Below are 103,602 nucleotides of genomic sequence, written 5' to 3' on the forward strand. Positions count from 1 at the left end.
CCGTGCGTTTGTCCCGAAAGTGATTGTCTTGTTGGCCGCAAGCGCGGCGATCCGCGCGACCAGCGCGTTTCTATCGACATGCTCGATCCGATGCGGCTGGCTCGCGATGGAGCTTAGCCTAATAGGCTGGCGTCTGCGGTCAACAGTCTGTCAGGTTGGTCTTCTAGCCCGGATGGAGCGAAGCGTAATCCGGGGCATTTCGGTCGGCGGACAACGTGCCCCGGATTACGCTTCGCTTCATCCGGGCTACAAGGTATCTACGCTTACCGCTTCCGATCCAAAAATCCCTGCAGCAGGCGCTGCGGCTCGCCGGTCTGGAAGGATTTGCCGAACACGCCGACGCTGAGGTTCACCGACTCGGTCAGCGGCAGCTCTTCCCACTGACGCAGCAAATCCTTCTGGATGCGCAGGGCTTCGGGACCGCATTCCAGCAGCGCCTTGACGGTGTGCTCGACGGCGTCGTCGAGGCCGCCGGGTTTTGCCACGGTGTCGACCAGGCCCCAGGCCAGTGCGGTTTGGGCATCGATGTTCTCCGCGGTCATCATCAGCCAGCGGGCGCGGCCCCAGCCGATCAGGCGCGGCAATAGCGCGGCGTGGATCACCGAGGGGATGCCGACGCGCACCTCGGGCATGCCGAACATCGCGTCATGCGCCGCAATGCGGACGTCGCAGGCGGCCGCGACCTCGAGCCCGCCGCCGAGGCACCAGCCGGGCAGGCGGGCGATGACAGGCGCCGGGAATTTGCGCACGGCCTCGCAGAGGTCACGCAGGCGGCTGATGAACGCCTCCGCAGACGTCTGGTCGAGCGTCGCCATCTCCTTGATGTCGGCGCCGCCGATCATGCTCCGCTCGCTTTCGCCCGTCAGGATCACCGCGCGGATATCGCGGTCGGCGGCGAGGTGCTCAAAACCTTCGCGCACGCCGTTGGTCACGGCCGAGCTGACGATGTTCAGCTTGCCGGCGTTGCAGATCGTGAGGCGGACGACGCCTCTGGAGTCGCGGTCGATGCCGCAGTGGGGATTGAGCATGTCCATGGAAAAAGTCCCGGCGCAGGAATTGATCGCGCCATGTCCCGGACAAAGCGCGTCCCTGTCAAGGGACCGGACTGGCGGTTGCGCCGCAGGGCGCGCGTCTATAGAATTATATTCATCATACAAGTGGAGCCGTCATGACCGCCGCCGAGACCACCGACCTTCATTCGTCCGATCTGCTGCGCAACCGCGTGGTGGAGTGGCAGGCGCCCGGGCCGGTCGCAAAGGCGGCAATGCCGATGTCCGGCATCGAGGCGATGCGCGCGATCCGTGACGGCCGGTTGCCGCCGCCGCCGATGGCGAAACTGATCGGCTTCCGCATGGCCGTGGTCGAGCCCGAGCGGATCGTGATGGAACTCGAGCCGCATGAGAGCCTGGAGAACACCATCGGCCTGCTGCACGGCGCGACCGCCGCGGCGCTGCTCGACACCGCGATGGGCTGTGCGATCTCGACGGTGCTGCCGGCCGGGCAGACCTCGGTGACATTAGACCTCAAGCTGACTTATCTGCGCCCGCTCTCGGTGCGTTCCGGGACCATCTCGGCCGAGGGCAGGGTGATCAAGCTCGGCCGCCAGACCAGCTACACCGAAGGTTTCGTCCGCGACGGCAAGGGTAGTCTAGCGGTGCACGCGACCGCGACATTCTCCATGCTCGGCGGGGAACCCAAGACTCTGGGCAACAGTCGGGACCAGACACCGAATGAGACGAAATAAATGCAGCAACGCGGGCGCAAATCTGCTATTATATGATTAGAAACATTCCATGAGAGCGGCATGCGCTATTCGAAAGAGCACAAGCAGGAGACCCACGCGCGGATCGTGAAGAAGGCCGCAACGCGGCTGCGCGAGCGGGGCGCCCACGGCATCGGCGTCGCCGACCTGATGAAGGACGCCGGGCTGACCCATGGCGGCTTCTATGCGCATTTCGATTCGCGCGAGGCGCTGGTGATCGAGGCCTTCAGCTATGCGATGGACCGGGCCATCGAGCGCTGGCGCAAGGTCGCGGCGGATATACCGCCGGAGAAGCGGCTGTCGACCATCATCGACGGCTATCTGTCGGCGGCGCACCGCGACGATCCCGGCCAGGGCTGCGCGATCCCGGCGCTCGGCGCCGAGATCGCCCGCGAGAGCCCGAAGACCCGCAAGGCCTTTGCCCTCAAGCTCGACCAGATGATCGACATGATCGCCGACCAGATCCCCGACATACCGCGCAAGGCCGCGCGCAAGCAGGCCATGGCCGTTCTCGCGACCATGATGGGCACCATCGTCATGTCGCGGATCTCGGGCAGCGGCGAAATGTCCGACGAGATATTGGCCGCCGGCCGCGAGGCGGTGATGGGACGGGCGGCCGCGGTTAAGGCGCCGGCGAAGAAGAGGGTGAATTAGGCGGGGTCTCTCCCCGCCGTCGTCCCGGGCTTGACCCGGGACCCATAACCACTGATGTCAGCTGTAGAGTTCCGCTGGGGCCACGCTCCCGTCAACAACACGATCCGGTGGTTATGGGTCCCGGCGTTCGCCGGGACGACGGAGAGATACATTCCGCCAAACAGTGCGCGCTCAGCTTCTAGTGTCTCGTAGATGCAGTCGGCCACAGCGTGGATGCGGGCGAGGCCGCGGACTCACGATCAGTCCGGAAGCCCTGCTTCGCGAAGACCCTTGGCAAAAAGGGCCGCATCCTCCGCCCGGCGAAATGGTGCCAGATCTTCCAGATTGGAGATGCGCAGATCGGGATTGCGCTCGCGTGCACGCGCGATGCCCTTCTGTGCCGACTCAAGGCGTCCGGTGAGCGCATTGCAGGCCGCGCTCATGCAGATTGTCAGCAGGAAATCCGGATTGTCGCGCAATGCTTTCTCGGCCCATGACAACGCCATTTCATGACGGCCGGAGAGAAAATGAGCATACGCCACGGCTGCGTTGATGCTGTACATCGACGGATCGAGCGGGCTCAGGCGCATGGCGCGCGCGGTGTAGTCAAGTACGAGGTCGGGCTCACCTCGAAAAATCCTCACCCACGCACCAAGATTCCAGGCTTGCGCCAGGTTCGGATTGATCGCCAGTCCGCGATCCACGAAAGCAATCGCATCATCGAACTCATGGGCGATGAAGGCGAGGACATATGCACCCATGCACATCGCTGCCGGGTCATCTACTCCCAGATGCACTGCTTTCCAGCCTAGCCGCGTCGCTTCGGCACTTTCCTGCTCACGATCGATCATCCAGCGACGCGCTTTGCGCTGGATGTAGCACCACCCGGCCATGCCATAGGCGCACGCCAGACCGGGGTCGAGCTCGATCGCCTTGCAAAAGAGCTGGAGTGCTTCGCTGTTCGCTTCCCTGGTCCAGCGACGAACGCTCGCCAACCCACGCAGGTAGTAGTCGTATGCATCCAGGTTCTCGGTCGGCTTGCGCCTGGCTCGCCTGATTTCCTCGCGCTGCAGCATGGGCGCGATGGCACCCACGACGGTAGAGGTCACCTGGTCCTGCAAATCGAAGAAATCTTCGAGCGCACCATCAAAACGGTCAGCCCAGAGATGCGCGCCGGTTTCAGCATCGATCAGCTGACCGGCGATACGAATGCGATTTCCGGCCTTGCGCACGCTACCTTCGAGGACATAGCGCACCGCGAGTTCGCGGCCGACCTGCTTGATGTCCACGGGCCGGCCCTTGTAGGTGAAGCTGGAATTGCGCGCGATCACGAGCAGCCAACGAAACCGCGACAGTGCCATCGTGATATCTTCCACGACGCCATCGGCGAAAATACTCCTGCTCCGGGTCGGCGCTCAGGTTCTGGAAGGGCAGCACGGCAATCGAAGGTTTGTCGGGGAGCGCGACGGTTGGCTTCGCCAGTTCCAGCTCAGCGCCGGCTGTTTCCGCGCTTGCAGGCCCCCGATCTTCCCGGACCGCACCGACGAACCGAAAACCTTTGCGTGGCAGTGTCTTGATCAGGCGCTGCTGTTCGCCGGAATCACCGATGGCGCTGCGCGCGACGTTGAGGCGGGTGGTCAGCGCCGCATCGGACACGCTGCGCCCGTTCCAGATGGCGTCGATGACGTCGTCCTTGCTGACGACGCGCTCCCTGTTGCGGATCAGAAAGTCGAGCAGGTCGAATACCTGTGGCGTGACGGAGACCATGTCCGCCCCGCGATGCAGCTCGCGCCGGTCAGTGTCGAGTGCGTACTCCTCGAAGAGATAGCGCAAGCCGCGAATCCCTTGGGTGTGCCTCCGATGATCGTCATGAGGCGCCTTGGCACCGCCTGGAGCGCCAAGAATAAGCCGCCGGTGAGGAAAATGTAAGCCGCCTGTGAAGCGCGCGCGTTCATGCCGCGGCACCTTGTGCGGGTGGAGAGAACGTATCCCGGAGGTGCTGCAATGAGCACGACCTACAGTCCAACGCGTTCAGCCCGGACGCCCGCGTCGACGCCGCGCGGCCCCGGCGCCTTCAGGAATTTTTGGGATGCAGTTCAGGAATGGCGCAAATGGGAGCGGCTGCGCGCCGATCTCGGCAGTTTGAGCGATCGGGAGCTCATCGATATCGGGATTTCCCGTGGCGAGATCGACCACGTCGCCGCGAACCGGGACACCGACCCGCGAGGCATCCGATCCGCCTGACGACGTCGATATCCGGCAGCGGTCGGAATTGGACACGACCATGCGTCTCCTGGCGCAGATGCCCGCCCTGAACGGTCGGTTACGCTTCCCGCCTATGCTCTGCCGCTGGCGGGCTTTCCGGCGGCCCGTGCCCAGTTGATGAACGCCGTGATCAAGTCCGTCTTCGGGTGTCCTGCGCGGTGCACGATGTAGAATCCGTAACCCGGCAGCTTGATCCGGGAGACCGGCACCAGTGTGCCGTTTGCCAGCTCGGGACCGATCAGGACGGTGCTGCAGATAGCCACGCCCTGGCCGGCGATCGTGGCCTCGATCGCATGCAGCTCCTCGCGAAAGCTCAGGCTTGGCAGCGCCGCGAAATCGGGCGTGGAGCGATGGCGCCGACTGGCGATGCGTTGCCAGTGCTGCCAGCGCGGCGCGTCAAGGTCGGCCGGTGGCCATTCGGCTTCGATCAGGGGGAAGCGCGCCAGCTCCGCTGGGCTCAACGGTCGCTTGAGGTCGCCGACCAGCCGGGGACTGGCGACGACATAGAATTCGTCGCGAAGCAGCTCGACGGAGGGGCCGCCCGGCGGCGCCTTGCGTGCGTAGCGAACGGCAATGTCGGCCTCTCCGCTATCGAGATCGAGCACCGTGTCAGTGCCGATGATGTCGAGCTTCAGGCGTGGATAGGCGTCCCGCCAGTCGGGCAATCGCGGCACTAGCCACCGTGCGGTGAATGCGTTGGTCGCGGTCAGGCGGAGCCGTCCGCTTGTGCCGCCGCTTCGTATCGCGCTCAGCGCCTCAGCGAAGGTTTCGAAGCCGTCGCGAACTACGGGGAACAGCTGTTGTCCGGCGCGCGTGAGCGCCAGCGGCCGCGGCCGGCGGCGGAACAGCGACTGGCCGCAGTGACGCTCCAGCAATTTCAGCTGGTGGCTGATTGCGGTTGGCGTGACGCCCAACTCGGCCGCAGCCAGCTTGAAACTGAGGTGGCGGGCGGCGGCCTCGAACGCGCGCAGTTCGGTCAGCGGCGGCAATTTGCGCATGCGGCATTGTAGATGAATTCAGTTCACCTGCACCTGAATTCTTCGGTTGCCGTGGCAGTTCCTGCTTTCTAGACTGCCTGTCGCGCGTGATGGAGGTGTCCATGCTGATGACGGCTCACACCGGTGTGTCGGATTATCTGGCGGCCGTGCAACGGCTCGTGCCTCTCATCGACGAGCATCGAGGAAGCTTCGATACGGAGCGCAGGATCCCCGATGCAGTGTTCATCGCGCTCGCCGAGGCCGGGCTATTCCGCCTCTATCTGCCGAAGGTACTGGGCGGTCCCGAATTGTCGCCGTTCGATTTCATGAACGTCGTCGAAGCCGCTTGCGCGCTTGACGGTTCGGTCGGCTGGCTAGTTGGCAACGGCGCTGGAATGAGCCGGACCGGTGGCTATCTGCCGGAAGCGGTGGTTCGCGACTGGTTCGCCGACCCTCACACGTTCATTGCCAGCGCGACCGGAGCCGTCGGCGTGGCGGAACGCGTGGCTGGAGGCTATCGCGTCAGCGGGCGGTGGCCGTTCGGCAGCGGCGCCCATCACGCCACCAGGTTCATGGGGCTGGCCAGCGTCAAGTCCGCCGACGGTGAGAGCGAGCCGCCGTTGTGCTGCTATTTCGCGAAGCGCGATGTCACCGTTCACGACAACTGGTTCGTTTCTGGTCTGCGCGCCACCGGCAGCTGCGATTTTGAAGTCCGCGACGTCTTTGTCTCCGCCGACCACTCGCATCCGTTGGTCGACTTCAAGCCGACGCAACCGGGATTGATCTACCGCTTGCCCGGCCTGTCGGCGTTTGCATCGACCATCTCGGCCGTTCCACTCGGGATCGCGCGGGGGGCGATCGTCGCATTTATTGCGCTTGCCGGCCGCAAGACGCGCTTGGGCAGCACCATGCTGCTGCGCGAGAGCGAGCTCGTTCAGGCGATGGTGGGGCGCGCGGAAACGGCGCTGCACGCCGCGCGTGCCTTGCTGGTCGATGCCATGGCGGAGCTCATGACGGCGACCGATATCGGCGGGGATCGTCTCTTGCAGGCGCGCGCCGCGTTTCGAGCGGCCTGCAGCAATGCAACCGAATGCGCGCTGCAGATTGTCGATAGCATCGCGGCCAACGCCGGCACCGCGGCCATCTTCGAGTCCGGAAAGCTGGAGCGTGCGGTTCGCGACGCCCAGGCGGCGGCCAAGCATGTGGCGGTAAGTCCGAACAACTACACCATCGTCGGGCGGCTTGCGCTGGGGCTCGAACCCGGCACCACGCGCGTCTGACCATCAGGCGTCGGCGCGTCGGGAAGGCCCGCTGAACAGCATGCGCTCGGTTTCCACCGTCTCGTAGATGTAATCCGCCACCGCGCGGATGCGGGCGAGGTCCTTGCTGTCGGCGTGCATCAGGAGCCAGAAGGTGCGGGAGATCCGCACTTCGTCCGGCAGCACCGGCACCAACTCGGGGTGTGCGGTCGCCATGAAATGCGGCAGCACGGCGATGCCGAAGCCGGCGATGGTGGCATTGAGCTGTGCGATCAAATTGGCGCTGCGGAATTTTGCCGAGATTTTTGGCGAGACCTGCGGCAGATAGTCCAGCTCCGGCGTGAACAAGAGCTCCTCGATGTAGCCGACGAAGCGATGCTGCGGCAGGTCGGCGCGCGCGGCGATCCTTGGCGCCTGCGCGAGATAGCCGGGTGCGGCATAAAGCCCGAGCGTGTAGTCTAGGAGTTTGCGGCCGACGATGCGGCCTTCCTTCGGCATGGTCAGGCTGATCGCGATGTCGGCCTCGCGCTTGGAGAGCGAGAACAGCCGCGCGGTGGCGACGAGCTGCAGATCGAGATCGGGATACCGCTCGGTGAACTTGACCAGCCGCGAGGCCAGGAAGTGGCTGCCGAAACCGTCGGGCGCGCCGATCCGCACCGTGCCGGTGAGGTGCGCGCGCGAGCCGCCGACCGCCTCCTGGTTGGCGACGATGGTCGATTCCATCGCCTCGGCGCTGTCGGCGACCCGCTGGCCGGCCTCGGTCAGCAGGTAGCCGGTCTTGCGGCGATCAAACAGTTTTGCGGAGAGGTGGCGCTCCAGCCGGTCGACACGGCGGATCACTGTGGCATGATCGACACCGAGCTGCTTAGCGGCAGCCGAAACCGACCCGCCGCGCACGATGGCCAGCACGAAACGGAAGTCGTCCCAGTCGATCGCGTCGCCGCCTTGATCCTGCATTTCCGCACATCTATGGTGCAATTTATCGGACTTGAATCCTATAAAATGCAGGGTCATTAGGGTTTGTAAAGCGATCTCGCCGCCGGCAGCGGCGATTCAGGTCTCCAAGGGAGGATATTCATGCGCGCGATCGGACATTTCATCGGTGGCAAGGAGGTCAAGGGCACATCGGGCCGCACGGCCGACGTCTTCGAGCCGATGACCGGCGAAGTCCAGGCCAAGGTGGCGCTGGCCTCCAAGGCCGAAGTTCGTGCCGCGGTCGAGAACGCCCGCGCCGCCCAGCCGGAATGGGCCGCGACCAATCCGCAGCGCCGCGCCCGCGTGATGATGAAGTTCGTCGAGCTGGTGCAGCGCGACTACGACAAGCTCGCCGAACTGCTGGCGCGCGAGCATGGCAAGACCGTTCCCGATGCCAAGGGTGACATCCAGCGCGGTCTCGAAGTGGCCGAGTTCGCCTGCGGCATCCCGCATCTGATGAAGGGCGAGTACACCGAAGGCGCCGGCCCCGGCATCGACATCTACTCGATGCGGCAGCCGCTCGGCGTCGTCGCCGGCATCACGCCGTTCAACTTCCCGGCGATGATCCCGATGTGGAAGTTTGCGCCGGCGATCGCCTGCGGCAATGCCTTCATCCTGAAGCCGTCGGAGCGCGATCCCGGCGTGCCGATGAAACTGGCTGAACTGATGATGGAGGCGGGCCTGCCGGCCGGCATCCTCAACGTCGTCAACGGCGACAAGGAAGCGGTCGACGGCATCCTCGACGATCCCGACATCAAGGCGGTTGGCTTCGTCGGCTCGACCCCGATCGCGCAGTACATCTACGAGCGCGCCGCGCAGACCGGCAAGCGCTGCCAGTGCTTCGGTGGTGCCAAGAACCACGCCATCATCATGCCTGACGCCGACATGGACCAGACCGTCGATGCGCTGATCGGCGCCGGCTACGGCTCGGCCGGCGAGCGCTGCATGGCGGTGTCGGTTGCCGTCCCGGTCGGCAAGACCACCGCCGACCGTCTGATGGAAAAGCTGATCCCGCGCGTCGAGTCGCTCAAGATCGGCACCTCGGTCGACCCGTCGGCCGATTACGGTCCGCTGGTGACCCGCGAGGCGGTCGAGAAGGTCAAGAACTACATCGACATCGGCATCAAGGAAGGCGCCACGCTTGCGGTCGACGGCCGCGGCTTCAAGATGCAGGGCTACGAGAAGGGCTTCTATCTCGGCGGTTCGCTGTTCGACAACGTCACCAAGGACATGCGGATCTACAAGGAAGAGATCTTTGGCCCTGTGCTCTCGGTGGTGCGCGCGCACGACTACCAGGAGGCGCTGGCGCTGCCGTCGGAGCACGACTACGGCAACGGCGTTGCGATCTTCACCCGCGACGGCGACACCGCGCGCGACTTCGCGGCCAAGGTCAATGTCGGCATGGTCGGCGTCAACGTGCCGATCCCCGTGCCGATCGCCTATTACACCTTCGGCGGCTGGAAGAAGTCCGGCTTCGGCGATCTCAACCAGCACGGTCCGGATTCGGTGCGCTTCTACACCAAGACCAAGACCGTGACCTCGCGTTGGCCGTCCGGCGTCAAGGACGGTGCGGAGTTCTCGATCCCGACGATGAAGTGATTTCCTCAAGCGTCATTGCGAGGAGCGCAGCGACGAAGCAATCCATTCTTTCCCGGTGCGGAGACGTGGATTGCTTCGCTTCGCTCGCAATGACGATGGGGTAACAAGGGTAGGCGGCGAGATGCAGTTCGCTCTCAACGAGGACCAGATCGCGGTTCGCGACATGGCGCGGGCGTTTGCGGCGGAGAAGATCGCGCCGCACGCGCTCGAATGGGACGAGAAGAAGCATTTTCCTGTCGACGTGATGCGCGAGGCCGCAGGCCTCGGCATCGGCGGCATCTATATCAAGGACGATGTCGGCGGCTCGGCGATGACGCGCTTCGACGCGGCGCTGATCTTCGAAGCGCTGGCGACGGGATGTCCGACCACGTCGGCCTTCATCTCGATCCACAACATGGTCTCCTGGATGATCGATGCCTATGGCAACGACACCCAGCGTCACACATGGCTGCCAAAACTCTGCACCATGGAGCTGATCGCGAGCTACTGCCTGACCGAGCCGGGCGCCGGCTCCGACGCCGCCGCCTTGCGCACCCGCGCGGTGCGCGACGGCGATCATTACGTGCTCAACGGCCAGAAGCAGTTCATCTCCGGCGCCGGCAGCACCGACCTGCTGGTGGCGATGGTACGGACCGGCGGCGATGGTCCCGGCGGCGTCTCGACTGTTGTCGTCGACGGCAAGACGCCGGGCGTGTCGTTCGGCGCCAACGAGCGCAAGATGGGCTGGAACGCGCAGCCGACCCGCGCCGTGATCTTCGAGAACGCGCGCGTGCCGGTCGCAAACCGGCTCGGCGAGGAGGGCATCGGCTTCAAGATCGCGATGGCCGGCCTCGATGGCGGCCGTCTCAACATCGCGGCGTGCTCGCTCGGCGGCGCGCAGTCAGCACTCGACAAGGCGCTGGCCTACATGAGGGACCGCAAGGCGTTCGGCAAACGCCTCGACGAATTCCAGGCGCTGCAATTCAAGATCGCCGACATGGCGACTGAGCTCGAGGCCGCACGCACCTTCCTGTGGCGCGCCGCGGCCGCGCTCGACCGCAAGGACCCGGATGCCTCGATGCTCTGTGCAATGGCAAAACGGTTCGGCACCGATGTCGGCTTCGAGGTCGCCAACCAGGCACTGCAGCTGCATGGCGGCTACGGCTATCTCAGCGAATACGGCGTCGAGAAGATCGTGCGCGATCTGCGCGTGCACCAGATCCTCGAAGGCACCAATGAAATTATGCGGCTGATCGTGTCGCGCAAACTGATCGAGGGCGCGCGATGAATGATGCGGCAGCTGCCGAGGGCGATCTGATCGCGCGCAAGGAGGGATCGGCCGGCATCATCCGCCTCAACCGGCCGAAGGCAATCAATGCCGTGACGCTTGAGATGTTCCACGACATCGACAAGGCGCTCGACCTGTTCGAAGCCGATCCTGATGTCGCGGTCATCGTGCTGGAAGGCGCCGGCGAGCGCGGCCTGTGCGCCGGCGGCGACATCCGCGCGCTCTGGGAAAGCTCCAAGGTCAAGGGTGACCTCGGCAAGATCCTGTGGCGCGACGAGTACATCCTCAACGCGCGGATCAAGAAATTCCCGAAGCCATACATCGCCTTCATGGACGGCATCGTGATGGGCGGCGGCGTCGGGCTGTCGGCGCACAGCCGCCACCGCGTGGTGACGGAGCGAACCAAGCTCGCGATGCCTGAGGTCGGGCTCGGCTTCTTCCCCGATGTCGGCGGCACCTATCTGCTGTCGCGCTCGCCGGGCGAGGTCGGCACCTATTTTGGTCTCACCGGCACCACCATGAATGGTCCGGACGCGATCTACGCGAAGTTCGCCGACGCGGTGGTGTCGAGCGCCAAGCTGCCGGCGCTGCGCGAGGCGCTGACCAAAATTGCGCCAGGCACCAGCTCGGTCGAGATCGATCGCCTGATCGCAGGCTTCGCCACCGGCGAGACATCCGGCCCTGTTGCCGCGATGCAGGCCACGATCGACAGCTGGTTCGCGCGCGGACGGATGGAAGACATCATTGTCGCGCTGAAAGCCGATGGCTCCGATCTGGCGCAGGCAACCTTGAAGACGCTGGCTGAGAAGTCGCCGCGCGGCATGGTGGTGACGCTGAAGCTGCTGCGGCTGGCGCGCGCGACCGCGACGCTGGAGGAGTGCCTGGTGCGCGAATATCGCGCGGCGCTGGAAGTGTTCGCCAGCGACGATTTCCGCGAGGGCGTGCGCGCCGCCGTGATCGACAAGGACCGCAATCCGAAATGGTCGCCGGCGAATATCGAGGACGTGACGCCGGAGATGGTGGCACCGTATTTCACCGAGATCGGTGCCGACGAACTGAAATTCCCTGACAGCAAATAGAAACGCCGCAAGCGGAGGACTTCCCATGGCAAACGTCGCATTCATCGGGCTCGGCAATATGGGCGGGCCGATGGCGGCCAATCTGGTCAAGGCCGGCCACAAGGTGACCGCGTTCGATCTGATCGCGGCGTCCCGCGATCAGGCCAAGAGCGATGGCGCTGCGATCGCCGACAGCGGCGCCGGCGCGGTGAAGGGCGCCGATGTCGTGATCACAATGCTGCCGGCCGGCAAGCACGTGCTCGGCGTCTGGAACGAGGTGCTGCCGGCGATGGGCAAGGGCGCGCTGATCATCGACTGCTCGACCATCGATGTCGAGAGCGCCAAGCAGGCGCATGCGCTGGCCGCCAAGCATGGCATGGCCTCGGTCGATGCGCCGGTCTCCGGCGGCACCGGCGGCGCCAAGGGGGGGACGCTGACCTTCATGTGCGGCGGCGAGGCGAAGGCGTTCGCGGCGGCCCAGCCGATGCTGGCCAACATGGGCAAGAAGATCGTGCATTGCGGCGCCGGCGGCGCGGGGCAGGCGGCCAAGATCTGCAACAACATGATCCTGGGCATTTCCATGATCGCGGTCGGCGAGGCCTTCGTGCTGGCCGAAAAGCTCGGCCTGTCGCACCAGGCGCTGTTCGACGTCGCCTCGACCTCGTCGGGGCAGTGCTGGTCGCTGACGACCTATTGCCCGGTTCCCGGCCCCGTGCCGACCTCGCCCGCTAACAACGACTACAAGCCGGGTTTCGCCTCAAACCTGATGGTCAAGGACCTGACGCTGGCGCAGGACGCCGCCACTGCCGCCGGCGCCGTCACGCCGCTCGGCAAGCATGCGCAGGAGCTCTACAAGACCTTCGACGCGTCGGGCCATGGTGGGGTCGACTTTTCCGGAATTATCCAGCACGTTCGCAGCCTCGCTGGGAAGTAATGTTGATCGCGTCATCCTGAGGTGCGAGCGCCAGCGAGCCTCGAAGGATGCGGCGCCCGTGGCCCATCCTTCGAGACGCCGCGCAAGGGCGCGGCTCCTTAGGATGACGCCAGAAAACGTGGTGAAGCCGGATGACCACATTTCAGGACGCACGCGCCTTTCTGCTCAAGCACCGCACCGACTACGACACGGCGGTGAGGGATTTTCGCTGGCCAGATCCGGTGCCGTTCAACTGGGCGCTGGACTGGTTCGACGCCGAGCTGGCGCACAACGCCGACAGCCGCGATCGCCCGGCGCTGTGGATCGTCGATGCCGCCAGCGGCAATGAGACCAAGCTTTCCTTTGCGGCGCTGTCGCGCCGCTCGAACCAGGTGGCGAATTTCCTGCGCGCGCAGGGGCTGAAGCGCGGCGATCATCTGTTGCTGCTGCTCGGCAATGTCGTGCCGCTGTGGGAGACCATGCTGGCGGCGATGAAACTCGGCGTCGTCGTGATCCCGGCGACCACGCTGTTGACTGCGGATGAATTGCGCGACCGGCTGGATCGCGGCCGGGCCAAGGCGGTGGTCGCGACGCAAGATCAGGTGGCGAAGTTCGCCGGACTCGGCAGCGACAAGCTGGTGCGCATCGTGGTCGGTGCGACGCAGACCCAGGACGGCTGGCTGCCGTTCGAGGACGCCGCGAAGGCGCCCGAGGCATTTTCGCCCGATGGCCCGACCAAGGCCGACGACCCGATGCTGCTGTATTTCACCTCGGGCACCACGGCAAAGCCAAAGCTAGTGCGGCACAGCCAGCGCAGCTATCCGGTCGGCCATCTCTCGACCATGTACTGGATCGGCCTGCAGCCAGGCGACGTCCATCTCAATATCTCGTCGCCCGGCTGGGCCAAACACGCCTGGAGCTGCTTCTTCGCGCCGTGGAATGCCGGCGCGACGATCTTCATCGCCAACCAGCCACGCTTCGAGGCGAAAGGACTGCTCGCGACCATCGCCCGCTGTGGCGTCACGACGCTGTGCGCGCCGCCGACGGTGTGGCGGATGTTCATCCAGGAGCAACTGTCAGACTTCAAGGTGAGCCTGCGGGAAGTCTGCGGAGCCGGCGAGCCGCTCAATCCCGAGATCATCGACCAGGTCAAATCGGCCTGGGGGCTGACCATCCGCGACGGCTACGGCCAGACCGAGACCACCGCGCTCGCCGGCAATTCGCCGGGGCAGAAGGTGAAGGTCGGCTCGATGGGCCGGCCGTTGCCGGGCTATCGCGTCCAGGTCACCGACAATGACGGCCATGCGTCCAAGGAAGGCGAGGTGACGCTGTTGCTCGGCGCCGACAGGCCGGCCGGCCTGATGCAGGGCTATCAGGGCGACGACGGCAAGCTCGCCGGCGCCGACGGCGAGATCTATCGCAGCGGCGACGTCGTGTTCACCGATGACGAGGGCTATCTGACCTTCGTCGGCCGCACCGACGACGTCTTCAAATCCTCCGACTACCGGATCTCGCCGTTCGAGCTGGAAAGCGTGCTGCTGGAGCACGATGCGGTGGCGGAAGCCGCCGTGGTGCCGAGCCCGGATCCGATCCGGCTGGCGATCCCGAAGGCCTATGTGCTGCTGGTCTCGGGTGTCGAGCGCACGCCGGAGACCGCGCTGTCGATCTTCCAGCACCTGCATGCAAGGCTGGCGCCGTTCAAGCGCATCCGCAAGATCGAGCTGGTGACCGAGCTGCCGAAGACGATCTCCGGAAAAATCCGCCGGGTGCAGTTGCGCCGGCTCGAACATGACGATAATCGCAGCGATGCGTTGCGCGGAGCCGAGTTCCGCGAGGAAGAATTTCCGGAGCTGCAGAAGGTGCGGTCGTCCGGATCGGAGAGCTAGCGAAATGAACGAAGTCTGGAAGAAGCCGCCGGTGTCGCTGGAAACCTACCAGGGCATGGTCGGCAAGGAGATCGGCGTGTCCTCGTGGCATCTGCTCGATCAGGGCCGCATCGATACCTATGCCGACGTGATCGAGGATCACCAGTTCATCCATGTCGATCCCGAGCGTGCGAAGAAGGAGACCGCCTTCGGCACCACGATCGCGCATGGTTTCCTCACGATGTCGCTGATGTCGATCATGTCCTACGAGGTGATGCCGGTGCTCGAGGGCACCGCGATGGGCGTCAATTACGGTTTTGACAAGCTGCGCTTTATCTCGCCGGTCCGCTCGGGCAAACGTGTCCGCGGCCGCTTCGTGCTGGCGGAAGCCACGCTGCGCAAGCCGAAGGAACTACTGTCGCGCACCAACGTCACGGTCGAGATCGAGGGCGAGGAGAAGCCCGCGCTGGTCGCCGACTGGCTTGGCCTGATCTATTTCAGCTAAAGCGACGTAAGATCGTCTGAATAGTAGCCACGACGAGGTTGCGCTCCCACTCCCGCTCGCGGGCGGGGCGAGCGCAAATGACGTCTGAGGCTTTGAAACTGACGTTTCCACATCGTCATGGCCGGGCTTGTCCCGGCCACCCACGTCTTCCTTTATGCCGAAACCAAAGGCGTGGATGCCCGGGCCAAGCCCCGGCATGACGAGTTTCATAGGCGGTGAGTTGCTCGCCAAGTCCACTTGGCGCATTGACGGCGACGGCTCCTGGTGTCCATCATCGCCCTTTAGGCGGTGCGGTCCCGGAGTGGCAGCCATGGTGCAGAACATCGTCGCCGGACTTGTCGTAGTCGCTTTGATTGTGATTGGGGCGATCAGCTACGCCCAGGAGCATCACGAGTGCTGGAGCGGGCACCTGCTCAAAAGCCTGAAACCCTGCGGATCGATGACTCCTTCCGTATAGCGCGCCCGATGGCCGTCTTGGACGGTCCTGGCCGGGCTTGACCCGGCCAGCCATCGCTGCTCAAAAGCTGCCAATCGCGCGCGGCAGTACCCTCTCCCCCTGTGGGAGAGGGTGGCTTCGCGGAACGCGAAGCCGGGTGAGGGGTCTGCCTCCACGCAAAGACTCTCGCTTGAGTTCGCGGAGACAGACCCCTCATCCGGCGCGCCGGCGCGCGCCACCCTCTCCCACAAGGGGGAGAACGGAAGAAACGACAGGGAAATACTTGCATGGCAATCAGGTTTGACGGACGCGTCGCTATCGTCACCGGCGCGGGCAATGGTCTCGGACGGGCGCATGCGCTGGGGCTCGCCAGCCGCGGCGCCAAGGTCGTGGTCAATGATTTCGGCGGCGCGCGCGACGGCACCGGCGGCTCGCTGTCGCCGGCCGAAACCGTGGTCGAGGAGATCCGCAAGGCGGGCGGCATCGCGATGGCCGACGGTGCCGACGTCTCGAATTTCGAACAGGTCACCGCGATGGTCGAGCGCGCCACCAGGGAGTGGGGCAGCGTCGATCTGCTCTGCGCCAATGCCGGCATCCTGCGCGACAAATCGTTCGCCAAGATGGAAGTCGCCGACTGGGACAAGGTGCTCGGCGTGCATCTCACCGGCACCTTCTACTGCTGCAAGGCGGTGTGGGCCGGCATGCGCGAGCGCAACTACGGCCGCATCCTGCTGACGACCTCGTCGTCCGGCCTGTTCGGCAATTTCGGCCAGGCCAATTACGGCGCGGCGAAGGCCGGCATGGTCGGCCTGATGAACGTGCTCGCCGAGGAGGGCCGCAAGAACAACATCAAGGTCAACACCATCTCGCCGACGGCGGCGACCCGTATGACCGAGGAACTGCTGCCGCCGCAGGCGCTGCAGTTGATGCGGCCGGAAGCGATCACGCCGGCGGTCGAATTCCTGCTCTCGGAGGATGCGCCGACCCGCACCATCATGGGCGCTGGCGCTGGATCGTTCGCGGTGATCCAGGTGCTGGAGACCGAAGGCGTCAACCTGCCGCAGTCCGAATGGACGCCGGACGGCGTCGCCGCGCACTTCAAGGACATCGCTGACATGTCGACCGCGAAGGCGCTGCAGGGCGCCTTCGAGCAGACGCAGAAATATGTCGCCCAGGCCGCCGCGCGGGCGGGGATCAAGCTCTGAGCATGGTCGTCGCCGTCATCGGAGCCGGACCTGCCGGCCTGATGGCGGCGGAGGCGCTCGCGCAAGGTGGCGCTGAAGTCGCCGTCTACGACGCGATGCCGTCGGCCGGCCGCAAGTTCCTGATGGCGGGCCGCGGCGGGCTCAATCTCACCCATTCCGAACCGCTGCCGGATTTCCTTGCGCGCTATCGTGAGGCGATGCCGCGCCTGAAGGCCGCGGTCGAGGCATTTCCCCCCGACGCCCTGCGCGCCTGGAGTGAGGCGTTGGGGCAGCCGACCTTCGTCGGCACCAGCGGCCGCGTATTCCCCAGGGCGTTCAAGGCATCGCCTCTGCTGCGTGCCTGGCTGCGGCGGCTCGACGCTGCGGGTGTGCAGTTCGCATTCCGGCATCGGTGGACCGGATGGGACGCGGGCGGCGGACTGCTGTTTGAGACGCCGGATGGCCGGCGCGCCATCAGTGCCGATGCAGCCGTGCTCGCGCTCGGCGGTGCAAGCTGGCCGCGGCTCGGCTCGGACGGCGCCTGGGTGGACATCCTCGCCGCAAAGGGCGTTGCCGTCGCGCCGATGAAGCCGGCCAATTCCGGCTTCACGGTCGCGTGGTCCGATGTCTTCCGCGATCGGTTCGAGGGCCAGCCGCTCAAGGGCGTCGCGCTGACGATCGGCCCGCACACCGTGCGCGGCGAGGCCATCGTCACTCGCGCCGGGATCGAAGGCGGCTCTATCTACGCATTGTCGGCGGAGCTGCGCGAGGCCGTGCTCGCCAAGGGAACGGCGACGCTGAGCGTGGCGCTGCGGCCCGACGGTGCGCGCGACGAACTGATCGCGCGGCTGTCGGCGCCGAAGGGCAAGCAAACCTTCTCCAACTTCCTGCGCAAGGCCGCGCAGCTCTCGCCGGTCGGCATCGGGCTGCTGCAGGAGGCGGCCATCGCCTCCGGCCGATCGCTGGCCGCGTTGCCGCCGGCCGAACTGGCCGATCTGATCGGTGCGGTGCCGATCAGGATCACCGGCGTGGCGCCGATCGCGCGGGCGATTTCGAGCGCCGGCGGAATCAGGTTCGACGAGCTTGACGAGCATTTCATGCTGCGGCGGCTGCCCGGTGTTTTCGCCGCCGGCGAGATGCTCGATTGGGAAGCGCCGACTGGTGGTTATCTGCTGCAGGCGTCATTCGCGACCGGAGCCGCCGCCGGAAAAGGCGTGTTGGTGTGGCTCGCGCAGAAATCGTAGGACGGGTAGAGCGAAGCGAAACCCGTCGACTTCGATCCACGCGGAGACATGATGGGTTTCGCTGCGCTCTACCCATCCTACGAGATCGTCGTCATTCCGAGCCGGTCTTCGTCGCCATGTCGGTGAAGCCGAGCACGCCGAACCCCGCGGCAACTGCGCAAACCATATTCCAACTGCCATAACTCCACGCCGCCGACGCCGCGGCCGCGCCGATCGCGCCGCCGATGAAGAACAGCGCCACGAACAGGCCGTTGATTCGGCCGCGCGCCTCGGGCCGCAGCAGGTTGACGGCGCGGCGGCCGAGCGTCTGGTCGGTGGTGATGCCGAGATCGAGCAGGATGGTGCCAAGACTGAGCACGACAAGCGCTGCGATCCGGGATTCGAGCATGCCGGCCCAGGCGCACAGCGCGAGCGATGCGATGATGAGAAGGTGCGAGACGATCAGCAACGGGCGCGCAAAACCCATGTCGCCCCAGCGCCCGGCGATCGGGGTTGCCGCGGCCCCGGCGACGCCGATCAGCGCGAACAGCGCGATGCCTTTGGCATCAAGGTTGAACGGCGCGTCCGGCAGCCGCAGCGCGACCGCAGCCCAGAACGCGGTGAATGAGGCCATCACCAGCGCCGCGGTCCAGGCGTGGACGCGCAGCACCGGCTCCTCGCGCAGCAGTCGTGGGAACGACGCCAGCAGCGCGCCGTAACTGACCTTCGCTGAAGGTTGCAGCGTCGGCAGATAGCGCGCCAGCGCACCGGCGAGCACGATCATCAGGATGGCCGAGGTGAAATAGTAGCCGCGCCAGCTCCAGTTGTCCGCGATCAAGCTCGCCATCGGCCGCGACAGCAGGATGCCAATCATCAGGCCGCTCATGACGTCGCCGATCGCCTGTCCCCGGCGCTCCGGCGGGACCATCGAGGCGACCAGCGGCACCACCATCTGGATCGCGGCGCAGGACGCGCCGAGGATGAAGGTAGCGGCGAGCAGGATCAGCGGCGTTGGCGCCAGCGCAGTGCCGACCGCGGCCACGATGGCGCAGGCGAGCGTGCGCAGGATCAGCCGCTTGTTCTCGACGAGATCCACCAGCGGCACCAGCAGCAATAGCCCAAGCGCATAGCCGAGCAGGGTCAGCGTCGAGATCAGGCCGGCCTGCAGCGCCGTCATGCCAAGCGAGCGGCCGATCAGGCCGACCAGGATCTGTGGCGCAAACAAGTTGGTGACGACGGTGCCGGTGGTGATGGCGCCGATCCAGATCAGGGGGCGCACGGAGACGGCGCGCGCCGGGAGTTTGGTGGCTTCGGAAATAGTCATGGGACCTCGCGATGGAGTGGCGAGGCCCCCTTTAGGGGATCGGCTTAATATGCTACAATTCAAATAAGATGATGATGAATATGCGAGATTGTTATGAACACGCATGACCTAGTGGCGTTCGTCGCCGTGGTGGAGACCGGATCAATCGTCGCGGCGTCGGCGCGGCTCAACCTGACCCAGCCCGGCGTGACGCGGCGGATCCAGAATCTCGAGGAGATGCTCGGCGCGCAGTTGCTGGACCGGCTGTCGAAGCCGCTGAAGCCGACCGCGGCGGGGGTCGAAGCCTATGAGCAGGGCCGCCGCGTGCTGCGCATGCTCGAGGATCTCAAGTCAGGCGTCGCCAATGACGGCGTGGTGCGCGGCGAGTTCAGGCTCGGGCTGACGCCGTTCTTGTCGGAGGCGGGGCTGACCGGTCCGCTCGATGCGGTGCGCGGCGAATTTCCCGCGCTTGCGGTGCGCGTCGTCTCGGGCTGGTCGCCCAATCACCTGGAGCGGGTCAGCCGCAACGAGCTCGACGCGGCTGCGATCTGCCTGCCTGACGGCACCGCGCCGCCTGACGATCTCGTGGCCTCCGATCTCGGCGCGCAGCCGGTGGTGTTCGTCGTCGCGCGCGACATGAAGACGCCGAAATTCGCCGACCTCGAATGGCTGTCGCGGGTCGGATGGGTGATCAACCAGGACGGCTGCGGCTTCCGCCAGACGCTGAAGCGCCATTTCGATGCGGCGCATCTGCCGTTCACCATCGCTGTCGAGGCGCTCGACAGCGAGCTGCGCCTGTCGCTGGTGGCGCGCGGGCTCGGCATCGGCCTGGTTACGCCGGTGGCGCTGAAGCGCAGCGCGTTCAAGAGCCGGCTCAAGACCGTGAAGATCGCGGACTTCAATCCCGCGGTCCGCGCCTGGATCGTGCATCGCCCGCCCGCCGGCCGGCTGGCGCAGCCGATCGAGGTGTTTCGCGCGGCGCTGGATCAGGAGTTGCAGGCGCTGATCCGCGGGTAGATTTGTAGGATGGGTAGAGCGAAGCGAAACCCATCAACTTTTCTTCCGCGCGGAGACATGATGGGTTTCGCTGCGCTCTACCCATCCTACAGGATAGCCTAGCGCAGCTTGCCGCGAGCCGCGACAGGCAGCGTGCCGATGATTTCGTCGCCGCGCACCATCACGACCTCATCCATCATGTTGACGACGACGCAGACATGGTTCGGCACGATCCGCACGACGTCGCCGACATTCGGGCGGGTGTTGCTGCGGGAGAGGTCGAGGAAGCCGTGCTCCTCGGCAAAGCGTGCGATCCTGGCCTCGGGATGTTCGAGGATCAGGCCGTGGCCTTCCAGCCCGCCGGTGTCCGAGGTCAGTGTCTTCGAGCCGGCGTCGAGGATGCCGCGCTCGGGGCCGGCGCGGCTGACGACGGTCGAATAGATATGCAGGGCGCAGTCGTCCCAGCCGGCGACGCCGGCCGCGACCTGCATGCGGTCGTTGTAGATATAGGTGCCGAAGCGGTGCTCGGTGCCGCCTTTCAGCTTGCCGAGATTGACCAGGTTCGGCGTGCCGCCGGTGGAGACGATTGTCGCGTCGAGGCCGTGGGCGCGGACGCCGGCCAGCGCCTCGTCGTAGAATTTCTGCGCCTCGGCCCAACCGGTCTCGGTCGGGTACAGCATGAAGCCCGCGAAGCTCAGGCCCTTGGAGGCCGCGATCTCGCGCGCCAGCGCGATCGCCTCGGACGGGGTCTCGACGCCGGCGCGCTTGCGCCCGGTGTCGCACTCGACCACGACGGAGAGCGGGCGGCCGGAGGCGGCTGCCGCCTTCGGCAAGTCGCCGACCACGACCGAATTATCCGCCGCGACGGTGACGTTGGCCTTGCCCCGCAGCGCGCCGAGCCGCGCCATCTTCTCGTCGCCGAGCAGATTGTAGCTGATCAGGATGTCGTCGATGCCGGCATCCGCCATGATCTCGGCCTCGCCGAGCTTCTGGCAGGTGATGCCCTTGGCGCCGGCCTTGATCTGCAGCTGCGCCAGCGTCGGGTTCTTGTGGGTCTTGATGTGCGGCCGGTTGGCGACGCCGGCCTGATCGCAGGCCGCCTGGATGCGCGCGATGTTGCGCTCGACCCGGTCCATGTCGATCACGGCGCAGGGCGTGCCGTAGTCCTTGGCAATCTTGGCGGCGAGGGGCGTGGTCATCGGGTCAACTCCAGTTATTTCCGTCATTGCGAGCGGAGCGAAGCAATCCATCTCTCCGCGTCTGCCGATTCATGGATTGCTTCGTCGCTTCGCTCCTCGCAATGACGAAGAATCATGTTCACGCCTGTTCGATCTCTTCGCGCAGCACTTCGAGTTCGAGCCAGCGGTCCTCGGCTGTGGCGAGCTCGTCCTGCGCCTTGGCGATCGCGGCCGAGGCGGCGTCGAACTTCTTGCGATCCTTGCTGTAGAGATCGGGATCGTCGAGCAGCTTCTGCTGTTTGGCGATTTCGGCGTGCAGCTTGTCGATCGTCTTCGGCAAGGTTTCCAGCGCGTGTTTCTCGTTGAAGCTCAGCCGGCGCCTGGGTGCCGCTTCGGGTGCGGTGGCGGTCACCGCAACCTTGGCTTCCTTCTTATCCTCGACCGCGGCGTCAGCCTTCACGGTCTCGCGCTTCACGTCGGCGCCGCGCTGCGCCAGCATATCAGAATAGCCGCCGGCATATTCGATCCAGCGGCCCTGGCCTTCGGGCACGATCACCGAGGTCACCACGCGATCGAGGAAGTCGCGGTCATGGCTGATCAGGATCACCGTGCCGTCGTAGTCGCCGAGCATCTCCTCGAGGACGTCGAGGGTTTCGAGATCGAGGTCGTTGGTCGGCTCGTCCAGAATGAGCAGGTTCGACGGCTTGGCCAGCGCGCGCGCCAGCATCAGCCGGCCGCGCTCGCCGCCGGAGAGGGCTTCGAGCGGCGTTCCGCGCTGCTCCTGCGCGAACAGAAAGTCCTTCATGTAGCCGATGACGTGCTTCGACTTGTCGCCGACCATCACGTGGTCGCCGCGGCCGCCGGTCAGGGCTTCGGCCAGCGTCAGCTTCGGATCGAGGCTTTCGCGATGCTGGTCGAGCGTCGCCATCTCGATATTGGCCCCCAGCCGCACCGAGCCGGAATCCGGCGGATCGTTGCCGATCAGAAGGTGCACCAGCGTGGTCTTGCCGGCGCCGTTCGGGCCGACGATGCCGAGTCGGTCGCCGCGCTGGATCCGGGTCGAGAAGCCGTCGACGATCTTGCGTTCGCCGTAGGCCTTCACGATGTTCTTCGCCTCGATCACCAGGCGGCCGGATTTGTCGGCCTCGGCGGCGGCGAGCGTGGCATTGCCGGTGGCGCCGCGATAGTTGCGGCGCTGGTCGCGCAGCGCGAAGAGATTGCCGAGCCGCTTGACGTTGCGCTTGCGGCGGCCGGAGACGCCGTGGCGCAGCCAGTGCTCCTCGTTGACGATCTTGCGGTCGAGCTTGTGCTGATCGCGCTCTTCTTCCTCCAGCACCTCGTCGCGCCACGCCTCGAACGCGCCAAAGCCGCGGTCGATCTGCCGGATCTGGCCGCGATCGAGCCAGGCCGTTGAGCGCGACAGGTTGGTGAGGAAGCGGCGGTCGTGGCTGATCAGGACCAGCGCGCAGCGCCGGCTCTCCAGCTCGCCCTCCAGCCATTCGATGGTCGGCAGGTCGAGATGGTTGGTCGGCTCGTCCAGCAGCAGGATGTCGGGCGAGGGCGCCAGCACCCGCGCCAGCGCCGCGCGGCGCGCCTCGCCGCCGGAGACATGCGCCGGGTCTTCGTCGCCGGTGAGGCCGAGCTGTTCGAGCAGATAGCGCGCCTGGTAGTGGTCATCGCCGGGGCCAAGGCCAGCCTCGACATAGGACAGCGTTGTCTTGTGGTCGCCGAAATCCGGCTCCTGCGGCAGATAGCGGATGGTGGCGCCGGGCTGCACGAATCGGCTGCCGGAGTCAGGCTCGACCAGGCCGGCCGCGATCCGCAGCAGCGTCGACTTGCCGGAGCCGTTGCGCCCGATCAGGCCGACGCGCTCGCCTGCGGAGACCGACAGCTCGACGCCGCTAAGCAGCGGCGTGCCGCCAAAGGTCAGGCTGATGTCCTTGAGCTGGATCAGGGGCGGGGCCATCGCGCTAACCCCCGTTCGCCGTTGCCTGCTCGGCGCGGCGGCGCTGAATGCGGCGGATGGTCTGGTCGAGTGTCGCGAGGAACGTCGAGCGGTCGCGCGGCGAGTAGGATTTCGGCCCGCCGGTGATCTCGCCCGACGAGCGCAAATCGGTCATCAAATTGCGCACCGCGAGCGTCATGCCGATCGACTCCTCCGTGAACGGCTTGCCGTTCGGCGCGATCACGTCGGCGCCGGCCTTGACGCAGCGGCTCGCCAGCGGAATGTCCGCGGTGATCACGACGTCGCCCTCGCGCGCGCGTTCCGCGATCCAGTCGTCGGCGGCGTCCATGCCGGAACCGGCGGCGACGCGTTCGATCAGGGGATCCTGCGGCACGCGGATGAAATTGCCCGCGACCACGCTGACGGGCACGCCGAGCCGGATCGCGACGCGATAGATCTCGTCCTTCACCGGGCAGGCGTCGGCATCGACATAGATACGGGTGGGAGCGGGGGTTTCAGTCATCGATTCAATGGTTGGCAGGCGCGGCCTGCGTGTACTCCATGGTGCGGAAAATTGCGAGCAAAACGAGAGGCTTGCCACGCCTCTTTGTTCGACTACCATTGTCACCAGAAAAACAACGGAAATAAGGGAAAACCCCATGGACTCGCAGACCTACCGCGTCTCGGCCTACAACACCTCAAAGCTGTCAGAGAACAAGATCCACGACGACACGGTGGCGCGGAAGTTCGGCTTTTCCGGCGGTCTGGTGCCCGGCGTCGATGTGCTGGCCTACATGATGCACCTGCCCGTCGAGAAGTGGGGCCGCGATTTCCTCGCGCGCGGTCTGATCGAGGCGCGTTTCGTCAAGCCGGTCTATGACGGCGAGATCGCTGAATTGACCGGGCGAGAGACCGGCAATGGGCTCACGATCGAGCTCACCAGCCGCGGCGAGCTCTGCGCCACCGGCACCGCATCGCTGCCGGCATCGGCGCCGAAATTTGTGCTCGACGATTACAAGCAGGTCGCAGCGGTTGCCGAGCGCAAGCCGGTGAGCGCGTCGTCCTATCAAGAGGGCCAGTGGCTCGGCACCATCCCGCGCGACTGGTCCGGCGACGCCGCGAAGGAGTATCTCGCCGATATCAGGGAGACCGATCCGATCTATTTGCGCGAAGGTCTCGGCCATCCCGGCCTCTTGCCGCGGGTGATGAACAAGGTCCTGGTCGACAATGCGATCCTCGGGCCCTGGATCCATGTCGGCACCCGCATGCAGCTGTTGTCGGCGGGAAAGATCGGTGACGAACTGACCGCGCGCGCCAAGGTCACCGGCAATTACGACAAGAAGGGGCATCGTTTCGTCGAGCTCGACGCGCTGGTGCTCGGCAACGGCACGCCGCTCGCGCATTGCTGGCACATCGCGATCACCCAGCCGCGCGAGCAGGCGGCGGCGTAGCGCGGTCCGTCATTGCCGGGCTTGACCCGGCAATCCATCGCCTTCGCAAGAGTCGCTTCAGGTTGATGGATGCGCGGGTCAAGCCCGCGCATGACGAGAGTGAATCGGGCTAGGCTCGAGCTCATCCGCACCAACAGGTGTCATCCCCCGCGCATGCGGGGGATCCAGTACGCCGCGGCCTTTCGGCTCAAGCACAACTGTCTCTGGAATACTGGATCACCCGCTTTCGCGGGTGATGACAGCGGTGTTGCTGGTGGCAGCGGCGCTAGCGGCGGCCGCGCGGCCTTACGCCGCCTTCGCCTTGGCATCCTGGATCGCGCGCCAGACGCGCTCGGGCGTCAGCGGCATGTTGATGTGCTTGATGCCGTACTCCGACAGCGCGTCGACCACGGCATTGACGATGCAGACGAGGCTGCCGGCGCAGCCGGCTTCGCCGCAGCCTTTTGTCCCCAGCGGGTTGGATTTGGCCGGCGAGGGGTGATCGCCGACCTGCATCGACGGCACGTCGCCGGCGCGCGGCAGCGCGTAGTCCATGAACGAGCCGGTGATCGGCTGGCCCGAGCCGTCGTAGCTGACTTCCTCCATCAGCGCCTGGCCGATGCCCTGCGCGACGCCGCCATGCAGCTGTCCCGCGACGATCATCGGATTGACCACGGTGCCGAAATCGTTGACCGCGGAGTAGCGCACGATCCGGACCACACCGGTATCGGGGTCGATCTCGACCTCGGCGACGTGGCAGCCGTTCGGGAAGGTCGACGCCGTCTCCTTGGTGGCGTGGTCGACGTCGAGCGACTCAGGCGTGCCCTCCGGCATCTTGGCTCCGCGCATCCGCTCGGCGAGCTCCATGATGCCGATCGAGCGGTCGGTGCCGGCGATGGTGAAGCGGCCCTGGCCGAACTCGATGTCGGCTTCGGAAGCCTCCAGCATGTGCGCGGCGGCCTTCTTGCCCTTCTCGACGACGAGCGCCGAAGCCTCGACGATCGCCTGTCCCGTCGCGGTGATCGAGCGCGAGCCGCCGGTGCCGTTGCCGAAGCGGACCAGATCGCTGTCGCCCTGTTCGAGCGTGATCTTCTCGAAGGGAACGCCGAGCTGCTCGGACATCACCTGCGCGAACGGCGTGGCGTGGCCCTGGCCGTAGTCGAGCGTGCCGGTGGTGAGCTTCACTGAACCATCAGGCTCGAAGGTGATCTTGCCGAGCTCGCCGCTCGGCGGCGCGGTCACCTCGAGATAGGAGCCGACGGCGATGCCGCGCAGCCTGCCGCTCTTTTTGCTCTCCTTCTTGCGCCTGGTAAAATTCTCGTAGTCGGAGATCTCCAGCGCCTTCTGGAACACGCCGGCGAAATCGCCGCTGTCATAGGTGACGCCGGAGGCCGCCGGGAACGGCAGCTGCGACGGCTTGATGAAATTGCGCTTGCGCAACGTGAAGCGGTTGATGCCCATCTCGTCGGCGGCGGCGTCGATCAGCCGCTCCATGTAGTAATTGGCCTCGGGCCGGCCGGCGCCGCGATAGGCGCCCATCAGCGTGGTGTTGGTCAAAACCGTCTTGATGTCGACGCCGAGCAGCGGCGTGCGATAGACGCTGGCGAGGTTCTTGCCGGTGTTGAGCGACAGCGGGCCCGGCGCGACGCCGGTGATGTAGGCGCCGAGATTGCCGTAGCCGGACAACCGCACCGCGAGGAACTTGCCGTCGGCATCGAGCGCGAGCTCGGCATGGATCAGCTGCGCACGGCCCTGGCTGTCGGAGAGGAAGCTGGTCGAGCGCTCGTCCAGCCACTTCACCGGACGGCCGAGTTCGCGCGCCGCATGCGCGATGCAGGTGTATTCGGGATAGTTCATGTTCTTCATCCCGAACGAGCCGCCGACATTGGCGGTGAGAATACGAACCTTGTCGGCTGGCACGTTGAGGATCTTTGCAAACCCGGCCTTGTTGCCGGAGACCCCCTGGGTCGGCACTTGCAGCGTGAAGCGTTCGGTCTTCTTGTCATAATGTGCGAGCGCGACGCGCGGCTCCATCGAGACCACGGCGACGCGGGTGTTGACGATGTCGAGTTTTGTCACATGCGCGGCACCGGCGAACGCGGCTTCGATCTTCGCGGTGTCGCCATAGTGATAATCGAGCGCGACGTTATCAGGGATGTTGTCATAGAGCTGCGGGGCGCCGGGCTTGGCGGCTTCGGCCGCGTCGGTCACGGCGGGCAGCGGCTCGATATCGACCTCGACGGCCTCGGCCGCATCGCGCGCCTGCGCCGCGGTCTCCGCGACCACGAAGGCCACGGGATCGCCGACGAAGCGCACCTTGTCGGTGACCAGCGCAGGGCGGTTGGTCTGCTTGAGCGGCGAGCCGTCGCGGTTTTTCAGCGGCAGGCCGCAGGTGAAGGGGTTGTAGCCGGCGGCCGCGAGATCGGCGCCGGTCCAGGCTCCGAGCACACCCGGCATCGCCCTGGCGGCCGCCGTATCGATGCCCTTGATGATTCCGTGGGCATGGGAGGAACGAACCATCCAGCAAGTGACTTGGCCGGGCAGGGAGAAATCGTCGGTGTATTTGCCCTTGCCGCGCACCAGGGTGTCGTCCTCCTTTCGTCGAACCGGCTGTCCGACACCGTATTTTTGCAGTGCGATAGCGTTCTCGAGGGAGGCGGGCGGCGTATGATCTTGCATCGGAAAATGACCTGAAATGCCCGGATTTGCTGGAGTTTGGGGGCGCTGAGGAGATAACGCACACCCCCCTTAACGACAACGCCCGATTAGGCATGGACCCAATGTGAACGGAGTTTGCGCAGGCCCTTGGCGCTGCTAAAGTTTCCGTGAACGACAATTCTTCGGCGGGCCCTATGGATTCCCCGTGGGCCCTGCGGAAAGACAGTATTTTGATGAATGACCATGTGCGGCTTTGTGACGGTCCTCCGGCCGGCGAAGCCCCGTCAGGCTTGGTTGCGGCAGGACCGGAGACCGGCGTCTACGCCGCGCTCGATCTTGGCACCAACAATTGCCGGCTCCTGATCGCCTGTCCGACCGGCGACGGGTTCCGCGTGGTCGATTCGTTTTCGCGGATCATCCGGCTCGGCGAGGGCATCGCTGCGACCGGCTCGATCAGCGAGGCGGCGATCGAGCGTGCGATTGCTGCGCTCGCCATTTGCAGCGACAAGATCCGCTATCGTAAGGCCCGCCGGCTGCGGCTGATCGCCACCGAGGCCTGCCGTGCTGCCGGCAACGCCGAGAGTTTTCGCGCGCGCGTCGCGGCCGAGACCGGCATCAAGCTCGAGGTGATCGACCGTGAGACCGAGGCGACGCTCGCCGTGATCGGCTGCTCGCCGCTGCTCGATCCCAGGGGGCGCGGCGCCATCCTGTTCGACATCGGCGGCGGCTCGACCGAGCTGGTGCGGATCGAGCGCGATCCCGACCCGCCCAATGCTCCGCCACGCATCAAGGCGTGGATGTCGATCCCGCTCGGCGTCGTCACGCTCGCCGAGCATTTCGGCGGCAAGAACGTCACGCGGGATCTGTATGCCCAGATGATCGACGAAGTCGCGCGACACGTCGCGCCGTTCGCGGCCGAGCACGGCAAGGATCTGCGCGACATGCACATGCTCGGCACCTCGGGCACCGTGACCACGCTCGCCGGCGTCTTCCTTAATTTGTCGCGTTACGATCGCCGGCGCATCGACGGCATCTGGATGAACGATGGCGACGTCACGGCGACGATCCAGAAGCTGCTCGGCATGAGCTATGAGGCGCGCGTCAGCAACAGCTGCATCAGCGTCGAGCGGGCCGATCTGGTGCTCGCCGGCTGCGCGATCCTCGACGCGATCCGCAACGCATTCCCGATGCCGCGGCTCCGCGTCGCCGATCGCGGCCTGCGCGAGGGCATGCTGGTCGAGATGATGCGCGAGGACGGCGCGCTGCGGGCGTGCTAGATGCCTTGCTTGCCTCGCCCCGCTTGCGGGGAGAGGCCTAGGCCGCCTTTGGCGGCCGTTCTTAAGATGGACGCCGAAGCGAAGCTTCGGCTATGTCGCGTCGCAAGATGCGATCCGGGTGAGGGGGACTCTCCACGAGCACATCTCTCGCCTTCATTTGCGGAAGCAGCCCCTCACCCCAACCCTCTCCCCGCAAGAGCGGGGCGAGGGAGAAGAGAAAATGAAATGGCGAAAGACACCACCGGGCGGCTGCACGTCACGGTCAAGAGCGGCGGCAAGCGAAAACTGTCGTCAAAACTCTGGCTTGAGCGCCAGCTCAACGATCCCTATGTCGCCAAGGCCAAGGCGATGGGCTACCGCTCGCGCGCGGCCTTCAAGCTGCACGAGATCGACGACAAATATCGCCTGCTTAAGCCGGGCATGACGGTGGTCGACCTCGGGGCTGCGCCGGGCGGCTGGAGCCAGATCGCGGCCAAGCGCACCGGCGCGGCCGACGGCAAGGGCAAGGTGATTGCGATCGATCTCTTGGAGATGGGCGAGATCCCCGGCGTCACCTTCGCGCAGCTCGATTTCCTCGACCATGACGCGCCGGCGAAGCTGATCGCGATGATGGGCGGCCGCGCCGATTTCGTGATGTCCGACATGGCCGCCAACACCACGGGCCACCGCAAGACCGATCAGCTGCGCATCATCGGCCTGGTCGAGACCGCCGCGCATTTTGCCGGCGAAGTGCTCAATCCCGGCGGCACCTTCCTGGCAAAAGTGTTTCAGAGCGGCGCCGACGCCGAGCTGGTGGCGCAGCTGAAGCGCGATTTCGCCAGCGTGCGCCACGTCAAGCCGTCCGCCAGCCGGCAGGATTCCTCGGAGCGCTACGTGCTGGCGACGGGGTTTCGCGGGCAGCAGCAGCCGTCATTGTGAGGCACTGAGGCCGCTTCTTGCAGGACTGGAAAATTGGGTAACGCAGGCGCATATCTCTCATATGGCGACCATTGTTCAATGCAATTGCGGCGCCGAGTACAGACGCACTGAAGAGAAGTTCTTGGTGCCGCATACGGGTGACGCAATCTGCACGGTCTGCGGAGCTGCGCTGGAATCGTGGCTGGAAACGACCCACGTTCCCACATACGAACTTGTTGAACGTCCGGATCGAAGACAGCCAGCCGGAACGACCGGCCAACCCTAAGGGCTTGGCCGTGACCGGACGGCGGCCTGCAGCGTCCGTGCCTCGGGAACGGCTCGTTCGCTCGACTAGCCGAGCCGCTGATCCCGCGCGTTTTGCGTATCCTCGGTCGCGACCTTGACGGCCTCAGTGGCGGCGCGCTTCTCGGCGCCCTTGCGGCTCGAAATGTCGATCGCCTTGCGGCCGGCGATTTCGTTGCCGGCGTCAACCGGCATCTGCCAGAAGAACCAGGCCGAGGCCGCCGAGATCAGCGAGACCACGATGAAAGCCGGCGCGAACACGTCGGCGGAGAGCTCGGTCGCATGGTGCAGCGCCAGCGTGGTTTCAACCGAGAACGCGCCGACTGCGACGCCCGCGGACACCGCGAGCTGCTGGTTGACGCTGACGAGGGTGGTGGCGCGGCTCATCTGCGGCGCCTCGACCTCGGCATAGGCCACGGTGTTGATCGCGGTGAATTGCAGCGAGCGGAAGAAGCCGCCGACCACCAGGATGGTGAAGATCAGCATCAGCGGCGTCGAGATCGTGAACAGGGCGCAGGCGGCCAGGAAGGCCGAGCTGACCACGGCGTTGACGGTCATCATGTTGCGGAAGCCGAAGGCGCGGATGATGCGCGCGGCCAGCGTCTTCATGCCCATGGCGCCGACGGCGGAGGCAAAGGTCACGAGGCCGGACTGGAACGGCGACAGGCCGAAGCCGACCTGCATCAACAGCGGCAGCAGGAACGGCAGCGCGCCGATGCCGAGCCGGAACATGAAGCCGCCGATGATCGACGCGCGCATCGTCGGCAGCCGCAGCAGCCCGAAATCGAGCACCGGCGAACCGGTGCGCCGGGCGTGGATGACATAGAGCGTCATCGACACCGTGCCGACCCCGACCAGTGCGGCGACGATCGGCCACGGCAGCAGATTGAGGCCGGCGACCGAAAGCCCGAAGGCGATGCCGGCAAGCCCGATGCCGGCCAGCACCAGCCCCACGAGATCAAAGCGCTCGGGGTCTTCGCTCTTGATCGGGTCGATATATTTCAGCGCCAGGAAGATGCCGAGCAGTCCGATCGGAATGTTGATCAGGAAGATCCAGTGCCAGGAGAAATAGGTGGTGATGAAGCCGCCGAGCGGTGGCCCGATCACCGGGCCGATCAGCGCCGGGACCGTCACCCAGGCCATCGCGTTGACCAGCGCGCTCTTGTCGACCGAGCGCAGCAGCACCAGCCGTCCGACCGGGGTCATCATCGCCCCGCCGAGGCCCTGCAGGATGCGGGCGAACACGAAATCGGTCACCGAGGAGGACAGCGCGCAGCCGATCGAGCCCAGCATGAAGACGGCGACCGCGCCGGCAAACACAATGCGGGCGCCAAAACGGTCCGCGGTCCAGCCGCTCGCCGGGATGAACACCGCAAGCGACAGCAGATAGGACGTGATCGCGAGCTTCAGCGTCAACGGGCTGGTGCCGATATCGGCGGCGATCGCCGGCAGCGAGGTCGCGATCACAGTCGAATCCATGTTCTCCATGAACAGGGCGCTGGCGACGATCAGTGGAATGATACGCTGATTGTTCAAGGGCTTGGTCGATTCGTGGAACTTGTGGGGCCGTTAGACTTGGCACAGAATGGCAGCGATTTGCACCCTGATCCGGGGAATATCCGAGGAGCGTTTTAGATCGCAGTACGCCAATGATCCCGTCGCGTAATCGCTCTGGCTCGATCCGGCCGCCGTGCCTTGCAGCAGCTTCCGCGCGTTGCCGTTTTGGTCGGATCAAACGAGCGAACCGGCTGCACCCGCTTCAAGAGTGCTGCAACCGATGAGTGCCGGCTCGCGCTGAAACGCCTGTTCGATTTGTTTCCAAATATTTCCAAACATCGAGGCAGGCACAAACAGACGTTGTTGGGAGACAAATCTCACGTAATCTGAATGAGTCCCCCAATCGATCGGACCCCATGCCCGCTGCCACCGACCGTCTCCTCGCCGCCGTCGAAGCGATCTATGACACCGCGCCCAATCCATCACTCTGGCCATCCGCTCTTGGCAAGATCGCCGACTGCTTCGATGACGCCGGCGCGATCCTCGAATGGCGAAGGGAGGATGCGACGTTCGGAGTGATCGTTTCCGAGGGCCTCACAGCGGCGGCCCGCGAGTTCGAGGCGCGGTGGGCGCAGCACAATTTCAAGGGCGAACGAGCGATACAGGCCGGCCTCTATTTCAGCGGCGAGCCCGTCACGGATCGGCACGTTGGCCCGATCGACGATGCTTACCTCAATCATCCCTTCCAAAAGGAGTTCCTCGTCAAACACGGCCTAGGCTGGTTCGGCGCAGTGGGAGTGTCGCCGGATCCACGGATCGCTGTGGCGATCAGCGTGCAGCGGGATTTCGCCAAGCCGCAATTCTCCGACGCTGAACTGGAGGTCATAGGGACGCTCGGGCGCCACACGGAGAAATCCTTACGTCTGTCGATCAGGCTGCTTGATACCGAACTTGCCAATCTCGGCCTCGGCGACGCGCTCGCCCGGATCGGTATCGGCGTGTTTGCGCTGGACTGGTCGGCGCGCGTGCTGTTCGCCAACCCGATCGGGAAGAGTCTTATTGGCGAGGTGTTCGACCTCGTGAACGATCATCTACGCGTTCGCATGGCGGCGAGCCGGGCTCCGTTCGAGGCCGCGATGACGCAAACCCTTCGCGCCGAGGCGAGGGACCTCCTTGCCGAGCCAAGACCCATTCTCCTCGGGCCGACCTCGACAGACCGGCGTTTCGTTATCTACGTGCTCCCGATCACGGCCGGCGCACTTTCAGCCGGTCACTTCCTGACCCATACTCGGGCGATCGTCCTCGCTATTGAACAAAAATCCGCCGAGCCGCCCGACCCCGCGGTCGTGCGTGACATCCTGGGATTGACGCTTGGCGAAGCAAGGGTCGCCTCGCTGGTCGGTTCGGGTCTTCCGCCGCGAATGGCTGCGGAACGCCTCGGCATTGCCGAGGATACGGCGCGCAACGTGCTGAAGCGGGTATTTGAGAAGCTGAACGTCTCGCGGCAAAGCGAACTCACGGCGTTGCTCGGCCGGCTGGTCTTGCGCTGATCTCGGATCATCGCGGCGCATCCTTTTGCGTCGCCGGTCCAATTAATCGCACAGATTGTATCGCAAAAAATGAGCGCTTAGACCCATTTGGGTCATGTCCCGGCGGTGGAGCAGCGGAATATCCCCCTGCGATCGCGTGCAGTGGACTGAAGCCTCCCAATCATGTCTCGGTTTCTCAAGAAGCTTGCGGTCGTCCTGGTGACGGCTCCGCTGGTGTTGTCCTGCTCAGCGGCGGGTACAGCCGGATATCGGGAGCTGAATTTCTCGCACGAGACGCTCCTTTTTCATTTTACTCATTTCTCAATTCATACTGGAGAAGATTGTGTCCACCATTTCGTACGTCGCTTTGACAGGCACTTCCGCTTCCGAAACCCTGACTGCGAACGTTAGTTACGATCCGGTCGCCGACACCTACGATGTTGTAAGCGTTATTTACGGCGCCGGAGGCAACGACGTCCTGACGGCCCTTTCGATGCCGATCACGGTCAATGGCCAGGTGCTCGATTTTGGTTCGAGCCTGGATGGCAACGACGGAAACGATGTGCTGTACGGCGGGAATCGTAACGACACTCGCAGTGGCGAAGCAGGCTCGGACACGCTTTATGGCGGCGATGGCAACGACCAGCTTGCCGGCGGCGGCGGCAACGACGCGTTTTACGGCGGCAACGGCGACGATAATATGTCATTCGACGGCGCCGGCTTCGATACGTTTGATGGGGGCGCTGGCAATGATACGCTGACCGTCGTGAATGCCGATCTCAGCAACAGCACGTTCACCAGTGTAGAACACCTATACCTAAATAATCTCGATCCTTATCTCAGCGCTACGGCGGCGCAGCTCAACTCCTTTAGCTCGGTAGGCAGCTACACCGGTTTCCACCTGACGTTGACCTCCCCGGGCAGCATTGGCTCGAACTTCAACGCGCTCGATACCTCCCTCAATCCATATGCCTCCGGTTCGATCACGGGATCGTCTGGAGCAGACACTATCGACATGGCGCAGGCGAATGGGGGATTAACATGGTACTTGTATGCTGGCGACAACCTCGGCGGAAACCTGCTCGTCGGCGGATCGGGCAATGACTACCTTTGGGGCGGTAGTGGCGGCGACACGCTCGTGGGGAATGGCGGCGACGACTGGCTAACCGGCGGCAGTGGCAGCGATGGGCTCTACGGTGGCGCCGGGAATGACTCGCTGAGGGGTCAATTGGGCAACGACACGCTCGATGGTGGCGAGGGAAACGACAATATAGCAGGCGACGGCAGTCATGAGGTCTATTACGGCGGTGCGGGCGATGACATCATAGATCCGGGCAGCCTCGGCTTTGATACGATCGACGGCGGTTCGGGCAACGATTCCTTTTACCTCACCAGCCCGAATACAGACCTTAGTCATAGCACCATTACCGGCGTAGAAACTCTCCAGCTCTACCTTATTTCTTTCACTGCGACGGCTGCACAGATCAACTCATTCACCACGGTTGGCGGTGGGGACTATAATGCTTGGACGCTGACGCTGGCGACGCCAGGTTCGATCGGATCGAATTTTGACTATCTCGACGATTTTGTTTCGACGATAATTGGCTCATCGGGGGCAGACACCATCGATGTGTCGCAGTCCTCAGTCGGATCCAGATGGACTTTATCCGCGGGCGACAATCTCGGTGGAAATGTCCTTAGTGGCGGGGCCGGCGGGGACGTGCTCAACGCAGGCAACGGCGGCGATACGCTCAATGGCAACGGTGGCAATGACACCCTGAACGGCGGTGGCGGCAACGACTACCTCAGTGGCGGCATCGGCAATGACAGTCTCTATGGCGGTGGTGGCAACGATACGCTCGACGCGGGGGTCGGCACCAATACGTTAGACGGCGGCAGCGGCACCGACACAGCCAACTATACCGCCTTTACGCGCGCAAGCTTCACTGTCACCGATCTCGGGAACGGGCATTACCATATCGTTGGCAACGGTCATGACGATACGCTTGCCAATATTGAATATCTGAAATTCTCCGATCAGACCGTTTCTATCGGCGCACCTGTTCCGATCAGCGGAACGGCAGGCAATGATCAGCTCTACGGCACCGCTGGCAACGACACGTTCTACGGCGGCGCGGGCAACGACGTGCTCGTCGGTCTTGCCGGCAACGACCTCGGCTACGGTGGTGACGGTAACGACTACTTCTATGCCGGCTCAGGAAACGACACGCTGATCGGCGATGCCGGCCTCGACGTGCTGTTGGGCGAGGACGGCAACGACGCCCTCTATGGCGGCACCGGCTTCAACTATCTGTTCGGCGGCGCGGGCTCCGATACGCTGCTTGGTTCGGGTGGCGTTGCCGGCGACGTCAACGTCATGTTCGGCGACGACGGCGCCGATTATCTCTACGGCGGTCTCGGCACCAACTACTTCTACGGCGGCGCCGGCGTCGACACCATGTATGGCGGCGCCGGCCTCAACATTTTCATTTCCTCCGGAGAGACCGACGGCAACCTGATCTATGGCGGCTCCGGCCAGAATTACATCTACGGCTCCAATGGCGGCGACACTGTCACTGGCGGCAGCGGCGTCGACGTATTCTTGATGGGCTCCGGCAACGACGTCATCAGCGGCGGGGGCGGGGTTGACTATGCCTGGGGCGGCGGCGGAGTCGACACGTTCGCCATTTCCGACACTAAGCCGGAAGTGATGGTGATTCAGGATTTCAACAGCGGTGGAACGAATGATTTCGTGAACTTTGCCGGTACGTCCCTGCATTCGTTTGCGGACGTGCCGGCGGCGGAGTTCTATTCGCCTGGCATCAACACGACGATCATCACCGATGGCGCAGGCAACGCCGCGTGGTTGATCGGCGTTGCTCCCGGACAACTCGATGCCAGCATGTTCAAGCTTACATGACGCGCTGTCGTCAGCTAACGGGCCAAGTCGAGACTCGCCCAAGTTTAGATGCCGCATTTGACGGAATTCTCGAAAAGGCGGGCGAGGGGGCCGTATCGTCCTGCCCCCGGCCACGCTATTGCGGAACCGGCCAAACGTCCTAGATCCTGCGTGACGCTGGTATGCATCCGCCAGCGCTCGAGTCCCTTTCCGCTCGGATAGGATCGGAAAGGGGCTCTGGTTTCTTGTTTTGACGCGTTTTCTTCACGCGAACCGGAAGCCACTTCGCTCGAAAACGCTTCTGAGGTGTGTGCCGTGATCTACGTCCTTGCCGCTCTGCTGCCGCCGATCGGGCTGCTCCTGAACGGACAGCCGTTTTCGGCCGTCTTCAACCTGGTCCTGATCGTATTTTGTGCGGTTTTCGGGCTGTTTTTCCACGTCTTGCTGCTGGTGCCGTCGGCCCATGCCGTGATCGCGGTGCATATGAAGCGGGAGGACCGCCGCCACCGCGAGATGGTCGAGGCGATCCGCCGGCACGGGCCGCCGCCGGGCTTTCGGGCCCCGTAGGGCTACCGGGCCCTTAAAAAGGCCTGTGCATGGCTGGCAAACGCTTTGATTCGTCATCCCGCCATGCTATCGACCCGCGTCAACCCCATCGATGGGCTCCGATTCGACGGTGACGCAGCAAGCGTCGCCGCAGACGGCGTTCATCCGTAAGACCATCGCGGCGGACGCCGCAGATAAGGAGTTGGCAATGGCCACGGGATTTCAGGCTATCCGCGAAGCCTACACGTTCGACGATGTGCTTCTGAAGCCCGGCCTGTCGGACATCCTTCCCTCGGAGGCCGACATTCGTTCGCGCGTCACCCGCGCGATCCAGCTCAACATCCCGATCATGGCGTCCGCAATGGACACCGTCACCGAGGCGCGCATGGCGATCGCGATGGCGCAGGCCGGCGGCCTCGGCGTCATCCATCGCAATTTCGATCCCGAAGGCCAGGCCGCCCAGGTGCGGCAGGTGAAGAAATTCGAATCCGGCATGGTGGTCAATCCGCTCACCATCGGTCCCGACGCCACGCTGTCGGATGCGCTCTCGCTGATGAAGGATCACGGCATCTCCGGCATCCCGGTCGTAACCGGTGCGGCTAAGAACGTGCCGGGCAAGCTGGTCGGCATCCTGACCAACCGCGACGTGCGCTTCGCAACCGATCCGCGGCAGAAGGTTTCGGAGCTGATGACGCACGAAAATCTCGTCACGGTGCGCGAGGGCGTCAGCCAGGACGAGGCGAAGCGGATGCTTCATCAGCACCGCATCGAGAAGCTCGTCGTCGTCGACGATCAATATCGCTGCGTCGGCCTGATCACCGTCAAGGACATGGAAAAGGCGGTCGCCCATCCGCTCGCCTGCAAGGACGCGCAGGGCCGGCTCCGTGTCGCCGCCGCGACCACGGTCGGCGAGACCGGATATGAGCGCACCGAGCGGCTGATCGATGCCGGCGTCGACGTCGTCGTGGTCGATACCGCGCATGGCCACTCCCGGCATGTGCTCAACGCCGTCAACCGCATCAAGCGGCTCTCCAATGCGGTGCAGGTCGTGGCCGGCAACGTCGCCACCGAAGGCGGCGCGCAGGCCCTGATCGATGCCGGCGCCGACTGCATCAAGGTCGGCATCGGCCCGGGCTCGATTTGCACCACGCGCATCGTCGCCGGCGTCGGCGTGCCGCAGCTCACCGCGATCATGGATGCGGTCGCGGCGGCGAAGAAGGCCGACATTCCCGTCATCGCCGATGGCGGCATCAAATATTCCGGCGACCTCGCCAAGGCGCTCGCCGCCGGCGCCGACATCGCGATGGTCGGCTCGCTGCTCGCCGGCACCGACGAGACGCCCGGCGAAGTCTTCCTGTGGCAGGGCCGCTCCTACAAGGCCTATCGTGGCATGGGCTCGGTCGGCGCGATGGCGCGCGGCTCGGCCGACCGCTACTTCCAGCAGGATATCAAGGACACGCTGAAGCTCGTGCCCGAGGGCATCGAGGGCCAGGTGCCTTACAAGGGCCCGGTCGGCAATGTCATGCATCAGCTCGCCGGCGGCCTGCGCGCCGCGATGGGCTATGTCGGTGCCCGCAACATCGCCGACTTCCACGACAAGGCCGAGTTCGTCCGCATCACCGGTGCGGGCCTGCGCGAGAGCCACGTCCACGACGTGACGATCACGCGCGAAGCCCCGAACTATCCGGGCGGGGTGTAAGTAGCTCGTTCGTCATTCCGGGATGGTCCGAAGGACCACACCGCAGATACGCAATTGCGCAGCATGATTGCGCAAACGCCAAAAAGGGGATGCCGTCAACTGAGGCGGCCTCACCATCCACCTTGTTCGGCTTGCTTTGCCATCTCCCGCAGATGGCGAGCCAGCTCGAGGTAAATCTCTCGGGCGGCAGAGTCGCGCACGCTCGCTGCCTTTGCCTCGGCTTCTTCGGCTTGGAGTCGATATTCTTCCGCTTTCGAGTTTGGCATCCGGCATCAGGTCGGTGACTGCAATCCAGGTGAGGTCAACCAGTCTGTCATGTGTGCTGCGGCTTCGCGCTGCCGCGCCCTTCGGATCAGGGCTTCGCGCTCGACACCGTGCGGCATGTTGCCGGCCCGCGCTCGCAACTCTTCGGCTTCGATCGTCAGTCTCTCTTCGAGTGAAAGGTCGTGCTTTACGCGGTGTCGGAGTTGTCCCATCCATTTCCCCTTTTCGGTTCCTGCCCGGAACGGAGAGTCTAAGTGTCAGGCAGCCGTAAGGTTCCAATGCCCCCAAATCTCCTCCACCACGAATGACGATGCCGGGCGGGCGCATCGTCTCGAAATGACGACTGTCATTTCAAACAGAATTTCAAACAAGTGCGCGCGAAAGAGCAGATCCGTCTCCCTTGCGGGGAGCTGGATTGCGTGACTACGTGTCCGCCACGAACCAATCACCTCAAGAGGAAATCAGCATGTCCCAAGGAAAGCGCATCGTTCTTGCCTCGCGCCCGCATGGCGAGCCCACGCCGGCCAATTTCAGGCTCGAGGACTATACGCCGCCGGTGCCGGGCGCAGGTGAGGTGCTGCTGCGCACCATCTGGCTGTCGCTCGATCCCTATATGCGCGGCCGCATGGCCGACGGTCCGTCCTATGCCGCACCGGTGCCGGTCGGCGGCGTGATGGAAGGCGGCACCGTCAGCGAAGTCGTCGCCTCGAACAATCCCGGCTTTGCCACGGGCGACATCGTGCTTTCGCGCGCGGGCTGGCAGACGCATGTGCTGTCCGACGGCAAGGGCCTCGCCAAGATCGATCCGAAGATCGCGCCGATCTCGACCGCGGTCGGTGTGCTCGGCATGCCCGGCATGACCGCCTATACCGGCCTGCTCGAGATCGGCAAGCCGCAGGCGGGCGAGACCGTGGTGGTTGCGGCCGCGTCCGGCGCCGTCGGCTCCGCGGTCGGGCAGATCGCCAGGATCAAGGGCGCGCGTGCGATCGGCATCGCGGGCGGCAAGGACAAATGCGCCTACGTCAAGAACGAACTCGGCTTCGACGAGTGCCTCGATCACCGCGATCCCAACCTTGCGGCCAAGCTGAAAGAGGCCTGCCCGAAGGGCATCGACGTCTATTTCGAGAATGTCGGCGGCCCGGTGTTCGACGCGGTGTTTCCGCTCCTCAACGCGTTCGCGCGCATCCCGGTGTGCGGCCTGATCGCGCACTACAACGACACCGAGGCTCACGCACCGAAATGGGCCGGCGCGATGATGCGCAACATCCTGACCAAGCGGCTGACCTTCCGCGGCTTCATCGTCAGCGACTTCGCCGCCATGCACGGCGATTTCCTCCGCGACATGTCGCAATGGGTCCGCGAGGGCAAGGTCAAGTACAAGGAGTTCGTGACCGAGGGCCTGGACAGCGCGCCGGAGGCCTTCATGGGCCTGCTCAAGGGCGCCAATTTCGGCAAGCAGCTGGTCCGGGTCGGGCCGGACAAGGCGTGAAGCTTCCCAGGATTCGATTCACCTCTCCCCGACGGGGAGAGGTCGATTTGCGCAGCAAATCGGGGTGAGGGGCCGCAGCTCAACGAGAGACCGTCAATCCTCACCCGGCGCTTCGCTATAGCCGAAGCTTTGCTTCGGCGTTCCCTTCAAGAGCGGCCGCCGAAGGCGGCCTACGCCTCTCCCAAGGGAGAGGTGACGGCGGTTGCTTGTCCGGGTCGGGCTGGATAGGGCCTTCCACCTCCCATTCCGCGCAACAAAGTATCAAAAACGCCACAATGGCGGGCTTTTGGGGGCTTTTTGGCCCCCATTTGCTTGACGGGGGAACCGGAGCAGTTGAATCAATATGGCTATATTTCAGAGTGTAGCCATGGTTTTTGAGCTTATTGTTTCGGGGGGCATTCTCCTCGCCGTCGGCTATTGGGCGACGATGTTCGCCATGGGTCGGCGCGACGACGTCTTGCATGGAAAGTTCGTGGAGCAGGAGGAGGACGCCGAGCCGCAGCGGCGCCAGATGCCGCCGCTGACGCGCGCCCGGCGCGTGGTGCAGGCCGCACCGCAGCCGAGCAAGGACTCGCTGCAGGCCCTGCTCACCGTCATCAAGCAGGACCTGCACGACGCGGCACGGAGCTGAGGCCGCTTACGCCGCCGGCTGCTTGCCGAGCAGCATGTCGAGATCGACATCGACCTGGCCTTTCGCCCTGACGTGGCGGACCTCGAAACTGTCGGGCTGGAAACGGTACTCGACGAAACCAACTTCCTTGGTGCCGATCCACTCCTGCTTGGCGTCGGGGACGGTGAAGCCGACCGAGGGCGCCCAGACATGTCTGACGTGCTCGAAAGTGTAGTCGCGGCGTTGGTGCACATGGCCGCTGCCGACCAGGCGCCAATCGACCTTGCCGAACATCTCGATCAGGCGCCGCCGCGCCGGTTGCGGCACGTAGCGGAACGAGGTCGCCTCGCGCTCGGCATCGTAGGGCACGTCGAGATAGAGCGGCTTGTGTATGAACAGCGCGACCGGCTTGCCGACGGCCTTGTCGAGTGCTGTGGCGAGCCAGTCGAACTGCTCGGACTCGCGGTCGAGGCCGGTGTTCATGATCAGCGAGTTGAGGCCGATGAAGCACCAGCCGGCGGCGTCGAAATGCCAGCGGTCCTCGCCGACCACCGAGGCGAAGGCGTCGCAGGTCGCTTCGGTCGGCAGTTGCGCCGGCACCGCGGCGACCGCGGTCGGGTTGTCGCCGATGTCGTGATTGCCGGGCAGATAGAGGCAGTCGACCGGCAGCGCGGTGTGCAGTTGTTTGGCGAACACCAGATCGTCGCGGCCGTTAGGCCCGTCGAACGAGACGTCGCCGGAGTTGAGCACGAGGTCGGGACGCGTCGCGTCGATGTGCTCACTGACCCGATGAAAGTTGTCGATGAGCAGTTTGTGGCGGCGCGCGAGATGGGTGTCGGAGATCTGTGTCAGGCGAAATTGGGGCATGCATCGATCCTTTCGCACCAATCATAAGCCGGCGCGGAAGTCGGAACGATGACGATTTCAATGACTTATTCGATGCTCTGTTTGATGTCTTGTCTGAAGACTTGTTCGATAATTTGGCGCGGGCCGGCCGCGGGAGCTAGGACGCGGACTCATTGGCGCGCAGCCATGGCCTGATCGATGCGAGTTGAACGAAGGCAAGGTAGTTGGCGGCGGCTTGTCATAGCGCGTCGCAACACGCTTTGGTCGCGATGCGCCCGAAAGCGGACGCGTTATGCTCACTTTGAGTTTTGTCGTTCGTGACCCTGAGCGGACATTCGCACATCCCCTGACGGGGCTATGTCTCGGCTACGGTCGGCCGTCAGCATGCCAGCGGGACCAGACCACGTCAAACCAAGTTGATTTGCTTTGCAAACGCGCCGTTCCCGGGCGATTTGGCGTCGTCTCAACGAACGAGGGGGTATTCATGGCCGATCCTACACCGACGAATGCCGCTGATGACATCGATCCGGCGCGGGTGGCTCCGGATATCACGAACACAACACCGGAAAACCAGGCGCCGACCTTCCGCAACCAGGACCAGGTCTGGCCGCATCGCGTCATCCGGCGCGGCGACGCGGTGCGGCCACTGCCACCGCACGCCCGTTCGCTCGCGGACCTGACGTTCGAGGTGGGCGGGGTGCGCGTCGGCCTCAGCGACTACATGGCCCGCCGCCGCACGGCCGGGCTGCTGATCCTGAAGCGCGGCGAGATTGCGCTGGAGCGCTACGGCATGGGCAACGGCCCGGAGAGCCGGTGGGCCAGCATGTCGACCGCGAAGTCGATCACCGCGACGCTCGTCGGGGCTGCGCTCCACGATGGCGCGATCGGGAGCCTTGACGCTGCGAGCAATACCTGCCGCGGATGCGCGGCTCGGCCTACGAGGGCGTCACGATTCGTAATCTCCTGCGGATGTGCTCCGGTGTGGCCTGGCGCGAGGAACGATGCAGACGGACGCTCAGAGGACTATCGCCTCGGCAAGGCCATGGTGAGCCGGCGGCCAGGGTCCGTCCTGGGCCTGCTATGCAAACTGCCGCGTGCTCATCCGCAGGGCGTCGTCTTCAACTATTCGACCGGCGAGAGCTGCCTGATCGGCGCGCTGGTTGTGGCCGCTACGGGCTGGCCCCTGGCCGACTACTGCGCTGAGAAGATCTGGGGACCTGCCGGCATGGAGGCCGACGGGTATTGGCAACTTGAGTCTGAAGGAGGCATGGAACTCGCCGGGTTTGGCGTCAGTGCGCGCCTGCGCGACTTCGGCCGCTTCGGCCAGCTGGTGCTGGAGGATGGCGAAGCGTTCAGTGGCCGACGGGTGCTGCCGCCCGGCTGGCGCGATCTCGCCGGACAGCCCGACAGCGCGCCCACTGGCTTCGGCCGGCTCATGCCCGGTTCACCGGCGGGATACGGCTATCACTGGTGGGCGGTGCCGCCCTTGCAGGGCGGCGTCAACAACGGTGCCTTTGCGGCGAATGGCGCCTTCGGCCAGTTCATCTACGTCAATCCGACCGAGCAGGTGGTCATTGCACTTCAGAGCGCGTGGCGTCAGCCTCGCGACAGCGACGCCGCGGTCGAAAACATCGCGATGATCAGAGCCGCGGTAAGCGCGCTGCGAAGGGAGCCAGCGTCGTAGGCTGCACCCTAGATCGCCAGCTGCTTGATCGAGGGCGGTGGCGGGGCAGGTGGACTGACGCCGCGTCCGAGCAATCCGGTGTCGGGCAGATTGGTCCCGGTGACTGGTGGTGCCGCGGTGAGGCCGAAATAAGCGAGCGCATCGCGCCTGACATCGTAGACCGCAACGCCGATCAGGGTCAGCACCAGCGCCGCGGCGAGCCCATGCCTGACCATGTCGCGCGTCGAGCGATAGCCGCTGCGGAAATAGATCGAGAGCAGGATTGCGACTAGCAGCGCCGCGGCGACGCCGGCAAGCCCCGACATCACCATGCCGAGCCCGCCATCGGCTGCGTCGTCGAACCAGCCGGTGGGGGAATCGATCGCCTGCAGCAGGGGCGTGGTGATATCGCCGAGAGTTTCGGTCGCTTGGGCCGCCTGGGCCGCGCCGTCGAAAATCCGGGCGATGATGCTCATCGCGTCATCCATGAGGGGCTGAAACCGTCGTAACTCCTGAGAGTTGGTCATCCAGGCTCGGATGATGGTTCAACGGGCTCCACAGCTGCTTGATTGCGCCGGGCGGGGTTGGCAGCTAAGAGGACGGCCGGGCGCTGAGGGAGATTCTGATGTCGGTTCAAATGGTTCTGCTACCAGTCTTCATCCAGATTGGGCTCACCTTCGCACTCCTGTTCGCGATGGCGACGACGCGCACCAGGGCGCTGACGAGCGGCGAGACCCGGATCAAGGACATCGCGCTGCGCGAGCCGAACTGGCCGGCCGGCGCCACCAAGTTCGGCAATTGCTTTGCCAACCAGTTCGAGCTCCCGGTGCTGTTCTATGTCCTGATCGCCATTGCGCTGCCGCTACGGCGTGCCGATCTGTTCATCGTGCTGATGTCCTGGGTGTTCGTGGTCACGCGCTTTGCCCATGCCGGGGTGTTCGTCACCTCCAACGACGTGCGGCCGCGCTCGCTCGCCTGGTTCGCCGGCGTGCTGGTGCTGGCGGCGATGTGGCTGTATTTCGCGCTCAAACTGCTGCTGCTGATCTGACGCGCCCAACCGAAAGAGACCAATGACCCCCGCTGCCCGGCTTTCCGCCGCGATCGAGCTGATCGCCACCATCGACGCACAGCGCATTCCCGCGGCGAAAGCGCTGAAGGAATGGGGCACCGCGCACCGCTATGCCGGCTCCGGCGATCGCGCCGCGATCTCCGGCCTGATCTGGGACGTGCTGCGCCGGCAATCCTCCGCGGCCTGGCTGATGGAGGATGACAGCGCCCGCGCGCGGGTGATCGGCATGCTCAAGCTCGAACGCGGCATGGATGTCGCCACGATCGCTGCGCTGTGCGACGGCGGCCGCTTTGCGCCTGATACGCTGACGGGGTCCGAGGAGGCCGCGCTGACCTCGCGCTCGCTGAAGGATGCGCCGGCGCCGGTCGCGGGCGATTATCCGGAATGGCTCGATCCCTATCTGGCGAAGGTGTTCGGCGACGACCGCGCCGCGGAAGCGACCGCGATGGCGAGCCGCGCGCCGCTCGATCTGCGGGTCAACACGCTGAAGGGCAAGCGCGAGAAGATCCTGCCGCGATTGCATCATTTGGGCGCGAAGGAAACGCCGTGGTCGCCGCTCGGCCTGCGCATCGAGCTCGGCGCCGATGCGCGCAATCCCGGCATCCATGCCGAGGAGGATTTCATCAAGGGCGCGATCGAGGTGCAGGACGAGGGCTCGCAGCTCGCGGCGCTACTCTCGGCCGCCAAGCCCGGCGAGCAGGTGATCGATCTCTGCGCCGGCGCCGGTGGCAAGACGCTGGCACTCGCCGCGATGATGCAAGGCAAGGGCCGGCTGATCGCGACCGACAGTGACAAGCGCCAGCTCGTGCCGATCCATGAGCGGCTGTCGCGCGCCGGCGTGCACAATTGCGACGTCCGCACGCCGCGCGGCGAGGAAGAGGTGCTGTCCGATATCAAGGCGTCCGCCGACCTCGTGCTGATCGACGCGCCCTGCACCGGCACCGGCACCTGGCGCCGCAATCCCGACGCCAAATGGCGCATGCGCCCGGGCGCGCTCGAGGTGCGGCTGAAGGACCAGGCCGAGGTGCTGGAGCGCGCCGCGCCGCTGGTGAAGCCGGGCGGCCGCATCGCCTACATCACCTGCTCGGTGTTATCAGAGGAGAACGGCGAGCAGGTCAGGGCCTTCATGGCGCGGCATCCGGAGTTCTCGGTGCAGCCGCCGGAGCAGACCGCCTCGGTGCTGTGGGACAAGGCCGAGGCTTTCGCAGAAGCCGCGCTGCAATCGGCCGAGGGCTGGCTGATGACGCCACGCCGCACCGGCACGGACGGATTTTTCGTCTCGGTGCTGACGAAGGCGTGACGCTTCCTCCGCCGTCATTGCGAGGAGCGTAAGCGACGAAGCAATCCATCGTTCCGCATATGCGGCGGGATGGATTGCTTCGCTGCGCTCGCAATGACGGGTTGAACAGCCTATGCCTCGGAACACACGCCCGCCGGCACCGGCGTTCTGCTCACCACGACGACCCAGTACAGCAGCGCGCAGGCGCTGATCGCAGCGCCCAGCACGCAGACCCCGAGCCAGCCAGCCATCGCGTAGGCCATCGTCGAGCCGATCGCGCCGAGGCCTGAGCCGATCGAATAGAACACCATGTAGGCGCCGATCAGGCGGCTCGAGGCGTCGGGGCGCGTCGCCACGATCAGGCTCTGGTTGGTGACATGCACCGCCTGCACCGCGAAATCGATCATGACCACGCCGGCGAGCACCAGCCATAGCGAGCTGTGAAGGCAGGCGATCGGGATCCAGCCGGCGAGCATCAGCATCAGCGACAATCCGGTGGTGCGCTGCGCCCAGCCGCGATCGGCGAGGCGGCCCGAATTGCGCGCCGCAAGCGCGCCGGCGAGCCCGGCAATGCCGAGCATGCCGATCGTGGTGTGCGACAGCGACAGCGGGGGAGAAGCGAGCGGCAGCACGACCGAACTCCAGAACGCGCTGAAGCTTGCGAAGATCAACAGCGCGAACACCGCGCGTTCACGCAGCACCGGCTCCTGGACCACCAGGGCTGCGGTCGAGTGCAGCAGTTTTGCATAGGACGATCCGGCGAGCGGCTGCGGCTGCCGTTGCGGCAGCGCGCGCGCGAGCAGCGCCGCCATCACCAGCATCAGCACCGCCGAAGTCAGGTAGACCAGACGCCATCCGCCGATGTCGGCCAGCGCGCCGGACGCGAAGCGGGCGAGCAGAATGCCGGAGACGACGCCGCTCTGGATGGTCCCGATGGTCTGGCCGCGTTCGGCCGGCGTTGCGAGCGTCGCGGCGTAGGCGACGATCACCTGGATGACGACGGCGAGCAGCCCGACCAGTGCCATGCCGACGAACAGCACGATGGCGTTCGGCGCCATGCCGACGACAATGAGGGCGACCGCGGACAGCATCACCTGTCCGACGATCAGCCGCCGGCGGTCCCAGAGGTCGCCGAGCGGCACGATCAGCATCAGACCGAGGGCGAGGCCGATCTGGGTCAGCGTCACGACGATGCCGATCGCGGCGGGGGTAATGCCGAGATCCTGCGCTATGGTGTCGAGCAGCGGTTGCGCGGAGTAGATGTTGGCGACGCTCAGCCCGCAGGCGACGGCAAACAGCAGGACGATCGCAGGCGACAGCGGGCCTGTTGTCGCGTTGCCGGCCTCGTTCGCGGCTTCCTGGGCCGGTCGGGCCTCCGCCATGGTCCTGTTCGTCATCATGCCTCCGCTGCAGTTCGCAATCTGGTCTTATAATAAGACCAGTTGCGCTGGACGCTGTCTAGTCCTATTTTAAGACCAGTTCGAAATCGTGAGCGAGGAGAGGCTGAGCGCGATGAAGCGGACCGAACTCGCAAAAGCGGAATGCCCGGTGGCGCGCGCGCTGGACGCGATCGGCGACTGGTGGTCGCTGTTGATCGTCCGCGATGCGTTCGACGGGTTGCGCCGGTTCGGCGACTTCCAGAAGAATCTCGGCATCGCCAAGGGCATGCTGACGGCGCGGCTGCGCAAGCTGGTTGAAACCGGCGTGCTCGAACAGGTCGCGGCCTCCGACGGCAGCGCCTATCAGGAATATATGCTGACCAAGCGGGGGCACGATCTGTTTCCGATCGTGGTCTCCTTACGACAATGGGGGGAGGCGCATCTCTACGCGCGCGGCGAGCCGCATTCGGTGCTGCTGGATCAGGCCGGGCAGGCGGTCGGGCAACTCGTGCTGCCGTCGAAGGCGGGCAAGCCGCTGAGCTGGGCGGACACCAGGGTGAGGAAGGTTGCGGCGCGGAGGCGGTGAGCGCTTTGCTGTGGCTAGTTTACCGTCGTCTCCCCAAACGCTGGCGTCATCCCCGCGCAACGGCGAAGCCGTTGTCGCTGGAGGTGCGAGCGGAGCGAGCCTCGAAGGATGGGGAAAGAGCGAGGCCGTCGACCCTTCGAGACGCGCTACGCGCTCCTCCAGCGACAAAGGCGAAGCCTTTGCGCGGGGGTGACGGATGACATCGGTTCAATCCACGATGAACAGCGTCGCGCCGGTCGCCGTCGACGAGCGGTGCGCGGCGTCGCCGAAATCGGAGACCTGGTAGCTCATGCCCGGCTTCAGCGTGAACTTGCGGCCGTCGCGCAGCTCGGTGTCGAGCTCGCCCATGACGACGTAGAGCACATGGCCGCGGTCGCACCAGTGATCGGCGAGATAGCCCGGCGAATATTCCACCATCCGCACCCGCAGATCGCCGATGTTGAGCGTGCGCCACAGCGCTTGCCCGGTCTCGCCGGGATGCACCGACGGCTCAAGCTGGCTCCAGTCGGTGACGGTGAAGGGCAGGGTCGGGATTTTCATGGTGCGCGTCCTGATCGCCGCTGCGTAGGGTGGGTTAGCGTAGCGTAACCCACCGACTTTGCTCACCGCGGAGAGAATGGTGGGTTACGCCTTCCGCCTTCGCTCGTTGAGCTATGGCGGACGCGGTCGGCTAACCCACCCTATGATTTTCGCCTCAATGCACCAAATGGTTCGCGGAGCCTTGCGTGATCTTGCCGTCGGCGTCACACCGCAGATACTCGCAAATCTTGCTGCCGCGTTCGTTCTGGTAGAACACCACGACGCTGTCCGGCGAGACATAGAGGTCGATCAGCTCGAAATGCAGCTCGGGCAGTTTTGCCAGCGCCGCGCTCCAATAGGCGCGCAGTTGCGTCTTGCCGCGCACTGTGCCTGACGCGCCGAAGCCGAGCGCCGGGATCCGGTCCGAGGTCATCTCGGTATCCTCGGCATACATCGAAAGTACGCGCTCGAGATCGCGCGCGTTCCAGGCGGCGATCCAGTCGTGGCCGAGCGCTGTGAGGCGGGACGGGTCATGGAAATCTGGCATGGGTTTCCTCCGACATTCGTTCTGGCCAAATTAGGTCAACGATACTGACATATATCAATTTGTCCATGCCCAAAGAAGAATGTGGGCGCCCCGCGCAGCGCGGTTGCGGGGGCGGGCGGTGTCGCGTATCTGCTTGCCATGACAGCCGCACCGAAAACTCAGCCCTCGTCGACGCCCACCGTGGCCTCGGCGCATGACAAGATTCTGATTGTCGATTTCGGCAGTCAGGTGACGCAACTGATCGCCCGCCGCGTCCGCGAGATGGGGGTCTATTCCGAGATCGTGCCGTTCCAGAAGGCGGAGGCAGCCTTCAAGGTGATGAAGCCGAAGGCGGTGATCCTCTCCGGCGGCCCTGAGTCCGTGCACGAGACCGGCTCGCCGCGCGCCCCGCAGCTGATCTTCGAATCAGGCGTTCCCGTGCTCGGCATCTGCTACGGCCAGATGACCCTGGCCGCCCAGCTCGGCGGCGAGGTCGAGGGCGGGCACCACCGCGAATTCGGCCGCGCCGATGTCGAGGTCAAGACCGACAGCTGCCTGTTCGACGGCGTCTGGGCCCACGGCGAAAAGCATCAGGTGTGGATGAGCCATGGCGATCGCATCACCAGGATGCCGCCCGGCTTCTCCGTGGCCGGCGTCTCGCCGAACGCGCCGTTCGCGATCATCCAGGACGAGACGCGGAAGTATTACGGGCTGATGTTCCATCCCGAGGTGGTGCACACGCCCGACGGCGCCAAGCTGTTGCGCAACTTCGTCCGCAAGGTCGCGGGTCTCACCGGCGACTGGACCATGCGCGCCTTCCGCGAGGAGGCGATCGAGAAGATCCGCGCCCAGGTAGGCTCGGGCAAGGTGATCTGCGGCCTGTCCGGCGGCGTCGATTCCGCCGTTGCCGCGGTCTTGATCCACGAGGCGATCGGCGACCAGCTGACCTGCGTGTTCGTCGATCACGGCCTGCTGCGGCTCGACGAGGCGAAGACGGTCGTCGATCTGTTCCGCAACCACTACAACATCCCGCTGGTCCATGTGGACGCGTCGAAAGAGTTCTTGGGCGAGCTCGGTGGCGTCACCGATCCCGAAGTGAAGCGCAAGACCATCGGGCGTCTGTTCATCGACGTGTTCGAGGCGGAGGCGAAAAAGATCGGCGGCGCCGAGTTCCTGGCGCAGGGCACGCTCTACCCCGACGTGATCGAGAGCGTCTCCTTTACCGGCGGGCCGTCCGTCACCATCAAGTCGCACCACAATGTCGGCGGCCTGCCTGATCGCATGAACATGAAGCTGGTCGAACCCTTGCGCGAGCTGTTCAAGGACGAGGTGCGCGTGCTCGGCCGCGAGCTCGGCCTGCCCGAAGTGTTCGTCGGCCGTCACCCGTTCCCGGGCCCCGGCCTCGCGATCCGCTGCCCCGGCGACATCACAAAAGAAAAGCTCGACATCCTGCGCAACGCGGATGCCGTCTATATCGACCAGATCCGCAAGCACGGCCTATACGACGCGATCTGGCAGGCCTTCGCGGTGCTCTTGCCGGTCAAGACCGTCGGCGTGATGGGCGACGGCCGCACCTACGAATACGTCGTGGGCCTGCGCGCCGTCACCTCGACCGACGGCATGACCGCCGACTTCTACCAGTTCGACATGAAATTCCTGGCCGAGACCGCGACGCGCATCATCAACGAGGTGAAGGGCGTCAACCGCGTGGTGTACGACGTGACGTCGAAGCCGCCGGGGACGATTGAGTGGGAGTAGGGTAGGAGGCACCAATAGCCAGCTCGCAGCTCGCAGAGGGTGGATTAGCCAACGGGTCCGCCCACAGGGCGGCCCGATGACAGGCTCCGCGTAATCCACCACTTCCTGCAGTCGTGCTCGCGATGGCGGGTTACGCTTTCGCTAACCCGCCCTACGAGCTTGCATGGACCCGGTCACCCGCCGCCGCGAGCTACGTGAGCCTGAACATGCTCGCGTCCAGCTGCCCCGGCGCCACGCCGATCAGCCAGGCGGCATTGCCGGCGGCATCTGTGATGATGGTGGTGTTGATGCCGGGCGAGTAGAACTCCGCCGCCTGCAAATCGGCAAACGAATGCAGCGATGTGCCGGCGAAGTTCACGACGTCGTTGACGCCGCCCGCGTTGAAGTCCTGGATCACCATGACTTCCGACGTCGTGTCGTTGATCATAAATGTGTCCGAGCCGCCGCCACCCCAGGCATAGTCGACCCCGCCGCCGCCGCTGATGACGTCTGCGCCGCTCCCCATCAGGAACACGTCGACGCCGCTGCCGCCGGAGACGGTGTCACCGCCATTGGAGCCATAGACGTAGTTCTGACCCGAGCCGCCGTAGATATAGTTGCCGTCGGTCTCGCCTGACGAGATGAAGATGTTCTCGCCCGAACCGCCGAACATGGTGTCGACGCCGGCACCGCCGTAGAAGTAGTTCGTCCCCAGGCCGCCGTAGAGGTCATCGCCGCCGTTGCCGCCGAACATCACGTTGACGTCCGAGCTTGCCGTCCCGCCCGATCCGACCAGGATGTCATTGCCGTCGCCGCCAAACAGATAGTTGAAGCCGGAGCCGCCATAGATGCTGTCGTTGCCGGCTTCGCCGAGCAGCACGTCGAGGCCATTGCCGCCGAACAGCACGTCATTGCCGGCGCCCGCATAGAAATAATCGTTGCCGTCGCCGCCATAGCCGACATCGTCGCCGCCGAGGCCGACGAGGACGTCGTTGCCGGCAAGGCCGCTGAGCGTATCGTTGCCGCCGCCGCCATAGATCAAATCATTGCCGGCGGTCCCGGTGCTGTTGATCGGCACGTCGCTGGCGTTCAGCGTCATGTCGGCGAATTGCAGATGCTCGACGGATCTGGCCGCCCGAGTTGCTGATCGTGTAGCTGCTCCGGTTGCAGCGTCACGACATAGGTGCCCGATACCGTTGCCGGTGTTGCCCGCGATGGTGTCGTTGCCGCCGCCGGCGCTGATCTGGTCCGCACCAACGCTGCCGTTGATCAGATCGGCCTGGCTCGATCCGATCGCCGTTGAGGTGACGCCGTAATAACTGACGTTGATCGTGATGCTGTCGACACCCGCGGTCCATGAGCTGAAGGACACGCCGGAAAGGTTGGTCTGGCTGCTGTTGATGACGATCTTGTCGGTGCCGGCGCTACCGATGATGGTCGGAACGGCCGTGACCAGCGTGTTGCCAAGAAAGGTGATGGTGGAGTTGCCGCTCAGGAACACCAGGCGTTCGACATTGGTGAGGCGGCCATCGCCATAGGTGATGTTGGCGGATTCGAGTTCGATCGTGTCGTTGCCGGCCCCGCCGTCGAGGTCTCCGCCGGCGCTGGTGGCGTTATAGATGAAGGTGTCGTCGCCGGTGCCGCCCTGAACGTTGCCGCCACCGTTCAGAGTCATGGTATCGTTCTGATTGGTTCCGACCAGCGAACCAAAATTGCCGTTGTTGGTGATGAAGTTGATCGTATCGACGCCCGCGGTCCACGACGTGAAGGTCAGGTGGGAGAAATCGCTGTAGGCATTCTTAAAAGTGACGGTATCGGCCTGCGCACTGCCGATGAAGGTATTGATCTCAAGGGTGCCGGCGTGCACCGGTTGCCCGGAGTCGAAGGTGGCGCTCGAGACGCCGCTGCCGAACTTGACGGTGCTGATTCCGGAAAACGTTCCGGTGCTGAAGTCGACGCTGCCGGCATTCTCGAGATCGATGATGCCGGCCCCGTTATCGGTGATCGACTCGCCCGCCGCGAAGTCACCCGCGTCGAGGATGAAAACGTCGTTGCCGCCGCCGCCGTTCAGCGCATCGGCGCCGCCGCCGCCGGTGATGGTGTCGTCGCCGGTGTGGCCCCAGATATGATCGGCCCCGGACGAGCCGACGATGCTGTCGTTACCTGCGAGGATGCCGGTGAAGAAATGCCCGGCCTGGTATCCGAGCGTGATGTTGGTGATGCTTTCGAGCACCGTGGTGCCGTCCGCCGCAACATGATCGACTGACGTCAGCGTCGTCCATGTCGGGTCGTTCGAAACGGTCAGGCCGGTGCCGTTCAGATAGGTAAGCGTGCCGTCGCCGTTGTTGAAAATCAGCCGGGTCGAGGTGGAGTGCACCGAGTCGATGCTGCCGAGGCCGTCGAATGCCCAGGACGCGTTCGCAGTCCCGGAAAAGGCTGTCCAGGTCGCCATAATATGCCCCCGCAGTATGTCAAAGTTCGAAAAAGCCGAGATTCTTCAGCAATATAATTCAGTGTGTCAAATTGTCGCGATTAAGTCCAGTGGCAACATTGGATATCCAAAGGACGTGGTGAATGACGCTCGGGTGGCGGTGCTCGGCGTCATGTATGGCGGGCGGCTCATGGGTTTCTTCGGGGGAAAGGCATCAACCGCGTGGTGTACGACGTGACAGGCGCGGCGGCCGGGCGTTGCCGAGTGCAGCGTTTCGCTGTGAGCCAGCTAAATTCCTTTGGTCGAGACGATGGAGGGGAACGGCAGCCGTTCGGATGGCCGCAGATTCGTATCGTCGCCCTGCAATCCCGATCTGAGGAACTGGTCGGCGTGTGATACGAAGAGTTCCGGGTACTGGTAGAGCGATCCGTGATTTGCATCCGGGTAGAGGATCAGTTGCGCGTTCGCTAGATTCTGCTGCAGGACATAAGAGTTCACCGTGGGCACGATGACATCGTTGCTACCTTGCACGATCAGCGTTGGCTGACGGATATCTCTCAGATGGTCGAAGACGCTCTCGGCCGGCGCGATATATTTGCCGATCGCTTCGCGCTGCGCCGCCGCGGCTTCTTCGCTCACCTCGGGGTCGCGATCCCGACGGAGGAGCTTGCGTTTCAGAAAGGCAAGGCCAGCGGCCCGGCTCGAAGCGGACGGCGAGAAGTGAACCGCAAGCCAGAGGTGCTCGGGCGGATCGTAGGTGCCGCCAAAGATCTCAGCGGATTTACTCGTTGACATATCGGCGCCGCGCGGCCCGGTGCCGACAAGAATGAGCCGGCGTACGAGATCGGGAGCCTGCACGGCGATTTCCTGAGCGACCATGCCGCCGATGGAAAAACCGAGCACGTCGACCTTGGCAAGTCCGAGAGCCTTGATGAAGGCGATGGCGTTTGCCCCCATCTCCTGAAAGCTCGTCGGGACCTGCCCGGAACTGCTGGAAACACCCGCGTTATTGAAAAGAATGACCTCGCGGTTCTTGGCCAGGCCGTCGGTGACGGCTGGATCCCAGTAATCCATGGTCCCGCGGAAATGCTGGTTGAAGACCAGCGGCACGCTGCCTGTCTTGCCAAAACGGCGATAGGCGAAACGGATGCCGTTGGCCTCGACGAATTGTGTTGGCGCGGTCTGGTGGGTGTGAGTCATGTCTTGGCGCGGATGAATCATTTCTGGACGGGTGTGGATCACCATGATCCGAGCCTCGATTATTCAGTCAGTATCGCATCGGGCACGAGCGCAAGGGCGGCTTTCGCGCAATCGACGTCATGCTGCACAGTTGGAGCCCCGCTCACCCCAATTGCCCCAACGATTTCTTCGCCCACCTTGATGGGAAACCCTCCTCCGTACGCCGCCACGCGTGCAAGCGTGGGGATTCCAGCCAGAAGCGACGGGTCGCGCTGGATGAAGTTGAAAAAATCCTGCGTGGAGACGCCGAACAGAGCCGTGTACGCCTTGTTGTGCGCAATCTCGATGGAGAGGATCGGGGCCCCATCCATTCGGCTAAAGGCCTTGAGATTGCCGCCGTCATCGAGAATCGCGATGTTCTCGGAGACGCCCATTTGTCTGGCTTTCGTCACCGCTTGATCGATCATCTTCTGTGCCAGCTCAGAAGAAATGCTGTACTTCCTCACCACGTCGGCCATCGGACTCCTCCCACCAATTTCGCTAACCCGCCCTGCGAACTGCCCGATCTCAGGGGCGTTCTTCGATCGCGTCGACGCGATCGGGGTAAAAGGCCAGGTGGTCCTTGATGGACACCACCGCCGGGTAGGGCGCCTCATACGTCCAGACGGCGTTGGTCGAACGCTCGCCGCCGGGCGGAATGCTGAAATAGGCGCAGTCGCCTTTATAGGGACAGTAGGTGGAGTGATCTGTTCGCTGAAGGAGCGCCATGTCGACGTCCTTGCGCGGAATATAGTGGACGACCAGATAGGCGGCCTCACGGAGCGTCAACGCGTCCCGCGTGTGGGCAATGACGCGGCCCGCCACCGAGATCACAACCTGATGGGGATTGCGCTCGATCGCGATTGGATGATCCGGCCCCGGAACCTTGATCGACTTGGTGGGTGCATCTTTGATCTGTTGCATGATTTATCCTTTGGATGGTTCAGCGCGACGCGAACCTTCGCGCCCAGACCGGAGTTAGTGGCTCTTGCCACCATCGACATTGAGGACATGACCGGTGATGTATGACGCTTCGTCCGACGCGATGAAGACGATCGCGTTGGCAAGCTCCTCCGAGAGGCCAAGGCGAGCCATCGGAACGGTCGTCACCAGAGCCGCCTTGTTGTCCGGCGTGCCGGTGAAGCGGGTCAGCATGCCGGTGTCCGTCGGGCCGGGCGCAACCGCGTTCACGCGGATTCCGGATTTCGCGAGCTCGAGCGCCACCGACTTTGTGATGCCTTCGACGGCGTGCTTGCTGCCGACATAGATCGAGGCCCCCGCCGCGCCCTCGTGCCCATAAGTCGAGGAGATGTTGATGATAGTGCCGCTGCGCTGTCTCTGCATGACGCGCGCTTCGTGCTTCATGCTTAGGATCACGCCGAGAACATTGGTGTCGAACGTCGCGGCATAGCTCTCGGCGGTCTGGTCCGTGATCGGGCCGGGTCGGCCTTCGGTGCCGGCGTTGTTGACCGCAACATCCAGCCGGCCAAACCGCGCGACGGTCTTGTCGACGAGGGAGCGGATGTCATCTTCCTTGCGGACATCGGCGTTGATGAACTCGGCCTCCGCACCGAGGTCACGCAGCTCGCTCGCCAACGCCTTGCCGGCCTCGTCGCGCCGGCCGGCAACGACGACTTTCGCGCCCTTCCTGGCGAAAGCTATGGCTGCGGCGCGCCCGATGCCGGTAAGTCCACCTGTGATCAAGACGACGGGGTTGCTCATGGATCCAATCCTTCATTGCGTTGAGTTGGACCGAAGATGAGCTCCCCCGCAGGCTTGAAAAATGGGCTGTAGTTCCAAACATATCGGACTTGGTTGTCCGCAATGGAGCTGCGGGGATGGACAGTCTGGGATCGCTACATGCCTTCGTTCAGGCCGCGGAAGCCCGAAGCTTCACGGTTGCGGGACGGCAACTCGGCGTGTCGTCGTCGGCGATCGGCAAGGCGGTGGCGCGGATGGAGGAACGACTCGGTGTGCGTCTCTTTCATCGCAGCACGCGCAGCATCACGCTGACCGTGGAGGGGGCCCTGTTTCTCGAACGCTGCCGGCGCATCTTTTCTGAGATCGAAGCGGCCGAGTTCGAACTGTCGCAGACGAAGGACGCGCCGCGCGGCACACTGCGTGTCGGCCTGCCGTTGGCCGGCATTCTGCTGATGCCCACTCTCGTCGCGTTCATGCGGGCCTATCCAGAGATCCTGCTGGATCTCGATTTCAGCGATCGAGTGGTCGATGTGATCGAGGAGGGCTTCGACGCCGTGGTGCGCTTCGCCGATTCCGGCGACTCGCGTCTGATGTCCCGGGCGTTGGGCCTATATCGCCGACGACTCGTGGCGGCCCCGGCCTACCTGGTGGCGAGGGGTGTTCCCCTGACCCCGGACGACCTCAAGGCTCATGCCTGTCTGCACCACAAGTTTCCGACCAGCGGAAAGTTCGAGCGCTGGCCGCTGCGGCCCGAGCATGCCGGCGTCGAGAGGGACCTGCCCAGAACGGCCGTGGCAAGTACGCTCGAGCCAATCATCTTCATGGCCGAACAAGGCTTGGGCATCGCCTACCTGCCGGACTTCGCCATCAGCAGGCAACTTCGTGAGGGCCTCCTCGTCACGGTGCTCGACGACTACACTGACCGCTCGGGGCCGCTGCGGGTCCTATGGCCGTCGAACCGGCACCTCGCTCCCAAGCTCCGCGTGTTTGTCGACTTTCTCGCCGCGAACCTCATCCCCGCCGTCGAAGGCGAAGCAAGGGCAGCTCGACAAGTTGCGGGGCAACAAACGTTACCCGGATGAGCGTCGCGAGATCTGAGGCTCGTCCGCGCAACGCGCTCCGTTACGCGATTGATTTGCGTCGGGTGACGCAAATCAAATCTCGCTCCTCCGCCTCCGACAAATCACCCCGACGGGCAACTCAGCAAAACCTGTCAATCCCGCGATAAGAAAATATTCCGCTTGGCGTTTCACCCAACTCAGATGTTCAATTGGCGTGTCCCACCCGATCGAGGGGCGTTTCGCGATCGTCACGAGCGCGGTGTGGGATGCGGTGGACGCGGAGCGTGTGACTGACGAGAGCACGCGAAGCGGACGGCGAAGTCGTGTGGTCCTGACGCCCTAGCGGCAGGTGTCTTCTCGCGGAATGCGAACGCGTCTTGCGAGGGCGGTGACAAGCAAGCCCAGTCTCGCCGGGGAGAGCACGAAGTAAGCCGCACAACCATCGCGCAGGGAAGGCCGGGATGTCCCGGTTACACCTGTGGTCCTACCCCCGTGCTTTCCACCTTTGCACGGGGCCCATGGGTGCGATCGGCACCCGGTCTTCCCTGCGCCCTCTGCAAGAGAGGGCGGAACGAAGAGCAAAGCTCGGGCAATTCATGTCGCGAGGATGCGAAAGTACGCCCCCATCCAAATCTGTCATCGCCCGGCTCGACCGGGCGATCCAGTACGCCGCGGCCTCTCGGCTCAAGCACAGGCGTCTCTGGAATACTGGATCACCCGAATGCGCAGGTGATGACACCGCGTGGTGCGACAACTTGAATCGAGAACCATCCTCATCGTCGTCCTGGCGGAAGCCAGGACCCATTACCCCAAATGCCAATTGTTATGCGACGCTGGGGCCATGATCTCGTTCATCATCAAATTCGGTGGTTATGGGTTCTGGCTCCCGTGCGCAATTGCGCACCAGGCCAGGATGACAGTGGTGCAAGCAGAGGCGGCGCTGCGACAAACGCCATCCTGCAAATTATTTTCATCAGCTTGGCGCTGCGGTGTCGGCTGGCGTCTTCGCCAATCGTCCTTCGCCCATACAAGGAGACTGCAAATGACCGATCTCGTCACATGCCTTTGGTTCGATCAGGGCCGGGCGCGCGAAGCGGCGGAGTTTTACGCCGCGACATTCCCCGACAGCCATGTCGATGCGGGCCACCCATCGCCGATACCGGGTATCGGGCAGGGCGACGAGCTGACCGTGGAGTTTACGGTGCTTGGCCGCCGCTTCGTCGGGCTGAACGGCGGCTCCAACTACACGCCGAACGAGGCGGTGAGCTTCATGGTGCTGACCGACAGCCAGGACGAGACCGATCGCTACTGGAATGCGATCACCACAGGTGGCGGCAAGGAATTGCCGTGCGGCTGGTGCCGGGATCGCTGGGGCTTTGCCTGGCAGATCACGCCGAAGCGGCTGCTCGCGCTCGTCAACGGGGCTGACCGCGCCGCCGGGAAGTGCGCGATGGAGGCGATGATGACGATGACGAAGATCGACATCGCCGCGATCGAGCGTGCGGCGGTGAATGCGTAGGGTGGATTAGGCGAAGGCGTAATACACCATGCTGTTGGGTTTTGGTCCATATGGCGGGTTACGCGGAGCCTGTCATCGGGCCGCACTTCGCGCGGACCCGTTGGCTAACCCGCGCTACGATTCCGGCCTAACCGCGCGACAGCTTCTCGTATCGCTTGATCAGGCGCTCCCGCTTCAGGCGGGACAGCCGCCTGATCCAGAACACGCCGTCGAGCTGATCGATCTCGTGCTGATGGCACACCGCACGCAGGCCGTCCGATTCCTCGGTGTGCATGTTGCCATCGGTGTCCTGATAGCGGATCCGGAGGCGCGCGTGCCGCTCGACCTCGTCATTGACGCCGGGCATCGAGACGCTGCCTTCCTTGTGCAGGATCATCTCGCCCGACGCCCAGATGATCTCCGGATTGACATAGGTCCGCGGCCCCTCGGCTGTGTCGAGCTCGAGCACCACGACCCGCAGCGCCACGCCAATATGCGGCGCGGTGATGCCGATACCCGGCGCCGCATGCATGGTCTCGAGCAGGTCGGCCGCCAGCTCGCGCAGCGCGTCGTCGAACAGGCTCACCGGCTCGGCCGGGAGCGCAAGCCGCGGATCGGGATAGCGGACGATGGGGCGGATGGTCATGCCAGCGTCTTAGGCCAGCGCGCGGCGCCGGACAATACGCGCGTGCAAGGGCTCAACTCGCCGCGCCGCTCAGAGACGTTTTTCGAAGAACAGATCGGGGTAGGGGTCGTCGTTGAAGCGCGGGATCTCGGTCCAGCCGCTCCGGCGATAGAGCTGGCCGGCTTCCGCCAGCGCGCTGTTGGTGTCGAGCCGCAGCACCGCAATGCCGAGCTCCCGCGCGGCGCGCTCAGACGCGTCCATCAGGCGGCGGCCGAGGCCGAGCCCGCGCGCGGCCGGCGCGACCCAGAGCCGCTTGATCTCCGCGAATTCGCCGCTGCTGCCCTTCAGCCCGACGCAGCCGAGCGGCAGGCCGTCCGACATCGCCACGATGAAGCTGCCGCGCGGACGCACCATGTCCTTGGCATCGGGATCGCGCGACAGCTTGACGTCAAAGCCCTGTTTGAAGCGTCGCGCCAGCTCGGCGTAATATTCGCCGAGGCAGTAGCGTGCTTCCTCGCCGCGCGGATCCATCTCTCGCAGAGCGGTGCCGTCGCGCCCGAGCGCCGAGGCGATCATGTCCATCGCCGCCAGCAGCGCATCGCGTTGCGTGTGGTGGGCGAGGAAGTCCTTTGCCTGGCGGTTGGAGATCGCCTCATAGGCGTTGAACTCGCGCTTGCCCGCCGGCGTCAGCCTGGCGATGCGGCGGCGCGCGTCGTCGCCATGGGCCGTGGTCTCGATCAGCCCCTCGTCCTCGAGGCTGCGCAACAGACGGCTCATCAGGCCGGAATCGAGGCCGAGATAATCCCTGATCTCGCCCACGTCGGTGCGTCCATGCCCGATCGCGTTGAGCACGCGCGCTGCCCCGAGCGGCCGGCCGCGCCCGAGGAACGAGGTGTCGAGCGCGCCGACGGCGGAGGTCACGGCACGGTTGAAGCGGCGGACGCGGGAAACAGGGTCGAGCATATATCTGACTTTAGTCAGATATTATTTCCGCGTCAATCGCCCGCCGATCCGCTGCGTCCCTTCATGCCATGTCCGCGGTCACGCGACGGCCATCCTGACCTTGACGGTCTGCGGATCGACGAAGCCGCCGAAGCCGACCGCGATCCGGTTCCAGCCGTTGATGATGTTGATCAGCAAGGTCACCTTGACCTGCTCCTCCGCCGTGAAATGCGCCTTCAGCGTCTCGTAGGCGGCGACATGGGTGCGTTGCTCGCAGAGCCGCGTCAGCGCCTCGGTCCAGCCGAGCGCGGCGCGCTCGCGGTCGGTGTAGCAGGGCGCGTCGCGCCAGGCCGACAGCAGATAGATGCGCTGCTCGGTCTCGCCCTCGTCGCGGGCGAACGTCGTGTGCAAATTGATGCAGTTGGCGCAGCCATTGATCTGGGAGGCGCGGATCTTGATGAGCTCGGCGAGCCGCGGCCCGAGGCTGGCCGCGATCGCGACGGAGGCGTCGAACCAGATCTTCATGATCCTGGGGGCGGCGGCGAGGGGATCAAGTCTGACAGTCATGCTGGGTTCCTCGGTGTTGTCCGACATCAAGACGAACGAGGAACGGCCAAAGTGACATGATGGCGAGATTTTTCTGGGATCTAGTTCCGCGCCAGCACCAGCACATTGCCGGCCAGGATCGCGCCGGCGCCGGCGAGCACCGGCCAGCCGAGTGCAAGGTGCTCGAACAGCGCGGACAGCACCAGCGCGACCAGCGGCACCAGCGCGAGCGTGTAGGCGGCGCGGCCAGGGCCGAGGCGGCGCACCAGCTCGAAATACAGCATGAAGGTGATGCAGGACGCGGCGATCGCGAGATAGAGGAAGCTTGTGAGATAAGAAAGGGAAATGTCGGCCGCAAACGGCGTGCCGGTCGCTGCGGCCCAAAGCGCGCTCGCGGCCGCGCCGACGAATGCGCCCCAGGCCAGCACGGAGACGACGGGCAGTCCGGCGCGCTGGTTGCGCGCACCGACCGTCGTTCCGGCGCCGGTCGCGACCGCCGCAGTGAGCGCCCAGGCGAAACCTGCCAGCGGCGCGGTGCCATTCGCGGCGGCGCCGGGCAGGAAGATGATGGCGAGGCCAAGGATGCCGCACAGCGCGCCCCACACGAAGCCGGAGGAGATCGGGACGCCGAGCGCGGCGCGCGCGATCACGGCCGCGAACAGCGAGGATGTCGACAGCACCAGCGCCGCAAGTCCGCTCGGCATCCGCGCGGTCGCTTCATAGAAGGCGATGAAGGCGATGGCGAAGAACAGCAGGCCCTGCAACGCGACGGCCAGGCGATCTTTTCGTGGGATCGCCAGCGGCACGCCGCGCAGCCGGCCGTAGCCGAGCAGGACGAGGCCTGCGAGCACCATGCGCAGTGCGACCGACCACGGCGCGGGCGTCACGCCGGCCTGCATCGCGGTTGCCAGCGCGCCGCCGCCCCACAGCAGTGCGGTCAGCGCGAACAGTGCGGCGGTCATGGCGCAGCGGTGTCATCGAGCAGCGCGTGCCAGCCGCCGGCGTCGATCCGTGCGCTCTCTCCCTCAAGCCTGGTGAGGGCAGAATCGAGCATCGTTCGCTCGCTCTCCGAGAGGCGCGCAAGCAGTCGCGCCTCGATCGCGCTGCCCAGCGCGGCGATCCGGTTGAAGGCGGTTCGGCCGCTGCGGGTGATGCTGACCGCGGCGAAGCGCCGATCAGTCTTCCCGGAGCGTCGCACCGCGAAGCCGAGCTCGACCAGCTGGCCGATGCCGCGGCTGACCGCGAACGGGTCGAGCGCGCAGGCGCGGCCGATCTCGGAGGCATTGGCGGCATTTCGTTCGGCGATGACGGCGAGGATGCGCCAGCCTGCCTGGCTCAGTCCAAATGTCTCGCTGTAGAAACTCTCGAGCGGGCGGGCGACCTGCGCCGCGACCAGGAACAGGCGGTAGGGCAGCCAGGCGCTGAGCTTGAGGCCATCATCGGACGCAGGGGCGGTCTGTTTCATGGGGCAGGAAGCTCGCACAAGTAATTGCAAAGTGCAAGCATATCGCAAGGATGAAGTCGGGCATCGAGGCGCATGCGGGAAAATCCCGACACACTTGTCACTCCCACCCGTCGCTGCCGCTGCGCCAGATTGCGGCATGGCCAATGACGAACGGCCGCGGACGTGGAACTGCGCCGAGGCCCCCGAGTTCGTCCAAATCGGAGATGGAGATCATCATGAGCAAATCAGCGGAAAACGATCGCGGCGGACTGGCGGCGATGCAGACCCCGCCGGTGGTGTCGCAGGAGGCGTGGGAGGCGGCGCGCCTGCAGATGCTGGTGAAGGAGAAGGCGCAGGTGCGGGCGCGTGATGCGCTCGCTGCAGAGCGGCGGCGGATGCCCTGGATGGCGGTCGATAAGCCGTATGTGTTCGAAGGACCGAACGGCAAGGTCAGCCTGCTCGATTTGTTCGAGGGCCGCCGGCAGCTGATCGTCTACCGCGCCTTCTTCGAGCCCGGCGTGTTTGGCTGGCCCGACCACGGCTGCCGCGGCTGCTCGCTCGGCGCCGATCAGGTCAGCCATCTCTCCCATCTGAACCAGCGCGACACCACGCTCGCCTACGCCTCGCGCGCGCCGCAGGCCGATATCGCGCGGCTGAAGGAGCGGATGGAGTGGGAGATGCCCTGGTACACGATCACCGACAGTTTCGATTCCGACTTCGGCGTCGCCGAGTGGCACGGCCACAACGTCTTCATTCGCGACGGCGCGCGGATCTTCCGCACCTATCTCGTCAACAGCCGCGGTGACGAATCGATGGGGACGGTCTGGAGCTATCTCGACATCACGCCGTTCGGCCGCCAGGAGCTCTGGGAAGATTCGCCGAAGGGCTATCCGCAGGGCCCGACCTACAAATGGTGGAACTGGCACGACAATTACGATGCCGAAGCCACCCCGAACGCGAAGTGGGCTGCGGTGACCGATGCCGGTGAGGCCGCATTCCGTGAGATCGCGGAGCAGGAGCGCAAGGCCACTTGATGGGGTGGGAGCAGGGAGGGCGCGCGGCGTCCTCCCTAGCGGCCGTTGTGCCTTCCGGCCGAGAGCGTCTTCAGCGCCGACAAGGCCTGCCGGAGCCCGCGATCGAGGCGTTTGTCGCGGCGGATCACGACGGCGAGCCGGCGGTACAGCTTTGGCGACAGCGACCGCACGACGAGATCGCGCTGCCTGGTCCTGGCGGGCACGGCCATGCCGGGCAGGATCGCGCAGCCAAGACCGGCACGCACCATCTCCTTGATCGCCTCGACGCTGCCGAGCGACATCAGCGGCTTCAGCGACACGCCGCCGCGCGCCAGCCATTCGTCCGCGGTGCGCCGGGTGTTGCCGCCGGGCTCGAACAAGAGAACGGGCCTGGTCGCCAGCACCTCGGGCGTGATCCGCGCCGGCAGCTGCATGTCGCGGGGCGCGATCAGCACGAACTCGTCATTCATGACCGGCGTGATCTCAAAACTTCGTCCCGACACCGGCAGCGTGACCAGCGCGATGTCGATCGTGTTGTCCTCGACGGCTCTGGCGATCTCCGCCGTGTTGCCCGTGGTGACCGTGATCTCCAGCGAGGGCAGTGCAGCGCGCAGCTCCTTCAGGATCGGCGGCAGCAGGAAGATGCAGGCGGTCGCGCCGGTGCCGAGCCGCACCCGGCCTGCCGTTCCCGTCGTCTGCTGCGCGACGGCGTCGACCGCCGATGCCACGGCCGCGTTGATCTGCTGCGCATGCGACAGCAAGGCGACGCCGGCGGCGGTCGGCCTGGCCCGCCGTCCGACCCGCTCGATCAGGGTTGCATTCAGGCTGCGCTCGAGCTGGCGCACCTGCAAACTCACCGCGGGCTGCGTCAGCTGCAGCCGCTCGGCCGCCGCGGAGAAGCTGCCGCAATCGATCACCACGGCGAAACTTTCGAGATAGTCGAGGTTGAGGCTCTTCATCAAAGTATCTCTTATGCTTTGCATAAGCTGTCAAAGCTTCACTTATATAGCGCCAGGGCGCATGCTCGAGCAACATTGACGGCTTGGGTGAGAGACGGAATGGCGGTAGGCAGCAACGGCGTCGTGGTCCGCGACGCTGCAGGTGGTGACATGGCTGACGTGCAGGGCATCTATGCCCATCACGTGCTCAACGGACTGGCGACCTTCGAGGAAGTGCCGCCGACGGTGGACGAGATGCGCAGCCGCCGGAACGCCGTGCTGGCGGCAGGGCTGCCGTATCTCGTGGCTGTCGTTGACGGCCGCGTGGCCGGCTATTCCTATGCGACATCGTATCGGCCGCGGCCGGCCTATCGCCTCACCATCGAGGACTCGGTCTACGTGTCCGACGGACTGGGTGGACGCGGCATCGGCGTGGCGCTGCTGCAGGGCTTGATCGCGCGGGCCGAAGCAGGACCCTGGCGGCAGATGCTCGCCGTGATCGGCAACAGCGGTAACGCCGGATCGATCGCGCTGCACCGTCGCATGGGCTTTCAGCCGGTGGGCACCCTGACATCGGTCGGCTTCAAGCTCGGCCAATGGGTCGACACCGTGCTGATGCAGCGGCCGCTGGGGCCGGGCGCATCAGTGCTTCCATCGGAGCAGGAGACGGCCCGGTGATCGAACGCCGGGTCGTGGCCGCCCTCGGGCTTGCGCAACTGATATCGTGGGGCGCGACCTACTACCTGATCGGCGGCTTCGGCGAGCAGATCGCCGCCGATCTCGGCTGGAGCCGCGACATCGTCTACGGCGGATTTGCCGCTGCACTTCTGGTGATGGGCGTGACGTCACCACTGGCGGGGAGATGGGTGGACGGCCGCGGCGGCCGCGAGGTCATGGTCACGGGCGCCGTGATCAACGCGCTCGGCTGCGCCGGCCTCGCTGCCTCGTATCAGGTCGCAACCTACTTCGCATCGTGGATCATCCTTGGTCTCGGCATGCGGCTGACGCTATACGATGCGGCGTTCGCGGCGCTGGCCCGGATCGGCGGACCGGAGGCGCGCCGCGCGATGTCCGGCATCACGCTGCTCGGTGGCCTGGCGGCGACGGTGTTCTGGCCGCTCGGCCATACGCTCTCGGAACATTTCGGCTGGCGCGCTGCGGTGCTGGCCTATGCCGGCCTTGCGCTGCTGACGATCCCGCTGCATCTGCTGATTCCGAACCAGCGGTTTGCCGGCGTGCCGAGCTCCAGTTCGGTAGTGCCCAAGCAGCCGCGCGCGGTCGGCCGGAGGCAGCTTGCAGCGGCAGGCGGGCTCTATGCCGTGATCATGACCGGCGCCAATTTCCTGAATGCCGGCATGTCCGCGCACATGATCGCGGTGCTCTCCGGCCTCGGGCTCACCGTCACCGTGGCGGTGTGGATCGCAACGTTCCGGGGCATCGGGCAATCCGCCGCGCGTCTCTGCGAAGTGCTGTTCGGCGGACGGATCGATCCGCTCGCGCTCAACCTGGCCGCCTGCCTGATCATGCCGCTCTCCTTCATCGCCGGCCTGTTCAGCGGGTCGTCGAAGGAGATGGGGATCGCCTTCGCGCTGCTGTACGGCGCCTGCAACGGCATTCTGACCATTACCAGGGGAACGCTGCCGCTGATCCTGTTCGATCATCGCAGCTATGGCACGTTGGTCGGCCGGCTGATTGTTCCGAGCTTCATCCTGCCGGCGGCGGCGCCGCTGGCCTATGCGATCGTGATCGACCGGCTCGGCGATGCGAGTGCGCTCTATCTCTCCACCGGCCTTGCCACGATGACATTGCTTGCGGCCGCCATGCTGAAGCTGCTGTTTCCGCCGCGTCGTGAGGACGCGAAGCAATAGCTCAACCCGCCGTCGGCTCGCGAGGCAGCCACAGCGAGAGCCAACCGCCGACGGCCAGCAGCGCCACGTTGCAGCCGAGCGCGATCGTGAAAGCGTGCGCGTAATCGTCGGTCTGCGGATGCGTCCCGAGCAGGCCGTAGAAGACGCCGCCGATCACAGCGACGCCGAGTGCCGCGCCGATCTGGAAGGTCGAGATCATCATGCCCGATGCCAGCCCGGCATGGCGCGGATCGATGCTGCCGATTACGGCCTTGATGACCGAGGGCATCACGGTGCCAAAACCGAGCCCGCCGCAGATCAGGCCGAAGGCGAGGCTTTGCGGCAGCGCGCCGCCGACCGACAGCATGACGATACCAAAGCCGATCACCTGCAACGCAAAGCCCAACGTCAGCGTGCGCGCGCCGAGCCATTGCATCACCAGCGGCGAGACGAGCGAGCTCACGAAGAAGCCTGTGGCAAAGGGCAGGGTGGCGAGACCGGCCGCCAGCGGAGACTGATGCAGGCCGCTTTGCAGGTAGACCGCAAAGGTCAGGTAGAACGACGAGAGCATGTAGAACGCGGGCGCCATCACCAGGCCGATCACGAAATCGCTGTTGCGCAGCAGATGCAGCGCGACCAGCGGGTCGCCGCCGCGGGCTTCGAGTCGCGCCTCGAAGCGGACGAAGGCGGCGAGCATCACTGGTGAGGCCAGCAGCATCGCGATGATCCACGCCGGCCAGCCGAGTTCACGGCCCTCGATCAACGGATAGACCAGAAGGCCGAGCGTGAGCGACAGCAGGATGACGCCACCAATGTCGAGCCGCTGGGCGTGCTCAGAGCGGGAGTCGGCGAGGTACAGCACGCCGCCGACGAACGCGACGAGGCCGATCGGCAGGTTGATGAGGAAGATCGCCTGCCAGGCCAATCCGAACGGACGGGCCGATACCAGAACGCCGCCCAGCACCTGGCCGCAGATGTTGGCAAGGCCGAAAGTCGCGCCGTAGAAGCCGAGCGCGCGGCCCTGTTCGGCTGCCGGAAACAGCACGCGGATCGAGGCAAGCACCTGCGGGGCCATCACCGTCGCGGTGAGGCCCTGCAGGATCCGCCCCGCGACCAGCACCGTGGGCGACCATGCAATGCCGCACAGCACCGACGCGATCGTGAAGCCGGCGACGCCGGTCAGGAACATGCGGCGACGTCCGAAGAGATCGCCGAGCCGGCCGCCGGTGATTAGGAACACCGCATAAGTCGCAGCATAGGCCGAGATGACGAACTGGACCTCGCTTGCGCTGGCACCGAGATTGTCGCGAATGGCCGGCAGCGCGAGATTGACGACATTGAAATCGAGGATCGGCAGGAAGGCGCCGGTCAGCAGCACGGGCAGGGCCAGCCACCGCCTTGGGTCGGCTGTCGCCGGCCGTGGGTCGTGCAGTTGCAACGTCTCGGTGGTCTCGCTTGTCACCTGCCATTCCTCCTCGGCAATCGGCAACGGCTCGCGTGGGGTGCGCGAGGCCGATTTAATAATGGAGAAGATGGCCTGTTCGTTTGCGATCAGGTATTATCCAGATATGGCAAATGAGTTTGCAAAAATGCACAGTGCAGGAATGCACAGCGCGCTGGACTGGAACGATCTCCGGCTCGTCCTCGCCATTGCGCGGGAGGGCAGTCTTTCGGGAGCGGCGCGCCGGCTGGGCGTCGCGCATTCGACGGTGTTTCGCCGTCTCGGCACGATCGAGCGAACGATCGGAACACGTCTGTTCGAACGCTTCCGCGACGGCTATGCGCCGACGCCTGCGGGAGAGACCGCTGCGGCATCGGCGGCCCGTCTCGAGGACGAGGTGCTCGCGCTCGAGCGCAAGCTGGCGGGACAGGACCTCAGGCCGTCGGGTCCGGTCCGGATCACAACCACCGATACGCTCGGCGCGGTCCTGATGCGGCATCTGCCGGCGATGCGGGCCGCGCATCCGGAGATTCAGCCCGAGATCGCCATCTCGAATACGATGGCGAACCTGACGCGCCGCGAGGCCGAGATTGCGATCCGGCCCACGCCTGCGCCATCCGAGCTGCTGGTCGGGCGGCGCGTGGCCGATATTGCACATGCGGTCTACGGATCGCGGGCCTATCTCGCCCGGCGCCACGACAAGGATCTGTCTGCACACGACTGGATCGGGCTCGACGACGTGCTTGCGGGAACCGTGATCGCCGGCTGGATGCGCGACAACTTTCGTTCAGCGCGGATCGCCTGCCGCGTCGATGCGCTTCCGGCGCTGCGCGACGCGGCCATCGCCGGAATGGGGCTCGCCTTGCTGCCCTGCTATGTCGGCGATCTCGCGCCCGCGCTGCGCCGCGTAACCCCGAAGACGCTTGCCGAGCCGCGATCGGCGCTGTGGCTGTTGACGCATGACGATCTCAAGCGCACCGCGCGGATCCGCGCCACCCTCGATTTTCTGGCCAAGGCGCTCGCGTCGGAGCGCGCGCTGTTCGAGGGCAAGCGCGCCGACAGCGCGCGACGCTAGTTGGCATATGGTTCAGGACCCAGCCGCTTCCGTGACGGCACGGATTTCCTCGGCTGCGCGATCTGCAGGCAGCCGATGATGCTCGCGAAAGGCACCGACGAGCGTCTTCAGCACGACGCGGGATTTTGCATCCGATAACGCCGCTAGCAGCACGATCTCGGACGGCGGAAGGGCAGGCAGGCCGAACCGGCGACTGACCTCGATTGTGCCTGCCGGTGCAAGGCGGCACGAGAACACCGATGTGGCGAGGCCGGCGGCCACCGCGTCGGCGACCGCAAAGGATCCGCAGCCGAGGAAGGTCTCCGTCCACGGGATGCCTGCCGCCGCCAGCGCCCGCGTCGCGATGTTGAGCACGCCGCAGCTTGGCGAGGAGGCGGCCAGCCGCAGCGGCTCGCCGGTGCGATGGACAAAGTCCGGCGTGGCGAACCAGCCGTAGTGATCCGTCGCCAGTATCTCGCCGTCACGGCGGTCGTCCTCGCGGCGGATGATCGCGGCGTCGATCTGGCCGCGGTCGAAGGCGTCGAGCAGGTCGCGGGAATCGCCGAGCCGGACCTCGATGGTGAGCGTAGGATCGTGCGCATGCAGCCGCGCCAGCAAGGTCGGGACTTCAGCGCCTCCGACATGGGTGGCGATGCCGAGCGAGAAGCGGCGGTGGCGCGCCGGCGACAGTCCCGCGACGGCGCGGTCATGCGCAGCGAGCAGTTCGCGCGCGGGCGCGAGAAATTCCGCGCCCTGTGCCGACAGGCGGACCAGCCGCGGTGTCCGCTCGATCAGCCTGTGGCCGACCTGGCGCTCCAGCCGCTTCAGCTTCACGCTGGTCGCACCCTGCGTGGTGCCGAGTGCTTCGGCGGCGCGCGTAAAGCTCCTGAGCTCGGCGATGGTCACGAAGGTCTTCACAGCATCGACGTCAAGCGTGGTCATGTCAGTCATCCGGAATTGTTGTCTCTGAAATATCTAGTCATCCAATTCACCAATGCTCAAGCCGTGACTAGCTTTGCGCTCTGAAGCGCCGCGGCCACCCGATTCCTGCCGCTGCTGCCTCAATACATCGTGAGTCAATCGACCGACGCTGCTGCCAGCACCCTGGCAACAGCGTGCGGTATGCCGTTGGCTCGCCACAACAAAAGGCCTGATCATGTCCTCTGAACTGAGCCGCCGCGGCGCTGTCGTGCTGTCAGCCGTATGCCTTGCCTGCCTGATGTTTGGATTGGAGATCTCCAGCATCCCCGCGATCCTGCCGACGCTTGAACAGGTGCTGCATGCCGACTTCAAGGCGCTGCAATGGATCATGAACGCCTACACGATCGCGGTCACCACGGTGCTGATGGCGATCGGGACGGTGGCGGATCGCTATGGGCGCAAGCGCATCTTCTTGGTCGCGATCGCGGCGTTCGGCATCACCTCACTGATCTGCGGCGTCGCCTCGAGCGTCGAGATGCTGATCGTCGCGCGATTTCTGCAAGGGCTGAGCGGCGGTGCACTCTTGATCTGTCAGATCGCCGTGCTGTCGCATGAATTCCAGGGCGGCCGGGTGCGTGCGGTCGCCTGGGGCTGGTGGGGCGTCATCTTCGGCATCGGTCTCGGCTTCGGGCCGATCATCGGTGGCGCCGTTGCCGCGGTACTGAGCTGGGAGTGGGTGTTCCTTGTCCACGTGCTGCTCGCTGCTGTGGCGTTCGTGCTCACGATCGGCGGCGTCCATGAATCCAGGGATCCGAAGGCGAGCAGCCTCGACATCGCCGGCATCGTGACGATGTCGCTCTCCGTGTTCTGCCTCGCCTTCTACATCACGCAGGGCCCCGATCTCGGCTTCCTAGGCACGAAGGGGCTTGCGATTCTCGGTGTCTCCGTTGCGAGCTTCATCGCGTTCCTCGTTGCGGAGAAAGTCAGCCGGCGGCCGATGTTCGACTTTTCTGTGTTCCGTATTCCAGCCTTCTCCGGCTCGATCATCGGCTCGGCCGCGATGAACCTCAGCTACTGGCCGTTCATGATCTATCTGCCGATCTGGTTTCACGCCGGCCTCGGCTATGACAGCGTGTCGGCCGGTCTTGCGCTGCTCGCCTATACGCTGCCGACACTGGTGATGCCGCCCTTCGCCGAACGCCTGTCGCTGCGCTATCAGCCGGGCCTGATCATCCCAGTGGGGCTGTTCATCATCGGCACCGGATTCATGCTGATGAAGTTCGGCAGCGCCGCTGCGCAGCCCGGCTGGCTGACGATGCTGCCGGGCTGCCTGATCGCCGGAATTGGCCTCGGCATCACCAACACGCCGGTCACCAACACAACGACCGGCTCGGTGTCGAGCGACCGTGCCGGCATGGCCTCCGGGATCGACATGAGCGCGCGGATGGTCTCGCTTGCGGTCAACATCGCGCTGATGGGTTTCATCCTCGCAAGCGGGGTGCTGGCGCATCTGAAGGCGGTGCTGCCGGCGCTGGACAGCGTGCAACTGCGCGTCATCGCCGAGCGGATCGCGGCTGGTGACGTTGCAGCGTCGCCCGAGCTAACGGGCCCGATCGTGCATCAGGCGCTCGCCAGCGGCTTTGGCTGGGTGATGCTCTATGGCGGCGTCGGCGTGTGGATCATGGCCGCGACCAGTCTGCTGATCTTCAACGCGCGGCCGGTGCGGCAGGCCGAGGTTCAATGCACGAAGTGAATCTGATGTCGCCGTGCCCGCCCGTGAGGTGGCGGGCAGGCGGCTGGCTTCACTTCGCGAGAGTGAGCAGCGGCTTGTCCTTCTCGACGATATACGTCGCAAGCTCGCTCGCGGTGACATTGCCGACGTTCCTCGCCGCATGGATCGTACCTGCGGGGATGAATAGCACGTCGCCGGCCTTCAGCGTCGCCGGCGGCTTGCCGTCGACGTCGTATTCGAGCGTGCCGGCGAGCACATAGATGATCTCTTCGCCCGGATGGGTGTGCCGGCCGAACGCCTTGCCGGGAGCGATGTCGACACGCACCTGGACCGCTTCACGTCCGGGCGCGCTGAGATCGTGGCGCTGAAGGTCGGTTCGCGTGATGCCGGCCGGTTGCTGGGCCTGCGCGGTTGGGATCGTCAGGAGGCTTCCAGCGATTAGGGCCGCTCTTGCGAACAGGCGCGTCGCCTTCATCAGTCTGCTGGTCATTTTGAACTCCTGTGCTTTGTCGCCCGACCGCGAGCCGGCAGCCGGCCGGCCCGCGTCGGAGGCCGTCATGCGCGTGTTTCAGACGAGCGTGGTGGTGACGTCGATGTTGCCGTGGACCGCCTTGGAGTAGGGGCAGATGCCGTGGGCGGCTTCGATCAGCTGCTGCGCAACCTCGCGCTCGACGCCGGGAACGTGGACGTTGAGGCGCGCGCTCAGGAAGAAGGCGCTACCGGCCTGGTTCAGATCGATCTCGGCGTCGACCTCGGGCTCGCTCGCGAGCTTGATCTTGCGCTGTCCGGCGGCGAGCTGGATCGCGCCGAGGTAGCAGGCCGACCAGGCGGCCGCGAACAGGTTTTCGGCGGCGGGGTGCGGCTGCGGCAGCTTGACGTCGAGGAAGCCGTCGCGCGAGCGGGCGGCACCGTTCGCTCCGGCGGTAACGTGGGTCTTCCCGGTGACGAGAACCTTGGCATTGGCGGTCATGGCGAGCTCCTTTTGGATGTAGATAGATCGTATACGATCTAATCGGATGCGTGTTGAAATAGACCTCGCGTCCGGCGGTGTCAAGCACTTCCGATTTAATCGGATACGATTTATATTGATTCGGACTTCACGAACTCCGGAGACGCCCGTGACCCGCCCCGCCAAGGCCGACACCAAAGGCCGAAAACTCTCGAATTTTCTGTGCTTTGCGGTCTATTCGGCCAATCTGGCCTTCGGCCGCGCCTACAAGCCGATCCTGGACGCGGTCGGCCTGACCTACACCCAATACATTGCCCTGGTGGCGCTGTCGGAGGCCGACGAGCAGACCGTCAGCGCGCTCGGCGAAAAGCTGTTTCTGGAATCCAACACGCTGACGCCGATCCTCAAGAAGCTTGAGCAGAGCGGGTACATCAGCCGCGTCCGCGATCCTGCCGACGAGCGGCAGGTGCGGGTGAGCCTGACGCCGGCGGGAAGGCGCCTGCTCGACAAGGACCTCAACGCGTCCCTGATCGAGGCGACCGGACTCGGTGACGAGTTTCCAGTCGTGCAGAAGACCGTCGTCAGGCTGCGCGACAATCTGCTGCACAACACGCGCGGCGATCCGAAGAAGGGCTGATCCCGCGGCGGCAAATTGTAACGCGCTGTATCCGCACCGCGTCCTTCCGCATTTTCGCCACGGCGCAACCGGCAACTCCGGCCCGCGTTGCGATGATGCGGAGGAGGGATCAGTTTGCGCGGAAGATCGTCATCGATCTGCGGGGTGATTGCCACGATGAGCCTGCTCTGCGCGGCCATCTCGGCTGTATCGGCGCAACCGGCTCCATCAGATCAAGAGCATCGTCCGCAGCCGGGCGGAGATCGCTCGCCGGCGAGCGCAGCCGAGATCTGGGACGCCAATCGTGATGGCGTCTACACCTGCGACGAGTGGAAGGCCTATCTGGGGCGGCTGTTCGATCGTGCTGACCGCAACCACGACGGCAATCTCGCGCCTGCGGAGTTCGACGGCGTTCGCCGCGCCGGCAGCGCGCTCGCCGACGCGGATTTCGGCTATTTCGACGAGAACCAGGACGGCAAGATCACGCGCAGCGAGTTCGTCGGCAAGCCGAATGAATTCATCCTGCAGAACGACAAGAACGGCGACTGCCGCGTCACCCAGGACGAGCTCAAGAATACCGGAACGGACCAGAAGCGACCTCCCGGCAGAGGCAAGAAATCCTGACGCCCGGTCTATCCAATGGCGTCCTCGTGAAGCGGCCGACGCGACGAATGCGACCCGCTGCGATTCGGCTCCTGGCGCTGCGTTCCCGGCAGCTCAATGCGGACGAGCAGGCCGTGCGGCGCATTGTTGTGCAGCGAGAGCCCGCCGCCATGCCCGCGCACCACGGCGTCGGCGATCGAAAGGCCAAGTCCGAAGCCGCTTTTCTCATCCATGGTGCGCGCCTCGTCGCCGCGGACGAAGGGTTTCAGCATTTCGGCGCGGCGGTGTTCGGGAATCCCCGGACCGTCGTCCGCGACGTCGATGGTGGCCCGGTTGGCCGATGCGGTCAGCCGGATCTCCACCTCGCTTCCGAAGCGCAGGGCATTCTCGACCAGGTTGGTCACGGCGCGGCTGATCTCGCCGGAGCGGATCATCAGCGAAGCTCTGTTCGGGCCCTGGTAGCGCACGACATGGCCGCAATCGGAGAATTGCTCGCAGATCGTCTGCAACAGGGCGGCCACGTTGACGAGGGTCGGCTTCGCCGCGCTGCCGCCGCTGAGGAATGACAGCACGGATTCCAGCATCGCCTGCATCTGGTCGAGGTCGTGAAGGGTCTCCGCGCGGTGGGCGTCGTTCTCGATGTATTCCGATCTGAGCCGCAGCCGGGTGATCGGGGTGCGCAAATCGTGGCTGATCGCGGCGAGCATGCGCGTGCGGTCGTTCATCAGGCTGGTGATGCGTTCGCGCATCTGATTGAGCGCGACCGCCGCCGCGCGGATTTCCTCCGGGCCCGTCTCGGGAAGCGGTGCTGCCGCCTGGCTGATGCTGAAATTCTCGGCGGCGCGGGCGAACGCGGACAGCGGAGCGCTGAGCGCGCGCCCGGCCCACACGCCGAGCAGCGTGACGCTGACGAACAGGAACAGGAACGTACTCAGCCAGAATGCGCCGAAGAAGGGCGGCATTTTGGTCGGGCCGATCGTTGCCTCGAACAGGGCGCCGTCCGGCAACCGAACCGCCGCCGGTGCGGTCTTCGCGGAAAACTCATCGACATCGTCGACGGCTGGCGCATTTGCATCGTCAGACAAGCCCGGGCCAGCGTCGCGCAATGTGAAGTGCAGCCGGGGAAAGGTCCGATCGGCCGCCTGCAACAGCGTTACGCGATTGGCCGCAGGGGTCACAGCCAGAAGCTTGGCAATCAGCTGGAACTGATGGATCGGCCGGTCCGCAAACGATCGCGGTTTCTGGCTGGTGAAATACAGCCCGATCAGCGCGTGGATCAACACCAGCGAAAGCAGGATCAGCGCGGCGATCTGGCCGCTGATCCGCCGGAAGCTGAAAAGCGCGGCAATCCTGCGGGTCCAGCTCATGCGTCTTCCACATGCGGTGTGAAGATGTATCCGCCGGTCCGCACTGTCCGGATCACGGATGATCCTTCGTTCGTATCGAGCTTGCGACGCAGCCGGCTCACCAGCACATCGACGCTGCGCCCGAACGGACTGGCCGGCCGGCTGCGCGTCATGGTCAACAGGCCGTCCCGCGTCAGAATGCGGCCGGGCCGCTCGCAAAACGCTTGCAGCAGATCGAACTCCGCGCTCGTCAGCGGCACCTGGGCGCCCTCGGGATCGCGCAGCTCGCGCACGCGCAGGTCGATGGTCCAGTCCTGGAAGCGCAGCCGGGTGGCGCTCTGGCCGGAGCGCCCGGCAAGATCGGCCTGGGCCTGACGGCGCAGCACGGCGTTGATCCGCGCCAGCAGCTCGCGCGGATTGAATGGCTTGGCGAGATAATCGTCGGCTCCCATCTCGAGCCCGAGGATCCGGTCGAGGTCCTCACCTTTCGCCGTGAGCATGATGATCGGGATCGTCGAATCGCCGCGCAGGCGGCGGCACAGCGTCAGCCCATCCTCTCCCGGCAGCATCAGGTCGAGCACTACGAGATCGAGCGAATGCCCGGCAAGGTAGCGATCCATCTCGCGGCCGTTCGAGGCGGTGGCCACCAGGCAGGATTGGTCGCGCAGGTAGCGGGCAATCAAGTCTCTGGTTTGCTGATCGTCCTCGACGACCAGGATCTTTGGCGTATGTGCAAGCATGGTCCGTGTCTGGGCCCTGGTCATGATGTCATCTGGCGCGCGTTCTCGTGCGCGTTCAGCCACCAATCGACCAGCATACGCGTCGCTTGTGGGCGGCATTGTGCCTTTTCGTCAGTATAGTGTTTCTGGAGTGTAACCGGCGCCCGCCTGCCGGAAACAAGCCGGGCAAGGGCTGCGTCGCTTGGCGCTTACAGTCCCAAACCACTGGAAATAATCCCGCAACCTAGCAGCCACACCGCAGCCATCACCGTCCCGTCACAACGGGTGACTTGTTCGCGAGGTGTGGAATGAAGACGTGGCGGAGCCTTGTCGTGGCGGTCGTGCTCTCGGGTTTGTCGATCCCGGGAACGCCGGGGACATGGCTGTTGGTGGCACCAGTGGCGGCGCAATCGGTCGATGCGATCACGGTCGAAGGCAACCGGAGAATCGAGGCGGAAACCGTCCGCTCCTATTTCAGGCCGGGGCCCGGCGGACAGCTCGATCAGGCCGCGATCGACGACGGGTTCAAGGAGCTGCTCGCGACCGGGCTGTTCCAGGACGTCAAGATCAATCGCGCCGGTGGGCGGATTGTCGTCTCGGTGATCGAGAATCCTGTGATCGACCGCGTCGCGTTCGAGGGCAACAAGAAGATCAAGGACGAGCAGCTCTCGGCCGAGGTGCAGTCGAAGTCGCGAGGCACGCTGTCGCGGCCGATGGTGCAGTCCGATGCGCTGCGGATCGCTGAAATCTACCGGCGCTCCGGCCGCTACGACGTGCACGTCACGCCTGAGATCATCGAGCGGCCGAGCAACCGCGTCGATCTCGTCTTCACCGTCGAGGAGGGGCAAAAGACCGGCGTCAAGACCATCGAGTTCATGGGCAACAACAGCTTCTCGGCGGCGCGCCTGAAGGACATCATCAAGACCCATGAGTCGAACCTCCTGAGCTTTCTCGGCAACGGCGACATCTACGACCCCGATCGCGTCGAGGCCGATCGCGACCTGATCCGTCGCTTCTACCTCAAGCATGGCTATGCGGACGTGCAGGTCGTGGCCGCGCTCGCCGAATACGACCCGGGACGCAAGGGTTTTCAGGTCACTTTCAAGATCGACGAAGGGCAGCAGTACCGCGTTGCGACGGTGAGCTTCCGCTCGACCATCGCGGGGTTCGATCCAAACAGCCTGCGCTCGCTTTCGCGGGTCAGTGAAGGCTCGCTCTACAATGTCGAAGCCATCGAGAAATCGGTCGAAGACATGCAGATCGAAGCCTCGCGCCGCGGCTATGCCTTCGCCGTGGTCCGTCCGGACGGCAGCCGGAATTTCGAGGCCCACACGGTGGGGATCATGTTCCGCGTGGGGGAGGGGCCGCGGACCTATATCGAGCGCATCGACATTCGCGGCAACGGCCGCACGCGCGACTACGTGATCCGGCGCGAGTTCGATCTCTCCGAGGGCGACGCGTATAACCGCGCGCTGGTCGATCGTGCCGAGCGGCGGCTGAAGAATCTCGACTACTTCAAGACGGTCATGATCACCACGGAGCCCGGCTCATCGAGCGATCGCGTGATCTTGGTCGTCAATCTGGAGGAGAAGTCGACCGGTGACTTCTCCGTTTCGGGGGGCTATTCCACCACCGACGGCGCGCTCGCCGAGGTCAGCGTCTCCGAGCGCAATCTGCTGGGCCGTGGCCTGTTTGCGAAGGCAACGGTCAGCTACGGCCAGTACTCGCGCGGCCTGTCGCTGTCCTTTGTCGAGCCGTATCTGCTCGATTATCGCGTCGCGCTCGGGCTCGATGCCTATTACAAGGAGCAGTTGCCAACCGATTACACGACCTATGGCGTGAAGACGATCGGGTTCTCGCCAAGGCTTGGTCTGGCGTTGCGCGAGGATCTGACGCTCCAGCTTCGGTATTCGCTTTACCAACAGGAAATCTCGCTCGATAGCGCCTACGCGAACTGCAACAACAACGCGTCCAACACGTCGCTCGCGTTCAATCCGACGCCCGCCTACATCCAGAGTCTGCTCGGCGGCGTCGATCCGACCAACTCGGTCTCATCGGGGCTCTATGGATATGGTTGCTACGGCGACGGCGAATCCACCTTGCCCGTGCGCAAGGAGCTGGCTGCCGGTGCGACCTGGACCTCGCAGCTCGGCTACACCCTGAGCTACAACACCCTCGACAACAACAAGAACCCGACCGACGGCCTGATGATCGACTTCAAGCAGGATTTTGCCGGCGTCGTCGGCGACGTGACCTATCTGAAGAGCGCGGTGGACGCCAAGTACTATACGCCGCTGGTGTCCGACCTGATCGGGCTGATCCACCTGCAGGGCGGCCTACTCACCAAGATCGGGGACAATGATCTGCGTATGCTGGATCATTTCCAGATGGGGCCGAACCTCGTGCGTGGCTTTGCTACCAACGGCATCGGTCCGCGTGACATCACCTACGCGAGTTTCGGGGCGGTCGGGGATGCGCTCGGCGGAACCAAATATTGGGGCGCTTCGATGGAACTGCAAATGCCATTCTGGTTCTTGCCGTCGGAGGTCGGGTTGAAGGGAGCGGTCTATGCGGATGCCGGCTCGCTCTGGGGTTACCAGGGACCGACGTCGTGGGCCGCGACCGGCGAGGTGAACACGGCTGCTTGCAAATGCGGCCTGCAATACGACGACGAGAACGTGGTGAGGACCTCGGTCGGCGTCGGCCTGATCTGGGCGTCGCCGTTCGGGCCGCTGCGCTTCGATTACGCGGTGCCAATCACCAAGGGCAAATACGACATCGTGCAGGAGTTCAGGTTCGGCGGCGGGACGTCGTTCTGAGGCGGTTGCGCCGACCAGATGCGACGCCTGCCATGCGGCGCTGCGGCTTGCGGCGCCTGCCGAAGCGGGGCAGGCTGCACCGGTTCAGTTCCGACCCGAGGCGAGATCCAAGGCAAAATCCATGTCACGCGTGTCCATCAAGACCAAGAGCGACCTGCCGGCCGAGCTCAAGCCGCTGTGGGACAAGATGACCACCTATGGCGCGTTCGAGAACCAGGCCGGCGTTATGGCGCAGCGCCCGCCGATCTTCAAGCACACGTGGTCGCTGCTGGTCGATCTTGCCGACGAGGCGGTGCTGTCGAAACGGCATCTCGAACTCGCACTGGTGACGGTGTCGCTGTTGAACAAGTGCGATTATTGCGTATCGCATCATGCGCCGAAGCTCGCGATCCAGGGCGTCTCGGAGGAGGGCGCCGAACGGCTGCGCGACTATCAGGATCATCCCGAGCTCGACGCGCTCGACAAGCTCGTGGTCGAATATGCGATCGCCGTCACTAACAACTGGAACAAGACCCGCGACGAGATCTTCGCGCGGCTCCGCGCGCATTTCTCGGAAGCGCAGATCGTCGAGTTGACCTGGCGGATCGCGCTGTGCGGGGCCTTCAATCGCTTCAACGATATTTTGCAACTCGATGTCGAGCAGGGCGTTCCGCTGCGCGAGGCCGCAGAGTGACGGCTTGATCAGGTAACAGATGTGATGCAGCCGCCGAGCGTAGCCAGGACGAAGTCGGCGCGCGCGGCCGGCGATGTCTTCGGCAGGTTGACGACGTCGTAGTCGGGCGTCGGAAGCGTCTCTATCAGGCGCTGATGCTCGGCCGTCGTCGCCTCGAACTCGTGCCGGCGCTTTGCTTCTGGAGGCATGCTATGACTATGTGGCAGTCTGCAGAGATTCTTCCGTCGAAAGCGCATATATATGAGTATTGGAAGCATCGGCTTTCACGGTTGTACTTGCATGTAGAACCGAGGAAGCCTCGCTGTTGGGCTTGTGGATTTCACTATGGCACAAGGTACGACATCAAGCGGCCTGACGCGGGTTGGGACGAAATACTGCGATGTTGGAACCGCATTCCTCTTCAACGCTGTCACATAATCCCAAGGTCGCTCAACGGAAGCGACAATGTGTCAAATCTGTTCTTGCTTTGCCGCGAGTGCCACGACCAGATGCCAAACACCAGCATTCCTGAGGTGTTCTTCAGATGGTCTCGCGCACAAAACTGGGAGTCTCGTGAGGATGCCAGGATTCGAGATGCGATGAGAGCTTTCGGCGTGGACACAGTCAGCTTGCGGCGTCTCGATCAGGTGATCAAGTCGTCTGAGTTCAAATCTTGGATCGAGGGCAAGTTCGGGTTGCATCGTCCACAATCGAATTACGCGCCGATTTCTTCGCGGCTCACGCCGGCGACGTTCGTAGGGTTGGCTGTCCTTTATCATCGCGAATTGGCCGACACCTCTCGGAGTTCGCGAGGCAATCCCGCAACCAAGCGATTGCCCCGGCGGTTGCGCTCTTAACCAATCCTTTCGAGCCGCGCAGCTAGACTCGGCCGACATGCGCTTGTCGGCGGTACGAATCGAGGACACATGGCATCACGCAGGATCACGTGCATCGCGCTCGCGCTGCTGCTCGGCTCCACGGCGCTGCGACCTTCATGCGCAGCGGACGCCGGCGGACCGATCCGCGTCGGCGCGGTGCTGCCGTTTTCGGGTGGCGTCGAGCTTTATGGCCAGCAGGCGAAGCTCGGGCTCGATCTCGCCGCGCGCGACATCAACGCGGCGGGCGGGATTCTCGGCCGTCCCGTCGAGATCATCTATGCCGACGACAAGACGCGGCCGGAGGCCGCCGCTGACGCGATGCGCTCGCTGGTCGAGAAGGACGGCGCGCTGGCCGTGGTCGGTCCGATCACCTCGCGCAATTTGAATGCGCTGGTGCCGCTGGCCGAGAGTTCGAAGACGCCGCTGCTCTACGCCACCAATTACGAGGGCGGCAAATGCAGCCGCTATCTGTTTTCGTTCGGCGCGGTGCCGAACCAGGAGCTCGGCCAGCTGTTGCCCTACATGACCCAGACCTTCGGCAACACGTACTTCCCGCTCGGCGCCGACCGGGTCTGGCCGCACCAGATGTTCGACATCGCACAGCCCCTGATTGAGAAGCTCGGCGGCAAGGTGGTCGGGACCAAATACACGCTGGGGACCGAGACCGACTTTTCGCCGCTGATCAAGGAGGTCGCGGCGAGCAAGGCCAAGGTGCTGCTGTTCGCGCTGAAGGGCGACGGCATGGATTTCATCCGGCAGGCCGACGAGGCCGGGTTGCTGAAGGACATCACGGTCGCTTTCCTTGGCTTGTCGGAGGTCGACCTCGGCATCTTCCGCGGCAAGGGCCAGAACATGGTGACCGTGGTGCCGGCGGTCGCAGCGAGCGACGATCCCGCCGTCAAGGCATTCGTCGCCAAGGCACGCGCGGCGGCTGGTGCCGGCGTTGCCGTGTCGAATTACGTGATGACGCACTACAACACCCTGGTCGCGCTCAAGGCGGCGGCCGAGAAAGCCGGCAAGCTCGAGAAGGAGGCCATCATCGACGCAATGGCGGGCCTCACCATTGCGTCGCCGACCGGTCCCGTGACGCTCGGTCAGGATCACCACGCCGCGATGAACATGTTCATCGCCAGGACACAGGGGAGCGAACTCGTACAGGTCCGTGCGCTCGGCGAGATCGCGCCGCAGCCCGGGTGCAGTTTGGCTGGTCGCTAGGCGCCAAGGGGACGGGGCGCGGTTGCGGCCATTGGAGGCTGCCACGCTCGCAAAAAAGTGAGCCGGAGCGGGTCGCCGGCTGTCGGTTCCTCACCGTCCCGCTCGTCTTCCATTCAGAACGAGCTGAATGGGAGTTTTGGAATGAGCAATTCGACCTATCGCTGGGTGATCGTCGCGGCCGGCGGCCTGCTCGGCTGCGTCGCGATCGGCGGCATGTTTTCGCTGCCGGTGTTCCTCCAGCCCATGGCGCGCGAGACCGGCTGGTCGGTGACCGGCATCTCCAGCGCGATGACGATCGGCTTCCTCGCGATGGCCTTCACCAGCATGATCTGGGGCACGCTGTCCGACCGGTTCGGGCCGCTCCCGGTGGTGCTGACCGGATCGGTCGTGCTGGCGGCGAGCCTGGCGCTGGCCAGCCAGGCCACGTCGCTGCTGGCGTTTCAGTTCGTGTTCGGCGTGCTGGTCGGTGGGGCCACCGCCGCGATCTTCGCCCCGATGATGGCCTGCGTCACCGGCTGGTTCGACACCCATCGCAGTCTCGCCGTCTCGCTGGTGTCGGCGGGCATGGGCATGGCGCCGATGACGATGTCGCCGCTTGCGGCCTGGCTGATCTCCCACCACGACTGGCGGTCCGCGATGCTGATCGTGTCGGGCGTGGTCGGTGCGATCATGATCCCGGTCGCGTTCCTGGTGCGCCGTCCGCCGGCGCTGCAGAGCGACCACGCTGAGGCGGTCACCGAGAACGGCGAGCCGCCGATGTCGCTGGCTCAGGCGCTACGCTCGCCGCAATTCATCATCCTGACCGCGACCAGTTTCTTCTGCTGCGCCACCCATTCGGGCCCGATCATCCACACCGTCAGCTACGCTATCACTTGCGGCGTCCCGATGATCGCAGCGGTCACGATCTACAGCGTCGAAGGACTGGCCGGCATGGGCGGCCGTATCGGCTTCGGCCTGCTCGGCGATCGCTTCGGCGCCAAGCGCTTGCTGGTGTTCGGCCTGCTCGCCCAGGCGTTCGGCGCTCTCGGTTACGCCTTCGTCCGCGAACTTGCCGCGTTCTACGCAGTCGCTGCGCTGTTCGGATTCATCTATGCTGGAACCATGCCGCTGTATGCCGTGCTGGTCCGCGAGAATTTTCCGCTGCGGATGATGGGCACTGTGATTGGCGGTACGTCGATGGCCGGCAGCCTCGGCATGGCAACCGGCCCCTTGGTCGGCGGCCTGATCTACGATGCCTTTGCGAGCTACACGTGGCTCTATGTCGGCTCCTGGGCCATGGGCATCGGCGCGTTCCTGATCATGATGACGTTCCGGCCGATGCTGGCGGCACGGCCCAATGCGGTGCCGGCGCCGGCGTGAGAGTACGGTGGGTGACGCGGTCTGTTCGATCGCGTCACGCACGTCACTTGCGGTCGCGCTTCGGCCGCCGGATGGCGCGCACCTTGTTGTTGGTGGAACCGCTGCCGCAGAAGAACCGGTCCTTCCCGTCGGATTCGAGCCCGGAGACGAACACGCCCTGCGGCATCTCCAGCCGTTCGATCACTTCGCCGGTCTGCGGATCGATCCGCCGCACGTCGCTCTGGTCCTCCTCCCATGTGCCGTGCCAGAGCTCGCCGTCGACCCAGGAGACACCGGTGACGAACCGGTTGCTTTCGATGGTGCGGAGGATCTTGCCGGTCTCCGGATCGATCTGGTGGATGGTGCGGTCGCGATACTGGCCGACCCACAGCGAGCCTTCCGCCCAGGCCATGCCGGAGTCGCGGCCGCCGCCGGGCGCGGGGATGGTGGACACCACGCGTCCGCTGTCCGGCTCGATCTTCAGAATGCGGTCCTCGGCGATCTGATAGAGGTGCTTGCCGTCGAAGGCGGTGCCGGCATGGGCCGCGATGTCGAGGATGCGGGTGGTCTTGCCGCTGTCGGGATCGAACGCGACCAGCCGGCCGCCGGCCGCGAACCAGACCTGCTCGCCGTCGAAGCTGACGCCGCCCACGCTCTCGACGCCTTCGAAGGCATATTCCCGGATGATCTCGGCTTCGGACTTCTTCATGCGGCGCTCCTGGTTCTTGCTTTGACGCGTTTTCTTGACGCGAACCGGTATCCACTTCGCTCGAAAACGCGCTGATTGCGCCCTGATGCTAGCCGTTCGGCAGCGGGGCAGGGAGTAACAACGTCGTCGTGAATCCCGGCACCGGCGGCGTCATCCAGCGCCGGGCACGAGCGCGGCCGACCGACTGCACCTTGCCTGTGGCGGCCAGCGCGTCGAGCGCGCGCTGCACGGTGCGCTGGCTTGCCCCGAGCGCCACCGACAGCGCCGAACTCGACCAGGCCTCGCCGTCGGCGAGGAAGGCGAGCACTTCCGCGTGCTCCTCGTCGACCGGCAGCGCCAGCACGGCGACGTTGCGCCGGCCGCGCGGCTCTAGCACGAAGCCGTCAGGCGTCGCGGTGAGATCGGCGAGCGGCCGCAATGCCCGGCGCAGACGTCCGATCTCGACCCGGAGCCGCGCGCGGTGCGATTCGTCGGCGTGCTTGCCGCGAAACGCCCGCGCGATCAGCGTGCCGCGCGACACGTCCTGCGGCCAGGCTTCGCCAAGCGCGCGGGCGAGCGCGAACAGCACCGGCCGCCGCGTCAGCGACACAGTGGTGCTGAGATCGCGCACGACATAGCGGCAGGCATCGACGACGAGCGCCTTCGACGCCAGCAGGGCCTCGACCTCCGCGAGCAGCAGCGGCCGCTCGCTGCCGCGTGCGATCAGACGCGCCGCGGGGGTCGCGAGCAGATGCGCGGTGCCTTCGACCTCGGCCGCGAGTTCGGCGATGCCGGCGCGGCGCGCCGCATCCCTGGCCCGCGCCAGCGCTTCGCGTGCGGGCTTGGTGCGCAGCCGCCGCATCGCGATCCCGGCCACGACCAGTTCATGGCCGACCCGCAGCGCCGGCGGGAAGGGCGCCGGGTCGAGGTCGTCGAGCATACGCTCGGCTGCATCGAGGCTTCCGATCAGCAGCAGGCGACGGATTTCGAGATAGCCGGCATGCGCAGCGTTGAGCGCGTCGCCATGCGCGGCCAGCGTCGCGCGCGCCGCGGCGAGCGCCTTCTTGGGAAAGGACAGATCGCGCGACACCAGCGCGATCTCGGCCTCGGCCACCACGCAGCGCGCCCGTGCGATGGCTTCCCGCGGGCCGAAGGCGCGGCCCGCCCGCCGCAACAGCTCCTTGGCGCGGGCGAAATCGCCGAGCCGGGCCATCGCAATGCCGCGGAGCGCCAGCGCCGGGGCATCGTCACGCAGGGCCACCCGTTTCAGTGCGCCGAGGGGATCACCCGCCGCCAGCGCGCGCGCCGCAGCTGTTATCAGCGAGTCCATTCGAATCCCGACACACTTGTCACTCTCGCCCTCCGAGGCCCGGTCCTAACCTAGCACATGACGAGATGGATCAGCTCCAGAGAGATCGAATGATGACCGGGATCGAAACACACGAGGATTGGTTGAAGGGCCGGCTAGGCGGACGCGGTCCGATGGTGGCGCGCTGGCTCGCGCTGGCGGCAGCGCCGACCTTCGCGCTGATGGCGCTGATCGCCGCGATGGCGCCGGCCGACATGATCTGCGGCGGCATGCAGGGGCCGCTTTCACTGCAGGGGATGGTGCCGATGTATGCGCTGATGAGCGCCTTCCATCTGGCGCCGTGGCTGCGGTTGTTCCGATGACCGGCTCATCCCTCCGGCACGACCGCACATGGCCGTGCGATGCCGCGCAGCTCGTGGGTGCCGAGTGCGATCAGCGGCATCTCGGTCTCGGTGGCGAGTGCGCCCGAGACCAGCACGGTCTGCTCGAGCGGCTTGCACAGTCCTTCCAGCCGGCTGACCAGATTGACCGCGGCGCCGATCGCGGTGAAGTCGAGGCGGTCGGCCGCGCCGATATTGCCCCAGTGCACCTCGCCGAGATGCAGCGCCGCACCGAATGGCAGCGGCGGCAGGTCGCGGCCGCGCCGCTCGGCATCGAGATGCGCCATGCCGACGCGTGCCGCCGATACTGCGCGCAGCGCCGCCTCGCATGCGCTGCGCGCGCTGGTCGTGACCGGAAAGATCGCGAGCAGACCGTCGCCGATGAATTTCAGCACCTCGCCGCCGAAGGCATGGATCGCGCCGGCGATGCGGTCGAACCAGGCATCGAGCGCCGCGATCACCTCGGCAGGCGGATGGTTTTCGGAGAGCGCGGTGAAGCCGCGCAGATCGGCAAACAGCAGGGCCGCCCGGATGGTTTCGCCGGTGTTGCGCCGCAAGGGCGACGCCAGCACGCGCGCCGCGCTGCGCCGGCCGAGATAGGCTTCCAGCGCCGCGGTGAGTGTCGCGCGTGCGGCGAGCGCGACAAGCGGTGCGGCCGTGAAGCGCGCCGCCTCGCGCAATTGATCCGCCTCCGCGGGCGTGAAGGGACGTGTCCCGATCCAGCCGAGGGTCGGGCCATCCGGTCGCCGCCAGCAACCGGTTGGCGCCCGCGGTCTCGGCGGCGGCGTCGACCAGCCAGCTCAGTGTCGAGGACAATCGCATCGCCCATCATGGAGTTGATGCGCCGCCCTTGTCACGAATTATCCCGAAACCTGACCGCCCATGGAGGATCAACCGATGACCGAAGCCTTCATCGTCCAACGCGAGATGCAGATCGCAGCTCCGCCCGCAACCGTGTTCGCCTTCCTGACCGATCCGCAGAAGATCGTCAGCTGGATGGGGCTCGAGGCCGAAACCGAGCTGCATCCCGGCGGGCTCTATCTGCTCAAGGGCGTCTCCGGCGATCTGTCGCGGACGGCGCGCGGCGCGTTTCGCGAGGTCGTGCCGGTGCATCGCCTAGCCTACAGTTTCGGCTGGGAGGGCGGCGCCGAAGTGCCGCCGGGATCGAGCCTGATCGAGATCGACCTGATGGAACAGGACAACGGCACGCTGTTGCGCATGACCCATAGCGGCACGCCAAATGCGGCGCAGTGCGCGAGCCATGACAAGGGTTGGACGCACTACCTTGCCAGGCTCGCGCTCGCGGCCGGTGGGCGAGCTCCTGGCCCTGACCGCGGTCCGCACGCCTGAACCGCGCCGCGGGCGCCGTTCAGTCTGCTCGCATCGAGGAGATCGGATCGCTGCAGGGAAAGCTGTCCTCGAGCGCGACGTCGAGCCAGTAGTCTTTATGGATCGGCTGGTCGTTGCCGCGAAACGCTGGCTCGGCATGCGATGCCACGGAGGCGTCGCGATTGATCTCGAAAGCGGTCATTGTCGTTCTCCCTGATATGCCTGCTGTTGGGCGGTCCTATTTCACGTCGAGCGTCGCGCGCAGCATCCAGGCGTGCTTTTCGTGAGCGGCGGTGCGGGCGTTGAGCATGTCCATCGTCGCTTCATCGCTGGCAGACTCGGCGACTGCGAAGGCGCCGCGGATGGCCTTCACGACGGTCTCGTTGTCGAGCAGCAGCTCGGCCACCATGGCGTCGGAGTCGAGGCTGGCGTGGCCGTCCTTGATCGCGGTGAGGTTGGCGAAGGCGGAGTAGGTCTGCGGCACCAGCTCGCCGAGGGCGCGAATGCGCTCGGCGATGTCGTCCAGCGCCTGCCACTCCTCGCGATATTGTCCCTCGAACAGCGTGTGCAGGGCCTGGAACGTCGGACCGGTGACGTTCCAGTGGTAGCCATGCGTCTTCAGATACAGCGCATAGGTGTCGGCAAGCACCTTCGAGAGCGCCTCGGCGATGCTGGTCCGTTCCGCTTCGCCGAAGCCGGTGTTGACGGCGATGGTCATGGTCGTCTCCTTCGCGGTTCGGATTGAAATTCGGCGCGGCGTCATGTCGGCCATTTCGAGCCGAGGATGATCGAGCAGAAGTTCGTCCTTGTGTAATTCACGTCCTTCAACGCGAGCACGTCGGCCTTGACGTTGCCGAAGGTGGTGTGCGGCTTCTTGATGGTGCCGGCGGCGAAATGGTCGATGATGTTTTCCTTGAAGTTGGCCTCGCGCGGATGGTGCGCGCAGACGTGGTCGCGGTGTTCGTGCGCGAAATCGTCATATGCGATGCCGAGCACGTCCATCTCGACGCCGGCGGTGACCAGTGCAATGGTCGGGCGCATGTGCTCGGGAACGCCGGGCGTGGTGTGCAGCGCGATCGATGTCCAGACGTCCTCGATGTCGCGTTCGGCGACGCCATAGCCCTTGAGGAAGTCGCGCGCGGCGTTGGCGCCGTCCACCTCGAAGCGCAGGTCCGGGCTCGCGTGCGCCGCCGTGAGACCCATGTCGTGGAACATGGCGCCGATATAGAGCAGCTCGGAATCGAATTTCAGCTTGCGGCGGTTGCCAGTCAGTGCGCCCCAGAAGAACACCCGGCGGCTGTGATTGTAGAGTAGATCGTCCTCGGTATCGCGCACCAGCTGGGTGGCGGCGCGAGCCATGGCGCTGTCGGGTACACGGATGCCGGCGATGATCTCGGTCATTTCAAGACGCTCCTCGATGTGGCAAGACGATGCCGTGGCGTGCGAACACGCGGGCACCAGCGTTCGTCTCTGCGGTGGGTTCGGATCGCCCGGTGGCGTGATCCGTGGGGTGTATGTCGCCCGTTTGGCCTGATCTCGCAACGATCGCGCGCCGCCGGATCGGGCCAACGAGACGTCGTTTCGCGCCAGCTGAGCAAGGAGAACGTATGGCGGTTCAGAAGATCGCGATCGCAATTCACGAGGGGGTTCAGGCGCTCGATGTCGCCGGTCCCGTCGATGTGTTCGCGGAAACCAATGGCTTCGTGCCATCAGGCCATGGCTACGAGACCGTGCTGGTCGGCGCCAACCGCGAACCGCTGCGCGCATCGAACGGCATGAAGATATCCGCCGACCTCAGCTTCGACGAGGCAAACGAGAAGTTCGATATTCTGCTGGTCGCCGGCGGGCCTGGATTGCCCGACGCCGATCCCGATCCCGAACTGACGCGGTGGCTGCGCGGGGCGCCCGAGCGCGCCGAATTGTATGGTTCGATCTGCACCGGCGCGTTCGCGCTCGGCCATGCCGGGCTGCTCGACGGCCACAAGGTGACGACGCATTGGCAGAACGCGCAGCGGCTGGCGGCGCGCTTTCCGGCCGCCGAGGTGATCTTCGACCGGATCTACATCCGCGACGGCAAGCTGATGACCTCAGCCGGCGTGACCGCTGGGATCGATCTTGGATTGGCGCTCGTCGCCGAGCGTCATGGGCCACAGGTCGCGGTCGCGGTGGCAAAGCGGCTGGTCGTGGTGGCACAGCGCCAGGGCGGGCAGTCGCAGTTCAGTCCCTATCTCACCGCGCCGGTCGACGAGGATTCGCCGATCGCGCGGGCGCAGGCGCATGTCATGCAGCGCGTCGGCGAGCGCCACACGCTGCAGTCGCTGGCCGAGGCCGTCAGCATGAGCGTGCGCAATTTCGGCCGCAGCTTCGCGCAGGAGACCGGCATCACGCCGCACGAATTCGTCGAACGGGCGCGGGTCGACGCCGCGCGCCGGTTGCTCGAGGGCTCGGACCGGCCGCTGAAGGCGGTTGCGTTCGACTGCGGCTTCGGCTCGGCCGACCGGATGCGGATCGTGTTCTCCGAACGGCTCGGCGTGTCCCCCGCGCAGTACCGCGCGAGTTTTCGCAAATTGTGACGCCGTTCATGAAGCCGACGCCTGATCGGGGGTAGGATCGATGTCGCCGACGCCGTTTCCCCCCGCATATCCTTCCCCACGAGGCCGCCATGGACGCGCTCACGCTCTTCATCATCCGTCATGCCGAAAAACCTGGCGATGGCTGGCCGGGACCCGGCTTCACCGCGGACGGAGTGTCCGATACCGAGTCGCTTGTGCTCCGCGGTTGGCAGCGCGCGGGTGCTTGGGCTGCGTTGTTCGGCACCGATCTCACCGGCGGTGACTATGCCAAGCCTGACGCGATCTACGCCGCGACGCCCGGCACCACGCCCAACCAGCCGCCAAGCAGCCGTCCAGCCGAGACGATCTCGGCACTCGCCGCGCGCCGCTCGCTGGCGCCGAACGAAGGCTTTGGCAAGGGTGATGAGCCGGCGCTGATGCAGGCCGTGCTGGCGCTGAAGGGCGTCGTGCTGTTGTGCTGGGAGCACAAGGCGATCATCTCGGACATCCTTCCGCTGATCCCGGTCAGCAAGGGCACGCCGCCGACCAAATGGGAGGGTAGCCGCTTCGACGTCGTGCTGCGCTTCGACCGCGCAAAGGGCGACGACAAGTTCGCCTTCAAGGAGCTGTTTCCGAAATTGCTGTCGGGCGATTCCGACAAGCCGTTGGGTGGTTGAGCGGCGCTGCGGCCGGAGCCTTTGCCGTTCCGATTGAATCGGAACGGGGCTCTAGATTCTTGTTTTGGCGCGTTTTCTTCACGCGAACCGGTATCCACTTCGCTCGAAAACGCTTTTGCCGGTCACGCGAGCCCGAGCGCCTTGCGTGATTTCCGCGTCAGCTTCGCGGCGATCAGGGCATGCGCCTGCGCGAGATAGGCCTTGAGCTCGGCGTCGGGCAGGGCGTCGTTGGCCGCCAGCTGCACCCATGTGGCACGCGCCAGATACGGCGCCGGCCGCGCCAGGCCCTGCTCGATCAGCAGCTGATAGGCCATGTTCGAGGTCTTGAACATGAAGCCGCCGGTGCTCTCGATGAAGCCGCCGGCCAGCGCGAACATCTTGCCGCCGACCTTGAACACCGACGTGCCCTCCCATTGCACCACCTTGGTGGCGGCGGGCAGGCGCAGGCAATGGGCTTCGAAGGTTTTGGGGCGCATGAGTCGCAGAAGTTGGGAAACCTTCTGAAGCCATAGGCCAGCTGCGCGAACGTCGACAAGCCCAGTCGTTCCCAGCGAGCGTGGCCGCCGCGGCGTCGGGCCGCCGGCTCCTCACGAAAACGTGGGTTGTCGTCTTTTCATCTGAAGATATATCGTAAGATACGTTTTCAGTAAGGAACAAGCGATGATAAAACAGATGTTTCGTGACCGGGACGATGATGGATTCCGGTTTGGGTTCTTCGCCATGGGCCGGCACGGCCGAGGTGGCCACCGCTTTGGCCGCGGCGGTCCTGGCTTCTTCGGACGAGGCGGAGGCGGCGACTTTCCGGGATCGCGGCGGCTCTCGTCGCAGGATCTGCAGCTCGTCGTCCTGGCGCTGCTCGGCGAGCAGCCCGCGCACGGCTATGAGCTGATCAAGACCATCGAGGAGAAGTCAGACGGTTTCTACAGCCCGAGCCCGGGCGTGATCTATCCGGCGCTGACATTCCTCGAAGAGATCGGCCATACCAGCGTCACCCAGGATGCAGCGCGCAAGCTCTACAGCATCACCGAGCAGGGCAAGGCGCATCTCGCCGACAACCGCGCCACCGCGGACACCATTCTCGAAGCGCTGTCGCGGATCGGCCGCCGCATGGAGGAGGTGCGCGAAGCCTTCGCCGGCGTCAGCGATCTCGATGGCGAAGCGTCCGACGAAATGCACCGCGCTCGTCACGCGCTGAAAAGCGCGCTGCGCCAGAAGCGCGGCAGCGATGCCGCCGAGGCGCGGCGCATCGCGAAAATCCTGGAGCGCGCTGCCGCCGAAATCCTGCAGCAATGACACAGTCGCAGCGAAGGAGACCTTTCATGTACAACGCTGAACCGCACAGCGCGATGATTGACGCCCGCGTTGCTGCCGTCATCGAGCGCCTGCAGGCGACGCGCCGGGCGCCCGTGCGGGGCAATCCGATGCAGAGCGGCAGCCGCGATCCGCACGACTATGCCGGGCAGGGATTCTCGATCCATCCCGAGCAGGGCGAACTGATCTATCTCTTGTGCCGCGGCCTGCGCGCCAAACGCGTCGCCGAGTTCGCGACCTCGGTCGGAATGTCGACGCTGTATTTCGCCGCCGCGATGCGCGACAATGGCGGCGGCACGGTGATCGGCTCGGAGATCGTGCCGGCCAAGGTCCAAACCGCGCAGCGCAATCTCACTGATGCCGGCCTTGCCGACTACGTCGAGATCCGCGAGGGCGATGCGCGCCAGACGCTGCGCGATCTCGGCGGTCCCGTCGACTTCATCCTGATCGATGGCTGGCCGGGCGACAAGGGACCGACGCTGGCGCGCCAGGTGATCGAGATCGTCGCCCCGCAGCTTCGGGTCGGCGGCTATGTCATGAACGACAATGCCGAGGCGGATTTTCTGGAGTTCGTGCGCGATCCGAAAAATGGCTTCGTGTCGATCACGCTGCCGCTCAAGGGCGGCACCGAGCTCTGCCTCAAGGTGGCGTAGCCCGGCCGACGGCATCGCTTGACCGGCGGCTGGCGTGATTGTGAGCCGCATCCGCATCACGCCATGCTGGATTTTGCCGGCGCTTCTTGCTCTGTTCGAGGCAAATCAGGAGCGAAGCGCCGCATGTCCGCCGTACCGCCACTTCATCCGCTCGATCGCCCGATCTGGAGCGCGCTGACCACAAGACAACGCGGCCTGGCGGAGGGCGGCACCGACGCCCGGCGCTTTCCGCTCGCGATCGCACCCTTCGCCGACATGGTCGACATGTCGCCCGAGAGCTTTGCGGCGCTCGGCGCGCTGTTGTCGGGACCTGAGATCGCGGTGCTGTTCACGCCCGATCCGGTCACCGTGCCGGCGGCGTTCAAGGTGCTGCTGGCCGAGACCGGCGAGCAGATGATCGGCACACCCGCAGACTTTGCGCTGTCCGGCGTCGAGATCGTCACGCTCGGCGCCGCCGACGTTCCTGCGATGATGGCGTTGACGGAGCTGACAAAGCCCGGCCCGTTCAGTGCGCGGACGCATGAGCTCGGCACCTTTCTCGGCATTCGCGTGAACGGCGAGCTGGTCGCGATGACCGGGGAACGCATGAAGCCGGGGAACTTTACCGAGATGACCGCGGTCTGCGTGCATCCGGACTATCGCGGCCGCGGCTACGCGCAGGCGCTGCTGGCGGCGGTCGCCCGCCAGATCGTGGCGCGCGGCGAAATTCCGTTCCTGCACGTTTTCACCAGCAATGTTTCGGCGATCGCGCTGTACCGGCGCCAGGGCATGGAAATCCGCCGCCGTCTGCACATCACGGTGTTGCAGAAGCAGGGACAGGGCTGAAGTGTTGTCTCTGCTCAATTCGGCGCTCGCTCATGCCAGCCGGTTGTTGGCGAGATGCACCGTGCGCTTGTCGCAGCTGGGATCGATCGCGACGGCATTCGCCGCGATCCGGCCGCGTGCGGCGACATTGTTGCTGATCTCGACGTTCCTGGAGTGGCCGACATAGATCGCGCTGTCGGGCCTGATCCTGAAGAACTCGCCGGCCCCGAACGCATTGCCGCGCACAAATGTCTGGCCGATCACATTGTCGGCGATCTTGAGGCCGTCGGCATTGCTGACGAAGATCGCGTAGATGCAGGAATCGTCGATATGATTGCCTTCGATGATGACGCGCCGGTTCTCGAAATTGTCCTGAAATCCCTTCGCGCTCTCCGGCGGCACCATGCCGACATAGATGGTGCCGAGGGTGCCGCTGCCGCTGGTCAGCTCGTTGGCGCCGTTGACGCAATGGCTGAAGCGGTTGCCTCTGAACACGAGGTTGTCGGCAAATCCCGACTCCGACCAGAAGCCGATGTCGCTGCCCGCCTGCAGCGCCACCCCGGTCGAGAAGGTGAACTGGCAGTTTTCGACGATGGCGTTCGGCGCCTTCATCAGCACCCGGCCGCAGGCGTGGAAGCTGCACCTCAGCACCGTGGCGCCCGACCCGGCATGCGTCAGCGAGGTGATGGCGTCGCCGACCTTGAGCGGCAGGTCCTGCTGCAGGGTGACGTCATAGACCAGGTCCGGCTCGGTTGTCGAGCTCCTGTTGTTCCAGAGCTGGGCGATCTTCGCCTTCAGCTCCGGCGCATGGCGCTTGGTCAATTGCGCGACCTTGCCGCGCCCCAGTGAACGAAACGTCGCGTGATCGCAGCTCTCGATGTCGTCACCGGCCACAAGCCCGATGTCCCATTTCGGGCTGAGCAGAAACCGCCGCGGCGCGGTCTTTGCCACGACGTAGTAGTAGAAGCCGTGAACATTGACCGCATCGTCGGAGGTGTTGGCGAAACTGCAATCCTCGATGGTCGGACCCCGCGCGACCGCGGTGAAGTGCGAACCGTCGGAGTTGGTCGAGATCAGCCGGTCGGTCGTCGCGCCCTTCGGCCGGGGTCCCGGAACGACTGAGACTTTTTGCAGCATCATCGAGCCTTCGCCGCCATTCTCGATGATGCCCATGCCCGGCGAGGCCAGGAGCTTCAGGTCGATCAGGCTCGTGGCGACGCTGGAGTCCACCGTAACGGCGTGCGCGCCGCCGTTGGAGATCGCGACCACGTCGCCGATCGCGATCGGCAGCTGGCTCGGGAAGCGGTCATTCGCGCTCCACTGCAGCCGCACATTGATCAAGCCGTCACTGATGCGCGCGACGTGGCTCGGCGAGAGGAAGTCGCGGGCGCCAGTCTTCAGCGCCCGGTTGTGGCGGTCCATCACCTTGAAGAAGCCGCCGGCCATGGCGGCGAGCTGGGCGGCATCATCGGGATAGCCCGGATCGATCCTCACCGTGATCTCGAGTGCGGCCTTGTCGAAGGCCGCGATCGTACCCTGCGTGAACGGCAGCGGATCGTAGTCAATGCTGAGGTCACGGATCGTGAGGTGGCTGCAACCCGAGATCACGAAGGTCCCGCTGCGCGTCGTGTTGATCAGCTGCGCGCCATTGCCGTTAAGCTCGAAGCCGTGCAACTGCCGGAACGCGATCGGCCGCTCGATCCGGTAGCTGGCGTTCTTCTCTAGGTTGAGAACGATGTGAACCGGTCCAGCCTTGCTGGCGTCAGCCGCTGCCTTGGCAACGGCAGCCAGCGCCTTGGCGAAGGCCACGTCGGCGTCGCCGCTGGAGGTGGCCGTGAAGCTGGCCATGTCGAAGGTTGCAGACCCAGGGAGCGGCGCCGGTTCGGCGCCGCTTTCGGCGCCGAGCAGCGGGCTCGCTATGACGAACGAGGCAAGCGTCAGCGCTCGCCGGCGGCTGATCGGCATCATGCACGACTCCTTGCGCGACCGCGATCGGTCGCGCGCACCATCCGGCCGCGGAGATGAATTGGAGCCAAACGACGCGGAGGTGGCGCAGGGGCTCTCGACGTTGTGATGAATATCGCCGCTGCGTTCCCTCAGGCTGCACCGGTCTGGCGCCGGGTTCCCCCCCGCGAGCCATTGAGGGAAATCCCTCGTTCGTGATTTCGGGGCTCGTGCTTACCTTTGCAGGATCGCAACACGATGAGAGGATATCGCGATGTCCGAGCAATCCCAGGACAAGCGTCCCGTACCCGATCCGGCGGAGAACAACGCCTTTTTTCCGTCGCCTTACTCGCTTGGGCAATTCACCTCGGCCAAGTCGGATCTCTCCGGCGCGGACTATCCCAATGCCTACAAGGGGGGCCGCTGGAAGATTCTGATGATCGCCGCGGATGAGCGCTATCTGCTGTTGCAGAATGGCACGATGTTCTCGACCGGCAACCATCCGGTCGAGACCTTGTTGCCGATGTATCACCTCGAGGCCGGTTTCGAATTCGACATCGCGACCGTGTCGGGCAACCCGGTCAAGATGGAGCTCTGGGCGTTTCCGAAGGAGGACGACGCGATCAAGAGCATCTACCAGAAATATCTCGGCCGGCTGAAGCAGCCGCTCAAACTCTCCGACGTGATCGAAAACAAGCTCGGCAAGGAGTCCGATTACATCGCGGTCTTCATTCCCGGCGGCCATGGCGCGCTGATCGGGTTGCCCGAAAGCCTCGATGTGAAGGCCGCCCTGAAGTGGGCGCTCGACAACGACAAGCATATCATCTCGCTTTGCCATGGCCCGGCGGCGCTGCTGGCGTCCGCGGTCGGCGAAGCCAAGGGCGATTATCCCTTCAAGGGCTACAAGATCTGCGCATTTCCCGACGCCATCGACCGCACCACGCCAGACATCGGCTACATGCCGGGCGCGCTGACCTGGGCCTTCGGCGAACAGCTGCAGGTGCTCGGCGTCGAGATCCTGAACAAGGACATCACCGGCAAGACGTATCAGGATCGCAAGCTGATCACCGGTGACAGCCCGTTCGCTGCCAACAATGTCGGCAAGGCGGCGGCAAAGGCCTTGCTCGATACGCTCGGCGGCTGAGGGGGGCTTGGCCATCGGCCAAGCCAGCGCACGGCGAGGGCAAACCTCGCCGCGTCGCCCGCGACCGGCAGACGATGGTGACGCGGCTTGAGTGACGCGGTTTGGGTGACGCGGCTTGCGGGTCGGCTTCCGCTGAGGGAAAGTCCTCAATCGGCCGGGCCGCGCCCGGCGAGACTTTCCGGGACACGACATGGATCGCTACATCGAAGCCGTGGTTGCGATCGAGGGCAGCGAGAGCTTGTCCGCGATCCGGGCGGTTGTGCGGTCGGCGTGCGTGCCGCTCGGTTACGACCGGTTCGTGATGTTCTCGGCATCCCCGGCGCGGGAGGACCTGGTCGACAGGATTTATTGGGTCGAGGGCGACTGGTTCGGCAAGGGCGTGACGGTCGATGCCGAGACCTATGTCCGGCACTGTCCGGTGACGCGCAATTTCCTCAATGTGGACGAGCCGTTTTTCTGGACCAAGGTGCTGTCCGCTCGTGGCGAGAAATACCGCGTGGTGCGCGCGCCACGCGGACCGGGTTTCCATGGGCTGCAGGTCCCGGTGTTCGGGCGCACCGGCCTCGAAGGCGCGATGAGCTTCGCCGGCATACGTATCGACGCGTCGGCACGGACGCGGGTGGCGCTAGCGATGATCGGCGCCGCGGCCTTCCGCGCCGCTCGCCGGCTGATGGAAGCACGCGAGCCGGACGGTGCGTCGAGCCTGTCGCCGCGCGAGCGCGAGGTGTTGCGCTGGATCTCCGCCGGACGGCGGCAGGCCCACATCGCGGCGTCGCTTGGTCTGTCGGAGCGGACGGTCGAAAACCATTTGCGGCGGGCCCGGCTTCGGCTCGGCGTCGCGACCACCGCGCAGGCCATCCGGCTCGCGATCCGCAGCGGCGAGATCGAGGATTGACGCGAGCACGAACTGGCTGCCGCTTCTTAGCGCTTCTTCGCCGCCCTCGTTTTGATTTTTGGCTGGCTGCTGCGCGCAGCAATCCGCGTCAACGCCTCTGCAAACGCGCCCGCGGCGGGGCCGAGCGGCTCGTCGAGCCGGTGCGCGAGATAGGCTTCCATCGCAAGCGCGGCGTTGCGGCCGAGCGCGCCGGTTTCGACCCGCACCAGGCGGCGTTCGCTGAGGTCGCGCGCCACCTGCCAGAGCGGCAGCCGGCCCCAGCCGAGCCCGGCCAGCATCATGGCGTGCTTGGTGTCCTGATTGCTGACCCTACAGATCTGCGGCGAGAGCACGCCGAAGCTGCGGCCCTCCGACAGCGGTGTCGGATCCGACAGCACGATCTGCAGATGATCGGCGAGGTCGGCGACGCTCTTGCGGCCGCGGCGCGCGAGCGGATGGCTTGCGGCGACGACGGCGACCATCTGCACGGCGCAGATCGCATCGAGTGCGAGGCGGGGATCGCGGAAATCTTCCCCGACCGTGACGGCGAGCGCGCTGCGTCGTTCGGTCAGGGCGGCGATCGGCCCGCCCATCGGTTCGACCGCAAGCCGGACGCCGACCGATGGATAGGCCGCCCGCATTTCCGTCAGCGCCGCGCCGATGGCGGCGATCGGAAACAGCGTATCGACGACGAGCGAAAGTTCCGATTCCACCCCGTCGCCAAGGCCGCGCGCCCGCGCGCGCATCGCGTCGACGCGGAGCAGGAGGTCGCGCGCATTGCCGAGCAGCGCCTTGCCCTCGGCCGTCAGTGCCGGGCGGTGGCTGGAGCGATCGAACAGCATGAGGCCGAGTTCCGCCTCGAGGTTGGCGATGGCGTGGCTGACCGCGGATTGCACCCGCGTCAGCTTGGTCGCCGCGGCGCGAAAGCTGCCGTTCTCGGCGATGGCGACGAAGGTGCGGATCTGGTCGAGCGTGAGGTTATCGAGCATGATCTATGAAATCGATCAACTGGATGCAAAACATATCACTCCTGTCGATGATCGGGAAACGCTATCTCTGGTGAATTGGGCTGGGGCAGGGTGAACGCATGACGATCGAGACGGCCGTGGTGCAGCAAAGCGAGGCGAAGCGATGGGCGACGGTCGCCGTCGTGATGGGCTGCGGCATCGGCGCCGCCCTGCAGGTCGGCAAGGTGCCGATTGCGGCGTCGATGCTGCAACAAAGCCTCGGTATCGACCTCGCCGCGGTCGGCACCGTCGCCGGCATCTTTGCGGTGCTGGGGCTCATTGGCAGTGTCCCGGCCGGCGTCGTGATTGCCGCGGTTGGCGCGCGCCGGGTGTTATTGTGCGGCCTCGCAGCCATTGCGCTCGGCGCGGCCTCAGGCGCGCTCGCGCCGTCGCTTGCGGTGCTGCTTGTGTCCCGTCTGCTGGAAGGGCTCGGCTTCCTGCTGGTGATGGTCGCAGCCCCAGCACTGCTCGATCGCGTCGTCGATGTCAGCGCGCGCGACGTCACCATGGCGGTGTGGAGCTGCGTGATGCCGTTCGGGATCGCGCTGGCGCTGGTCGCGGGGCCGATCTTCGATGGCTGGCGCGCGATCTGGTGGGCCAGCGCCGCCTTTGTCGCCCTGCTGTTCGTGCTCGCCGGCGTCATCGTGCCGGAAGTGGCATCGCAGACCGGCCCAGCGCGAACTGGCCTGATGCAGGAAGCGGCTGCGCTGGCGCGGCGACGCACACCGGCGCTTCTGATGGGCTGTTCGCACTCTACAGCCTGATGTTCTTTGCGTTGTTCAGCTTCCTGCCGATCCTGCTGACCGAGCGGCTCGGTGTGTCCAGCCAGAGCGCCGGCGGGCTCAGTGCGCTGGCGGCGGCCGGCAACGTCCTTGGCAATCTCGCCGCCGGCAATCTGCTCGCGCGCGGCGTCAGCCGCATCGTGCTCATCGCGGTGGCGGCCTTTGTGATGGGCGCCTCGGCGCTCGGAATCTTCCTGCCGTTGCTCGGCGGGTGGGGGGCATTTTGGCTGTGCCTGCTGTTCTCCGCGACCGGCGGCCTGATCCCGGCGACGTTGCTTGCAACCGCACCCGCGGCGGCGGGTTCGGCGGCGATGGTCCCCGTCATGATGGGACTGTTGATGACCGGCAGCAATTTCGGCCAGGTGACCGCACCGATCGCGGTCGGCGCCGTGGTCTCGGCTTGGGGCTGGGGCGCGGCCTGTATCATGGTGGTTGCCGCGGCGATCCTCGCCGGTCTTGCGGCATGGGTGCTGGCGCGCGGCGATCACAAGCGCGTGGGCGAGGCGAGTGACCCGGCTTGACGCCGCGGGCGCAGAGGTCGAAGGAGTGAAGGTCTCTCACGCCAACGACAACAGGAAAGTTTCATGACACGCGTGCGCTGTATCACCGAAATGGGCATGGGCGTCGACGTTCATGGCCGCGACGCCACCAAGGCCGCCAAGCGCGCGGTCTCGGACGCGATCCGCCATTCCAGCCTCGGCTTCTTCCGCATGCTCGGCAAGACCGCGAATGACATGTTCGTCGACGTCACGATCGCCGTGCCGAATCCCGAAGATGTCGATATCGCAGCGGTCGCCAAGGAACTGCCCTATGGCACCAAGACGGTGAAGGCAATCGCGGGCGGGCTTGAGATCCCGTCTGATCTCGGCAACGACCCGATCCTGATCGCCAACGCCGCCGTCATCGTCAGCTTCGACGACGGGAAGACCAGCTGATCAACCGCGGTGGGTCGATGGGATCGAGAGCCGTCCCTCACGGCGTCGTCCTGGCTTGCGCCAGGACGACGCAATTGGAGGCGTCAATCGCCGCCCCGAAAATAGTCCGGCTTGCCGGTCGTCCAGGTCTCGCCCCAATGCTGACCGCCGCCATCGACGGTCAGCGTCTCGCCGGTGATGAACTTGCCGGAAGGCGCGGACAGATAGGCAGCCGCTTCTGCGATGTCCCACGGCGTGCCCGGGCGCATCATCGGGTTGGAGCGCGGATAGGCGGCGCGCGCGGCCTCGCTGTAGACGTTCCAGCCCTCGGTCTCGATCGCGCCGGGCGCGATGCAGTTGATGCGGATGTCCAGCGGCGCCCATTCGACCGCGAGCGCGCGCGACAGCCCGATCACGCCGGCGCGCGCCGCGATGGTGTGCGCGATGCCATAGAGGCCGTGCGTCGTGACCACGACGATATTGACGATGCTGCCGGGATGCTTGCAGTCGCGCCAGCGCTGCGCCGCGGCCTGCATCATGTACCAGGTGCCGTTGAGGTTGGTGTTGATGACCGCGTTCCAGCCCTTGATCGAGAAATCGATCGCGGCTTGCGGGAACTGGCCGCCGGCGCTGTTGACGAGATGATCGATGCGGCCATGCGCGGTCCACAGCGTGTCGAACATCGCGCCAACCCCATCGGGATCCCTGATGTCGGCGACATGCGCGGACGCCTTCAGGCCGCGATGGCCGAGATGATCGACCAGCGCATCGAGCTTGTCCGCATTGCGGCCGACCACCACGACGTGCGCGCCGAGCCGGGCGAACAGCCAGGCGATGGCGCGGCCGATGCCGCCGGCACCGCCGGACACGACGACCACCTGACCGGCCAGCGCGTCTGCCGCGAACACGGTCCGGTGTGTCGCGAGTTCGTCATCGGAGAGGCCGAGACTTGTGCCTGTTCTTGCGTGTGTCTGTTGATCGTTCATGGCCGGTTGCAGACCTTGCGGCTTCCACTGAGCTCCGTACATTAGCCACCCAACAACAACCCTGCAAAGAATGTCGACATGACCGACCTGTCAGCCTTTCCCATCACAAAACGCTGGCCCGCCCAGCATCCGGACCGCCTCCAGCTCTACTCGCTGCCGACGCCGAACGGCGTGAAGGTCTCGATCATGCTCGAGGAGATCGGGCTGCCCTACGAGGTCCATCTCGTCGACTTCGGCAAGGACGACCAGAAGACGCCGGAGTTCCTGTCGCTCAACCCGAACGGCAAGATTCCGGCGATCCTCGATCCCAACGGTCCCGGCGGCAAGCCGCTGCCACTGTTCGAATCCGGCGCCATTCTGCAATATCTCGCCGAGAAGACCGGCAAGCTGTTGCCCTCAGATCCGGCGCTCCGCTACCAGGCGATCCAGTGGGTGCATTTCCAGATGGGCGGCATCGGACCGATGTTCGGCCAGGTCGGCTTCTTCCACAAATTCGCCGGCAAGGATTATGAGGACAAGCGGCCGCTGCAGCGCTATGTCGACGAATCCAAGCGCCTGCTCGGCGTGATGGAGATGCATCTCGCCGGACGGCAATGGTTCATGGACGATGAATACACGATCGCCGACATCTCGATGATCGGCTGGGTGCGCAATCTGATCGGCTTCTACGGCGCGCGCGAGCTCGTCGCATTCGACCAGTTCAAGCACGTCGCCGGCTGGCTGGAGCGCGGTCTCGCGCGGCCGGCCGTGGAACGCGGATTGAATATTCCGAAGCGGCCTTAAAATTTGGGCATGATCTTTTCGGAAAACCGCTTCGCACTTTTCCGGATCATGCCTTAACTCGCTCGCTTCAGCAGCTCATAGACGACCGGATTGTCGGCACAGGCGCCAAAGCCGCATTCGAGCAGGGTGGAGAGCACGTTCAGCGCCGTCAGCCCGACCACGAGCCACACGGCACCTTGCGCGAACTTGCCGGGTGAGGCGCCCGGCGCCGCGCGGTGGTCGAACTGGCGGTCGAACAGCAGCATCGCGGCGAGCAGGACGATCGCCGCAATGAAGGCGATCAACGCCCACGGATAATAATGATAGCCGAGCAGTGCCGAACCATAGCCGGCGTCGCCGGGCAGGATGTGCAGCAGCACCTGCCGGGTCGAGACCGTGGCGCCGAGCACGGCCGTCAGTAGGGACAGGGCATAATGGCTCGGCCGTGGTCCGAAGCGGATGTTGAGGATCGGCCCGATCGCCAGCAGGGCGAAAAGGATGCGCTGCAGCAAACACAGCGGGCAGGGGAGCTCGTGCAGCACGAGCTGCGCGGCAAAGGCGGCGGCCAGCAGCAGCGCAAGGCCGTAAAGTGCGAGCGCGTTCAGGGTGACGGCCTGCGTATCATTCATGGCTGGCCTCAGAACGACAGGGGCAGACGGTCGGTGGCGTGGTGCAGCAAGGTTGCAACGCAGGCGACCAGGATCACCGCGAACAATCCAATCGCCAGGGGACGCGGACCACGCCAGGCCACCAGCATGGCGATGGTGATGGCGAGAAACAGCACGGTGAATTCCATCCTCAGCCTCCGGATGCGAGCCGGCCGTAGTCTATGACAGATTCGTGTGCGCTCGCGGCGGGCCTGAATGGGCATTGTCGCTTGCGCAGTGCTCGGCCAAGATGGCATCACCATTGAATTCATCCTAACCCGGGGCACCTCATGACCACAGACGCGATCAGGCCCGCCGCCCAACGCCATCATCAGCCCTGGTACAAGATCCTCTACGTCCAGGTGCTGATCGCGATCGCGGCAGGCGTCCTGATCGGGTACTTCTATCCAAATCTCGGCAAGGAGCTGAAGCCGCTCGGCGACGGCTTCATTGCGCTGATCAAAATGATGATCGCGCCGGTGATCTTCTGCACCGTGGTGCACGGCATTTCCTCGATGGGCGACCTCAAGCGCGTCGGCCGGGTCGGGCTGAAGGCGCTGATCTATTTCGAGGCGGTGTCGACGGTCGCGCTCGCCGTCGGCCTTCTGATCGGCGAAGTGCTGCAGCCCGGTCGCGGCTTCAACATTGATCCCTCCACGATCGATCCGAAATCGGTCTCCACTTACGTGACGCAAGCGAAGGAGCAGGGCATCGTTTCCCACCTGATGGCGATCATCCCCGACAGCTTCTTCGGCGCGCTCGCGCGCGGCGACCTGTTGCAGGTGCTGCTGATCTCGATCCTGTCGGGATTTGCCATTGCCTTGATGGGTAAGCCCGGCGAGCCGATCGCCGAGGCGATCGACAAGGCATCCAAGATGTTCTTCGGCATCATCCGCATGATCGTCCGGCTTGCGCCGCTCGGCGCCTTCGGCGCCATGGCCTTCACGGTCGGCGCCTATGGTCTCGGCTCGCTGGTGAATCTGGCGGCGCTGATCGGCACCTTCTACCTCACCAGCGTGCTGTTCGTGCTGATCGTGCTCGGCGCGATCGCCCGCCTGGCCGGATTCTCGATCATCCGCTTCATCGCCTATATCAAGGACGAGCTGTTGATCGTGCTCGGCACGTCGTCGTCGGAGACCGTGCTGCCGCAGATGATCCAGAAGATGGAGCATCTCGGCGCTTCGCGCTCGGTGGTCGGCCTCGTGGTGCCGACCGGCTACAGCTTCAATCTCGACGGCACCAACATCTACATGACGCTGGCGACGCTGTTCCTGGCGCAGGCCACCAACACCCATCTGACGATCTGGCAGGAGCTCGGCATTTTGGGCATCGCCATGATCACCTCGAAGGGTGCCTCCGGCGTCACCGGCGCGGGCTTCATCACGCTGGCCGCGACGCTGTCGATTGTGCCCGACATCCCGATCCAGTCGATCGCGATCCTGGTCGGCATCGACAAGTTCATGAGCGAATGCCGCGCGCTGACCAATTTGATCGGCAACGGCGTCGCCTGCATCGTGATCAGCCTCTCCGAAGGTGAGCTCGACAAGGACGCGCTGCACGAGACGATGGCGCATCCGCTCGAACTCGGCGAGGCGCTGGAGCCGGGCGGGGCGGGCTAGCGTGCAGGGTTCGGTATGAATACGATACGTTCCGTCTGTGTCTATTGTGGTTCCTCGCCAGGCAACGATGTTGCCTTTGTCGAAGCGGGCGAACGCTTCGGCAGGGATCTTGCGGCGGCAAGATTGGAGCTGATCTTCGGTGGCGGAACTCATGGTGTAATGGGTGCGGTCGCACGCGGGGTCCTTCAATCCGGCGGGAAGGTCGGTGCCATCATTCCGCGTTTTCTCACCAACCGCGAGTCCACTACGGATGCGCTGGCAATCTTCGATGACTTGACGGTTACTGAAACAATGCACGAACGTAAGCACAGGATGTTTGAACGTTCGGACGCGTTCGTGGCGCTGCCCGGCGGCATCGGCACAGTGGAAGAGATCATTGAGGTCATGACCTGGGCCCAGCTCGGGCAACACCGGAAGCCCATGGTCTTTGCCAACATTAAGGGTTTTTGGGATCCTATGCTGGCTATGCTCGACCACCTGCAACGCGTTGGTTTCCTTCACAGTCACCACCTGATCCGTCCGATTGTGGTTGATCGCGTCGACGGCATAATCCCTGCGATCTTGGCTGCTGCTTCGTCCGCTGGCACGTCTTCCGAGGGCAGTTCCGCTGTCGTCGACAAGATGTAGTGCGGACGGGTAGCCGCGCCACGATGGCGCATCCGCTCGAGCTCGGTGAGGCGCTCGAGCCGGGCGGCTCCGGCTAGAGCAATATGAAGTTATGGGGCCGTCGCAGGGGGGCGCTGCCAAAATATCGAAAACAACCCCATGCAAAGTAGCCGGCGGCGGCCGGCGTTCGACCAAGCAACTTGACCCGTCGAGCAACTCAGGCGTATATTTCTAATATTCAGAAATTGCCCAATGTTCCCCTCGCGCCAAGGCGTCGCATATGGCATTTGCGGGCCTCTGCAACTGAGGCTTCCACATCGCAGGTCGGAGAGGGAACGCGCCGTATTCGCGGCCGCAGCCTAGGTCGTGAACCGATAAAGTGGGAAGGGCCCGCACGGTAGGATGACGAATATGTGCCAAGCCTTGAGTGCATTATGCGCCATCGATAGTCCATTGCGCGACTGGCTCACCTCTGCGAGTGAGTCTGGCCCAATCCAGGAAGGCTTAACTATGCTCACCGTCTATGGCGAAGGTCGTGGCTTCCGTGTTGTTTGGCTGCTTGAGGAATTGGGATTGGCTTATCGGCTGCGCCCGGTCGATCTGCTGGCAGCCGAGAAGGATCGCGATTTTCTCGCGATCAACCCCGCCGGCTTCATTCCCGCACTGCAGGACGGCGAGACGATCATGGTCGAATCGATCGCGATTCTTGAGTACCTGCTCGCCCGCCACGGCTCAGGCTCGCTTGCCGTCGCCCCGGACGATCCCGCCTTCGCTTCCTATCTGCAATTTCTCCACTTGGGCGAGGCCGGGCTCGCCGGGCCGATGAACGCCGTCATTGTCGGTCGCCAACTGGCGCCCGAAGCCGAGCGAGATGCCCGGGTTACTTGTTGGGCACTCGAGACCTTCGAGAGCCGGCTGGGGTTGGTTATCCGCCGCCTCGCGGATTGCCCCTATCTCGCCGGCGACCGCTTCACTGCTGCCGATATCTCGGTGAGCTACGCCCTCCTGCTCGGCCTGCGAAC

At 65.0% G+C, this 103,602-nt stretch carries 101 protein-coding genes and 3 pseudogenes; 58 read left to right on the plus strand and 46 right to left on the minus strand.

Annotated elements, in window-relative coordinates:
* Positions 1–263: 263 nt before the first annotated feature.
* On the minus strand, positions 264–1,034 hold the full coding sequence (locus tag K359_RS0106825) for an enoyl-CoA hydratase (protein WP_029078672.1): 771 nt from the start codon (positions 1,032–1,034) through the stop codon (positions 264–266).
* A gap of 134 nt (positions 1,035–1,168) precedes the next feature.
* Between K359_RS0106825 and K359_RS51320 the strand changes: the two genes are divergently transcribed.
* Entirely contained in the window at positions 1,169–1,744 is a 576-nt protein-coding gene (locus tag K359_RS51320; protein WP_035976239.1) for a PaaI family thioesterase, read from the plus strand.
* A gap of 60 nt (positions 1,745–1,804) precedes the next feature.
* Positions 1,805–2,416: a TetR/AcrR family transcriptional regulator gene (locus K359_RS0106835; protein WP_029078673.1), complete on the plus strand. Its 612-nt coding sequence runs from the start codon at positions 1,805–1,807 to the stop codon at positions 2,414–2,416.
* 239 nt (positions 2,417–2,655) lie between these two features.
* Here K359_RS0106835 and K359_RS51325 read toward each other — a convergent pair.
* Positions 2,656–4,228 (minus strand): annotated as a pseudogene (locus K359_RS51325) (winged helix-turn-helix domain-containing tetratricopeptide repeat protein).
* 171 nt (positions 4,229–4,399) lie between these two features.
* On the opposite strand from K359_RS51325, the gene K359_RS0106850 reads away from it, so the two are divergent.
* Positions 4,400–4,639 (plus strand): DUF1127 domain-containing protein, encoded by a 240-nt coding sequence (locus K359_RS0106850; protein WP_035976240.1) that lies wholly within the window; start codon positions 4,400–4,402, stop codon positions 4,637–4,639.
* A 92-nt stretch (positions 4,640–4,731) separates the two neighbouring features.
* Here K359_RS0106850 and K359_RS0106855 read toward each other — a convergent pair whose 3' ends face one another.
* A complete protein-coding gene (locus tag K359_RS0106855) occupies positions 4,732–5,658 on the minus strand; it encodes a LysR substrate-binding domain-containing protein (protein ID WP_029078676.1) in 927 nt (308 codons plus the stop codon).
* 101 nt (positions 5,659–5,759) lie between these two features.
* Here K359_RS0106855 and K359_RS0106860 point away from each other — a divergent pair, with 101 nt between their 5' ends.
* Positions 5,760–6,917 carry an acyl-CoA dehydrogenase family protein gene (locus K359_RS0106860; RefSeq protein ID WP_165123238.1) on the plus strand — a complete coding sequence of 386 codons (1,158 nt, stop codon included), beginning with the start codon at positions 5,760–5,762 and terminating at the stop codon, positions 6,915–6,917.
* Between the two features lie 3 nt (positions 6,918–6,920).
* Here the strand turns inward: K359_RS0106860 and K359_RS0106865 are convergent, their stop codons facing one another.
* The gene (locus K359_RS0106865; RefSeq protein WP_029078678.1) at positions 6,921–7,853 is read right to left on the minus strand and encodes a LysR family transcriptional regulator; all 933 of its coding nucleotides are present in this window, start codon (positions 7,851–7,853) and stop codon (positions 6,921–6,923) included.
* Between the two features lie 120 nt (positions 7,854–7,973).
* Between K359_RS0106865 and K359_RS0106870 the strand changes: the two genes are divergently transcribed.
* The 9 genes from K359_RS0106870 (at position 7,974) to K359_RS0106910 (ending at position 17,942) form a co-directional block, all read left to right on the plus strand.
* Complete coding sequence (locus tag K359_RS0106870; RefSeq protein WP_029078679.1) at positions 7,974–9,470, plus strand: CoA-acylating methylmalonate-semialdehyde dehydrogenase; 1,497 nt, start codon at positions 7,974–7,976, stop codon at positions 9,468–9,470.
* Between the two features lie 121 nt (positions 9,471–9,591).
* A complete protein-coding gene (locus K359_RS0106875) occupies positions 9,592–10,737 on the plus strand; it encodes an isobutyryl-CoA dehydrogenase (RefSeq protein ID WP_029078680.1) in 1,146 nt (381 codons plus the stop codon).
* Positions 10,734–11,816 (plus strand): enoyl-CoA hydratase/isomerase family protein, encoded by a 1,083-nt coding sequence (locus K359_RS0106880; protein ID WP_029078681.1) that lies wholly within the window; start codon positions 10,734–10,736, stop codon positions 11,814–11,816. Before K359_RS0106875 ends, K359_RS0106880 begins: the two co-directional genes overlap by 4 nt.
* A gap of 25 nt (positions 11,817–11,841) precedes the next feature.
* A complete protein-coding gene (gene mmsB, locus K359_RS0106885) occupies positions 11,842–12,729 on the plus strand; it encodes a 3-hydroxyisobutyrate dehydrogenase (protein ID WP_029078682.1) in 888 nt (295 codons plus the stop codon).
* Positions 12,730–12,860: 131 nt separating this feature from the next.
* Entirely contained in the window at positions 12,861–14,594 is a 1,734-nt protein-coding gene (locus K359_RS0106890; RefSeq protein WP_029078683.1) for an AMP-binding protein, read from the plus strand.
* A gap of 4 nt (positions 14,595–14,598) precedes the next feature.
* Complete coding sequence (locus tag K359_RS0106895; protein ID WP_029078684.1) at positions 14,599–15,078, plus strand: MaoC family dehydratase; 480 nt, start codon at positions 14,599–14,601, stop codon at positions 15,076–15,078.
* A 310-nt stretch (positions 15,079–15,388) separates the two neighbouring features.
* On the plus strand, positions 15,389–15,535 hold the full coding sequence (locus tag K359_RS63170) for a hypothetical protein (RefSeq protein ID WP_165123242.1): 147 nt from the start codon (positions 15,389–15,391) through the stop codon (positions 15,533–15,535).
* A gap of 266 nt (positions 15,536–15,801) precedes the next feature.
* Entirely contained in the window at positions 15,802–16,719 is a 918-nt protein-coding gene (locus K359_RS0106905; protein WP_029078685.1) for an SDR family NAD(P)-dependent oxidoreductase, read from the plus strand.
* Positions 16,720–16,721: 2 nt separating this feature from the next.
* The gene (locus K359_RS0106910; protein ID WP_084518296.1) at positions 16,722–17,942 is read left to right on the plus strand and encodes a TIGR03862 family flavoprotein; all 1,221 of its coding nucleotides are present in this window, start codon (positions 16,722–16,724) and stop codon (positions 17,940–17,942) included.
* Between the two features lie 91 nt (positions 17,943–18,033).
* On the opposite strand, the gene K359_RS0106915 is transcribed toward K359_RS0106910, so the two are convergent.
* Positions 18,034–19,245, minus strand: a complete 1,212-nt coding sequence (locus K359_RS0106915) for an MFS transporter (RefSeq protein ID WP_029078687.1) — start codon at positions 19,243–19,245, stop codon at positions 18,034–18,036.
* Between the two features lie 93 nt (positions 19,246–19,338).
* Between K359_RS0106915 and K359_RS0106920 the strand changes: the two genes are divergently transcribed.
* A complete protein-coding gene (locus K359_RS0106920) occupies positions 19,339–20,241 on the plus strand; it encodes a LysR family transcriptional regulator (RefSeq protein ID WP_029078688.1) in 903 nt (300 codons plus the stop codon).
* A 98-nt stretch (positions 20,242–20,339) separates the two neighbouring features.
* Here the strand turns inward: K359_RS0106920 and K359_RS0106925 are convergent, their stop codons facing one another.
* The 3 genes from K359_RS0106925 to K359_RS0106935 form a co-directional block, all read right to left on the minus strand.
* The gene (locus tag K359_RS0106925; protein ID WP_029078689.1) at positions 20,340–21,419 is read right to left on the minus strand and encodes a D-TA family PLP-dependent enzyme; all 1,080 of its coding nucleotides are present in this window, start codon (positions 21,417–21,419) and stop codon (positions 20,340–20,342) included.
* A gap of 118 nt (positions 21,420–21,537) precedes the next feature.
* Positions 21,538–23,364 (minus strand): ABC-F family ATP-binding cassette domain-containing protein, encoded by a 1,827-nt coding sequence (locus K359_RS0106930; RefSeq protein ID WP_029078690.1) that lies wholly within the window; start codon positions 23,362–23,364, stop codon positions 21,538–21,540.
* Positions 23,365–23,368: 4 nt separating this feature from the next.
* The gene (locus K359_RS0106935) at positions 23,369–23,866 is read right to left on the minus strand and encodes a YaiI/YqxD family protein (RefSeq protein WP_029078691.1); all 498 of its coding nucleotides are present in this window, start codon (positions 23,864–23,866) and stop codon (positions 23,369–23,371) included.
* 136 nt (positions 23,867–24,002) lie between these two features.
* Here K359_RS0106935 and K359_RS0106940 point away from each other — a divergent pair, with 136 nt between their 5' ends.
* Positions 24,003–24,794, plus strand: a complete 792-nt coding sequence (locus K359_RS0106940; RefSeq protein WP_029078692.1) for a hypothetical protein — start codon at positions 24,003–24,005, stop codon at positions 24,792–24,794.
* A gap of 285 nt (positions 24,795–25,079) precedes the next feature.
* On the opposite strand, the gene K359_RS0106945 is transcribed toward K359_RS0106940, so the two are convergent.
* The gene (locus K359_RS0106945) at positions 25,080–27,452 is read right to left on the minus strand and encodes a xanthine dehydrogenase family protein molybdopterin-binding subunit (RefSeq protein WP_029078693.1); all 2,373 of its coding nucleotides are present in this window, start codon (positions 27,450–27,452) and stop codon (positions 25,080–25,082) included.
* Positions 27,453–27,664: 212 nt separating this feature from the next.
* Between K359_RS0106945 and K359_RS0106950 the strand changes: the two genes are divergently transcribed.
* Both K359_RS0106950 and K359_RS0106955 read left to right on the plus strand, forming a co-directional pair.
* The gene (locus tag K359_RS0106950) at positions 27,665–28,708 is read left to right on the plus strand and encodes a Ppx/GppA phosphatase family protein (protein WP_029078694.1); all 1,044 of its coding nucleotides are present in this window, start codon (positions 27,665–27,667) and stop codon (positions 28,706–28,708) included.
* 225 nt (positions 28,709–28,933) lie between these two features.
* Positions 28,934–29,626 carry an RlmE family RNA methyltransferase gene (locus K359_RS0106955; protein WP_029078695.1) on the plus strand — a complete coding sequence of 231 codons (693 nt, stop codon included), beginning with the start codon at positions 28,934–28,936 and terminating at the stop codon, positions 29,624–29,626.
* 330 nt (positions 29,627–29,956) lie between these two features.
* Here the strand turns inward: K359_RS0106955 and K359_RS0106960 are convergent, their stop codons facing one another.
* Positions 29,957–31,444, minus strand: a complete 1,488-nt coding sequence (locus tag K359_RS0106960) for a DHA2 family efflux MFS transporter permease subunit (protein ID WP_029078696.1) — start codon at positions 31,442–31,444, stop codon at positions 29,957–29,959.
* A 245-nt stretch (positions 31,445–31,689) separates the two neighbouring features.
* Between K359_RS0106960 and K359_RS0106965 the strand changes: the two genes are divergently transcribed.
* The 6 genes from K359_RS0106965 (at position 31,690) to K359_RS0107000 (ending at position 40,462) form a co-directional block, all read left to right on the plus strand.
* Positions 31,690–32,955 (plus strand): helix-turn-helix transcriptional regulator, encoded by a 1,266-nt coding sequence (locus tag K359_RS0106965; protein ID WP_156928387.1) that lies wholly within the window; start codon positions 31,690–31,692, stop codon positions 32,953–32,955.
* 322 nt (positions 32,956–33,277) lie between these two features.
* Positions 33,278–35,854, plus strand: a complete 2,577-nt coding sequence (locus tag K359_RS0106970) for a calcium-binding protein (RefSeq protein WP_156928388.1) — start codon at positions 33,278–33,280, stop codon at positions 35,852–35,854.
* A gap of 294 nt (positions 35,855–36,148) precedes the next feature.
* A complete protein-coding gene (locus K359_RS0106975; protein ID WP_029078699.1) occupies positions 36,149–36,400 on the plus strand; it encodes a hypothetical protein in 252 nt (83 codons plus the stop codon).
* Positions 36,401–36,587: 187 nt separating this feature from the next.
* Complete coding sequence (gene guaB, locus K359_RS0106980) at positions 36,588–38,078, plus strand: IMP dehydrogenase (RefSeq protein WP_029078700.1); 1,491 nt, start codon at positions 36,588–36,590, stop codon at positions 38,076–38,078.
* Positions 38,079–38,808: 730 nt separating this feature from the next.
* Positions 38,809–39,831, plus strand: a complete 1,023-nt coding sequence (locus tag K359_RS0106995) for an NADP-dependent oxidoreductase (RefSeq protein WP_029078701.1) — start codon at positions 38,809–38,811, stop codon at positions 39,829–39,831.
* Between the two features lie 367 nt (positions 39,832–40,198).
* Positions 40,199–40,462 carry a hypothetical protein gene (locus K359_RS0107000; RefSeq protein ID WP_029078702.1) on the plus strand — a complete coding sequence of 88 codons (264 nt, stop codon included), beginning with the start codon at positions 40,199–40,201 and terminating at the stop codon, positions 40,460–40,462.
* 6 nt (positions 40,463–40,468) lie between these two features.
* Here K359_RS0107000 and K359_RS0107005 read toward each other — a convergent pair whose 3' ends face one another.
* Together K359_RS0107005 and K359_RS66135 are read right to left on the minus strand one after the other, a co-directional pair.
* Positions 40,469–41,308 (minus strand): metallophosphoesterase, encoded by an 840-nt coding sequence (locus K359_RS0107005; protein WP_029078703.1) that lies wholly within the window; start codon positions 41,306–41,308, stop codon positions 40,469–40,471.
* A 136-nt stretch (positions 41,309–41,444) separates the two neighbouring features.
* A pseudogene (locus tag K359_RS66135) lies at positions 41,445–41,545 on the minus strand (IS5/IS1182 family transposase); the annotation flags it as partial.
* 226 nt (positions 41,546–41,771) lie between these two features.
* Here K359_RS66135 and K359_RS51330 point away from each other — a divergent pair.
* Entirely contained in the window at positions 41,772–42,971 is a 1,200-nt protein-coding gene (locus K359_RS51330; protein WP_051346029.1) for a serine hydrolase, read from the plus strand.
* An 8-nt stretch (positions 42,972–42,979) separates the two neighbouring features.
* On the opposite strand, the gene K359_RS57145 is transcribed toward K359_RS51330, so the two are convergent.
* The gene (locus K359_RS57145; protein WP_156928389.1) at positions 42,980–43,426 is read right to left on the minus strand and encodes a hypothetical protein; all 447 of its coding nucleotides are present in this window, start codon (positions 43,424–43,426) and stop codon (positions 42,980–42,982) included.
* A gap of 149 nt (positions 43,427–43,575) precedes the next feature.
* Here K359_RS57145 and K359_RS0107020 point away from each other — a divergent pair, with 149 nt between their 5' ends.
* The gene (locus tag K359_RS0107020; RefSeq protein WP_029078704.1) at positions 43,576–43,998 is read left to right on the plus strand and encodes an MAPEG family protein; all 423 of its coding nucleotides are present in this window, start codon (positions 43,576–43,578) and stop codon (positions 43,996–43,998) included.
* A 22-nt stretch (positions 43,999–44,020) separates the two neighbouring features.
* Positions 44,021–45,319 carry an RsmB/NOP family class I SAM-dependent RNA methyltransferase gene (locus K359_RS0107025; RefSeq protein ID WP_029078705.1) on the plus strand — a complete coding sequence of 433 codons (1,299 nt, stop codon included), beginning with the start codon at positions 44,021–44,023 and terminating at the stop codon, positions 45,317–45,319.
* 110 nt (positions 45,320–45,429) lie between these two features.
* Here the strand turns inward: K359_RS0107025 and K359_RS0107030 are convergent, their stop codons facing one another.
* Positions 45,430–46,695 (minus strand): MFS transporter, encoded by a 1,266-nt coding sequence (locus K359_RS0107030; protein WP_029078706.1) that lies wholly within the window; start codon positions 46,693–46,695, stop codon positions 45,430–45,432.
* A gap of 115 nt (positions 46,696–46,810) precedes the next feature.
* On the opposite strand from K359_RS0107030, the gene K359_RS0107035 reads away from it, so the two are divergent.
* On the plus strand, positions 46,811–47,263 hold the full coding sequence (locus tag K359_RS0107035; protein WP_029078707.1) for a helix-turn-helix domain-containing protein: 453 nt from the start codon (positions 46,811–46,813) through the stop codon (positions 47,261–47,263).
* 207 nt (positions 47,264–47,470) lie between these two features.
* Here the strand turns inward: K359_RS0107035 and K359_RS0107040 are convergent, their stop codons facing one another.
* Both K359_RS0107040 and K359_RS0107045 read right to left on the minus strand, forming a co-directional pair.
* Positions 47,471–47,803, minus strand: coding sequence for a DHCW motif cupin fold protein (locus K359_RS0107040; RefSeq protein WP_029078708.1), 333 nt, complete (start codon positions 47,801–47,803; stop codon positions 47,471–47,473).
* A 154-nt stretch (positions 47,804–47,957) separates the two neighbouring features.
* Positions 47,958–48,329 carry a nuclear transport factor 2 family protein gene (locus K359_RS0107045; protein WP_029078709.1) on the minus strand — a complete coding sequence of 124 codons (372 nt, stop codon included), beginning with the start codon at positions 48,327–48,329 and terminating at the stop codon, positions 47,958–47,960.
* A 138-nt stretch (positions 48,330–48,467) separates the two neighbouring features.
* Between K359_RS0107045 and guaA the strand changes: the two genes are divergently transcribed.
* On the plus strand, positions 48,468–50,066 hold the full coding sequence (guaA, locus tag K359_RS0107050) for a glutamine-hydrolyzing GMP synthase (protein ID WP_029078710.1): 1,599 nt from the start codon (positions 48,468–48,470) through the stop codon (positions 50,064–50,066).
* 190 nt (positions 50,067–50,256) lie between these two features.
* Here guaA and K359_RS64285 read toward each other — a convergent pair whose 3' ends face one another.
* The 5 genes from K359_RS64285 to K359_RS0107075 form a co-directional block, all read right to left on the minus strand.
* Positions 50,257–52,497 (minus strand): calcium-binding protein, encoded by a 2,241-nt coding sequence (locus K359_RS64285; RefSeq protein ID WP_029078711.1) that lies wholly within the window; start codon positions 52,495–52,497, stop codon positions 50,257–50,259.
* A gap of 267 nt (positions 52,498–52,764) precedes the next feature.
* A complete protein-coding gene (locus K359_RS51340) occupies positions 52,765–53,721 on the minus strand; it encodes an alpha/beta fold hydrolase (RefSeq protein ID WP_198031118.1) in 957 nt (318 codons plus the stop codon).
* Positions 53,722–53,735: 14 nt separating this feature from the next.
* Complete coding sequence (locus tag K359_RS0107065; protein WP_029078712.1) at positions 53,736–54,173, minus strand: heme-binding protein; 438 nt, start codon at positions 54,171–54,173, stop codon at positions 53,736–53,738.
* 49 nt (positions 54,174–54,222) lie between these two features.
* A complete protein-coding gene (locus K359_RS0107070) occupies positions 54,223–54,618 on the minus strand; it encodes a DUF427 domain-containing protein (protein ID WP_029078713.1) in 396 nt (131 codons plus the stop codon).
* A gap of 54 nt (positions 54,619–54,672) precedes the next feature.
* Positions 54,673–55,416, minus strand: a complete 744-nt coding sequence (locus tag K359_RS0107075) for an SDR family NAD(P)-dependent oxidoreductase (RefSeq protein WP_029078714.1) — start codon at positions 55,414–55,416, stop codon at positions 54,673–54,675.
* A gap of 116 nt (positions 55,417–55,532) precedes the next feature.
* Between K359_RS0107075 and K359_RS51345 the strand changes: the two genes are divergently transcribed.
* Both K359_RS51345 and K359_RS0107085 read left to right on the plus strand, forming a co-directional pair.
* A complete protein-coding gene (locus tag K359_RS51345; RefSeq protein WP_063618913.1) occupies positions 55,533–56,477 on the plus strand; it encodes a LysR family transcriptional regulator in 945 nt (314 codons plus the stop codon).
* Between the two features lie 1,021 nt (positions 56,478–57,498).
* Positions 57,499–57,975 (plus strand): VOC family protein, encoded by a 477-nt coding sequence (locus tag K359_RS0107085; protein ID WP_029078715.1) that lies wholly within the window; start codon positions 57,499–57,501, stop codon positions 57,973–57,975.
* A gap of 127 nt (positions 57,976–58,102) precedes the next feature.
* On the opposite strand, the gene K359_RS0107090 is transcribed toward K359_RS0107085, so the two are convergent.
* The 5 genes from K359_RS0107090 to K359_RS0107115 all read right to left on the minus strand — a co-directional run bounded on the left by K359_RS0107090 (position 58,103) and on the right by K359_RS0107115 (position 61,532).
* The gene (locus K359_RS0107090) at positions 58,103–58,600 is read right to left on the minus strand and encodes a peptide deformylase (protein WP_029078716.1); all 498 of its coding nucleotides are present in this window, start codon (positions 58,598–58,600) and stop codon (positions 58,103–58,105) included.
* Between the two features lie 69 nt (positions 58,601–58,669).
* Positions 58,670–59,542 carry a bifunctional helix-turn-helix transcriptional regulator/GNAT family N-acetyltransferase gene (locus K359_RS0107095; protein ID WP_029078717.1) on the minus strand — a complete coding sequence of 291 codons (873 nt, stop codon included), beginning with the start codon at positions 59,540–59,542 and terminating at the stop codon, positions 58,670–58,672.
* Positions 59,543–59,620: 78 nt separating this feature from the next.
* On the minus strand, positions 59,621–60,088 hold the full coding sequence (locus tag K359_RS0107100; protein ID WP_029078718.1) for a carboxymuconolactone decarboxylase family protein: 468 nt from the start codon (positions 60,086–60,088) through the stop codon (positions 59,621–59,623).
* A gap of 80 nt (positions 60,089–60,168) precedes the next feature.
* On the minus strand, positions 60,169–61,029 hold the full coding sequence (locus tag K359_RS0107110; protein ID WP_029078719.1) for a DMT family transporter: 861 nt from the start codon (positions 61,027–61,029) through the stop codon (positions 60,169–60,171).
* Positions 61,026–61,532, minus strand: coding sequence for a MarR family winged helix-turn-helix transcriptional regulator (locus K359_RS0107115; protein WP_051346032.1), 507 nt, complete (start codon positions 61,530–61,532; stop codon positions 61,026–61,028). Before K359_RS0107115 ends, K359_RS0107110 begins: the two co-directional genes overlap by 4 nt.
* Positions 61,533–61,747: 215 nt before the next feature.
* Here K359_RS0107115 and K359_RS0107120 point away from each other — a divergent pair, with 215 nt between their 5' ends.
* Entirely contained in the window at positions 61,748–62,545 is a 798-nt protein-coding gene (locus K359_RS0107120) for a DUF899 domain-containing protein (protein WP_156928390.1), read from the plus strand.
* A gap of 35 nt (positions 62,546–62,580) precedes the next feature.
* On the opposite strand, the gene K359_RS0107125 is transcribed toward K359_RS0107120, so the two are convergent.
* Complete coding sequence (locus tag K359_RS0107125) at positions 62,581–63,483, minus strand: LysR family transcriptional regulator (RefSeq protein WP_029078722.1); 903 nt, start codon at positions 63,481–63,483, stop codon at positions 62,581–62,583.
* 99 nt (positions 63,484–63,582) lie between these two features.
* Between K359_RS0107125 and K359_RS0107130 the strand changes: the two genes are divergently transcribed.
* A complete protein-coding gene (locus K359_RS0107130) occupies positions 63,583–64,140 on the plus strand; it encodes a GNAT family N-acetyltransferase (protein ID WP_051346033.1) in 558 nt (185 codons plus the stop codon).
* Entirely contained in the window at positions 64,137–65,330 is a 1,194-nt protein-coding gene (locus K359_RS0107135; RefSeq protein WP_029078724.1) for an MFS transporter, read from the plus strand. Before K359_RS0107130 ends, K359_RS0107135 begins: the two co-directional genes overlap by 4 nt.
* A gap of 1 nt (position 65,331) precedes the next feature.
* Here the strand turns inward: K359_RS0107135 and K359_RS0107140 are convergent, their stop codons facing one another.
* The gene (locus K359_RS0107140; protein ID WP_156928392.1) at positions 65,332–66,771 is read right to left on the minus strand and encodes an MFS transporter; all 1,440 of its coding nucleotides are present in this window, start codon (positions 66,769–66,771) and stop codon (positions 65,332–65,334) included.
* A gap of 127 nt (positions 66,772–66,898) precedes the next feature.
* Between K359_RS0107140 and K359_RS0107145 the strand changes: the two genes are divergently transcribed.
* Positions 66,899–67,825, plus strand: coding sequence for a LysR family transcriptional regulator (locus K359_RS0107145; RefSeq protein WP_245284530.1), 927 nt, complete (start codon positions 66,899–66,901; stop codon positions 67,823–67,825).
* A gap of 12 nt (positions 67,826–67,837) precedes the next feature.
* On the opposite strand, the gene K359_RS0107150 is transcribed toward K359_RS0107145, so the two are convergent.
* Complete coding sequence (locus K359_RS0107150) at positions 67,838–68,746, minus strand: LysR family transcriptional regulator (protein WP_051346046.1); 909 nt, start codon at positions 68,744–68,746, stop codon at positions 67,838–67,840.
* Between the two features lie 214 nt (positions 68,747–68,960).
* Here K359_RS0107150 and K359_RS0107155 point away from each other — a divergent pair, with 214 nt between their 5' ends.
* Positions 68,961–70,478 carry an MFS transporter gene (locus tag K359_RS0107155; RefSeq protein ID WP_029078728.1) on the plus strand — a complete coding sequence of 506 codons (1,518 nt, stop codon included), beginning with the start codon at positions 68,961–68,963 and terminating at the stop codon, positions 70,476–70,478.
* Between the two features lie 49 nt (positions 70,479–70,527).
* On the opposite strand, the gene K359_RS0107160 is transcribed toward K359_RS0107155, so the two are convergent.
* Positions 70,528–70,932, minus strand: coding sequence for a cupin domain-containing protein (locus tag K359_RS0107160; protein ID WP_029078729.1), 405 nt, complete (start codon positions 70,930–70,932; stop codon positions 70,528–70,530).
* Positions 70,933–71,025: 93 nt separating this feature from the next.
* Entirely contained in the window at positions 71,026–71,427 is a 402-nt protein-coding gene (locus K359_RS0107165; RefSeq protein WP_029078730.1) for an Ohr family peroxiredoxin, read from the minus strand.
* A 148-nt stretch (positions 71,428–71,575) separates the two neighbouring features.
* Here K359_RS0107165 and K359_RS0107170 point away from each other — a divergent pair, with 148 nt between their 5' ends.
* Both K359_RS0107170 and K359_RS0107175 read left to right on the plus strand, forming a co-directional pair.
* A complete protein-coding gene (locus tag K359_RS0107170) occupies positions 71,576–72,043 on the plus strand; it encodes a MarR family winged helix-turn-helix transcriptional regulator (protein WP_029078731.1) in 468 nt (155 codons plus the stop codon).
* Positions 72,044–72,199: 156 nt separating this feature from the next.
* Positions 72,200–72,646 carry an EF-hand domain-containing protein gene (locus tag K359_RS0107175; RefSeq protein WP_029078732.1) on the plus strand — a complete coding sequence of 149 codons (447 nt, stop codon included), beginning with the start codon at positions 72,200–72,202 and terminating at the stop codon, positions 72,644–72,646.
* Between the two features lie 8 nt (positions 72,647–72,654).
* Here K359_RS0107175 and K359_RS0107180 read toward each other — a convergent pair whose 3' ends face one another.
* Positions 72,655–73,992, minus strand: coding sequence for an ATP-binding protein (locus tag K359_RS0107180; RefSeq protein ID WP_029078733.1), 1,338 nt, complete (start codon positions 73,990–73,992; stop codon positions 72,655–72,657).
* Positions 73,989–74,735 carry a response regulator gene (locus K359_RS0107185; RefSeq protein ID WP_245284531.1) on the minus strand — a complete coding sequence of 249 codons (747 nt, stop codon included), beginning with the start codon at positions 74,733–74,735 and terminating at the stop codon, positions 73,989–73,991. Before K359_RS0107185 ends, K359_RS0107180 begins: the two co-directional genes overlap by 4 nt.
* A gap of 263 nt (positions 74,736–74,998) precedes the next feature.
* On the opposite strand from K359_RS0107185, the gene bamA reads away from it, so the two are divergent.
* The gene (gene bamA / locus K359_RS0107190; RefSeq protein WP_029078735.1) at positions 74,999–77,509 is read left to right on the plus strand and encodes an outer membrane protein assembly factor BamA; all 2,511 of its coding nucleotides are present in this window, start codon (positions 74,999–75,001) and stop codon (positions 77,507–77,509) included.
* Between the two features lie 121 nt (positions 77,510–77,630).
* On the plus strand, positions 77,631–78,182 hold the full coding sequence (locus K359_RS0107195; RefSeq protein WP_029078736.1) for a carboxymuconolactone decarboxylase family protein: 552 nt from the start codon (positions 77,631–77,633) through the stop codon (positions 78,180–78,182).
* 8 nt (positions 78,183–78,190) lie between these two features.
* On the opposite strand, the gene K359_RS63175 is transcribed toward K359_RS0107195, so the two are convergent.
* On the minus strand, positions 78,191–78,370 hold the full coding sequence (locus K359_RS63175; protein WP_029078737.1) for a hypothetical protein: 180 nt from the start codon (positions 78,368–78,370) through the stop codon (positions 78,191–78,193).
* A gap of 9 nt (positions 78,371–78,379) precedes the next feature.
* Here K359_RS63175 and K359_RS66140 point away from each other — a divergent pair, with 9 nt between their 5' ends.
* The 3 genes from K359_RS66140 (at position 78,380) to K359_RS0107210 (ending at position 81,613) form a co-directional block, all read left to right on the plus strand.
* Positions 78,380–79,018: an HNH endonuclease gene (locus K359_RS66140; protein WP_371261138.1), complete on the plus strand. Its 639-nt coding sequence runs from the start codon at positions 78,380–78,382 to the stop codon at positions 79,016–79,018.
* A 69-nt stretch (positions 79,019–79,087) separates the two neighbouring features.
* Entirely contained in the window at positions 79,088–80,254 is a 1,167-nt protein-coding gene (locus K359_RS0107205; RefSeq protein WP_029078738.1) for an ABC transporter substrate-binding protein, read from the plus strand.
* 141 nt (positions 80,255–80,395) lie between these two features.
* Complete coding sequence (locus K359_RS0107210) at positions 80,396–81,613, plus strand: MFS transporter (RefSeq protein WP_029078739.1); 1,218 nt, start codon at positions 80,396–80,398, stop codon at positions 81,611–81,613.
* Between the two features lie 43 nt (positions 81,614–81,656).
* On the opposite strand, the gene K359_RS0107215 is transcribed toward K359_RS0107210, so the two are convergent.
* Positions 81,657–82,301: a glutaminyl-peptide cyclotransferase gene (locus K359_RS0107215; protein WP_029078740.1), complete on the minus strand. Its 645-nt coding sequence runs from the start codon at positions 82,299–82,301 to the stop codon at positions 81,657–81,659.
* 88 nt (positions 82,302–82,389) lie between these two features.
* Positions 82,390–83,610, minus strand: coding sequence for a hypothetical protein (locus K359_RS0107220; protein WP_029078741.1), 1,221 nt, complete (start codon positions 83,608–83,610; stop codon positions 82,390–82,392).
* Positions 83,611–83,702: 92 nt separating this feature from the next.
* On the opposite strand from K359_RS0107220, the gene K359_RS0107225 reads away from it, so the two are divergent.
* Positions 83,703–83,951, plus strand: coding sequence for a hypothetical protein (locus K359_RS0107225; RefSeq protein ID WP_371261137.1), 249 nt, complete (start codon positions 83,703–83,705; stop codon positions 83,949–83,951).
* 5 nt (positions 83,952–83,956) lie between these two features.
* Here the strand turns inward: K359_RS0107225 and K359_RS51350 are convergent.
* Positions 83,957–84,715: pseudogene (locus K359_RS51350) on the minus strand (adenylate/guanylate cyclase domain-containing protein); the annotation flags it as partial.
* Positions 84,716–84,866: 151 nt separating this feature from the next.
* Between K359_RS51350 and K359_RS0107235 the strand changes: the two are divergent.
* On the plus strand, positions 84,867–85,319 hold the full coding sequence (locus K359_RS0107235; protein ID WP_029078743.1) for an SRPBCC domain-containing protein: 453 nt from the start codon (positions 84,867–84,869) through the stop codon (positions 85,317–85,319).
* Positions 85,320–85,338: 19 nt separating this feature from the next.
* On the opposite strand, the gene K359_RS61120 is transcribed toward K359_RS0107235, so the two are convergent.
* From K359_RS61120 to K359_RS0107250, 3 genes are read right to left on the minus strand one after another with little or no spacing between them, the layout of a single operon-like run.
* Complete coding sequence (locus K359_RS61120) at positions 85,339–85,500, minus strand: hypothetical protein (protein ID WP_156928394.1); 162 nt, start codon at positions 85,498–85,500, stop codon at positions 85,339–85,341.
* Positions 85,501–85,536: 36 nt separating this feature from the next.
* Positions 85,537–86,016 carry a Dps family protein gene (locus K359_RS0107245; RefSeq protein ID WP_029078744.1) on the minus strand — a complete coding sequence of 160 codons (480 nt, stop codon included), beginning with the start codon at positions 86,014–86,016 and terminating at the stop codon, positions 85,537–85,539.
* 41 nt (positions 86,017–86,057) lie between these two features.
* Positions 86,058–86,699, minus strand: coding sequence for an HD domain-containing protein (locus K359_RS0107250; RefSeq protein WP_029078745.1), 642 nt, complete (start codon positions 86,697–86,699; stop codon positions 86,058–86,060).
* 206 nt (positions 86,700–86,905) lie between these two features.
* Between K359_RS0107250 and K359_RS0107255 the strand changes: the two genes are divergently transcribed.
* Entirely contained in the window at positions 86,906–87,871 is a 966-nt protein-coding gene (locus K359_RS0107255) for a GlxA family transcriptional regulator (protein WP_029078746.1), read from the plus strand.
* An 89-nt stretch (positions 87,872–87,960) separates the two neighbouring features.
* Positions 87,961–88,527 carry a hypothetical protein gene (locus K359_RS0107260; RefSeq protein ID WP_029078747.1) on the plus strand — a complete coding sequence of 189 codons (567 nt, stop codon included), beginning with the start codon at positions 87,961–87,963 and terminating at the stop codon, positions 88,525–88,527.
* A 122-nt stretch (positions 88,528–88,649) separates the two neighbouring features.
* Here K359_RS0107260 and K359_RS0107265 read toward each other — a convergent pair whose 3' ends face one another.
* Complete coding sequence (locus K359_RS0107265; protein WP_029078748.1) at positions 88,650–89,003, minus strand: MmcQ/YjbR family DNA-binding protein; 354 nt, start codon at positions 89,001–89,003, stop codon at positions 88,650–88,652.
* 184 nt (positions 89,004–89,187) lie between these two features.
* On the opposite strand from K359_RS0107265, the gene K359_RS0107270 reads away from it, so the two are divergent.
* The 3 genes from K359_RS0107270 to K359_RS0107280 all read left to right on the plus strand — a co-directional run bounded on the left by K359_RS0107270 (position 89,188) and on the right by K359_RS0107280 (position 91,316).
* Positions 89,188–89,820, plus strand: coding sequence for a PadR family transcriptional regulator (locus tag K359_RS0107270; RefSeq protein WP_245284533.1), 633 nt, complete (start codon positions 89,188–89,190; stop codon positions 89,818–89,820).
* 26 nt (positions 89,821–89,846) lie between these two features.
* Positions 89,847–90,491, plus strand: a complete 645-nt coding sequence (locus tag K359_RS0107275; RefSeq protein WP_029078750.1) for an O-methyltransferase — start codon at positions 89,847–89,849, stop codon at positions 90,489–90,491.
* Positions 90,492–90,614: 123 nt separating this feature from the next.
* A complete protein-coding gene (locus K359_RS0107280; RefSeq protein WP_029078751.1) occupies positions 90,615–91,316 on the plus strand; it encodes a GNAT family N-acetyltransferase in 702 nt (233 codons plus the stop codon).
* Positions 91,317–91,346: 30 nt separating this feature from the next.
* Here the strand turns inward: K359_RS0107280 and K359_RS0107285 are convergent, their stop codons facing one another.
* Entirely contained in the window at positions 91,347–93,263 is a 1,917-nt protein-coding gene (locus K359_RS0107285) for a right-handed parallel beta-helix repeat-containing protein (protein ID WP_029078752.1), read from the minus strand.
* Between the two features lie 250 nt (positions 93,264–93,513).
* On the opposite strand from K359_RS0107285, the gene hchA reads away from it, so the two are divergent.
* Both hchA and K359_RS0107295 read left to right on the plus strand, forming a co-directional pair.
* Positions 93,514–94,383: a glyoxalase III HchA gene (gene hchA / locus K359_RS0107290; RefSeq protein ID WP_029078753.1), complete on the plus strand. Its 870-nt coding sequence runs from the start codon at positions 93,514–93,516 to the stop codon at positions 94,381–94,383.
* Positions 94,384–94,573: 190 nt separating this feature from the next.
* Positions 94,574–95,278, plus strand: coding sequence for a PA1136 family autoinducer-binding transcriptional regulator (locus K359_RS0107295; protein WP_029078754.1), 705 nt, complete (start codon positions 94,574–94,576; stop codon positions 95,276–95,278).
* Between the two features lie 26 nt (positions 95,279–95,304).
* On the opposite strand, the gene K359_RS0107300 is transcribed toward K359_RS0107295, so the two are convergent.
* Positions 95,305–96,246 (minus strand): LysR family transcriptional regulator, encoded by a 942-nt coding sequence (locus K359_RS0107300; protein ID WP_029078755.1) that lies wholly within the window; start codon positions 96,244–96,246, stop codon positions 95,305–95,307.
* 98 nt (positions 96,247–96,344) lie between these two features.
* Between K359_RS0107300 and K359_RS63185 the strand changes: the two genes are divergently transcribed.
* The 3 genes from K359_RS63185 (at position 96,345) to K359_RS0107310 (ending at position 97,981) form a co-directional block, all read left to right on the plus strand.
* Positions 96,345–97,028, plus strand: coding sequence for an MFS transporter (locus K359_RS63185; RefSeq protein ID WP_198031120.1), 684 nt, complete (start codon positions 96,345–96,347; stop codon positions 97,026–97,028).
* Complete coding sequence (locus K359_RS63190) at positions 97,028–97,567, plus strand: MFS transporter (RefSeq protein WP_198031121.1); 540 nt, start codon at positions 97,028–97,030, stop codon at positions 97,565–97,567. Before K359_RS63185 ends, K359_RS63190 begins: the two co-directional genes overlap by 1 nt.
* A gap of 63 nt (positions 97,568–97,630) precedes the next feature.
* Entirely contained in the window at positions 97,631–97,981 is a 351-nt protein-coding gene (locus tag K359_RS0107310; RefSeq protein WP_029078756.1) for a Lin0512 family protein, read from the plus strand.
* A gap of 83 nt (positions 97,982–98,064) precedes the next feature.
* Here the strand turns inward: K359_RS0107310 and K359_RS0107315 are convergent, their stop codons facing one another.
* Complete coding sequence (locus K359_RS0107315) at positions 98,065–98,946, minus strand: SDR family oxidoreductase (protein WP_029078757.1); 882 nt, start codon at positions 98,944–98,946, stop codon at positions 98,065–98,067.
* A 78-nt stretch (positions 98,947–99,024) separates the two neighbouring features.
* On the opposite strand from K359_RS0107315, the gene K359_RS0107320 reads away from it, so the two are divergent.
* Positions 99,025–99,729: a glutathione S-transferase family protein gene (locus K359_RS0107320; RefSeq protein WP_029078758.1), complete on the plus strand. Its 705-nt coding sequence runs from the start codon at positions 99,025–99,027 to the stop codon at positions 99,727–99,729.
* Positions 99,730–99,782: 53 nt separating this feature from the next.
* Here K359_RS0107320 and K359_RS0107325 read toward each other — a convergent pair whose 3' ends face one another.
* Together K359_RS0107325 and K359_RS63195 are read right to left on the minus strand one after the other, a co-directional pair.
* Positions 99,783–100,337 carry a disulfide bond formation protein B gene (locus K359_RS0107325; protein ID WP_029078759.1) on the minus strand — a complete coding sequence of 185 codons (555 nt, stop codon included), beginning with the start codon at positions 100,335–100,337 and terminating at the stop codon, positions 99,783–99,785.
* Between the two features lie 8 nt (positions 100,338–100,345).
* Positions 100,346–100,504: a DUF5993 family protein gene (locus tag K359_RS63195; protein WP_165123364.1), complete on the minus strand. Its 159-nt coding sequence runs from the start codon at positions 100,502–100,504 to the stop codon at positions 100,346–100,348.
* A 141-nt stretch (positions 100,505–100,645) separates the two neighbouring features.
* On the opposite strand from K359_RS63195, the gene K359_RS0107335 reads away from it, so the two are divergent.
* From K359_RS0107335 to K359_RS0107345, 3 genes are all read left to right on the plus strand, one after another.
* Positions 100,646–101,974 (plus strand): dicarboxylate/amino acid:cation symporter, encoded by a 1,329-nt coding sequence (locus K359_RS0107335; RefSeq protein ID WP_029078760.1) that lies wholly within the window; start codon positions 100,646–100,648, stop codon positions 101,972–101,974.
* 15 nt (positions 101,975–101,989) lie between these two features.
* On the plus strand, positions 101,990–102,601 hold the full coding sequence (locus K359_RS0107340) for a TIGR00730 family Rossman fold protein (RefSeq protein ID WP_029078761.1): 612 nt from the start codon (positions 101,990–101,992) through the stop codon (positions 102,599–102,601).
* 489 nt (positions 102,602–103,090) lie between these two features.
* Positions 103,091–103,602: glutathione S-transferase family protein (locus K359_RS0107345; protein ID WP_029078762.1), on the plus strand; the 512-nt coding region annotated here is incomplete at its 3' end.

Origin of the sequence: Bradyrhizobium sp. th-b2, assembly GCF_000426785.1 — a bacterium.
Lineage (GTDB): Bacteria > Pseudomonadota > Alphaproteobacteria > Rhizobiales > Xanthobacteraceae > Bradyrhizobium > Bradyrhizobium septentrionale.

Excerpts from the sequence above, each read along its gene's own strand:
- K359_RS0106825 (WP_029078672.1), bottom strand. The coding sequence starts at position 1,034 with ATGGACATGCTCAATCCCCACTGCGGCATCGACCGCGACTCCAGAGGC.
- K359_RS51320 (WP_035976239.1), top strand. The coding sequence starts at position 1,169 with ATGACCGCCGCCGAGACCACCGACCTTCATTCGTCCGATCTGCTGCGC.
- K359_RS0106835 (WP_029078673.1), top strand. The coding sequence starts at position 1,805 with ATGCGCTATTCGAAAGAGCACAAGCAGGAGACCCACGCGCGGATCGTG.
- K359_RS0106850 (WP_035976240.1), top strand. The coding sequence starts at position 4,400 with ATGAGCACGACCTACAGTCCAACGCGTTCAGCCCGGACGCCCGCGTCG.
- K359_RS0106855 (WP_029078676.1), bottom strand. The coding sequence starts at position 5,658 with ATGCGCAAATTGCCGCCGCTGACCGAACTGCGCGCGTTCGAGGCCGCC.
- K359_RS0106860 (WP_165123238.1), top strand. The coding sequence starts at position 5,760 with ATGCTGATGACGGCTCACACCGGTGTGTCGGATTATCTGGCGGCCGTG.
- K359_RS0106865 (WP_029078678.1), bottom strand. The coding sequence starts at position 7,853 with ATGCAGGATCAAGGCGGCGACGCGATCGACTGGGACGACTTCCGTTTC.
- K359_RS0106870 (WP_029078679.1), top strand. The coding sequence starts at position 7,974 with ATGCGCGCGATCGGACATTTCATCGGTGGCAAGGAGGTCAAGGGCACA.
- K359_RS0106875 (WP_029078680.1), top strand. The coding sequence starts at position 9,592 with ATGCAGTTCGCTCTCAACGAGGACCAGATCGCGGTTCGCGACATGGCG.
- K359_RS0106880 (WP_029078681.1), top strand. The coding sequence starts at position 10,734 with ATGAATGATGCGGCAGCTGCCGAGGGCGATCTGATCGCGCGCAAGGAG.
- mmsB (WP_029078682.1), top strand. The coding sequence starts at position 11,842 with ATGGCAAACGTCGCATTCATCGGGCTCGGCAATATGGGCGGGCCGATG.
- K359_RS0106890 (WP_029078683.1), top strand. The coding sequence starts at position 12,861 with ATGACCACATTTCAGGACGCACGCGCCTTTCTGCTCAAGCACCGCACC.
- K359_RS0106895 (WP_029078684.1), top strand. The coding sequence starts at position 14,599 with ATGAACGAAGTCTGGAAGAAGCCGCCGGTGTCGCTGGAAACCTACCAG.
- K359_RS63170 (WP_165123242.1), top strand. The coding sequence starts at position 15,389 with ATGGTGCAGAACATCGTCGCCGGACTTGTCGTAGTCGCTTTGATTGTG.
- K359_RS0106905 (WP_029078685.1), top strand. The coding sequence starts at position 15,802 with ATGGCAATCAGGTTTGACGGACGCGTCGCTATCGTCACCGGCGCGGGC.
- K359_RS0106910 (WP_084518296.1), top strand. The coding sequence starts at position 16,722 with ATGGTCGTCGCCGTCATCGGAGCCGGACCTGCCGGCCTGATGGCGGCG.
- K359_RS0106915 (WP_029078687.1), bottom strand. The coding sequence starts at position 19,245 with ATGACTATTTCCGAAGCCACCAAACTCCCGGCGCGCGCCGTCTCCGTG.
- K359_RS0106920 (WP_029078688.1), top strand. The coding sequence starts at position 19,339 with ATGAACACGCATGACCTAGTGGCGTTCGTCGCCGTGGTGGAGACCGGA.
- K359_RS0106925 (WP_029078689.1), bottom strand. The coding sequence starts at position 21,419 with ATGACCACGCCCCTCGCCGCCAAGATTGCCAAGGACTACGGCACGCCC.
- K359_RS0106930 (WP_029078690.1), bottom strand. The coding sequence starts at position 23,364 with ATGGCCCCGCCCCTGATCCAGCTCAAGGACATCAGCCTGACCTTTGGC.
- K359_RS0106935 (WP_029078691.1), bottom strand. The coding sequence starts at position 23,866 with ATGACTGAAACCCCCGCTCCCACCCGTATCTATGTCGATGCCGACGCC.
- K359_RS0106940 (WP_029078692.1), top strand. The coding sequence starts at position 24,003 with ATGGACTCGCAGACCTACCGCGTCTCGGCCTACAACACCTCAAAGCTG.
- K359_RS0106945 (WP_029078693.1), bottom strand. The coding sequence starts at position 27,452 with ATGCAAGATCATACGCCGCCCGCCTCCCTCGAGAACGCTATCGCACTG.
- K359_RS0106950 (WP_029078694.1), top strand. The coding sequence starts at position 27,665 with ATGAATGACCATGTGCGGCTTTGTGACGGTCCTCCGGCCGGCGAAGCC.
- K359_RS0106955 (WP_029078695.1), top strand. The coding sequence starts at position 28,934 with ATGGCGAAAGACACCACCGGGCGGCTGCACGTCACGGTCAAGAGCGGC.
- guaB (WP_029078700.1), top strand. The coding sequence starts at position 36,588 with ATGGCCACGGGATTTCAGGCTATCCGCGAAGCCTACACGTTCGACGAT.
- K359_RS0106995 (WP_029078701.1), top strand. The coding sequence starts at position 38,809 with ATGTCCCAAGGAAAGCGCATCGTTCTTGCCTCGCGCCCGCATGGCGAG.
- K359_RS0107000 (WP_029078702.1), top strand. The coding sequence starts at position 40,199 with ATGGTTTTTGAGCTTATTGTTTCGGGGGGCATTCTCCTCGCCGTCGGC.
- K359_RS0107005 (WP_029078703.1), bottom strand. The coding sequence starts at position 41,308 with ATGCCCCAATTTCGCCTGACACAGATCTCCGACACCCATCTCGCGCGC.
- K359_RS51330 (WP_051346029.1), top strand. The coding sequence starts at position 41,772 with ATGGCCGATCCTACACCGACGAATGCCGCTGATGACATCGATCCGGCG.
- K359_RS57145 (WP_156928389.1), bottom strand. The coding sequence starts at position 43,426 with ATGAGCATCATCGCCCGGATTTTCGACGGCGCGGCCCAGGCGGCCCAA.
- K359_RS0107020 (WP_029078704.1), top strand. The coding sequence starts at position 43,576 with ATGTCGGTTCAAATGGTTCTGCTACCAGTCTTCATCCAGATTGGGCTC.
- K359_RS0107025 (WP_029078705.1), top strand. The coding sequence starts at position 44,021 with ATGACCCCCGCTGCCCGGCTTTCCGCCGCGATCGAGCTGATCGCCACC.
- K359_RS0107030 (WP_029078706.1), bottom strand. The coding sequence starts at position 46,695 with ATGACGAACAGGACCATGGCGGAGGCCCGACCGGCCCAGGAAGCCGCG.
- K359_RS0107035 (WP_029078707.1), top strand. The coding sequence starts at position 46,811 with ATGAAGCGGACCGAACTCGCAAAAGCGGAATGCCCGGTGGCGCGCGCG.
- K359_RS0107040 (WP_029078708.1), bottom strand. The coding sequence starts at position 47,803 with ATGAAAATCCCGACCCTGCCCTTCACCGTCACCGACTGGAGCCAGCTT.
- K359_RS0107045 (WP_029078709.1), bottom strand. The coding sequence starts at position 48,329 with ATGCCAGATTTCCATGACCCGTCCCGCCTCACAGCGCTCGGCCACGAC.
- guaA (WP_029078710.1), top strand. The coding sequence starts at position 48,468 with ATGACAGCCGCACCGAAAACTCAGCCCTCGTCGACGCCCACCGTGGCC.
- K359_RS64285 (WP_029078711.1), bottom strand. The coding sequence starts at position 52,497 with ATGGCGACCTGGACAGCCTTTTCCGGGACTGCGAACGCGTCCTGGGCA.
- K359_RS51340 (WP_198031118.1), bottom strand. The coding sequence starts at position 53,721 with ATGGTGATCCACACCCGTCCAGAAATGATTCATCCGCGCCAAGACATG.
- K359_RS0107065 (WP_029078712.1), bottom strand. The coding sequence starts at position 54,173 with ATGGCCGACGTGGTGAGGAAGTACAGCATTTCTTCTGAGCTGGCACAG.
- K359_RS0107070 (WP_029078713.1), bottom strand. The coding sequence starts at position 54,618 with ATGCAACAGATCAAAGATGCACCCACCAAGTCGATCAAGGTTCCGGGG.
- K359_RS0107075 (WP_029078714.1), bottom strand. The coding sequence starts at position 55,416 with ATGAGCAACCCCGTCGTCTTGATCACAGGTGGACTTACCGGCATCGGG.
- K359_RS51345 (WP_063618913.1), top strand. The coding sequence starts at position 55,533 with ATGGACAGTCTGGGATCGCTACATGCCTTCGTTCAGGCCGCGGAAGCC.
- K359_RS0107085 (WP_029078715.1), top strand. The coding sequence starts at position 57,499 with ATGACCGATCTCGTCACATGCCTTTGGTTCGATCAGGGCCGGGCGCGC.
- K359_RS0107090 (WP_029078716.1), bottom strand. The coding sequence starts at position 58,600 with ATGACCATCCGCCCCATCGTCCGCTATCCCGATCCGCGGCTTGCGCTC.
- K359_RS0107095 (WP_029078717.1), bottom strand. The coding sequence starts at position 59,542 with ATGCTCGACCCTGTTTCCCGCGTCCGCCGCTTCAACCGTGCCGTGACC.
- K359_RS0107100 (WP_029078718.1), bottom strand. The coding sequence starts at position 60,088 with ATGACTGTCAGACTTGATCCCCTCGCCGCCGCCCCCAGGATCATGAAG.
- K359_RS0107110 (WP_029078719.1), bottom strand. The coding sequence starts at position 61,029 with ATGACCGCCGCACTGTTCGCGCTGACCGCACTGCTGTGGGGCGGCGGC.
- K359_RS0107115 (WP_051346032.1), bottom strand. The coding sequence starts at position 61,532 with ATGAAACAGACCGCCCCTGCGTCCGATGATGGCCTCAAGCTCAGCGCC.
- K359_RS0107120 (WP_156928390.1), top strand. The coding sequence starts at position 61,748 with ATGAGCAAATCAGCGGAAAACGATCGCGGCGGACTGGCGGCGATGCAG.
- K359_RS0107125 (WP_029078722.1), bottom strand. The coding sequence starts at position 63,483 with ATGAAGAGCCTCAACCTCGACTATCTCGAAAGTTTCGCCGTGGTGATC.
- K359_RS0107130 (WP_051346033.1), top strand. The coding sequence starts at position 63,583 with ATGGCGGTAGGCAGCAACGGCGTCGTGGTCCGCGACGCTGCAGGTGGT.
- K359_RS0107145 (WP_245284530.1), top strand. The coding sequence starts at position 66,899 with ATGCACAGTGCAGGAATGCACAGCGCGCTGGACTGGAACGATCTCCGG.
- K359_RS0107150 (WP_051346046.1), bottom strand. The coding sequence starts at position 68,746 with ATGACCACGCTTGACGTCGATGCTGTGAAGACCTTCGTGACCATCGCC.
- K359_RS0107155 (WP_029078728.1), top strand. The coding sequence starts at position 68,961 with ATGTCCTCTGAACTGAGCCGCCGCGGCGCTGTCGTGCTGTCAGCCGTA.
- K359_RS0107160 (WP_029078729.1), bottom strand. The coding sequence starts at position 70,932 with ATGAAGGCGACGCGCCTGTTCGCAAGAGCGGCCCTAATCGCTGGAAGC.
- K359_RS0107165 (WP_029078730.1), bottom strand. The coding sequence starts at position 71,427 with ATGACCGCCAATGCCAAGGTTCTCGTCACCGGGAAGACCCACGTTACC.
- K359_RS0107175 (WP_029078732.1), top strand. The coding sequence starts at position 72,200 with ATGAGCCTGCTCTGCGCGGCCATCTCGGCTGTATCGGCGCAACCGGCT.
- K359_RS0107180 (WP_029078733.1), bottom strand. The coding sequence starts at position 73,992 with ATGAGCTGGACCCGCAGGATTGCCGCGCTTTTCAGCTTCCGGCGGATC.
- K359_RS0107185 (WP_245284531.1), bottom strand. The coding sequence starts at position 74,735 with ATGACCAGGGCCCAGACACGGACCATGCTTGCACATACGCCAAAGATC.
- bamA (WP_029078735.1), top strand. The coding sequence starts at position 74,999 with ATGAAGACGTGGCGGAGCCTTGTCGTGGCGGTCGTGCTCTCGGGTTTG.
- K359_RS0107195 (WP_029078736.1), top strand. The coding sequence starts at position 77,631 with ATGTCACGCGTGTCCATCAAGACCAAGAGCGACCTGCCGGCCGAGCTC.
- K359_RS63175 (WP_029078737.1), bottom strand. The coding sequence starts at position 78,370 with ATGCCTCCAGAAGCAAAGCGCCGGCACGAGTTCGAGGCGACGACGGCC.
- K359_RS66140 (WP_371261138.1), top strand. The coding sequence starts at position 78,380 with ATGTGGCAGTCTGCAGAGATTCTTCCGTCGAAAGCGCATATATATGAG.
- K359_RS0107205 (WP_029078738.1), top strand. The coding sequence starts at position 79,088 with ATGGCATCACGCAGGATCACGTGCATCGCGCTCGCGCTGCTGCTCGGC.
- K359_RS0107210 (WP_029078739.1), top strand. The coding sequence starts at position 80,396 with ATGAGCAATTCGACCTATCGCTGGGTGATCGTCGCGGCCGGCGGCCTG.
- K359_RS0107215 (WP_029078740.1), bottom strand. The coding sequence starts at position 82,301 with ATGAAGAAGTCCGAAGCCGAGATCATCCGGGAATATGCCTTCGAAGGC.
- K359_RS0107220 (WP_029078741.1), bottom strand. The coding sequence starts at position 83,610 with ATGGACTCGCTGATAACAGCTGCGGCGCGCGCGCTGGCGGCGGGTGAT.
- K359_RS0107225 (WP_371261137.1), top strand. The coding sequence starts at position 83,703 with ATGACCGGGATCGAAACACACGAGGATTGGTTGAAGGGCCGGCTAGGC.
- K359_RS0107235 (WP_029078743.1), top strand. The coding sequence starts at position 84,867 with ATGACCGAAGCCTTCATCGTCCAACGCGAGATGCAGATCGCAGCTCCG.
- K359_RS61120 (WP_156928394.1), bottom strand. The coding sequence starts at position 85,500 with ATGACCGCTTTCGAGATCAATCGCGACGCCTCCGTGGCATCGCATGCC.
- K359_RS0107245 (WP_029078744.1), bottom strand. The coding sequence starts at position 86,016 with ATGACCATCGCCGTCAACACCGGCTTCGGCGAAGCGGAACGGACCAGC.
- K359_RS0107250 (WP_029078745.1), bottom strand. The coding sequence starts at position 86,699 with ATGACCGAGATCATCGCCGGCATCCGTGTACCCGACAGCGCCATGGCT.
- K359_RS0107255 (WP_029078746.1), top strand. The coding sequence starts at position 86,906 with ATGGCGGTTCAGAAGATCGCGATCGCAATTCACGAGGGGGTTCAGGCG.
- K359_RS0107260 (WP_029078747.1), top strand. The coding sequence starts at position 87,961 with ATGGACGCGCTCACGCTCTTCATCATCCGTCATGCCGAAAAACCTGGC.
- K359_RS0107265 (WP_029078748.1), bottom strand. The coding sequence starts at position 89,003 with ATGCGCCCCAAAACCTTCGAAGCCCATTGCCTGCGCCTGCCCGCCGCC.
- K359_RS0107270 (WP_245284533.1), top strand. The coding sequence starts at position 89,188 with ATGATAAAACAGATGTTTCGTGACCGGGACGATGATGGATTCCGGTTT.
- K359_RS0107275 (WP_029078750.1), top strand. The coding sequence starts at position 89,847 with ATGTACAACGCTGAACCGCACAGCGCGATGATTGACGCCCGCGTTGCT.
- K359_RS0107280 (WP_029078751.1), top strand. The coding sequence starts at position 90,615 with ATGTCCGCCGTACCGCCACTTCATCCGCTCGATCGCCCGATCTGGAGC.
- K359_RS0107285 (WP_029078752.1), bottom strand. The coding sequence starts at position 93,263 with ATGATGCCGATCAGCCGCCGGCGAGCGCTGACGCTTGCCTCGTTCGTC.
- hchA (WP_029078753.1), top strand. The coding sequence starts at position 93,514 with ATGTCCGAGCAATCCCAGGACAAGCGTCCCGTACCCGATCCGGCGGAG.
- K359_RS0107295 (WP_029078754.1), top strand. The coding sequence starts at position 94,574 with ATGGATCGCTACATCGAAGCCGTGGTTGCGATCGAGGGCAGCGAGAGC.
- K359_RS0107300 (WP_029078755.1), bottom strand. The coding sequence starts at position 96,246 with ATGCTCGATAACCTCACGCTCGACCAGATCCGCACCTTCGTCGCCATC.
- K359_RS63185 (WP_198031120.1), top strand. The coding sequence starts at position 96,345 with ATGACGATCGAGACGGCCGTGGTGCAGCAAAGCGAGGCGAAGCGATGG.
- K359_RS63190 (WP_198031121.1), top strand. The coding sequence starts at position 97,028 with ATGTTCTTTGCGTTGTTCAGCTTCCTGCCGATCCTGCTGACCGAGCGG.
- K359_RS0107310 (WP_029078756.1), top strand. The coding sequence starts at position 97,631 with ATGACACGCGTGCGCTGTATCACCGAAATGGGCATGGGCGTCGACGTT.
- K359_RS0107315 (WP_029078757.1), bottom strand. The coding sequence starts at position 98,946 with ATGAACGATCAACAGACACACGCAAGAACAGGCACAAGTCTCGGCCTC.
- K359_RS0107320 (WP_029078758.1), top strand. The coding sequence starts at position 99,025 with ATGACCGACCTGTCAGCCTTTCCCATCACAAAACGCTGGCCCGCCCAG.
- K359_RS0107325 (WP_029078759.1), bottom strand. The coding sequence starts at position 100,337 with ATGAATGATACGCAGGCCGTCACCCTGAACGCGCTCGCACTTTACGGC.
- K359_RS63195 (WP_165123364.1), bottom strand. The coding sequence starts at position 100,504 with ATGGAATTCACCGTGCTGTTTCTCGCCATCACCATCGCCATGCTGGTG.
- K359_RS0107335 (WP_029078760.1), top strand. The coding sequence starts at position 100,646 with ATGACCACAGACGCGATCAGGCCCGCCGCCCAACGCCATCATCAGCCC.
- K359_RS0107340 (WP_029078761.1), top strand. The coding sequence starts at position 101,990 with ATGAATACGATACGTTCCGTCTGTGTCTATTGTGGTTCCTCGCCAGGC.